Source organism: Bradyrhizobium sp. BR13661 (assembly GCF_029892425.1).
Classification (GTDB): Bacteria; Pseudomonadota; Alphaproteobacteria; order Rhizobiales; family Xanthobacteraceae; genus Bradyrhizobium.
Genome location: NZ_JARXWB010000010.1, coordinates 1 through 112643 on the forward strand (window position 1 = coordinate 1; position 112643 = coordinate 112643).

A 112643-nucleotide genomic window follows, 5' to 3' on the forward strand; every position below is an offset into this window, starting at 1 on the left:
GGAAAGCCGTGTGCATTGAAAAGTGCCCGCACGGTTTGGGGGGAGGCGTAGGGATATCCTCGTCGAGGTATCCCGCGCCTACCCTACCGAGACGCGCCAGCGGCTCGGTTCACGAGAGCCCGGTGCGGCGGCAGCCGCATGCGCACAAGCAGAAGAGTCCGCCTAGACTTGAGTCAGAAGATCTAGATTTCCTCGCGCGCGTTCGTTTGCGCGTCATAGATCCTGATCTGAAGCATGGGAAAACGCTTCTTTAGCTCTTCTCCACCTGCCCTTGCGCCGTCTTTGGTTGCAAATTCGGTCTTGAGTCGGCCGTCCACTTCGAGCGCGTAACCCGTGGCCGGCAGTTCACGATTGGCTGCAACCATTTTCTTCCTTGTATGCAGTGAGGCGGTTGGGATTGGTGGTTAGCGTGAGTCGGCCAAACCACGCCAGAGCCATCTGCGCGGCTGGGGGATACATCATCGCACGTTGTGGATTGACGCCTCGCATCGGAGTTCATCAAGGATGGGCACCCGCGTCGTCCGAACAGGCGGACGGCTTTCCGCCCGCGCGGGTGCAGGCGCGATACAGCCACGGCTCGACATAGCTGCCCTTCCAGATACCTCGACCGGCACGCTCGGCATCCCGCTGAGCCCCAGTGTATCTGCCTTTCGAGTATTGAAGCCAATCCAGAGCAAGGCCATTGCGCACGAGCCATTCGCCGAGATCGGCGCCGTCGACAGAACAAGTCGCAACGGTGCGGCCATATCGGTCGAGGCTGACTGGGACACAGTTGACGGGGCGTCGCGCAATGTAAGCGTCAAGGTCGTTTGCCGCCTGGGCGCCACAGCGATATTGAGAGCTGTCCTCGCCACGGCACAACTGGCTGTTCTCTGGAGCGTCGATGCCCCATAGTCGGATGGCTGTTCCATGAATTTCCAGCGTGTCGCCGTCGACAACGCTGGCCTGACCGACCAAATTGTCGGCCAGAGCCCCGCTCGATAACAGCAGGAGCATCGATACAAGGGCTCGGCGTTTGCTATGACGTTGGCTACCATCGATTACCGCAGATCGCGCGGACTGGATTTCGGCCAGTTCTCAAGCGGCTTCAGCGAAGGCAGGTTCTCTGGCCGCTCGGGATAGTGAAACTCGGTGCCGCGCAACCAACGGCCCTCGAACCGATCCCAGAACAGGATCGCATCCATCTGCCAGGTGAACTCATAGACTCTCCAAACACCATCGCTCTCTATGACTTCACCGGTCCCGTTGAAAGGCAGGCTGTTGAGCTTGCAGAGAGCATAGATCTCATCCCAGTGCTCGCGGATATACCGGTCCTCGAGCGCTACATGATAGGGCCGGTCGGCACGCCAGCGCGGCCCGCCCCCGCGCGGATAAAAGCCCTGGCGCGGCATCAGGAATTCGGGGATGCGCGCAATCGCCTTGCCAATCCGGCGCGCCTCATCCGAGGAAAGCTTGCTGGCGCCGAAGCTGTAGCGCTGCGTGTCGTCGCGGCAATAAAGCCACGCCAAGGTCACGCCATTGGCGTCCTTGACGACGTAGCACTCGGAATTTTCCCGGACCAAGGTCCAGGGCGGCTTGAAACGACGGCTTGACTCCATGAGAACAAAATAAGAACATAGCCTATCGACGGTCAACCTGGAACGGGCCATGTCCTCGGTCTTAAAGCCGAACGAACAGGACGATGGGCTCGAAGCCGCCGTCGACCAGGCAATCGCCGTTTGCGGCGGCGATCCGCGCGCGACTGTTCGCGCGCTGATCGTCGCGAACAACCTTCTGGAATCGGAGATCGCCGAGTTGAAGAAGGCCGTATCGCATGCCTACACGCGCGGACGCTTTCGGACCTACACAGGATAGACGTCAGGGGTGATGAGGTATCGATGAGGCATCAGGACAAGCTTTCTTTCATCACGGATGACCAGGCCGAGCAGATGGGAGCTGACATGGCGATCCAGTTCATGCTCGCGACGCTATTTCAGATCGTATCGGACATGGCGGATGACCCGCGCGGTTTCCGTACGGATGTTCGTAGGGAACTTACCGATCTCATAGCAACCTATGAGCTGCCGCCGATGCCAGAGGATGCTGAGCGAAAGGTTCGAGCCGCCGCTGGCAAGATTCTCGACGGCATCATGATGCGTTCATTTGAACAAAAGGGAGTGAGGAAGGCATCGTGAGGTTCGGGAACACAGACCAACGATTATCAGATCCGTGGCGCACCTCGGCCGCTCGACGTCGCCCATGATCGTCGAGATCGAACGCTGAATGTGTAATCTGTATTCGATCACCACGAACCAGGCGGCGATTGCCGGCTTGTTCAGACGCATGAACCGGTACGTCGGCAACCTGCCGCCGATGCCTGGTGTTTTTCCGGATTATCCGGCACCGGTGATCCGCAATATCGGTGATGCCCAGGAGATGGTGCTGATGCGCTGGGGCATGCCACCACCACCCAGGAACGGTGGTCCGCCAGTAACCAACATTCGCAACACGTCCTCTCCCCACTGGCGCGGCTGGCTGAAGCCGGAGAACCGCTGCCTGGTGCCGGCGAACAGCTTTGCTGAATACGCGCCCGAGCCGAATCCGGAAACCAAAAAGAAGGACGTTGTCTGGTTTGCGCTCGACAGCAGCCGGCCGCTGTTCTGCTTTGCCGGCATCTGGACCGAGTTCAAGGGAGAGCGCGGCACGAAGTCGAAGCCGATTCCCGGGCCTCACCTCGTCTATGGTTTCTTGACGACGTCCCCGAACGCAATCGTCGCGCCGATCCACCCGAAGGCAATGCCGGTGATCCTGACAACTGAGGAAGAACGCGAGGTCTGGATGCGAGGTCCCTGGGACGAGGCGAAGGCATTGCAGCGGCCGCTGCCCGATAACGCGCTGCAGATCGTGATGCGCGGAGCCGACAAGGAAGACAAGGCGGCGGCCTAGGCCCGTTTGCGTGGCGCGCGGAACGCAGGAAAGGACTGAAGGACGTCCTGCTGGCGGCGCAGCGTAGATGATCTCATTGCGATTTAAGCAAGAATCATCGAGCGTGCAGTTCTAACAGGGGGACAATCGTGCTCGCGTCCACGGCCGCATCATATCTTGAGACGCTCAACCCGGAACAGCGTCGAGCCGTCGAGCACGGGGTCACCGCCGATAGTCATGTCGGAGCTCCCCTGCTGGTCATCGCCGGCGCCGGGTCCGGCAAGACGAATACGCTTGCCCACCGTGTTGCCCACCTCATCGTCAGCGGCGCTGACCCTCGTCGGATCTTGCTGATGACATTCTCGCGGCGCGCTGCGTCCGAGATGTCGAAGCGCGTCGAGCGGATCGCCCGCAAGGTCCTTGGCGCTGATGCGGGGATCATGACCGACGCGCTCAGCTGGGCCGGCACCTTCCATGGCATCGGCGCCCGGCTGCTTCGCGAGTACGCCGACCAGATCGGCCTCAATCCCGCTTTTACCATTCACGATCGCGAGGACTCGGCGGACTTGATGAATCTGGTCCGACACGAGCGCGGGCTCTCGAAGACCGAAAGCCGTTTTCCCGCCAAGGGCACCTGCCTTTCGATCTACTCCCGCTGCGTCAACGCCGAGACCCAGCTTGAAGAGGTGCTCGGAGCGTCATACCCGTGGTGCTCGGGCTGGGCTGCCGAGCTCAAAGACCTCTTTGCGGCATACGTCGAGGCCAAGCAGAAACAGAACGTCCTCGATTACGACGACCTTCTCCTGTACTGGGCCCAGATGATGAACGACGCCGCCATCGCCGATGATGTCGGTGGCCGTTTCGATCACGTGCTCGTCGACGAATACCAGGACACGAACCGTCTGCAGTCGTCAGTGCTTCTGGCGTTGAAGCCCGGCGGACGCGGTCTCACCGTGGTCGGCGACGATGCGCAATCGATCTATTCCTTCCGGGCTGCCACCGTCCGCAACATTCTCGACTTTCCCGAACAGTTCAGTCCGAGGGCGGAGATCGTTACCCTCGACCGCAATTATCGTTCGACGCAACCGATCCTTTCCGCAGCAAACGGTGTCATTGACCTCGCCAGGGAGCGCTTCACCAAGAACCTATGGACGGAGCGCGCGTCATCCGCAAAACCTCGCCTGGTCGCCGTGCGAGACGAGGCGGACCAGGCGCGCTACATCGTCGAGCGCATTCTCGAAGCCCGCGAGGAAAGGGCCCTTCTCAAACAACAGGCGGTGCTCTTCCGCACCTCCTCACACAGCGGACCGCTGGAAATCGAACTCACCCGCCGCAACATCCCGTTCGTGAAATTCGGCGGCCTGAAGTTTCTTGACGCCGCGCACGTCAAGGACATGCTCGCCCTGCTGCGGTTCGTCGAGAATCCACGCGATCGCGTCGCCGGGTTCCGCGTGCTGCATCTGTTGCCGGGCATCGGTCCTGCTTCCGCTCAGCGCATTCTCGATCACATGGCGGAGACCCCCGACCCCCTCGGCGCGCTTTGCACCCTGCCCTGCCCGCCCCCCACCGGCGATAACTGGACAGCCTTCGTCAAGACGATCGGAAATCTCCGGTATTCGGAGTGGCCCGTCGACCTGGAGCGTACCCGCCTCTGGTACGAACCACATCTTGAGCGCATCCACGAGGACGCCGAGGTCCGGCGAGCCGACCTCGTTCAACTTGAACAGATAGCCGGCGGATATCCTTCACGCGAACGCTTCCTGACGGAACTGACCCTGGATCCGCCGGACGCGACCAGCGACCAGGCCGGTGTGCCGTTGCTGGACGAGGACTATCTGATCCTATCGACCATCCACTCGGCCAAGGGCCAGGAATGGAAGTCGGTGTACGTCCTCAACGTAGTCGACGGCTGCATGCCGTCCGACTTGGGAGCCGGCACCTCCGCCGAGCTCGAGGAGGAGCGCCGCCTCCTCTACGTCGCGATGACGCGGGCGAAGGACGATCTCCATCTGATGGTCCCGCAACGCTTCTTCACGCACGGTCAGCACTCACAGGGCGACCGGCACATTTATGCATCGCGAACCCGCTTCATTCCCGAGAAGCTGCTAGGCCTGTTCGAGCGCACGAATTGGCCGACGGCTCCTGCAGACGCCGCTGCACGCGGCCCAAGCCAAGGGCCTCGCGTCGACATCGGGGCTCGCGTGCGAGGGATGTGGCGCTGAAGCTTTGCCGAAGCACTGCGATTTCGAATCCCTGCTCTGCGACAGTTTTTTCATCGCACATTCCCTTGCAGGATCGGTCTAGCCCAGGGCCGACCGAAGATGCGCTGTGGCCCGGGCTCGTTACGCAGCTTCGGCTGTGATGTGATAGAATTTGGCCATGACTGAGTCTGAGCACAAGAACGAGAAGTCTGATAAGCTCGGTATCCTGCTTGGCAACGCAGGCAAGCCGATCAGGCTGTCCGGCATGCAATTGGATGGTATTTCCGCGGAGGCGGGCCGAGCCGGCGAATCTATTAAGATATGGACGCGTCTTTGCCTGACTTCGGACGACCGCTTTTTTCATCGTGTGGCTGAAAGCCTGAACAGTCACATCGAGTTCATGGCGCGCCAGTCAGGGCACGTTGTAAACCTCAAGAACGCAGGATACGTCTTGCTTGTTGTGCATCCGGACAACACCGGCGAGCTCTGGGTAGATGCAGCGGCAGTCGCGCTACTGATTATGCCAAAGCGGGACATGGTCGCCGGGAGCGTTCTCTTCAATAACGACATCGCCGACGTGACCGGAATGTCGTTTCCGCGCGTCGACATCGATGAGAAGGATCGCATTGTTTGCATCTTTCGCGAAGGTTGGCGTTTCGGGCTCTTCTTCGATGCCAACCCGGACGGACAGCTCGGCATTCCGGAGATGCAGCGCGATCTTGGCACCTTATACCGACGGCTGGCGCATCGTGACCTGTATGATGCCATCGCCGATCAAGCGACCTTTTCTCGGCTGCTCGCTGCAGGTTGGTTTCCCTTCGTTGAAATACTCGGAGCTGAGTTCCAAAGTCTCGCAAAACCCAGCGAAGCAGGATTTGAGTTGGACGATGAAGAAGCGAAGCTTCTTGCGAAATTTGACACCGATCGTCTTGAGCGCATGTTTAAGCGCTGGATGGTTAAACCACACTTCGCTGGCAAGGAGCCCTTGTTGCGGTCCGCCATCAACTCCTTCACCAGCGGCGATGCCGTGCCCGTGCTTAAAATCGTGCTGACCGAGATCGAAGGCATTCTCAACGAAGCTTATCGGAAGATCCACGGCCAATCGGCGAAGATAAAGGTCTTGCTCGCGTTTGCCGTTTCATCCGCTGAAGCCAAGGCGGGACGGCCCGATACCCTTCTGTTTCCGACAGCCTTCGCTGAATATCTTCAACAACATACCTTCGCCAACTTCGATCCTTCCACGTCATGCGGCTCGGCCGGCTCACGCCACGCCGTCGGGCACGGCCACGCGGCAGTGGAAACCTACACGCTCGTGCGCGCGTTGCAGGCCCTTCTGACGCTCGACCAGCTAGCGTTTTATACTTGAAAGACAGAAGCGTGGATCTCCTGCAAGCCTTCACTGATGATTCCGCGGCCCAAGCTGGCGACAAGCGGCTGTATCTGGCCGGCTATCTGCACCGAGCCGATGTGTGGGCCTCCTTCTCGAAGGACTGGCATAAGGAGCTGAAAGCCTGGCCCGCGATCGAATACCTGAAGGCTTCCGAAGCCCATCACCTCAGTGGCCAGTTTCATCATAGCCAATGGGATGAGCAGATGAGGGATGCCAAGCTCGCCAAGCTCGCGGCCATCATCGCTCATTATCAGCCGGTCTCATACGAGTTCTCCGTAAACGGCCGGTTGTTCGAAGACGAACTAAAGCCTGTCTCGCCTTACGGATTTGGACGGCTGCATTTCACGATGTGCTTTACGGTCCTCTCTGGCGTAGCCCGCTTCACCGCCGAAAGCCCGGTGCGTGCTCCTGTCCAGTTCATCTTCGACGAGCAGCAGGGCGTGGATGCCGATGTCGAGATGTTCATGGCCGAGATGATAAAGGCCCTTCCGGTGGAGGCTCGCAAGCTGGTCGATGGTCTTCCCCAGTTCAAAAATGAGAAAGAGCAGCCATACGCGCCTCTCCAGGCCGCTGATCTGCTTGCATGGCATCTCCGTCGCGAGCATGAAACGGGTGAAAAGCTGGCCAGGACAAATAGCCTCATCAGCAGTGATGGCCATCTTGTTCAGGAAATCCCCGATGAGGTGCTCCGCAGTTGGGCCACTCACCACGCCACGCTCCCAGGCGTGCCACTGCTTCAGTCAAAGCGGCAATGGAAGGGCTTCAAGGCCGAACACAAGAGGCTCATGGACGCGGGCATCGATCCTTCGAAAATCACGGGATCTGGGATTTACTATCCCGAGGGATCAAGCGTGTTGGTTCGAACCATCGATTGGTTCAGGCGCCAGCTCTTCGGGTCGCGGTATCTCAGTCTTTGATAGCCCATTTGCCCTTACGAGTCATGCGTGCTTGCAATTCGTTCATGATCGCGTCGAACGCCTCATATGGGCCGTCAGGATTATCGGCTTTCAGTTTTTCCGCGAATTCCAGGAAGCCATCGAGCGGCGGAGCACTGTCAAAGTCATTTGCCCATCTCTGAAGCATCCGAAGCTTCGGTGCCATAAGACCCAGAAATTCTGCGTTGCGCTGAGCCGTGCCCTTGACCATTTTTGAGGTGATCCGTGTCTCTGGCGAGTGAAAGTTTGCTCCATCGAAGTCGACATAGAGAGCGGCATTTTTCGCCTCGTTCGATTCCTCGTGAAATAGCCGCTTCACTTCGTCAAATGCCGCTGCGGATTGCTTCCAATCCTTCTCGCTCCGGGCAGCCTTCTCCGCATGTGATAACTCAAGCATGTAGGCATTCGCACTGTTCTTTGCTTTGTGGTTGGCAAGGGCCCGCGCGAGCTTGGTTTGGTCGACATCAATCTTCGCCAAGATCGACGTGGCCCATGCGCCAAGCATTTCGATTTTGCCGCATTCCTCCAGCGAAATCTGGTGAAGGAAGAGTGCGCGCGGCATAGCGCCGATCGATGCTAGAACTTCGGCTTCCTTGAAGAGTTGCTCCGCATTTGCGAAAGCAAGCGTCGCCCCGCTAGCTATCTCGGCCACAAGGGCCTTTCGCTCACCATCATCCATCTTTGTAGGCATCCAAAATCACCGAAGAGACTGCTTGGCCGCCAATAGTAGGACGGCTTTTCGGCACTCTCAAGTTGCACGCATCTGTGCGTTCTGGCTTAGTGGGGCTTTAGATGCGAAGGAACAGCCCATTGAGCGCCGGATCAGACACATACGAAACCTTGCTGGAAGAAGCCACCAAGGGGTTGGCCGAGGCGCAAAGAACGATCAAGGAGGAGCCCGGCAAATGGCGCGCGGCCAATCCGTTCTTGGCGCCCACGATTCCGGTGAAGGACGGCTCGCATTTCATCGCGAAGGAAGGTCTCGCCGCTCTCCATCAGCTCGGCCGCAAATGGCATGATAACGACAGCACCGTGAAGGCATCCATAAGCCGGAAAGCGGCGGCGCAGCTTGCTGTTCAGGCGTTCGGCAACCTGATCGACGCCGCCCAGACCTTGCCTGGTACTGCGCTGGTCAAGACGGAGTTCTTGCGGCTCCTACAAGAGCGGCTCGACAGGCAAACGAAGCGCGAATTTTTCTACTTTCCGGTCCGGCTCTTCGAACAGGACGACGTACCGAGCTTTTCAGTAGGTCCCGTCCACTTCTACCGGCGGCACGATTGGCTTGATGCCGTAGAAAAGGTCACCGGCAAGACGCCAGCATGGAAACAGGAAATCGTTGCGCATTGGAATGGCGCGGAACGTTTCGAGCCCGCTCGGCCACGATGCCGACGAAGTTGTCAAGTTCGTCGGTGCTTGCGAGTGGATTGCGACGATTGCCATTGATGGACGGCATTCGAGCCGTTCTTCCGTCTGCGCTTCCACTGCCGTTGTCGTTGCCATCGATGCACTGGGGCTAGGACTTAACCCGGACAACGCGAAGGCGCTGCGCGCTCCCGGAGACCGGGTCGAGGTGTCCATGTCCCGTTCGCTCTCGCAATACGAAGGCGCCGGAGGCTTCAATTCATCGACGTCGGTGGACATTCCACGCCTTGGAGGTAAGCCGGGCGCACAGGCGCACTATCTTCACGACCTCAGAAAGCTCCACGCCGATGCGGGAAAGGCGTTGCAAGACTTCGTCGATCTGAAGCCGACAGGAAGCTGCCCTACGGTCATGCGGCGATGGGTTGAGGCCATGTACTGGTTCGGCCAAGCCCGGAGAGAAAAAAGCGACTTCATCGCCCTCGTCAAGATCGGGATTTCGCTCGATGTACTGGCCAAGGGCGGCAAGAACAAAGGCATTCTCGCTTTGGCTTCGGCGATCATGAGTTTGGCTCCAGAGGACGCCGTTACGTCGGATGGCCAGTCTCTCGCATCATTCGTGAAAAAGCTCTACGATGAAGGCCGGTCCAAGATCGCGCATGGCGGCAGTTTGGCGCTGTTGCAGGAATTGCCGCTCGAGATCGAGAATGCCGATGCCTTTGCCGCGAACATTTTGACAGGCTACGTTGCCTGCGCCGCCAATTACACCGGCAATGACGCCTACGAAGATTTCCTGGCTGCCACTCCTTCGATCTTGCCGATCCTGAAATCGTCAGGGCCCTAGCGGACGGCTCCGAGAGGGAGCCGACTATTTTCGCTTGCTGGCCTTTCGCAATCTTTCCCAAGAGCCGGACCTGATACACAATCCCGCTTCTGGGATTCGCGACGCAGGAGGCGTCATGAAGCGGGATGGATTCGAAAAGATTGTCAGCCAGGCGGTAAGCCACGCGCTCGGAATAGAGATTGGCCTGACGAGCCAAGGCAGAGCAAGCGATGGCCGGCATTGCTTCGCCCGGCCCCAAAAGAGCGAATGCGATGTATGCTGCGTGCCGTTTTTGAAAAAGCATGTTGATTCGGTATATAACCACCCCTGTACGGTCAAAGAACGCCCCTATTGTCGTGTTCGCAGGTTGGCGCAAGCCATATCCGTACTTGGATCGGCTCAAGCTGCCGAAAACAAGATTGAATCCACACTCCGAAGCATGGGAGTTTCGTCGGAAGCATCTCTTGGCCGCGGTAATGCCTACAATATGTCGATCATCGTGAAGATTGACGAGGCAGGAAAAGCGCGCCTGCGGCAGCTAACGACCACGGCAAAGCAAACACGCGACGAAAAGAAACTGGCATCTACTTTGTCCGAAGCTCTCGACATTCTAAGTCCGGCGGCTCTCCGCTAAGCCCGCTTCAGCACGTTTCACGGCCCTTGTCCCATGCTCGCACACTCCACGCCGCCATTGGCTCATGTGGTAGGGGAGCGCGCGAGCCTTGTTCAACACCTGATCTTCAACGCCCGTGATGGCAAAATTCGAGAAGCCTCAAAAAGGAAATCCCCACCGGCTGGTAATCGGTCAGCACACTTTCCCCTCAAAAAGCATTGCGAGGTTTGCCGGTGCCGACGGCAGGGTTCATCTTCACATGAAACAAGGCGGCCCAATCCGGCGGGCAAAGCCAATCGACAGCATCTTTTGCGCACGACGTGCGTGGGATCATGGCACTGAAGTCGGCTTCATGAAGTCGATCGAGGATCGCTTTCAGCTCCTCGCTGATCTGATAATCGACGGCCGTGTGCTGGCCTTCGACGCCGAGCAGACGCACGTTATCAGTTCATTCTATGCTCTTTGGATGACGCGGGCAGAAATTCGGGATCAACCGCGAAACGACACTATTCTGCGCGGGGTTCTGCCCGGTCGCACTGGATGGTCAAGGGACGAAGAGGAAGGGCTAGAGAAGGCCGGACTTGCCTTCTTCAGAGGCATAACGATGCCGGCCCACATTGTGAACGGTATGCGCGCGGGCGTGCTCGTGGGTCCATACCTTCGACGAGTAAACCCTTCGGCAAGTTGGGGTATTATTCGGACCTCGGGCGGCGAGTTTATTGTACCCGATTGGCCCCTGCACGCGTTCATACCGATCAATCCAGCCCTCGCTTTGGCGAACCCCGCTCTCAATCAGACTCTTGATCGATACGCCATTGGTCTCGTCAATAAGCAGCTGCGAATGGCCAGCCGACGCTATTTCTTTGCACGAGATTTCACGGCCTGTCCTTGACGAGGAGCAGCCGACCGGCCAGCCTCCCCCACAACGCTAATAATGGAGTGTGCAGGGCGGCAAGCCCAAAGGGGCTTCCCGCACACGTGCACTTGGTCAACAATGATGATCCGCCTCGCCAATGGCACGGTGGTTCATCGCTCGATATGGTTTCTATCGCGCCCGGTACGCAGCAGGCCGCGCTCGCGAGTCTTTGACGGGCGATAAGCCGTTACGATCTGCCCATTCTTTACAACAAGCCGTTTGCCAACCAGACGACGGAAGCTTTGCAGAAGCTGCTTTAGGCCTTGCTCAGCGTTTCTGTAATCCTTCTCCCTTACCAGATAGCCGTCATCGACCTCGGTGCCGATCAAGACGATCAACTCGGCTTCATTCGCTAAAATGCTGCGCTGAGACATGCGCGCTGCCGCATGTTTTGTGATCCCGATCGAGTTCATGGGGCCGCTTCCTTCGTCTTATTGCGGCGCTCAATAGCCTTGAGTTGCTCCTTGATGAACGCGTCCGCCTGTGCCTGCACCCATGCGGCACGATCTTCTGTCTTCCCGGCGAAGTCCTGAAGTTCCTTTGGCATTTCGTACAGGTCGACAATGCCGCTGAGAATTCGCTCGGCCAGGACCTCGTCACCGCCCACCATGTCCAGCGCTTCTTTCCGGCACACCTCAAAGATTGGATAATCGATGGGCGAGAAGCCTTCGAAAGTCGCGACATCACCAATTTCGGCGGTCAGCTTTGAGAGGAAAACGGCAAATGGATTGTCCTCGTCGTCACCTTGGTTATGAAGCGAACCGTCACTGAAATCATCGTCGCCAAAACACATCCCGAAAATGTCATTGGCCTCAATCGAGCGCGTCTCCGCGGTAATTTTCTCTTCGGAATACATGAGATTGGATGGCGGCAGGTGCCGCATTTCTCTCTCGACCGCTCGTGCAGCACTGCACGCGTCCTCGAGCTTTTTGATCTTTGTGCGCCGCTCACCGAGGCTCATCTCCGCCGCCCAGCAAAAGAGAAGCGGCGCAAGCTCTAGCACTTGCCAGGGCTTGATGAAGTACCGTTCCGAAATTAGGTAAAGGTAGTTGCCCGCAGTGTCGCTGACCCGAAAACGGGATTTCGGACGTCTCCTTGCGGGCTCGGTTTGACTGTCCTCTGAGGGCAGCGTTTTACGAGTCAGCTCGGCCGGTATCACACCCAGCGCTTGAGCAAGCTGACGAATAGTGTGGTCACGCGTGTCTTTGCCGCCCCGCTCGATACGAGAGATCGTCTGCTTGTTCACGCCGGACATCTCGGCCAGCCGATCCTGAGACCAACCCTTCTGATGGCGCAAGCTTTTGAGAATAAATGGGTTTATTTGTTCCATAGGCCTCGTCTCCTAACTGGGCCATCTAGCGCCAAAATGAATATCTAATAAATAGACATTGTCGGCGTCTTTGGCGGCCGGCAACCAAACTGCGTCGTTAGGAGTAGGCATTATTGAGGAACAGTGCTTACTGATGCGTCGAGAATGATGGGCGGTCACTGGTTCCGTCGCCCGCTCTGTTGCATGCGTCCTTGGGCCGCCATCATCTACGAGCCATTGAAAATATTGGAGAATTTCTTATTTAGCCTTTACTGAGTCCGAGACCGTAGGCTGGCTCCGTATGTATTCCTTGAGAGGGAGTATCCGACCAGGAGAAATCATGTCTCTGCCAGCTTTCGACGACCTGCCGTTCAATCAACGCCCTGACCTGACGCCCTATTTGATCCATCTGACGAAGAACACGGAAAGCCAAAACGACCGTACGGCCTACGACAATCTTGAGAGTATTCTTGAGTCCGGCACGATCAGGGGCAGTCGGCCGTCACAGGGCATGATTAAGGGGAACCACCGCGCAGCGTGCTTCATGGACGTACCCTTCGCGTCACTGAAGTACGTCCTCACGCCCGAGAACATGGACCGGCAGAAGCCGCGATACGAGCCATATGGCATCGCGTTGACCAAAAGATTCGCCTATGGCGCAGGTTGTCGGCCGGTGCTTTATCTCTCTAACGCAGAACTCGATGAGCTCAGCATTCCCCGGGCAGAGCTTTGGCGCGTGGTCCGCTTCGAATCTCAGAAAGACCGCTGGATCAGTTGGGTCCACGAGCGCGAATGGCGTTGCAAGGGCAGCTTTGATCTGCCCAACAAGATACAAGTGGCTTTCGTACGCACGACTCGGGAGGCTGAAAAGCTCACCGGGGATCTAGTGAAATACCCCCGCGACTTTGCATGCAGGCCGCGCGCCGTAATCCCGCTGACAGTGATGTGCCAAGGCCTGCTTCAGCTCGCCGACGGCTAGACGCGATTCGACCCTGGGCGCCGGAAGGGTGACCGAGGTTCGCCTAGTCCACCTAGCTCTCTAAAGCCGGGTAATCCCCTATTTTGCCGCTACTGACGCCTAAAGTCTGCTTTCGTATATCAAAATTGCCCAGTACCATGCACTACCATGAGTTATCCGGTTGACGGTTGAACAACCGGCGACGGGGCAAAACCGTTTAATTATCTGAATTGCGCGTCAGGGGGAGGCGTGGGCGTTCAAGCAAAGATCATCTATGCCCGCGAGCTATTGATATTGGCTCGCAAGGCAGCGTCCACAGAAGTGCGTGCCGACGAACTTTCATCAATAAAGCGCGTGCGCTTGTGCCTTGGCTTGCTTGACGGCTTGCCGAGCAACGGGCTTTTGGGCGAGTTCGCGGCGCGGCTGGCCAGGCTCGGTGTCGACCAAAAGCATTATTGGGTCGGGACATTTTATACCCTGCTCTTGTCACCCGCCGCTCGGCGAGCGCAGGCAACCTATTTTACTCCACCCAATCTCTCAAAGGCTCTTATTCGCCTCGCGCGCAATGAAGGGTTCGATCCTTTGCGACACGCCGCGATTGATCCAGCCGCCGGCGGGGCCGCATTCCTTTCGACGCTCGCGGGCGAAATGCGGGAACTTGGTGCCTCGCCAAGAGATATCTTGCAGCGCTTGCATGGCATCGAGATTGACCGCGGGCTGGCTCGCGTCTCGGAAGCCCTGATTGCCGATCGCATCAACGGCACCATCCCTTCGGGATCCGTCGTGGAGGTTCGCGACGCCCTCAAGGCGAGGCATACCAAGAACTACGATCTTGTCATTGCCAATCCGCCCTATGGCCGCATCTCGGTGGACGAGTTGCGTGATAAGGCGTGGGAGGATGTATGCCACCCAGGGCATATCAACAAATATGCTCTCTTCACCGAGCGCTGCTTTCGCTTGGCGAGGCCAAATGGACTCGTCGCACTCGTTCTTCCGTCCAGCTTCATCGCCGGGCCTCTCTACGGAAAATTACGAGCCTACATGCGGATGAAGGGAGAACTTCTCACGCTTGGCTCGGTCACGATGCGGAACGATGTCTTCGTCGATGTCCAGCAAGACGTATCAATTGTTGTGGCGCGTGTTGGAACACCGCATCGGGCGGAACGTGCCGTATCGTTCGGTAGCGTTACTGGCTTTGGCCCCTTTAAGCCGACCCTCGCGACAACGCTCCCGGCTAAACCCGAGGAGGCATGGACGTCTGCCGGGAAGGAGCCAGGCGTAACATTTGGTGGCGCTACACTTACCGATTACTGCGCTAGCCTGCGCGTCGGATACTTCGTGTGGAACCGCCAGCTTGAACGCATGTCGAAACGGCGAAACGCAAAGCTCGACATGCCGCTCATATGGGCGCGCAATGTCCGTCCGGGCACATTCTGTTTGCCAAAAGCGAAGTCGGGTAAGGGCATCGACTTCGTGCGTTTTGAGGAAGAGTCCTCGGCCATCATCAGGCAGAACGCCATCATTTTGCAGCGGACCACAAACAACGCTCAATCACGCCGGCTCGTAGCGGCGCGCGTATCCCCAACCGTTCTGAAGAAATGGGGAGGCTTCGTTACAGAGAACCATACTCTTGTCGTGACGGCACCGAACATTGCAACGCTCAATACCCTTTGCTTTTTGCTTAACTCGGCTGCGGTGGACGCGCGGTATCGCCGATTGTCAGGCACGGCCAGCGTCTCTGCCAGCTTGCTACGCGACCTTGATCTCCCAACACCTCGAGCGTTAGCACAAGCGATCGATCGGCATGGCCTGTGTGAGGTAGCCATCGAACACGCTTACGCGGCGGGTGCACCGGCGAAAGCGACGTTAATCGCATGAAGACCGGCCGCTTCGATCCGAAACGCGATCCTCACTTGCGACACCCCTCGCACCGCGAACGTATCGAACAGGCCGCTTCAGCCCTTAAGCAGCAACTTGAATCGCGCTCGCGCCATTTAGCCGAGCGGGCGGCCAAGACAGAGGCCGAGCGTGCCGCCAATGCAGCACGGCCTAGACGTTCCGCTGCGGCTTATCGCGCGGCCCTCGCGGCCATTCCTCTTTCCCGTTCAGGCGAACCCGCGCGTCTTTCAATCAGCCCAACGTATCAGCGCCTCGTCGATATTGCCGTCCGCTGCATCGAAGACCGGAGCCGAGAACCCGTCCTATGCTGGCCCGAATTTGACGCATCGCCTGCAGCAATCGCCGCCTTCCTGACACTGGCAGACAACGCTGCGGCGGAACAGATAAAGCACGATAGTCTCGATGCCAGGGCACCACCACTCGGCCTGCGGGCTTTGATATTTCCCTACGCCAGCAGCGTTCATAGACCACTTCGAAAGCTCTACGTCGACAAGGACTCTCTGGGGCGCCTGCACACACAACACCAAGTGCGTGCTATGCGCCACGGCGAAGACCGCGCGTTGGCCGACTATCACAAGGCTCTCGCGCGCGTCAAAACGCTCACCGGAAGAGCGCTTGATGGGAATACTTACGACGAATTTCAGCATCCTTGCATGGACGAGATGCTGCCATCTGGCCCTTGCATTGGAGGCGATGGACGCAAGCAACTTCTGTGGCGTGTAAAGTCGAAGACTGACTTGCTGAAGATCAGCCGCTCGGGCGAGGCAGACGACCCGGCAAATGCCAAGTTCTACCTGTTCGGATTGAGGGCCAACGACAACATAGCAGCGTCGCTCAAATCACTGCCCAAAAAGCTCGACATCGTTTTTCTCGACCTTGCTCAGGCTGGACGCAATCGGCTCGGACGCGATTGGGCAGCGCGCGTTCAAAACTTCCTTGCCGAACTGGACCGAACCGTTGGCGCAGTCGCTATTCTCGCCCTCACGGATGATCCTTGGACATTCGACAAGCTTCGTTTTGAAACTCTTCGCGGCCCGGTGTCCAGCAAGAGCCGCTCGAAGCCGGCACCATACGAAATTATCTTTGGTCAGGCGTCTGATCTCGTCGTCTCTGATACTTCTGCAAATGTCAACTACACCCCCGTCGTCAAACAGGATACCATCGGCTTCTCAGGTGAAGTTGAAACGTTGTTACGGAGAATTCGAGCGAACGCACGCGCAGCGTCCGATCTTGGTGACAGCGTTGCGACCGAATTATTGTACCGCCTGAGCGGCATCCTGCGGCGCTGCGCATCCTTGCCTGGTTCGCGAAGCGACTTTTCCGCCTACGTTGAAATGGAAGCCGGTAGCTGGGCGGCGGCCGACCTTCTGGCCTCGTATCGGGCAGGTGGTGTAATCGCCGAAATCAGGGCCAATATCGGTCCTTGGGCACAGCAGCACCATGCCGACCTCACGGATCTCTGTGCCAGTGTCGAACGCGTTTGGGCCAACACCGCGCAGCTCACGCCGATGGCGCCCTTGCTTCGTGATGTTGTGAAGCGATTTGAGCGCGCGAGCTCGCGTACTGCCATCCTGTTTCGCAATGACATGCTCAGCGACTTTGCCTCCTTCGTACTCCGCAAAGATGAAGAGATCGGCGCGAACATCGACGCACGAATTGAAAAGAACATGCTGCTTTTCCTCGACAAGGAGTCCTTTGACGACTTGGCGAAACTGCGAACAACCGAACGAAACCAGATAAAGACACTGATTTGTGTCGCGCCCACGCGTTCGCAAATTCTCGCGCTGTTAGCTCGTCCTTGGCTTCCGGATAGCCTCATAATCCTCGCAGACAGCGATACGCTTGCGAGCGCCGCGCGGGACGGCTCACGACTTCTGGCCTATCCGCAGTTGTCTGCGATCCATAAACGGGTTTCCGTCTTCGTGGAGAAGGCAGGCAAAGCCGTACACCGTGAGGGCGGCGAGGCCGATCCCACCCGGGGGGCGCTGGACGAAGATATCGAGTTTCCTGCGAGCAGCGTGGTCAATCTCGCCGGAAATGTACGCCCCAACCAACCAACGATCCGGCTTCGCCTCTCCGGGGATCAAGTCGTCATAGCCCGGCCCGGTACCAAGCTCATTCTCCTCGACCACTCGCGCGCGGTTCCGATTTTCACCGAGTGCGATGCGAAAGACGTTGACGTGGGTGAACGCGTTTGCGTCATCGGCGACGCCTTCCTGGAAATGGCTCGCCCCCTGCTCAATATCACCGCCCGGGCGGCCGAAGAGATACGGGACTATCACAACGTGGTGCTGGAGCGTTTCTCCCGGCTTCAGGGAGCGTCGGATCACGACAAGCTCGTCTCCTTAGTCACCGCAATGGGTCTTCCTACCGTCACGGTTCAGCGTGCCGGCTACTGGATCGACCTCCGCGACCAGCTATGCGTTCCGTTGCACGAGGTGGTGCCCCATGCGCCTCGCGAACGACCGACCTTCATGGCTTTTATGGCGGCGCTCGGCCTCAGTGAGGCGATCGCCGCTCGCTTTTGGACATGGGCGGTAATCGCTCAGCGGACGAGCCGGCTCCGCGCTGCGATTAGCTTCCACGATGCTTACCGAACGATCCTGATCGACACTTACGCTGCGCAGTCGAGCAATCCAGAGCGAGCAAGGGAAATTCGCAGACTAAAGGCCGCGGCTCAGGATTTCGTCGCGGTGGTGCAGGAAAAGACCGAACAGCGAGGCGAACGTGATCGGGCTTAGCGCAGCGCAATTGTCATCCATTTCGCAAGAGCTCAAGGAGGGTGTTTGCAACGCCCTCGTTAACATGACGATTGCGCGAGTGTCGGGAAGCGATAACGAAGGCCGCATCCTTTATGGGAGATCGCCACGGCGCGCCATCGTGTCCGGCCAATTGTTGCCCCGCTTCGATCCCACTGGCCAGGACGATGAGACCTCCGATATTCGCATTGCTGCTTCAGGCCTCGACTTTCATATTAGCGCTCAGGCCGCTGGGCAATCGACAATAGTTCCATCGTTCTCTGTCTACATACGTGTGCTTCCTGACTGGAACGAGCTGGCAGACGAAGCGCTTGGGCTCGATGTGGATTTCAAGCTACGCCGCGCTGTTCAAGATTCGATTGACAACCGCTTCCGCCAACTACGTACCGAGCGCTTCACAGCCGCCCGCGTCGCCACGCCAGATTGGCCAAATCTCAACCCCGAGCAGCGCCAACGTATATATCAACAGCGGCAAGCGATCCTCGAAGAGGTTCGGCGGCAAGCCTATCGCGAGCAGGGCATCGAGCTTGAACCCGGTGATGAAGCGTTACTGAATGTCGATGGCCCTGTTGCCGCAAACCTACCAGCCCCCAACCCAGGACCTCAAGATCCACAGGCCGATGAGACGGACGATCAAAATGCCCAGCTCCGCATCGGCCGGCTCGTGCAGCGCGGCCGATCGGTTCCGTTCGCGCTCCTGGAACCGGTAGCCGCTCCTCCTAAATGGCGCAGGATTGATCTCACCTTCACGCCCTTTGTTTGGCAATTCCATGCGGATGCCCCGCAACTAGCAACACAGGTCGCCGACTATTCTCGAACGATGCGCGATAGCGCACTTCAGCAAGTTACTGACTGGATTACCTCTCCTGAAGGATTGGCCCAAATCTGGCGTGACGTTCGGGTCCAGCCGCAGGATGTGATCTCAGAAGCTGCTTGGAATGCGTTCAGGTATCGCGCGGCCCAAACGCCTCCGTCTTTACCTGACGTGCTTCCGGCCATCGGCGGTGTGGCCCTTCAACTCGACCGAACGCCGGACTTTGTCGATCCCACGCGGGTTGCCGTGCGCGTGATGCTCGACAATAGCTCTCCAGAGCTTTCACGTCGCGACGCACTCACGCGTTGCGAAGTTATCTTCATCACGCAACTTACCGTTACCTTGCCGGCTGCGGTCCACCGACCATTGCGCCTAGATCGGGTCGAGCCCTCGTATCGGTTCCGGCATTTCATGCACTATGCCGCTATTGGCTTGAATTGCGGCGTTGCGAGTCAACAGACGGGTGAGGTTCTAACGTTACGCACGACATGGTCACCTCGGTTCGTCCAGCCCCGAATTGTCCCTCGCGCGCCCAACGCGCCTGTTGCCTTCGCCGAGCTGGCTGCAGAGGACCGTACCGTCGCAGATCTCCTCGCCATTCCCCAAGCTTACATAGCCTGGATTGCTCAGGAAGAGGCGAGGCTGAGGACAGCCGTGCGCGAAGGCTTAACCCTGGCCGAGGCGAGTATTGAAACTGATCGCCTTGAGCAGGACTTGCGGGATCAACGCCGCGAAGCGGGATATATCGAGCGTGGCATTCGTTTACTTAGTCAGTCGCAAGAGGCGTATCGCTCCCTCACATCGGTCAGCGCTCCGCAGCGCGCCACCTTGGAACGACGGGCCGCGCCTTATCGCGCTTGGTTGATGATGAACGAAAGCTTCCTCAACCGCGACAATCGCGATCCGCGGCGAGGATGGCGGCTCTTTCAACTCGCCTTCATTCTGGCGCATGTTCCCACATTCGCCTCGCGCATGGAGGAATACCGGGATTCGTTCGATCCTCTACTCGATGAAGCGGCAGCCAGCCTCCTCTATTTCCCTACGGGTGGCGGAAAGTCAGAAGCTTTCTATGGAACATTGATCTTCGCAATGTTCCTCGACCGACTTCGCGGTAAATCCCGCGGCGTCTCTGCAATGATCCGCTATCCGCTCCGTTTGCTCACGCTCCAGCAAGGGCAGCGGCTCTTGCGTCTTGTGACCGCTGCCGAGCTTGTGCGGATCAATCGCGGCATTGGCGGCTGGCCGTTCGAAATTGGTTTTTGGGTTGGTGGCAATAACACGCCCAATCGTTATTCCTACGTTCCTGCAATCGTGCCTCGCGCAGGTGATGCCGACCATCCAGATGACCAGCAGCTTGAAGAAGAGGCTAACGTAGTCGATCCCGAAGCGCAGCGTGCCGCCGCGCGCTATCGCGAATTCCGCGCCGCCTTCAATAAGGTCCCAAATTGCCCTTGTTGCGGCGGCGCGACCGGCTTGCGCCGCTTTGAAGGTGAAGGCACGACAGCGCGGCGATTAGGCATTGTCTGCTTTGACGCTCGGTGCGCCTTCAACCGTGCGCACACCACCAGGACTCCACTACCTTTCCTACTGACCGACGACACAATCTACGCAAGGGCGCCCTCGATCGTCCTTGGGACGATCGACAAACTGGCGATGCTTGGTCAACGGACGACCACCATCCGTCAACTTATTGGGATGTTCGGGCTTGCTCGTGGCATTGGGCCCTCCGGCCACCTTACGTCGCCTGCCAACGAGGGCGATATTTCTGCATGGCTTACCGGCGATGGTTATCAGCCGGTCTTTCCGGCGTTTCGCCAGGGGCAGCGCGTCTTCTTCGACCCGTTCCCATCTCTCATCATTCAGGACGAAGCACATCTCCTCGAAGAGAGCCTCGGCACCTTCAGCGGCCTCTTCGACAGCTTGCTCGAAGAGGTGTTCACCGAGATCGACCAATTGGCCGGCGAGGAACTAAATGTTTCCCGTGTTCGGCAGGGAGGCGGCACCGGCCGCCCTCGGACCCCGAAAGTGATCGCGGCGACCGCCACCATCTCAAACCCCGATCGGCAGCTCGAAGTACTTTATCAACGGCTTCCGCTGCGCTTTCCTTGTCAAGGCCCAGATATTTATCGATCATTCTTTGCGGAGCCTGCCCCGGCGCCCGCGGAGAATCCGGCACGCGCGGCACTCGAACAGACCATTCCACTCTATGAAATACCCGAGCGGACTTCACCGTGGATGCGGCTATTTGTGTCGGTGATGACCAACGATGCCACGCACACCGTGACGGCCGTAGCCGTTTTGAGTGCCTACCACTCGATTATCACCGACATTTGGCGTCGCTTGCTCGATCCCGCGACACGCCAGGCGACGGCCGGCGATTTAGCAAGCTTCCAAGGAAACGACGAGGGAAATGCTTGGCGAAGAGACGCGATCCGTAGGGCAGTGCAAGCCTGCCGCGAGAACGATCTTTTCGCACTCATCGACCTTCACCGCATCGCTTTGGCTTACGTGACTAATAAGAAGGGCGGCGACCAAGTTATGGATGCCTTGGATGCCGCGGTACGGCTCCGCCATCGTACGCGGCACCAGCCATTGGATGGATTCGTGAGCCGCCTGATTTCGGGCGGCATCGATATGAAAGAGATACAGGAAATTATGGTGGAGGCAGAGGCCGGGAATCCCGGTCAGGCGTACCCACCGCTCGATACGCAGCTTCGAAGCGTGGTTGCCACCTCCGCCATAAGCCATGGCGTTGACGTTGACCGCTTCAACAGCATGTTCTTCGCCGGCCTCCCCTCGGATATTGCCGAATATATACAGGCATCAAGCCGCGTGGGGAGAACGCATGTCGGATTCGTAATGCTGATGCCAACACCGCAAAGCAGGCGTGACCGGTACGTTGTGGAAACTCATGACATCTTCCATCGCTTCCTTGAGCGGATGATTGCACCGCCTGCTGTCGAGCGCTGGGCCGAAAATGCGATCCGCCGCGTCATGGCCTCGTTGATTCAGACATGGGCCATCATGCGGGAAAACCAATCCTTCATTCGCGCAACTGACGCGGCAAAGGCCCGCACGGACTGCTTTGAGACGATTAGCCCAATTCGGACGCTGATCCGTACCGATCCCACTGGCCTCGCGGTAGAGTTGGGTAACTTCGTGCTGCGCGCCATAGGCTTCCAAGGACGGGGGCAGGACGCGCTCGGCCGTCCGATCTATTCAGAATTGTACCGGGCGCTCGTGGAGCAAGAGATCGGGCGCTTCGTATCCAGCGTGCGGAATTTCGATACACCGCTTCGGCTCTACGAGTACTGGGAAGACTCGGCTGCCGCATTCAAGCCACCCATGACTTCCTTGCGGGATGTGGATGAAGCTGGCGTGATCGCGGCAGCCAGCTTCGATGCGCGCATCACGCAAGGTCGTCGAACAATCGACCAAGACGACTTGGTTCGGGTCATGCGTGCCATTCGCCAGCAGCGAGGAAGCGTTGCTGAAACCGATGTCGATACACCGGCGAGGACACCTTGATGACGAATGGCGGGCGAAAACAGGGAAGCGGGCCGAGAGACTGGCGCAACCGACCACGCGCGGCTGTACCGCAGCCGCGCGGTGATGATGAGGCCGATGGAGAACGCCGCCAACGGCCTCCAGTGATGTTTCGATCGCGCACGCAACTCGCGACGACCTACGCGCCCGGCGTCCTTTTCACTTGGGAAGGTGCTAAGGGAATTTGCAGGGCGGTGCCCATCGATCGCGGCGAGGCTCAAGTTTCCGACGCCACGCGCCTTCTAATCTTCGACGGCATGAAGGAGATCGCCTCGACGTGGTTTGCCCGGGCCTCCGGCCTAAGAGCGCCCGTGGCCGTTCCGATCGAACTCATTCTCGATGATGTCTTCTACGACCGCAACGCCCAGATTGTTGACCGCGACTGGGGACGGATCTTCCAGCTCTGCGATCCTGGCACCATGGGCTATATCCCTTACCCCCTTGTCTATCGGTGTGGGGTATGCGGTCACGTTCGCCAGTACGACACTATTGCCGATCAAGCACACCATCCTCTGCCCGCGCGATGCGGCAACCACGAGGCCCGATGGTCGCAAATTGACGTCGTCTATGTCCATTGGTCCGGGCATCTTGAGCCGCTCAGTCCATACCGCAACAATTACGATCCAAACCGCCGACGTGTCACGCGACTGACGACATGTACGTGCGGCGGGCAAGACTTCTCCTTGAATAGCCACACGCCAGTCTTCTCCGATTGGCACTTCGTCTGCGAAAGTTGCAAGTCGCATCGTGACCTTAAGCAGCCCGATCCTTTAACATTGGAGCTCCTTGAGCGAGAGCGACAGACTACCGGGCGGAACTTCGAGCGCATCGAAGTCAACATGTTGCCGGTCTCCTACCGCGCCAATTCTGCCTTCTATCCGCAGAAGGGCACGTTCATCGAATTTCGCGATCGCCGTGTTGTCGAACTTTTGCTTCCGCAACGTCAGCCTGATCTGCTTCTGCGCTTGGCCGAAATCCATCGCATCCCCTTCGCTCTGCCGTCAGGTGAGCAAATTCGAGCGGCTTTGGATGCTGCCGGCCGTATCGCCGAGTGGGATGACTACACGGATCACCGCGAAATGGCCGAACGGGCGGCCGGCCGAGGTCAAACGGATCGCGCAGACACATTATTGCGCGAGGCCGAAGCGATCCGAGAAGCATGGTACACCTCGAGCATCGTCGAGCGTGGCCAGGTTCAGAGCCCGGCCCTCGCTGCCGCAGTGGCGCAACGAGGCGAGTGGGCACGTCGTTTTGATCCCATTCGGCTGACCATCGAACATGACCGCTTTCTTGCGGAGCACATTCACGAGCGCCGCGCGCAACACGAATCCATTGACGTCATGGAGCCAGACCGTCTCATCTGCGATGCCGTCGGCGACCCGGTTCGATTGGGCCAATACCAGACCGCGACAAGGAACCTGTTCCGGCGCATCGGGCTCGATCAGATCGTCTTGATCCGCGGGTTGCCAATTTGCGAGTTCAGTTTTGGATTTACCCGCGTTTCTTCCACCCCGATCTATTATCGCGAGTTCAATGGTCGCAGGGTTCCGATGCCGGTCAGGCTGAATGCTTTTCCCGAGCTCCCAAACAGCCGTCGGCCGATCTACGTCACGCAACAGCGGAACGAGGCGCTGTATTTCAAGGTCGACGAGAACCGGGTCAGGCGCTGGCTTGCCGCCAACGGCATACCAGACGCTGACAACGAGCCCGGAAAAACGCTTGGCGCCATTTATCTCGAGCATTACGCCGATTTCGGCGCGTTCCTCGACGAGTTCAAGGAGCGCGAAGGTCGCGGCCAGGCACCACGCTCCATCACAGCATTCGTCTATTTGCTTCTCCACAGCCTAGCCCACCAGGTGATGCACGCGCTCGCCGACGTTTCTGGCCTTGATCGAGACGGACTTGGTGAGCACATCTTTCCGGCCGATCTTGCCTTTGCTGTGTACCGAAAGGGCATGACGCCTGACCTCGGTAACATCTCCGCCATGTGGCGCAACCACGCGCAGGACTTTCTGCATCGGTTGCTCGATCAAAGGCTGTTGAGGTGCGGCTCTGGATCGTTGTGTGACACGCGCGGCGGAGCTTGTCCCGCCTGCATCATGGTATCGGAAGTGACATGCCTTGGCGGTAATCAACTCCTTTCGCGCTCAGCCCTGAAAGGCGGGCCGGCGCCAAATTGGGAGCCGCAGGGCAGTCCGCCCGTGGTTGGCTTCTTCGATCCGGGTTTGGCTCCGTGACTGACTCCTTGATCGCTCCATCAGCCAAAGCCCGTTTTGTGGTGACGTTACCGCCCGAGCCGAGCCGTGTTGGTGAGCAATTGCAAAAGCTGGCAGGAGCTTCCTTTACGACCCTTACCGATACGCGAGACGCGTTCCTTCACCTCGCTCGGCGCGCGCGCCAACGACTGGCAATCATAACGCCATACATTGATGTTCTGGGTGCGGCTTGGGCCGCTGATTTGTTCGAGGCGACCCAAGCCGCCAACAGGATACTTGTATTGCGCGGAAGCGCTCAGATCGATGCTTGCGGACAGCCTGGAGATCGCCTGCGACGCTCTGCAAGCCAGATTTTCGACTATTCACTTGCCAGCACCTTCGCTAATGGCCAGCCCTACACCGAAACTTTTCACGCCAAGATCGTATTGGCGGATGGCGCCGCCGCTTATGTCGGTTCCGCCAATTTCCTCTACCGTTCGCGCGAAATGAATCTTGAGTGCGGGTTTCTGATGGAAGGCGATGCCGTCGCGCCGGTGGCCGTGCTCGTTGATGCTTTATTGAACGTTTTTTCCAAGCAGACGTGATCGCCGCTTTGTAGCCGGGCTTACTTGCGCAACCGATGCTCTACGACAAAGGCCTCGTTGCTGAGCTTGATAAGCAACCTATACCACCGACATAGCTCATCGATCACCGCGCCAAGGCGCTCCTTCTGCAGACGGCGATGGTTACTCGCCGCTTCCTGAAGCAGGTTAAAATCCAGATCGTGTGCCGCTTTCGTTATAGGCTTTGCGAGGTCACTCCGCTCGCGGCGAGCTGCTTCGGTTGCAAGCTCATGAATCATTTCATTCCGCCGCTTGCGTAATTCCTCGACCTGCTCCGCTAGGGGCAGAAGCGTCGATAAACTCGACGCGACATCCTGCCGTCCGCTTAACAATTGCAGCGCTTCTACGAACACGGTCTTGAACCTGCCTCGCGGTTCGATGCCGAATTGCCCCTGCCGGTCATACCGATCGCGAGTCTTGTCAAACACCGCCATGATGAAGAAATCACGCATGCGATCTGATGCCGTCGAGAGATAAATTAATGCGCCAGCCCGGTGCAGCTCGAAAATCGTTTCGTCGCTGAATGTCTTCCCTTGCGCCAAAGATACCTGGCTAAGCACAAAACCGATTGACAGCCGCGCCCAGGCCATCAACCCCTCGAAGTCGGTGCCGGATACCATAAGGGATTGCTGCCGCTCGGATGGTGCAGGAGGCGGTGGCACACCGTCTCGAGTCGAATGCGTCCAAAAGAACCGCTCGTCGCTAACCGGCGGCTCGACTTGCCACATGGCGTAACCGATAAAATCCGGATCGGCCGTATTTTCATCGACCCATCCATAGGAGCTCAGGGGCCACAGTTTGGCTTCGTTGAGCCGCCGTTCAATCTCGCGTTCTGGATTGTCATCGGTCATAATGCGACCTCGCCAAGCGAAGCATGCCTTAGAAATTACGATTCATTTTGTAATATCAGCCGATTACGCAACGCAACGGCAAATTCAGCCGATGTTGAGAGATCGCCTTGCTGCACGCATAATCATGCAACGGTCGAATCCCGTTTTCGGGCGTTCCGCTTAGCTCCGACAAGCATGATATCGCCGACGCTCAACCTCAAGCAAACGAAGCCGCACCCAATCCATTTCCGACCGGCGGCGAGCGGGTGCGGGCAGATTTCACGTGCACACTATCTGCGCGATGATGTGGCGGTGTCCGCCGCCCTCGGCGGCAATGATAGGGCCATCCGTGAACTCCCGCTCGATGACTGCCGACCAGTTGTGGGTGCGCAGCTTCTCGAGGAATTTCGGTTCGGCGTCTCTGCGAGGGATATCCATGCGCATCCTTTGTCCGGAATCAGAGGCCTGCATTGCCATGCTCAAGCGGTCGCCGAACCGACCACATGATCGCGAAGCGCTATGGCGGCGTGACTCCCCCGGGAAACGACGGTTGCCAGCAACGCGCGAAAATCCCTCTCAAGATCGGGATCGGCGGAAATCTGCTGGCCTTTGCGCTCCCAACAGGTCCGCAGGAACGGGATCAGATTTCCTTCAAGACCATCCCGCCAGTCATAGGAATCGAAAGTCGGGACAACCGGCGCCAGCCACCTGATTGCGGGAACAAGCAGACCGACGGCTGCGGGCTGCATGAGCCAGTAGAGAAAACCGGAAACCAGTCTCGACTTCTTGAACCACCGGCCGGCAGCCCTCGCGAACAGACCTTCCATGCCAGAAAGCGCGGCGGCGAATTCCGGCCTTTCGCCGATCTTGTTGATCCTGGTCCCGAGGCCGAGGAGCCAGAAAACGGCGTCATCGAGCTCATAGGACCGGCCTGTCGCGGGATCCCATGCCGGGCTTTGCAGGGCGTGCTCGATCATCACGCTCCAGATCTCCGTGAAGCGCTCGGGGGTCTGCGCGGCTCGGACACCGACCGTAAACCACTCCCAGAAAAAGCGTTCGATCCATTGGTGGGCTGGCGGACCGCGATCAAGGATGGGCTGCCATAACGTGCGATGGTCTTCGGCGGCCGTCATGCTAGGGATTGTTCGGGCCACGACGCCATAGACCCAGGCATCGAACTCGTCCGCATGATCTTCGGTTCGCTGCCGCCGGGGATCGTTGATCTTGGGGATCAGGCCCAGCGTGATGTCGAGAAAAGTCCGAACGAGCCCGAGCCACTTGGCCCTCTCGTCTGGCCGCGCCGCCTCGAGGTCCAGCCAGGCGAAAGCTGCCGAAAGAACGCGAGTATCGACGCTGAGCCGCCCGCGATGAAGGGTTTCGACTTCGCTGCCGGGGCGGCGCGTGCTGCGCTCGCGGCGACGCATACGCGTCGACTCGGGGAATTGGCGCGCGCGCATGGCCTCGATCTCCCTCTCGGCCTGCGCGCTCAATTCGAGGATATCGGGCAGCTCAGTCGGCAACCGTTGATCGACAAATTCCTCGATCAGCGCTTCTTTGCCAGCATGATCGTCCTCAGCATCGGTATCGATCCTTAACCTCTGCGCGAGGTTGAGCGCGGGACGCTGGGCGGCCCACCGGACGGCCAAAGACAGCATGCGATCGAAGTCTTCGCCGAGTTGCTCGCGGCGTTGAGAAGCGCGGACCAGCGTCCTACTTGTCGTGGTGTAATGGAAGGAGAGTACGCCGCCCGCCACAAGGCAGCGAGCCAAGGCATCGTCCCGGTCATGCGCAAGAAGCGCAACGCCGGCCTCGCCCGCGAAGGAATCCCATTTCCGGTCGCCGTCGGCAGTTGCGGAATCGAACCGGAGCGGCGCAGGCGGCTGACGGACCATCGATTCCAGTTTGGCGCGACACCAAGCCATGCGTTCCGGATCGGCCGCGAGCCAGTCGTGATGTTTGATCACCAGCACGGCAATCGCGCCGCAGAGCAAATCCTCGATTCGGTGCAGCGGATCGCCGTCGTTGGCAAGCCTCGGCGCGTGATCTTCAAGGCCCTGCACGAATTCCCAAAACTGAGGAAGCTGGTCCTGCGGAAAACGCTGATCGGAATCGAGCAATCGCCGCATTTGGAAGGGAAAGTTGGTGATCGTCTGGTCCGTGGCGATCCGCTGAAGGTCTTCTTCATTCTTCTGCTTGACCTCTTCCGACCAGTCGAAGCTGACGGCCACGCGCTTTCCGTCGCGTGTCTCGAAGCTGTAGTTGTCGGGATTGAGGCGTTCGCTCAGCAGACGAAGGGCTTCTGGCGTTTCCTCGCCGTTGAGGTCGGAAACCCATCCCGCCCGCAATTGCGCAAGAAAGGCCCGTTCTGCTTCGTCAGCGATCAGCGTTTCGACGATGCCGCCGCCGATATAGAGCAACAAGTCCTGCCGATGAGGCATTCGATACCACGCGCGGCCAAGATCGATCATGGGACGGGGCTGGTTCGCCCAGAGCCCCATGGCATCGGAACCGCCCGATCTCCGTAACGCGGAGATTTGGCGGTCCCAATCGAGAAACAGCCAGTTCTGGAGAAGCGGCTTGAGGATACCGGCGAACAGCGCGGGGCGGTATTTCCCCACATCGAAAAGAAGGCCGGCAAAGGCAAGCGACTCGCTCTCCCGCAGGATGCGGCTGATCCACGGGGCGATATCTTCGCCACGGTCGATCTTCTCGTAGAGCCAGCGCTCCACCGCCATCAGCACGCAGTGAACCGTCGAGCCGAACGTGATCGGCCAATCGTGATGCCAGCGAAAGACGTTCGGATCGCCGCACCAGAGGCGAGCTTCGTTTCCGATGTGAACCGTGAGGCCGTGGCCTTCACAAAACTGTCGGGATGCGAAATTGACGAGCCGCAGCGCGAAAGACAGTCCCTGATCCGGCGCCTCCTTGAGAAACTGAAGGAAAGGTCCGCGACAGTACAATGGAGGATCGCCGCCATCCCAGTGATCGAGACCGGTCTCGGGCATCGAGCTGCGACCGAAGTCCTCATGCTGCGGCGGTTCGATGCAGACCGCCAACAAGACCTCGAGCGCAGCGTCCGGCCTTGCGCGCACGAGCGCCGGAAAGGCCGCAGTGTCGAGACATGCCTCTTGAAATGCATTCTGCACGCCATCGCGCGGGCCATCTGGCCAAGGATCACGCAGTTCGCCGCGAGGGAAAGTCGGAGGAAACGGCCGCCGCTCCCGCCTTTCCGGATTCGCCTCAAGGAATTGGCGTCGTTGCTCGCGCTGTCGTTCATGCGCCTGTTCGACCCGAGCCCTGATTGCTGGATCGAGATCGTGCCTCTCCGCGAGTTCAAGACAAAGCTGCGCGACTTCATCCGGCATTTCAGGTGCGGCGGACAACACGGCCTCATACACAGTCTTGTCGTGGCCGTCGGAATAATAGTTGCCCTCGGCATTGAGCGCCTGGACCTCGCGGCCGATGGCCAAGGCGAGCTCGGCGGCCTGCCGTCGCCATGGCATTGGCTGTCCCTCGCCTAGCTCGACGGGGACTGACTTCAGCCACAGTGCACAAAGCTTGGCCGCTGCATGCGGAACAAGCCGCGCAACCTCGTCGCGATGGGCGTGGAGCACAGTCAGCATCGGTCCCCAATAGGGCCAATACGGCAGCCGGAATAGATGGTCCCATTCGCCCGCGTCCTCTGTGTCTGCCAACAGCGCGCCGACCCTCGGATCGGGCAGCGTCGCGGCAAACATGAAACGGCCGAGCATCAGCGCGAGAAGGCGACCGCGATTTGCCGTCAACGCCTCCCAACTACGCTGAAGCAGCGCGACTGCGTTCGTTGCGAGGAACAACGCCTCGATAAGTTGATCGCGGATGATCGCACATTCCTCAGTGCCATCTGCCAGACCCTCGACAGCTTGTCGCCAGCGGTCGGGGCCGTCGTCAGCCTGTTCGAGAAGCCTCTGCCCAAAGAGGCGCATAGCGCGATGCCAGCGGGGCAGCTTGGCACGGGCGCGGACAGAGGGCGCGGAAAGGCCCGGCTCGCCGACCAGGACGTGTAGGCGAGCCCAGTCGCCAAGCATGTCATGCGTGAAGCGCACGCGCTGGTCGCGGATGCGTACAAGATCGGAGGAAGTCAGGCTGCCCAGCGCAGCCTGCTCGCTTTGTTCCAATTGCATGCGCGGCACGCTGGCGAGAAGGGTGTCGCCTTCGAGCGTGCCGAGCCGCATGAGGAGATGTGAGCGGCTGAGCTGGTTAGTATCGCCTTCGACCCAGCGCTCCCATAGCGCGTCGACCAGATAGCTGACTCCAATGATCGACGCCGGATTGATCGCCTTACCGCTGCGCGCTGCCGCGACCAGCCAGTCGAGGATTTTCAGGTTCGTCAACAAGGGCCGAAGCTCGGGTCGCAACGATGCCCATTGCAACTCCGAGATCGGCGCGACGAGGCTTTCAACGTCGTCCGCCGATGGAAAATCGAGTGGCGTCGTTCGGTGCAAGGCTGGCGGCAGGCCGGCCTCGATGAAGCTCCGCATAAGTTTGGGCGCCGGCTCGATCTGGCTCGTGATAAGAAGATGGACGTGCTTCGGACCATTTTCAGCAAGCAGCGCCTGCATCCAGCGGTGCGCGAGGCGCTGCGCGCGCGGCGAGTAGCGTTCGAAGCTGTCGAAGACGACCAAGCACGGCTCGGGCGATGTAGACAGAATTTCGCAAAGCGGATGAGCGATACCGATGTCGCGATCGAACCCGGCTTCTGTGTCGCAGTCGATCGTAACCTCGGCAAGCCATACGCACCGGCCGTAGTCTGCCTTACCGATTTGCTTGGCCAAGGCGGACTTCCCACTGCCGGACTCGCCGACGAGAAAACATGCGCGATCCTGATTGAGGCAATCGAGGACCTTAGCGCGCGCGTCATCGCGCGGCAGTGGAGGCAACCCAGAGATCTGGCTGCGAATATCGGCCATAAGCTCCTGGCTTGAGCGGTTCAGGACTTCCCAGTCACGCCGATAGTCCGGACGGTCGCGCAGGTCGAATTCGTCACGCAGCTCCGCAAGCAAGCCCGCGAGGTCGAGCGATCCGCCTGCCCTGTGGGCGTCGGCAATGGCAACAAGGCGAGACCAGAGGCTCTTGGCCTCGTCGGCGTCGCCGGACCGCAAAACATTCTGGCAGTCGCGAAGCGCGTGGTCGTGATCTCGTGACGGCGTGGCCTCGAAGTCGAACCGCATCAATCGCACGTGGCAAAGGAGTTGCAACGCGGCGGCGTCGCTGGCGTCGCCTTCATTACGAAGCTCCTCGGGGCAACGCAGGCTCGCGAACAGTGCCCGCTGCAACGCGGAGGATTGCGAACCGTCGGCGGCTCCGGGCTCGACAAGCCGCGCGAGCATACGGTCGGACGTCGTGATCAAGGCGTCACTGATCAGGTTCGACCAGGCGTCTTCGACATCATGCGACAGGCTTCCGACCATTAGGGCAACAGCGTCGTCGCTGCCGCGAAGAACGCGCTGGGTCTTGATGCCAAACCATTGCGCCCAGGCGGTGGCAACGAAATCCGGAGGGAAGCCCGCGGCTGTAACTTGCCGATCGCTTTTGATCGAAATGCCGGCGGCGCGCCTACCGGCAGAAGCCGAGCACTCGATGACAAGATCGTCTGCAAGCCAGCCGAGGTCGCGTCCCTGCCACTGCACGCGGTCGATCTTGCCGAACTCCTCGCCGAGCGTGTTGGTCCCGGCCAAAAGATCGAGAAGAAAGCGCGCGGCAATGCAGTTCTCATTGCGGAAACCAGTTCCGGCAGTGAGCTGAACAGGGGCTCTCTTCTTCGGCGTGGCCTTCTTCATGGTGTGGTAGTCCGTGCAGCCGAGCTTCCTAGAACGTTTCGGGAACATCTGCAATGGGCCGGCGGACTTGCCCCCCAGTCTGAGTTTTCAGGCCCATGCTGGAAGCGCGCGCCAATCCAATAAGCTATATGTAATAATATCCGCATTTATCAATAAGATATACCTTATAGATTCATTCACAGATAATATGCTATACCTTATCGCATGAAGGACGCCATCCGCCATCTCGACAAGCGCTTTTCAAGCTTGCGCTCGCTCGCGAAGCTCCAACGCCCGCCAAGGGGTTGGCTTCGGGCGATCCGCGACGCCCTGGGTATGACCACGGCCCAATATGGGAAGCGGCTGGGCGTTTCGCAGCCCCGCATCGTGGAACTGGAAAAATCTGAGCAGGACGGCAGTGTCACCCTCAAGACGTTGCAACGGGCGGCGGAAGTCCTCGGCTGCCGCCTGGTCTACGTGCTCGTGCCGGAACAGCCATTGGCTGAAGTCGTGACCGAGCGGGCCAAGCTCGTCGCCGAACGCCAGTCGAAGGCAGTCGAGCACACGATGCGGCTGGAAGACCAGGCTGTGAAGGACACGAGGGCCGCCCGCGCGCTTCGCGAGCAGGCGATCGAAGATTTGCTGAAGCGCCCCGCGCGCCTCTGGGATGAAGAATGACCGATCTTCACGCTGCCGACGATCATGCGACTCCACTGACGCAGGCGGAAAAGGAAGATCTCATTCCAACCCATATCACCCTGCGCAGCGAGCTGAATGAACTCGAACAGCAGAATATCGCAACCGGAAATCGGTGGGCGTCTAGCCGTCGCCACGTCGTGACCCGCGAGAGCTTTCTTAAAAGCCTGCACCGCCGCATGTTCGAACGTGTCTGGCGCTGGGCTGGAAAATACCGGACAACAGAACGCAACCTTGGCGTCGCTCCTCATTTGATCGAGGTCTCGCTTCGTCAGGTGCTCGACGACGCACGATACTGGGTCGAGCACACATCCTATCTGCCCGATGAACTGGCGGTGCGCTTCCATCACCGGCTGGTCTCGGTGCACCCCTTTCCAAACGGAAACGGCCGCTGGTCCCGTTTGGCGGCCGACGTTCTGATCACGCAACTCGGCAGCAAGCGTTTCACCTGGGGTGGTGCGGATCTTCGTGCCGCTGGCACGGCTCGCGACACCTACATCGCCGCACTCAAGGCCGCGGACAATCACGATTTCGCGCCACTCATCGCGTTCGCGCGATCCTAATTGGTATCACGGCCGAAGCTCGGGTAACCGATTCACACTATCCCGCGACCACACCCCCATCAGAGATCTTCTCGATCGGCCGCACGGTAACTCCCCCCGGTAGAAAAGGCGCGGCATCGCAGAGGAAATTTTCTCCAGACTAAAACCCAGGCTAAACGGAAATCTTAGTCTGGGGTTGTGTCAGGCCGCTCTCGATATCCAAGATATATTAAGGTGACAGATGGCGCGCCGGAACGATTCGAACGTCCGACCCTCGGATTCGTAGTCAGTCGGCGGCTCGCGCAGGCGGAGTTGAGCTCAACGACATTCAGAGCAACCCACCTATATGCACGACTTAGCCGCCGATTCAACGACCTCAGCATTAACTTGTTCACCTCGGGTCAGCCCTCTGCGACCGTGATGGGTCGCCCGAGCTTATTCCTAGATTAGCCGTGAGAGAGATTTTCGCCTCCAACAGGAACGGCGTTGGTTGTGTCCGATGGACCCACATCGACGGGTTCAGCGAGAATTTCATCCGCTACATCCGGGAGATCGAAGCCCGCGACTGATGATAGCTGGAGCGCCGATGAAGAGGAGACGGGCCATGACGGGAATGCACAAGGCGCAACGAGAGGTGCCAGCGCCAACGCAGCGGCTGTTCCTGACACGCCGGGAGGCTGCCATCGAATTGCGGATGTCGTTGGCAAAACTGGACCGCGTGATCGCGCGCGGCGAACTGAAGGCAAAGAAGCACGGACACTCGGTGGTAGTGATGGCGAGCGAGATCAGGCGCTATATCGAGCAATGGCCCGACGTACAACCGCGCGCCGTTCGTGGCGCGCGGTGAAGACTAATTTTCAGCTAGGAGCCTTCCGTCGCGTCCCCAACGCCGCATATTCAGGCGACCGCCTTGAGCTGCGGCCTCGGCCGCGCAAGGTGGCGCTCCCATGCATTCATGATGCCCATGCGGGGCTTCCAGAGCCGATTGCGCCGGTAGGCGCGCTTGACCTTGTCGCCCGGATTGTGTGCCATGCAGTAGCCGATGGCATCGGGATTGAACTTCATGGTTTCGCCGTCGTCCTGCAGCTCATTTTCCGCCCAGGTCTGGAAGGTGGCGCGCATGCCGTGCGGCGTCGCGTTCTTCTTCAGCGTATCCACGAGCAGATCGCGCATGGTGTTTTCCGAGATCGGCTGCTCGAACGGATTTTTGAGCTGACTGGCATCGCCGGGCCACAACAGCCCGACCGGCTGGCCGGGGAAGGTTTCTTGCAGGTACGCAATCTGCTCCTTGAGCACGGCGACGAGACGCGGCACCATCGGCAGGATGAACGAATGGCCGTCGTCATCGACCTTCATCAGGTCGTTCGGCACCGTCCATTTCGGTCCCGGCCGCAACGGATCGTCAGCACCGCCTTCCAGATCGAGATGGTCGATGTGCAGATAGCGCACCGCATTGGTGCGCAGGTTGGAGAGGATCAGCGCTTCAAGCGCGCGTGCCGACTGGCTCTTGATGGCGCGCAGCTCGACCATGAACTCAGGCATCTTCTCTCCGTTGAGCGCTTTCATGGGTCCGCGAATCCGCCCGCGCTTTTTGACGGGCTTGCCGAGCACCGCGACGATAGCCTCAACGCTTGCCGGATCGCCCATGGGACGCAGTTCTTCCCTCGCCGCCGCCTTCAAGACGCGGGCAACCAGCGCACGCACTTCCTCGGCCATCGCCGGCTTGGCGTCCCAGATCGGACGCATGACATCGAGCACCTCGGGCGTGCCGATTTTCTCAATCGGCAGGTTGTTGATCGCCGTGCAATAGATCGGAATGATCCGCTTCATGCCTGCGGCATCCTTGGCGTTCTTGCGCTTGTCAGCCCACCCTGCGACGACTTTCGTGCCATAGCTTTCGAAGGTCGGGCCGGTCTTGCGGCGGCCCACGCCTTTGGTGGCCTCAGGATAGATGCCCTGCTTGATGTCGTCCTGCAGTTTGAGATGCGCGGCGAGCGCGGCGCTGTAAGAGAAATCCTCGACGCTGCCGAGTGGCGTGAGCTTGGGCTGGCGCTTCTGGCTCTCCTTCAGCATGTGCTTGGGCTTCTCCCACTGCGAATAGAACAGACGCGAGTTGCCGGTCACGAGCAGTTTGAAGCTCCGATGGTGTTCATCGGTATAGAGCTTCTGCTTGCGCTTGCCTTTCTCGTCCGGCCCACCGTCCGGCAGAGAGTGAAGATTCTTGGCGTTGAAAAACTTGGTCATAATTTCGGAGCTTCCCAAGTTCGATTGGGCGTAATGCCCAGTCACCCTTCGAGGGATTATCTAGTTTGATTCCGGTTTTAATTCAAGGCGACCCGAGGCGGGTGATGAGAGATGCGGACGCAAGACATGATTTGAGGAGAAAACCCAATAACTAACAACGCCTTGTCGTTAAGGGCGCGATGCGAGGGAAGGAAATGGGAGGAGGATTGAGGAGGCTTGATAATACCGGTGGCTGGGGCGGGAGGGATCGAACCTCCGAATGGCGGAATCAAAATCCGCTGCCTTACCGCTTGGCTACGCCCCATCAGGCGACACGGGGAACGGCGGACAAACAGGTGCCCGCAGATTCCCTCCGGTCGCAGCCGGTCTATAGGGTGCGGCGCGGCATTTCAACCGCCTGGAGGGGCAAAATACCGCTGGGCCGGGCCTTTATAGGCCGGGACAAAGCCCCGGTGCGGTGCCGTATCGCGGCCATTGAGACCTCGGCCGTTTCGTGGGAATACGGCGGCAAACCTGTCCTCCGGGAGTGAGCCCATGACCTACCGCGCGCCGATCTCTGACATGTTGCTGTCGCTCAACCATGGCGCCGGGCTGAAGGCCGCCGTGGAAGCCGGCCATTACGGCGATTTCGACAGCGATATCGTTGCCGCCGTGTTGGAAGAGGCCGGCAAGTTCGCGACCGACGTGCTGGCGCCGCTCAATAAAGTGGGCGACGAGCACGGCATCAAGCTCGATGCCGGCAAGGTCACGACCGCGCCCGGCTGGCCCGACGCCTACAAGCGCTGGACCGACGGCGGCTGGAACGCGGTGTCTGGCCCCGAGGATTTCGGCGGCCAGGGCCTGCCGCTGGCGATCAACGCCGCCTGCACCGAGATCTGGAGCGCCGCCAACGTCGCCTTCGGCCTCTGTCCGCTGCTGACGGCATCCGCGATCGAGGCGCTCGAGGCGCATGGCAGCGACGAGCTGAAGAAGATCTATCTGGAGAAGCTCGTCACCGGCGAATGGACCGGCACGATGCAGCTCACCGAGCCGCAAGCCGGCTCCGATGTCGGCGCGCTGCGCACGCGCGCCGAGAAGCAGGCCGACGGCACCTATCGCATCAAGGGGACGAAGATCTTCATCACCTATGGCGAGCACGACATGACCGACAACATCGTTCATTTCGTACTGGCGCGCCTGCCCGATGCGCCCGCCGGCACCAAGGGGATCTCGCTGTTCCTGGTGCCGAAGTTCATGGTCAACGCCGACGGCTCGCTCGGCGCGCGCAACGATATCTTTGCCAGCGGCGTCGAGCACAAGCTTGGCATGCATGCTTCGCCGACCTGCACCATGACCATGGGTGACCAAGGCGGCGCCATCGGCTTTTTGATCGGCGAAGAGAACCAGGGCATGCGCTGCATGTTCACGATGATGAACCAGGCCCGCCTCGGCGTCGGCCTCGAAGGCGTCGGCGTTGCCGATCGCGCCTACCAGCTGGCGCTTGGCTACGCGCAGGAGCGCAAGCAGGGCCGCGCCGTCGGCAAGACGGGCGACGGGTCGGACGCGATCTTCGTTCATCCCGACGTCAAGCGCATGCTGATGCGGATGCGGGCGCAGACCGCCGCCGCGCGCACCATCTGCTACGCGACCGCGGTCGCGCTCGACGTCTCCCTGCGCGCCAAGGACCCCAAGGTCCGCGCTGAAGCCGCCGCGCGCGCGGCGCTGCTGACGCCGATGGCGAAGGGCTATTCCACCGATATCGGCAACGAGGTCGCCTATCTCGGCGTGCAGGTACATGGCGGCATGGGCTTCATCGAGGAGACCGGCGCGGCGCAGCACTATCGCGATGCGCGCATCACTGCGATCTATGAGGGCACCAACGGCATCCAGGCGATCGATCTCGTAACGCGCAAGCTCGCGGCAAACGGCGGCGCGTCGGTGTGGGCGCTGCTCGACGAACTCTCCGCCACCGTGAAGCAGGTCGAAGCCTCCAACGATCCCGCGTTCGGCACCACCGGCGTGAAACTGCGCGAGGCGCTGGAAGCGCTGACGCGCACCAGCAAGTGGCTGCTGGAACGCGTCACCTCCGCTCCGAACGAGGCGCTCGCGGGAGCTACACCTTATCTGCAGCAGTTCGGCTCCACGCTCGGCGGCTGCATGCTCGCCTCCGAAGCGCTCGCGGCGAAGGCCGACGGCAACAGCGACGCATCGCGCTACGTCGCGCTGGCGCGCTTCTTCGCCGAGAACATCACTGTGCAGGCCGGCGCACTCGAGCGCACGGTGACGGAGAGTGCGGCGTCGGTCGCGGCGGCGGATGCGGTGCTGCTGGGGTAAGGGTGCATCAGTAGCAACGTAGGGTGGGTTAGCCCTGCAGATGCGCGTAGCGCATCTGCTCGGCGTATCCCACCACTTTGATATCCGCGGAAACAGAAGTGGTGGGTTACGCCAGCGGACTACGCTTTGCGTAGCCGCGGGCTAACCCACCCTACGATCTTGACCAGGCGTCAGATCTTGCGAGACGGCTGCGCGTCTCCCCGGCCGCCACAGCACGATGCCGGCCGCAACGACATCGAGCACGACGCACATCGCAAACGCCATCGTGTAATTGCCGCTCGCGCTGTGCACGAAGCCGACGATGCCGGGGCCGAACGCGCTGACGATGCCGCTGATCGACGTCCCCAGCCCCATCGCTGCCGCGAACGCCGTGCTGCCGATCTCGCGCTGGATGATCAAGGGCGGGAACGTGATCATGTTGCCGATCGAAAAGCCGTAGACGGCGCAGCACATCAGCAGCACGATCGGGCTCTGGCTTTGCAGGAGCACGAGTAGCGCCGCCGCCTGGCTCATCATCGACGCCGCGCAGGCGAGCCGTGGATCGAGCCGGTCGACGAACAGGCCGAGCGTCAGCCGGCCGACCACCGCCATCGTAGCCATGATGGTGACCGCGAGGCCGGCACTGGCCCGGCCGGTCAGTGGTTCGAGAAACGCGACCTGGTGGATGATGAAGCCCATCTGCGCGAGCAGCGCGATCGCGATTGGCAGCACCATGGTCCAGAACGATGCATTGGCCAGCAGCGCCCGGCGCGAATGACGCGCAACCTTCCGACCATCGGAGGCTGGTGCCGCTGCATTCGACGACGCACTGACCGACCATGAGGTGAAGACGACAACCACCGGCAACACCAGCACCACCATCACCATGGTCGCCGCCAGCATGGCCGAGCGGAAGCCGATGTTGGCGCTCAGTGCCAGCAGCAGCGGAACAAGAATAATGCCGCCGCAGGTGGCGCCGTTGAAGGCGAGACTGAGCGCGAGCCCCCGTCGTCGTTCGAACCAGATGTTCAGCACGGTCGCGATCACCACCGAGCCCATTCCGGTCCAGCCGACCGACATCAGCGCATAGGCGAGGTAGAGCTGCCACGGCGACTGCATCATCCCCAGCAGCGCGGTGGACGCACCAAGTGCCGTCAGCCCGCACAGGATCAGCGCCCGCAGACCCATGCGGGCAAGGAGGTCGTCGGTGAAGATGACGAGGACGGCGCTGAGCAGGAACGAGAAGGTGCTGGCCGAGGAGACCAGCGCGCCGGGCCAGCCATGGGCGCGCTGGAGCTCGGCGAGATAGACGCCCTGGCCGTAGAGGCCAAAGCCGAACATGAAAAAAGCCATCAGGAAGCAGGCCAGCACGACACGCCAGCCGCGATAATGCAGCGAGGATTCATCAACACCCGTTGCGGCAATCAGCGATCGCATGTTGGCTTAATGAACGAGACGGTTGATCGTGCCGCACAACCCTCGGTTTTTCAAATGAAACATTGTAGCCGATTGTTGCAATGCGCAAAATGTCGCAGAATGGATGAGCTACAGGATTGGCACGCCTGCCGGATCATGTAGGCTGAGAGTCGCAGGGCTCGCGACCGGCAGGCGCGGCGCAGGGAGTACTCATGCCGAACGGTAACATCATCGTCACGGAGGAGCGCGCCACGCGCGTCATCACCCTGCGCCGTCCGGGCAAGAAGAACGCGATCACGCAGGACATGTATCGCGAGATGAGCCGCGCGATCGACACCGCGCAGAACAATCCCGATATCCGCTGCATGATCATCACCGGCGGCTCCGGCGTGTTCACGGCCGGCGACGACATCGCCGATTTCATGAAAGCCGACCCGTCGCGCCCCGAGACGTTGTCGGACGGCGCCAAGTTTCTTTACTCGCTCGCGCTCAACGTCAAGCCGATCATCGCGGCCGTCGACGGCGCCTCGATCGGCATGGGCACGGTGATGTTGTTTCACTGCGACTATGTGCTCGCCTCGAGCGCGGCGACCTTCTCGGCGCCCTACATCAATCTCGGGCTCGTTCCGGTGGGCGCTGCCAGCCTGTTGATGCCGAGCACCATGGGCTACCAGCGCGCCTTCGCCATGCTGGTGATGGGCCGCACTTTCACCGCCGACGAGGCCCAGGCCGCCGGCTTCGTCAACACCGTGGTTTCGCCCGGACATACCGAGGTCGAGGCCCGCAAGGTGGCGCGAGACATCTGCAAGCTGCCGGCCGAGGCGGTCGCCACCTCGCGCAAGCTGCTGCGTACCCCGCCGGAAGAGCTCACCCGCCGCATCGACCAGGAAGGCCATCTGTTCGGCGAGCGGCTGAAATCGGACGAAGCCGTTGCGGCATTCAAGGCGTTTGCGAACCGGAAGAAGAGGTAGGGTCCTCTTCGGCGAGAACTTTCGTGAAATCTTCGCGCGGAACTATTAATCTGGTTCCATGCGATACCAATTCATCCTTGCCACGCTCTCCCTCGCGCTTTGCGCCCTCCCCGCATCCGCCCAGCCCGCGGCGCCTGTCGAGCTGCGCATTCTCGCGATCAACGATTTCCACGGCAATCTTCGTCCACCGCCGGGCGGCATCCGCATCAATGACCCCGAAGACAAGACCAAAAAGGTGATGGTGAACGCCGGAGGCGCCGAGTACATGGCGACGCTGGTGAAGCAGCTGAGCGCGGGGCACAAGAACACGATCTTCGTCGCCGCCGGCGATCTGATCGGGGCGAGCCCGTTCCTGTCGGCGATGTTTCATGACGAGCCCTCGGTCGAATCGCTCTCGATGATGGGGCTCGCGATCACCTCGGTCGGCAATCACGAATTCGACGAGGGCAAGACCGAGCTGCTCAGGATGCAATATGGCGGCTGCCATCCCGAGGATGGGTGCCAGGGTCCGCACCCCTTCGCCGGCGCCAAATTCCATTATCTCGCGGCGTCCACCGTCGAGACCGCGACCGGCAAGAGCGTGCTGCCGCCCTACGAGATCCGCGAGTTCGAGGGCATCCCTGTCGCCTTCATCGGGCTGACCTTGAAGGAGACCGCCGGCATTGTCTCGCCCAAAGGCATCTCGGGACTGGAATTTCGCGATGAGGCCGAGACGGTGAATGCGCTGGTGCCGCAGCTCAAAGCTGAGGGCATCGAGGCGATCGTGGTGCTGATTCACCAGGGCGGAGAGCCCTCAGGCGACTACAATGAATGCCCGGCCATTACCGGGCCGATCGTCGACATCGTGAAAAAATTCGATCGCGCCGTCGACGTCGTCGTCAGTGGCCACACCCATCGGGCCTATGTCTGCGACATCGATGGACGGCTCGTCACCAGCGGCGACAAATACGGCACGCTGGTGACCGCGATCGACCTCAAGCTCGATCCCGCAACCCGCGACATCGTCGGAGCAAAGGCCGAGAACGTCATCGTCGCCAACGCCTCTCTGGCGAAAGATCCCGAGCAAACGGCGCTGATCGACGCCTATGACAGGCTCGCCGCGCCGATCGCCAACCGGCCGGCCGGATCGGTGACGCAGACGCTGTCGCGCGTTCCGAACGAGGCCGGCGAAAGCGCGCTCGGCGACGTCATCGCCGATGCGCAGCTCGCCGCGACCAGCGACGCCAGGGATGGCAGCGCTGTCATCGCACTCACCAATCCCGGCGGCATCCGCACCGACATCATGCCGCAGGCGAACGGCGCCGTGACCTACGGCGACATCTTCGCAAGCCAGCCGTTTCGCAACCGCCTCGTCACCATGACGCTGTCAGGCAGCCAGCTCAAGGACATGCTGGAGCAGCAATGGCTCGACCCGAAGCGGCCGCGGATCCTGCAAGTCTCGAACGGGTTCAGCTACAGCTGGGATGCATCAAAGCCATTCGGCGAACGCGTGATGGCGGACAAGATGACGCTGAACGGCAAGCCGGTCGAGCCGGCCACCGGCTACCGCGTCACCCTCAACGACTACCTCGCGGTCGGCGGTGACGGTTTTACGATCGCGACACGGGGCGCATCCCCGCAATATGGCGGCTATGACGCCGACGCGCTGTTTGCCTTTTTCAAGGCACACGGGCCGATCGGGCCGTTGCCGCCGACCCGCATCCTGCGCGTGAATTGATCCGGATCAAACGGGCCATTTCGGACGGCCCTTTGCCATTCCCGAGGGAACGCCTAGATTGTGTTTTGCATTGCGTTTTGGCGCCGGATGCGCCAAGCGACGTCGAGAGTTCGTTCCCTGTGAGGCCGCCTGATGAGCACGCTTCTCCTTTCCCACAAGGCCTGCCTCGACCACGTCACGCCGCCCGGACACCCCGAGCACCCGGACCGCCTGCGTGCGGTGGAGGAAGCACTGTCGGTTGAGCGCTTCCAGTTCCTGGCACGCGACCTGGCGCCTGAGGGCGATCTCGATCTCGTCACGCTGTGCCACAATGAGCATTACGTCACGGAGCTGCGCCACATCGCGCCGACCAGCGGCCAGGTCTATCTCGACGGCGACACCTCGATGTCCCCCGGCACGTGGGAAGCGGTGATGCGCGGCGTCGGCGGCGCGGTGGCGGCGACCGAAGCGGTGATGAATGGTGAGCATCGCAACGCCTTCGTCGCGGTGCGCCCGCCCGGCCATCACGCCGAGATCGGCAAGCCGATGGGCTTCTGCTTCTTCGACAATGTCGCGATCGCCGCGCGCCACGCGCAGCGCAAATACGGCATCAAGCGCGCGGCCATCGTCGACTTCGACGTCCATCATGGCAACGGCACGCAGGATATCTTCTGGTCGGATCCGACCGTGATGTACTGCTCGACGCATCAGATGCCGCTGTTTCCGGGCACCGGTGCCACGGGCGAGCGCGGCGATCACGACACCATCGTCAATGCGCCGCTCGCCTCGGAAGACGGCGGACCCGAATTTCGCAGCGCGTTCGAGAATTTGATTCTGCCGCGCCTGACCGAATTCAGCCCCGAACTGCTCATCATCTCCGCGGGCTTCGACGCGCATTACCGTGATCCGCTGGCCTCGCTGAACCTGCGCGCGGAGGATTATGCCTGGGTGACGCGCAAGCTGATGGATCTCGCCGACAAGTCCGCCGGCGGCCGCGTTGTTTCTGTGCTCGAAGGCGGCTACGACCTGCAAGGACTGAAAGAATCTGTTACGGCGCATGTCGGCGCCCTGATGGGCGCTTGATCGACCCGCCACATTAAGCCCGCAAAACTCTGCTGTTTTGCAAGACACCAGAATCGGGCAATCGGAAACGGATATGGCCGAAAATACCCAAGTCGACGTCTCCAGGCTCACCTTCGAGCGCGCGATCGAGGAACTCGAAACGATCGTGAAGCGGCTCGAGGACGGCAAGGTGCCGCTCGAGGAATCCGTTACGATCTACGAGCGCGGCGAAGCCCTGAAGCGCCGCTGCGAGGAGCTTTTGCGCCAGGCCGAGGCCCGCGTCGACAAGATCACCACCGATGCCAGCGGCCAGGCCGTCGGCACCGCGCCGCTCGACGTGCAGTAAGGGCTCGCGCGGTCTTTCGTCCCGGGCCCCCGGCCGCCTGCAGTTCTTCGAGATCGCACGCCCCCTGTCCTGGTCCCGTGTCTGGCCCATGCCTGGCGGCGCCCGGAGCCTTTCCTGACGAATTGCCCTCGTTTATCCCCGGCGATTCCCGCCAAAAACGCTGTCCTTCCCCCAAAAAATCCTGCCAAGGAACCGGGCAGCATTGGAACCTCCCCGCCGGCGCCGCGATTAACCAAATTGGCCCGCCGGTTGCACCTGCATACCCGTAATCGGTCGGGCGGGTTGGCTTTGCCCCAAGCTTTGGTGTAAAGCTGCGCGCTGTGTGGCTTTTTGTTAGCCTTGACGTGGGGACCAATTTTCAACGTCAAGCGCTTCAAATTGCTAATGAAATTGGCTGGGACGGACGAAGCCGATCTTCGTGACAGGGGTCACAGAGACTGAACCGGAGCGCACTTACGCTCACCTAAGCTTGAACAGGGGGCCTTGCCCCATGCAGCTGGCTCCGACGGTTTGAGGACTCGCGCTGCGCCGACATTGTGCAAACCCATCGTGCACCGGAATGACCTTCCGGCGCTGAAAAATTGGAAATCGCTGTGAACGCATACAGTAAAACGCCGCTTCTCGACACCATCCGGACGCCGGACGACCTGCGCAAGCTCAAGATCGAGCAGGTTCGCCAGGTCGCCGACGAGCTGCGTCAGGAGACCATTGATGCCGTCTCGGTGACCGGCGGTCACTTCGGCGCGGGCCTCGGCGTGGTCGAGCTCACCACCGCGATCCACTACGTTTTCGACACGCCGCGCGACCGGCTGATCTGGGACGTCGGCCATCAGGCCTACCCGCACAAGATCCTCACCGGACGCCGCGACCGCATCCGCACGCTGCGCACCGGCGGTGGCCTGTCCGGCTTCACCAAGCGCAGCGAGAGCGATTACGATCCGTTCGGCGCCGCGCATTCCTCGACCTCGATCTCCGCAGGCCTCGGCATGGCCGTCGCCCGCGACCTCGCCGGCGGCAAGAACAACGTTATCGCAGTGATCGGTGACGGCGCGATGTCGGCAGGCATGGCCTATGAGGCGATGAACAATGCCGGCGCCATGAACTCGCGCCTGATCGTCATCCTCAACGACAACGACATGTCGATCGCGCCGCCGGTCGGCGCCATGAGCGCGTATCTGTCGCGGCTCTACTCCGGCAAGACCTACCGCACGCTGCGCGAGGCGGCCAAGCAGATCAACAAGCGCCTGCCCAAGATCCTCGCCAACCGCGCCAACCGCGTCGAGGAATATTCGCGCGGCTTCATGATGGACGGCGGTACGCTGTTCGAGGAGCTCGGCTTCTATTACGTCGGCCCGATCGACGGCCATAACCTCGACCATTTGCTGCCCGTGCTGAAGAACGTGCGCGACATGGAGACCGGCCCGATCCTGGTCCACGTCGTGACGCAGAAGGGCAAGGGCTACGGCCCGGCGGAAGCCTCGGCCGACAAGTATCACGCCGTCGTCAAGTTCGACGTCGCCACCGGCACGCAGGCGAAGGCCAAGCCGAACGCCCCGGCCTACCAGAACGTGTTCGGCCAGAGCCTCGTCAAGGAAGCGCAGAAGGACGACAAGATCGTCGCCATCACCGCGGCGATGCCGTCCGGCACCGGCGTCGACATCTTCAACAAGGCGTTCCCCGACCGCACCTTCGACGTGGGTATCGCCGAGCAGCACGCGGTGACCTTCGCCGCCGGCCTTGCGACCGAAGGCTACAAGCCGTTCTGCGCGATCTACTCGACCTTCCTGCAGCGCGGCTACGACCAGATCGTCCACGACGTCGCGATCCAGAGCCTGCCGGTGCGCTTCGCGATCGACCGCGCCGGTCTCGTCGGCGCCGACGGCGCGACCCATGCCGGCTCGTTCGACAACGCCTATCTCGGCTGCTTGCCGAACATGGTGATCATGGCGGCCGCCGACGAAGCCGAGCTCGTGCATATGGTGGCGACCCAGGTTGCGATCGACGACCGTCCGAGCTCGCTGCGCTATCCGCGCGGCGAAGGCCGCGGCATCGAGATGCCCGAAATCGGCGTTCCCCTCGAGATCGGCAAGGGCCGCATGATCCGCCAGGGCAACAAGATCGCCCTGCTCTCGTTCGGCACGCGTCTGGCCGAATGCGAGAAGGCGGCCGACGAGCTCGCCGCCCATGGCCTCTCGACCTCGATTGCGGATGCCCGCTTCATGAAGCCGCTCGATACCGAGCTGGTGCTGAAGCTTGCCCGCGACCACGACGTGCTGATCACGGTCGAGGAAGGCTCGGTCGGCGGCTTCGGCTCGCATGTCGCGCAGTTCCTGACCGATCAGGGCGTGCTCGACACCGGCATGGTCAAGTTCCGCTCGATGGTGCTGCCCGACGTGTTCCAGGACCACGACACGCCCGCGGCGATGTACGCCCGCGCCGGTCTCGACGCCAAGGGCATCGTCGCCAAGGTGTTCGAAGCGCTCGGCAAGGACGTCAAGACCGAGACGGTCAAGCTGGCCTGAGGGCGAGCTTCGACCTTCCGCGAAGCAGCACGACTCTCATGAAAATCTATCTGGCAGGTCCCGACGTGTTCCTGCCGGATGCGGTTGAGATCGGCCGGCAGAAGACCGCGACTTGTGCGGCTCATGGGCTCACCGGCCTCTATCCTCTCGACAACGTCATCGACCTCAGCGCGCCCGATGCGTCGCGGCAGATCTTTTGCGGCAACGAGGCCATGATGGACGAGGCCGATGCCATCATCGCCAATCTCACCCCGTTCCGGGGCGCAGGCGCCGATCCCGGCACCGTCTACGAGCTCGGCTACATGGCCGGCCGGCGCAAGTTTTGCCTGGCCTATTCCAACGATCCCGCCACCTATGCCGATCGCCTCAGTCGCTTCATGACCGTCACCACCGAGGACGGCCGGCTGGTCGATGCGCAGGGGCTGACGGTCGAGGATTTTGGCCTCGTCGACAACCTCATGATGATCCACGCGCTGGAGCTGCATGGCGGCCCGCTGGTCACACCGGCAAAGCAGCCCATCGACGTCTGGCGCGATCTTACCGCGTTCGAGGCTTGCGTCCGGATGGCGGCTGCGCGATTGATCGCTACATAAGCGCGAATTCATTCCGGAGCGATGATGTCCCCTGCCCGCAAGCGCGCGGATGTTCTGCTGGTCGAGCGCGGCCTGTTCGAGAGCCGGGCGCGGGCGCGCGCCGCGATCGAGGCCGGGCTCGTCACGGCTGATAACAAGCAGGTCGCAAAGCCGTCGGAGACGATCGCCGAGGACGCGGTGATCCAGGCCGAGCCGGCGCACCCCTATGTTTCGCGCGGCGGCGTCAAGCTGGCCGGCGCGCTCGAGCGTTATCCGATCGAGATCGAGGATCATGTCTGCCTCGACGTCGGCGCCTCCACCGGCGGCTTCACCGAGGTGCTGCTGGCCAATGGCGCGAGCCTCGTCTTCGCCATCGATGTCGGCACCAGCCAGCTGCATGCCTCGCTGCGCGGTCATCCAAAAATCGTGTCGATGGAGGAGACCGACATCCGCAGCTATGAGGGCAAGCGGCTGCCGGCGCGGCCCGATGTCGTCGTCATCGACGTCAGCTTCATCTCGCTGAAGACGGTGCTGCCTGTCGCGCTGTCACTCGCCGCCGCGCCGATGAGCCTGCTGGCGCTGATCAAGCCGCAATTTGAGGCTGACAGGAAGCACAACAAGAAGGGCATCATCCGCGATGCCGCCATGCATCAGGAGATCTGCGACGACATCGCCGCCTTCGCGGCTTCGCTCGGCTGCACCGACATCGAAGTGTTTCCCTCCTCGATTGCGGGCGGCGACGGCAACATCGAATTCTTCCTGGGCGCGCGCCGTGGTTGAACGCGTCACGATCGATCATGTCGGCCATCGCGGCGACGGCGTCTCCCTCACGACAGGCGATGCGGTCTATGTGCCCTACACGCTCGGCGGCGAGACCGTCGAGGTCGACCATGTCGCAGGCCACCACCCCGACCGCCGCAAGCTGCTGGCCGTCGATATCGCAAGCCCCGAGCGGATCGCGCCGTTCTGTCCGCATTTCGGCATCTGCGGTGGCTGCGCGATCCAGCACTGGGCGACCGAGCCGTATCATGTGTGGAAGCGCAACATCGTGGTCGAAACGCTGGCGCAGGCCGGCATCGATTGCGAGGTGGCGCCGCTGGTCGATGCGCATGGCGCCGGGCGACGGCGCGTCACGCTGCACGGCCGCTTCGGCACGCATGACGTGCTCAAGGTCGGCTTCTCCGCGACGAGTTCGCACGACGTGATCCCGATCCACCGCTGTCCGATCCTCGATCCCGCGCTTGAGGGTGCGCTCGATGCCGCGTGGGCGCTCGCCGAGCCGCTGACGTCAAAGATGCCGGTAACGAAACCGCTCGACATCCAGGTCACCGCCACCACCAACGGCCTCGATGTCGATGTGCGCGGCTCCGGCCCGCTGCCGACGCCGCTGGTAACGGCACTGTCGCGGGTCGCCGAGCAGCATCGCCTGGCGCGGCTGACGCGACATGGCGAGCTGGTGCTGCAACGGCTGCCACCGACGGTGAAGATGGGCCGTGCCGAAGTCACGCTGCCGCCGGGCTCGTTCCTGCAGGCAACCGTTGCGGGCGAAGAGACGCTCGCCGCACTCGTCACTGAGCGCATCGGCAAGGCCAAGGAGGTGCTCGACCTCTTCTGCGGCGTCGGCCCATTTGCGCTCAGGCTCGCCGAGAAGGCGCGGGTCACCGCCTATGACAATGATGCCGGCGCGGTCGCCGCGCTGGCAAAGGCCGCACGCACGCCGGGGCTGAAGCCGATCAGGTGCGAGCCGCGCGACCTGTTTCGCCGTCCGCTGGTGCCGCCGGAGCTGCGCGACTTCGATGTCGTCGTGTTCGATCCACCGCGCCAGGGCGCCCAGGCGCAGGCGCTGAAGCTCGCGGCAAGCAAGGTGCCTGTGGTGATCGCAGTCTCCTGCAACGTCGCGACGTTCGCTCGCGACGCGCGGCTGCTCATCGATGGCGGTTACAAGATCGACGCGGTCGTTCCCGTCGACCAGTTTCGCCACACGCCGCATGTCGAGATCGTCGCACGGTTTACGCGCTAGGCGGCGATTTCGGATCGAGCCGGCACGGTCGAACCTTGATTCTGCTCAATCGCCCTGTGCTTCTCTGGCGCTAAAAAACGTCCTCTGGGTGGGAAGGCGGAGCGGACGCTTGTGGTTGATCGACGACAGTTCATCGGGGCCGCACTCGGGCTTTCTGCTGTCGCCGTCGGCGGCCTCCCCGCCGGTGCGGCAAGCTTGACCTACGACGAAGCCGTCAAGGCGTCACGCGCCCCGCTGGGGGCCGCGTCGCGAGACCGCGAGCTCGTGCGTTTTGCGACACTTGCAGCCAACAGCCACAACACGCAGCCCTGGATTTTTGCCGCCCACGGCAACGAGATCACGATTGCGCCCGACTTCAAGCGCCGCTGTCCGGCCGTCGACCCCGACGATCATCATCTCTTCATCAGTCTCGGATGCGCCGCCGAAAACCTCAGCCTGGCGGCATCCGCGCTGGGCTGGCGCGCCAACTCAGTGTTCGACGGCAACCAGATCGTGATCGCGCTCGAGGAAGCCCCGCCGGCAGAATCGGCGCTGACCGGTGCCATTCCGGTCAGGCAATGTACGCGTGCGGTGTTCGACGGCAGGCAGGCCGCACCTGACATCGTGCGTCAGCTCGAGACCGCCTGTCGCGAACCTGGTGTCGCCGCGATCCTGATGACCGAACGTATCGCAATCAAGAAGGTGACCGACTATGTGCTCGAAGGCAATTCGGCACAAATGCGCGACCAGGCCTTCATGCGCGAGCTCGTGAGCTGGATGCGCTTCAATGAGACCGATGCGCTCGCAACGATGGACGGACTGTTCTCGCGTGTCTCGGGAAATCCCTCCCTGCCCGCATGGATCGCCCGGCCGCTGCTGAGGTTCTTCTTCACTGAAGACGGGGAAAACAAAAAATACCGCGATGAACTCGACAGCTCCGCGGGCGTTGTCGTGCTCGCAGCCGATCGCAGCGACAAGACGCACTGGATCGCGGTCGGCCGCGCCTGCCAGCGCTTCGGTTTGCAGGCGACCGCGCTGGGACTCAAATATTCCTTCGTCAACCAACCCGTCGAGGTTGCAGCGCTGCGGCCGCAATTCGCGGCATCACTCGGACTGGGCGAACGGCGCCCCGACATCGTGATGCGCTTCGGAACCGGTCCGGATTTGCCGAGATCGCTGCGGCGTCCTCCGGAACAGGTGATGCAATTCTAGCGTCGCAGCTGGCCGAGCGCCGGCGACTCGCCCGGCAGCATGTCCGACTTGATATCGCTGTCCATGCGACCCGAATTTCGCTGGGTGAATCCGGCGCTGAACGACAGGCTGAGGTTGGAGGTCGGCTTGAATTCGACGCCTCCAAAGGCACCGTAACCAGGTCCGGCTGCGGAGGTGAGCGGCGCAACCGAGCTGCCGATGCCATTGCCGTATTTCAGGGTGTCGAAGCCGGCGAAGAATGTCACCGGCGAGCCGCCGGCGGTCTTCATGTTGTAGCCGAACTGCGTGCTATCGTAGGTGAGCGCGCTGAAATTGCTGGCGGGCCCACTCTGGGTGAAACCGCTCAGACCGAGATTGCCGCGCTGGCTTCCGACGAAAAAGCCGGGACGGAAATCGTAGCCATTGCTGTAGCTCTCGGTGCTGCCGCCATATCCGAAAGCCCCGCCCGGAATCCAATACTGCACGGGCGCGACCTGGGCATGAGCAGGTGCGCCGCTAAGGCAGAGCACTGCGAAGAGAGTTACGAGACAGCAGGAACGAGCAAGGCTGGGCATTCAGGTAACCGTCAGGATGGCGCGCAAATTATACGCCCGGCATCGTGCGAATACCAGCGACCGGATGCCGCCGATCAAATCATCAGGTTCCAGATCGGCTCTTCCTGACGCCTTGAACCTCCTTCGTGGCGAATTGACCCATTGAAAGGACGCGCAAGCTTGGGCCAAAAACGGCCTTGCGCGGTCCCATCACGCGCAATTGCGCAGACCTTTGAAAATGCCCGACATTGGATGGAGGCCGTCATGGAGGTCAATTCCGACAGGTTGAATGCCTTTATGGGCAAGATGGTCACCGAGTTCGGCGCGGCGATGAACGCCTCGCTGGTTCTGTTGGGCGACAAGCTTGGGCTGTACCGTACGCTCGCCGCCAAGGGGCCGATGAACTCGGCCGAGCTCGCGAGCGCCACCGGAACGACGGAACGCTATGTCCGCGAATGGCTGTCGAGCCAGGCAGCATCGGGCTACGTCGAGTATGATTCCGCATCGCGAAGGTTCTCGATGCTCCCAGAGCAGGCGATGGCGCTTGCCGACCAGGACAGTCCCGTCTTCCTCGGCGCGTTCGCCAATGTCATTGCCTCGACCTTCCTTGACGAGCCGAAGATTTCGGACGCATTCAAGTCCGGCAAGGGCGTCGGCTGGAACCGGCGCAGCGAATGCCTGTTCTGCGGCACGGCCCGCTTCTTCCGCACCGGCTACATGCATCACCTGGTGCAGGAATGGCTGCCCGCGCTCGACGGCGTCGTGGACAAGTTGAAGCGCGGCGCCAAGGTCGCCGATGTCGGCTGCGGGCATGGCGTCTCGACGCGGCTGATGGCGGAAGCCTTCCCGAACTCGCGCTTCTACGGCTTCGACTATCATGAGGGCTCGATCGAGGCGGCACGAAAGGCCGCAAGCGAGGCCAGACTTGGCGACCGCGTCAGCTTCGCGGTTCACTCGGCCAAGACCTATCCGGCCGAGGGCTACGATCTGGTCTGCTTCTTCGATTGCCTGCACGATATGGGTGATCCCGTCGGCGCCATCAGCCATGTGCGCGAGACCATGGCGAAGGACGGCACCTGCATGCTGGTCGAGCCATTCGCCGGCGACCGCCTCGAGGACAATCTCAACCCGGTCGGGCGCGTCTATTACGCAGCGTCGACCATGATCTGCACGCCGGCCTCGCTCGATCAGGAGGTGGGCCTCGCACTCGGCGCGCAAGCCGGCGAGGCAAGGCTGCGCAAGGTCGCCAGCGAAGGCGGCCTGTCACGCTTCCGCCGCGCCGCCGAAACGCCGTTCAACCTGATCCTGGAGGCGCGGATCTGATTATGCGGTCCGGTCAACCGAGGATGACGAATCCGCCGGCGGATATTTCGTCACCGGCACCATGAATGATTTCGTGCCGACCTGATAAATGATCTTGCCGTTCTGCCCGTCGTCCGTCGCGATCTGCGCCTGGCCGAACATGATGACGTTCTTGTAGACGATGCCGGTGCCCTGGCGGGTGATGCCGTCGGTGGTGACGCTGACCTGCGCCTCATTGCCGTTGACAGCGAGCACCTTGAAGCTCGCGCTCTTGCCGTTGTCGCTGGAATAGCCGCCCCAGCTTCCCATCAAGCGGCTGTCGGAGGCCGGCGGCGCCTGCTTCTCGAGATTTGCAGTCTGCCTGCCGCTGCCCCCAAACGAGAACAGGAGCACCATGTTCTTGCCGTCCTTGGTGCCGACCGTGACCCCGCCAAAGGTGATAAGCGTGCCCTTGACCTGTGCGAAGCCGCGCTCGGTGTGCCCGTTATGGGTATACTCGACCTGCGCCCGGGCGCCGCGAATGTTCACCACTTTGAAGTCAACCGGCTGGTTGTTGCCCACCCAATTGCCCTTCCAGTCGCCGATCAGGGCGCTCTGGTGGTACAGCCGCTCGTTGGCGGGCGAAATCTGGCTGGTGCTTGGCGCGATAGTGGGCATGAGTGCATGCGATGGACGAGTTCGACGAGCTTGCTGGCCTGCGAGCGGCGGCAGGCAGCATCAGCAACATTCAGAAACAGTTGGATTAGGGGCACGCAGGGGTTAATGGGCGGTTAATTTCAGCCGCTGGCTGCGGCGGCGGATGGCCTCGTCGACCACTTCAGCGGCCCCAGCGATCCGACCAGATCTTCTCGCCGATCAGGCAGCTCACGCGCGGCTCCTTGTCCTTGTCCGCAACGTGCATCACAGTAGGCGTGCGGCCAGCCACCTCCATCAGCAGCTTGGTACGGATCGCCTCCTTGAACTTCTCGCGATCCTTGATCGCGATCACGAAGGAGCCGGGACCGCCGATGACGCAATCCTCGTAATAGAAATCGAGATTGTCGATATCCATCGTCGAATAGGACGGCTCCTTCACCATGATCGGCAGGCCATTGATGACGATGCCTTTCTCCAGCGCGAGATCGCGCGCCACGGTGACCGGACCGCCATTGTTGTTGGGCCCGTCGCCGGAGATATCGATCACGCGGCGAATTCCGTGATAAGGATCCTCGTCGAACAGCGGCATCGCAAATCCGATCGCACCTGAAATCGAGGTGCGTGAGGCGCGCCGGATCGGCGTCTTCAGGATCTCGGCTGCGACCGCATCCGCCGTCTCCGGTCCGTCGATCAGGCGCCAGGGGATGATGATCTTCTGGTCGCTGGATGCGGCCCATTCGAAATAGGTCACCGCGATCCTACCGTTGGGGCCGGCCTTCAGCGCCTGCAAGAACTCCTTGGACTGGATCGCCTGCGCGTAGCCCTCGCGCTGGATCGCGAGCTCGTCCATGTCCATGGAGTAGGAGACATCGACCGCGAGGACCAGCTCGACATCGACCGACTGCGCATCGCCGTCGGCCGCCTGCCGCTGCTGTCGAGACGGTTCGAATTTTGGCGGTTCAAATTTTGGACCTGGTGCCGCGATGCCCGCGACGTCCCCTCCGGCAAGCACGCCGGCCAACAGCACAGCCCCGATCGAGAACAGCATGCGCATCGCAGTCTCCCGTCGTATGACGCGATGGTGACATGCAAACGCCTTGCCGCAAAGCGCGAAGATCGCTTGTGCTTCACATTCAGGTTAGAGATTGGCGCGTCAGGATTTTGCGTGCGCGCAAAGCTGCCGCGCCGCCGCCGCGCTCGCGCCTGACTGGGAGCGCATCGGTGCGATGTGGAGACCGCTCCTCGCCCACTTGCCGGGCGCAATTTCCATGCTAGGCTGACCACATGGATGGGGATGGAGTCCCCCGACAACCGCCCGGCGGTCGCAGGATCGTGGTGGGCTGATGACTCCTGCTCGAGGTGAGGCATTGATGAGCCTCTGCCTTTGGCGGGAGCGTTTCCAAACCCGCCGATGGCGGGTTTTTTGTTGCCTGAAACGAAGGTCAGGACGTGACGACGACAACGCCAAACGCTGCGCGCGCCAAGCTGCCCCGGGGTATCTGGGTGCTCGGCTTCGTCTCCATGCTGATGGACATCTCGTCCGAGATGATCCACGCGCTGCTGCCGGTCTATCTCGTCACCGTGCTCGGCGCGTCCACCCTCACGGTCGGCTTCATCGAGGGCATCGCCGAGGCAACCGCCGCGATCACGAAGATCTTCTCCGGCGCACTGTCCGACTGGCTCGGACGCCGCAAGCTGCTGGCCGCCCTCGGCTATGGGCTGGCTGCGCTGACGAAGCCATTGTTCCCGCTCGCGCCCAGCGTCGGCTGGCTGGTCGCGGCGCGCTTCATCGATCGCGTCGGCAAGGGCATTCGCGGCGCGCCGCGGGATGCGCTGATCGCCGACATCTCACCCGCCGGCCTGCGTGGCGCCAGCTTCGGCCTGCGGCAATCACTCGACACGGTCGGCGCCTTCGTGGGCCCGCTCGCCGCGATCGGCCTGATGTGGTGGACATCCGATCATTTTGCCGCCGTGTTCTGGGTGGCCGTGGTGCCGGCGTTCTTGTCCTTCGGACTGATCGCATTCGCAGTGAACGAACCCGCGCCGGACGCAAGCCGGGAGCCCGCGAAAAACCCGCTCAACACCGCCGCGATGCGGCAGCTCGGGCCGACCTACTGGCGTGTCGTTGCGGTCGGCGTCGTGTTCACGCTGGCGCGTTTCAGCGAGGCCTTCCTGATCCTGCGCGCCCAGAACATCGGCCTCCATGCGATGTGGGTGCCGGCGGTTCTGGTGCTGATGAACATCGTCTACGCGCTCTCGGCCTATCCGGCCGGCGTGCTGTCGGACCGGATCAACCGCACCGCCCTGCTCGCGCTCGGCCTCGTCGTTCTCGCAGGCGCCGACCTCGTCCTCGCGCTGGTTCCTGATCTCCCCGGCCTCGCGCTCGGCGTCGTGCTGTGGGGCCTGCATATGGGGCTGACGCAGGGCTTGCTCTCGGCGCTCGTCGCCGATACGGCACCGCCGGCGCTACGCGGCACTGCATTCGGCTATTTCAACCTGTTCACCGGCCTTGCGATGCTGGCCGCGAGCGTCATCGCCGGCGCGTTGTGGGATGCCTATGGCCCGGTCAGCACGTTCCTTGCCGGACTAGGCTTTGCACTGGCCGCGCTGGTGGGACTGCTTGCCATCGGCAAGGGTCTGGCAATGGAGAACAAGCAATGACGGGGGATCGTTCATCGTGCTGAGCGGATTGATCGCCATCGTGATCGGCAGCGTGCTGGGCGGCTGCGCCCGCTATTTCGTCTCCGGCGCCATCGCGCGGCGGCTGGGCGAGACCTTTCCCTGGGGCACCATGACCATCAACGTCACCGGGGCCTTCCTGATCGGCATCTTCGGCGCGCTGGCGACCCATCCCGGCTCGGTGTTCGCAACGCCCAATCCGTGGCTGTTCGCAGTGACCGGCTTCCTCGGCTGCTACACCACGGTGTCCTCGTTCAGCCTGCAAACGCTGACCCTGGCGCGCAACGGCGAGCCCACGCAAGCACTCGGCAATGTCGTACTCTCCGTCGGACTGTGCCTCGCCGCCGTGAGCTGTGGCTTCCTTCTTACGGACAGTTTTGGGAGCTAGCGGCAAATGAAGACGTCCGCTGCTGACCGCTGGCGTACCGCGATCCTCTATGCCTGGGTTTCCGCCGGCAGCATCGTCGGCGGCCTGACGCGTTATCTGGTCGGGCTCGCTCTCGACACCGGCCCCGGCTTTCCCTTCGCGACACTGTTCATCAACGCCACGGGCTCGCTGATCATCGGCTTCTACGCAACGCTGACCGGGCCCGACGGCCGCGTGCTGGCGCGACCGGAGCACCGGCAGTTCGTCATGACCGGCTTCTGCGGCGGCTACACCACCTTCTCGACCTTCAGCCTCGAGACCTTCCGACTGGTCCACGGCGGCATGAAATATACCGCCCTCGCCTATATCGCGGCCTCGGTCGTCTGCTGGCTGGTGTCGGTCTGGGCAGGGCATATGATGGCGGGCCGCTACAACCGCTTGACCAGGAGTTGACGATGCAAATCCCCAATCAGGCTGTTTCGCTGCGGATCTTCATCGGCGAGAGCGATCATTACGACGGCAAGCCGCTCTATGAAGCTATCGTGCTGGCAGCGCGCGAGCGGCATCTCGCCGGCGCCACCGTGCTGCGCGGTCCCATGGGCTTCGGCAAGTCGAGCCGGCTACACACCGCGAAGATCCTGCGGCTCTCGGAAGACCTGCCGCTGCTGATCGAAATCGTCGACAGCGAGGACAACGTCAACGCATTCCTGCCCATCCTGGATGACATGATGTCGAGCGGCCTGATCACCTTGGAGAAGGTACAGGTCCTCCAATATGGTACGAAGGCCGCGAGCTGATCGCTCCGGCTGGGAACCCGAGCCCGCCGTGTCCAGGAGACGGAATGAACGACACCGTCAGCAAGCCGAAAACCAGGACCAGGACCAAGGTCGAGCGGCCCAAGCTGCACAAGGTCATCCTGATCAACGATGACTACACGCCGCGGGAATTCGTCACGATGATCCTGAAGGCCGAATTCCGCATGACCGAGGATCAGGCCTACAAGGTCATGATCACCGCGCACAAGCTCGGCGCATGCGTCGTCGCCGTGTTCACCAAGGACGTCGCCGAGACCAAGGCCACCCGCGCCACCGACGCCGGCCGCGCCAAGGGTTATCCGCTGCTGTTCACGACCGAGCCGGAGGAATAAGGCGCTAGCCGCGGCGCACCCGTGGTGCCTTGCGCGGGCTGCTTGCGGGACGCTCCCGAACGTGAGTCCAGAATGCCTCTGCCGCCGGTGTCAGTCGCGACCTCGGGCGGAACACCCGGATCTCGATCGGTATCTCCCATTCCCGTCCGCCGGCTTTCACCAGCTCGCCCGATGACAGCTGATCGGCGATCAGGCTTTGCGGAAGCCAGGCCATGCCGCGGCCGGCCTGGACCATGGTGACGAGCAGCTTTGCCAGATGTGACGTGAACGCCGGCTTGAGCTCCGCCTTGAGAGGTGAAGTCGAGCGGACGGTCTCGAGGATCGTTCCCATGCCTGACTCGGAGCGGTAGCTCAGGAATTGCACCGGCGCGGCCGCCGTTCCCGGCAGCCTGAAGCGCGGGGCCTTGCCTGATCTGGAGACCGGCACGGATGCCGGGATCAGGCAATCATCGCCGACATGGGCCGAACGGAATTGCGACGTGGTCAGCTCAGTGACCACGGCCGGATGATGATGGCAAAGCAGGAAATGCACCTCGCCCGCCAGCAGCATGCGCTCGCATGCCTCCATGTGGTTGGCGACGAGCTGCACGTTCGGCACGAAGGACAGCGTCGTTTCGATTCCGCGCAGCCAGTCCGGGAAGAACGTCAGCGACAGCGCGTTGGTCGAGGCGAATTTCAGCGCGTCGGATGAGCCGCGCGCTAGCTCCTGGGCCTCGAGGCGGCCCGCAGACAGGCGGCGGATGATGTCCTCGGCGGTCAGGCGGAACGCATCGCCCGCTTCTGTGAGACTGACGGCATGCGTCGTGCGCTCGAACAGCGCAGCACCCGCCCACACTTCCAGCGCCTTGATCCTGCGGCTCAGCGCCGGTTGCGAGGAATTGCGCTGCTCGGCCGCGCGCGAAAAGCTGCGGGTCGACGCCACCGCGATAAAATCGTGCAGCCAGTTGATCTCCATGGTGTCCGCCCTGCTTATGCAAATCCTGCATAATCATATCATGAGGTGACATTGGATTTCCAGAAGGCCAGCCTGCACCCTCCCTGAAAGCCAGATTTACTTTCGGGAGGCGGAATGTCCGGGCGCACGCTCTACGACAGACTGATCGACGCGCATGTGGTCCGCAAGCTCGACGATGACGGGCTGGTGCTGCTCTATGTCGATCGCACCGTCCTCAACGAATATACCAGTCCGCAGGCCTTTGCCGGCCTGCGCGCCGCCGGGCGCAAGGTGTGGAATCCGTCGGCCGCGCTGATGGTGGTCGACCACGTCAACCCGACTGCGGCCCGCCGCACTCGCCGGATGCCGGATGCCGATGCGACGCGGCAGGTCGACTATTTCGCCGACAATGCGCGCGATTTCGGCATCGAATATTTCGACATTCTCGATCCGCGCCAGGGCATCGAGCACGTCGTCGCCCCCGAGCAGGGGCTGGTGATGCCGGGCATGGTGATCGCCGCCGGCGACAGCCACACGACTGCTTACGGTGCGTTCGGCGCGCTCGGCTATGGCATCGGCACCTCCGACATCGAGCATTATCTCGCGACCTCGACGGTGCGTTACCGCCGGCTGAAGACCATGCGCATCAACGTGACCGGGCGGCCGCCGCTCGGGGTGACGTCGAAGGACGTCGTGATGGAGATCATCCGGCGCATCGGCGCCGATGGTGCCACCGGCTTTGCGGTGGAGTTCGCCGGCCCTGCGGTGAGCGAGATGAGCGTCGAAGGCCGCATCGTGATGTCGATCATGATCGTCGAGGCCGGCGCGCGCGGCGTCGTCATCGCACCAGACCAGAAGGTGCTCGATTATCTCTGGGGACGCCCGCGCGCGCCAAAGGGTGAGATGTGGGAGCGCGCCGCCGACGCCTGGTTGCAGCTTTGTAGCGATTCCGACGCCCGCTTCGACCGGGAGATGACGATCGATGCCGGCGACGTCGCGCCTGTCGTGACCTGGGGCACGAGCCCCGACCAGGCGATCGCGGTGACCGATCGCGTGCCCCATCCCGACGGCAATGCCACTGCGGACCGCAAGACGGCGGCGACGCGCGCCCTCGCCTATATGGGCCTGACCGCGGGAACGCCCATCCAGTCGGTGCCGATCGATTTCGCCTTCATCGGCTCCTGCACCAATTCGCGCATCGAAGATCTGCGCGACGCGGCCCGCGTCTTCAGAGGCCGCCACGTCGCATCAGGCGTGCGCGCCATCGTCGTTCCCGGTTCGACCCAAGTCCGCGCGCAGGCCGAGGCGGAGGGGATCGCCAAAATCCTGATCGATGCGGGCGTCGAATGGCGGCAATCCGGCTGCTCGATGTGTCTTGCGATGAACGACGACATCCTCGCGCCGGGCCAGCGCTCGGCGTCCTCGACCAACCGCAATTTCGAGGGCCGTCAGGGGCCCGGTGCGCGCACGCATCTGATGAGCCCGGCGATGGTCGCGGCCGCCGCAGTCACCGGCCGCATTTCCGATGTGCGCGACCTGATCCGGGGAGATTTGCCATGACGCCATTCCATTCTGTCTCCGGCGCGGCAGCACCGATGACGACGCCGAACATCGACACCGACGTGATCATGCCGAAGATGTTCCTGAAGGGTGTCGATCGCAGCGGCCTCGGAGACGGCGCCTTCAATCTGCTCCGCTTCACCGAAGGAAAGCCCAATCCCGACTTCGTCCTGAACCAAGACGGCTATCGCGACGCCTGTTTTCTCATCGTCGGGCCGAATTTCGGCTGCGGCTCGAGCCGTGAGCATGCGGTCTGGGGGCTTCAGCAGCTCGGCATCCGCGCCCTGATCGGCACCAGCTTCGCCGGAATCTTTAGCGATAATTGCGCCAATAACGGCCTGCTGACGATCAGCCTCGATGCCGCCACGGTCGGCACCCTTGCCGACATCGTCGCGACCCCCGCGAGCAATCGTCTCACCATCGACCTCGAGCGGCAAACCATCCGCATCGACGGCGGCACCATTCCTTTCCTGATCGAACCGGCGCGGAAAGAGGCCTTCCTCACCGGGCGGGACGCGATCAGCTCGACGCTCGTCTTCGCCGACGACATCCGTGCCTTCGAGGCACGCCATCGAGCGGACAATCCCTGGTTCTGAGCACGCATACCCAAGCAAAAACGAAAACGACAAAGGGAGGCTTTCTTGACCGACACCACGATGAAGCTGGCGGAGACGACGCCACCATCTACACTTGCAGCGCTGAAAATCGGCCCGCTGCCGATCACCGTCTATGTTCCGGCCGCGCTCGTTTGCGCCGCCGCGGTCTATTCCGGCAAGCTGCCGAATGACGTGATCGGCGGCCTGTCGGTGCTGATGCTGCTCGGCTTCCTGCTCGGCAAGCTCGGCCAGACCATTCCGGTGTTGAAGCGGATCGGCGGCACGGCGATCATGTGCCTGTTCGTGCCATCAGCGCTGGTCGCCTACGGCCTGATGCCCGAGACGGCGCTGAAGGCGATCACGACGACCTTCCGCACCGCCAATTTCCAGTATTTCTTCATCGCTTGTCTCGTCGCGGGTTCGATTCTCGGTATGCCGCACCGCGTCCTGGTGCAGGGCTTCGTCCGAATGTTCGTGCCGCTGCTGGTCGGCACGCTCTGCGCTATCACTGTCGGCATCACGGTCGGGCTGCTGTTCGGTCACAGCCCGAAGGAGACGTTCTTCTTCGTGATCATCCCGATCGTCGGCGGCGGTCTCGCCGAAGGCGTCCTGCCGCTGTCGATCGCGTACGCGGAGATGCTGCATCGGCCGCAAGGAGAACTCGTGGCGCAGATGGTCCCTGCTGCCCTGCTCGGCAACGTCGTCGCCATCGTCGCGGCAGGCCTGCTTGCGCGCCTCGCCGAGAAGCGGCGCGACCTCAACGGCCAGGGCATGCTGGTGAAGACAGGCGATGACGACATTCTGGGTCCCGTGCGATCCGACCACCCGATCGATCTCGGCCTGTTAGGTGCCGGCATCGTGCTGTCCTGCGTGCTGTTCGTGCTCGGCATGGTGCTCGCGCCCACTACCGGCATTCCCGGCCCGATCCTGATGATCATCGCCGCGGTCGTGCTCAAGCTGACAAAATTGTTGCCGGCCGAGATGGAGCTCGGCGCCTACCAGATCAACAAGTTCATGTCGACCAACCTCACCTTCGCGATCCTCGTCGCGATGGGAACGTTGCTCGTCTCATGGCAGCAGCTCGTGGCGTCGTTCAATCCGGGTTATATCGCGATCTGCACCACGACGGTGCTGGCGATGGTCGCCTCCGGCTTCTTCGTCGGAAAGTGGCTGAACATGTATCCGGTCGAGGCCGCGATCGTCACTGCCTGTCATTCCGGGCTCGGCGGCACCGGCGACGTCGCCATCCTCGGCGCCGCCGACCGTATGGGACTGATGGCCTTCGCCCAGATCGCAACCCGCGTCGGCGGCGCCATCATGATCGTGATCGCAACGCTGGCGATGAAGGTCGCGTACTAAGTGTGCTATCGCCGCGGTAGGTGATCGGAGAAAAATCATCGGTCGCCGCTATCACGCCATCACCACCGGCGTTTCCTCCGCGAGCCCGTACACGCGCTGCGCCTTGGAAAATCCCGCGATCGGAAAATCGCCGAGATCGCGCCAATCTTGCTGGCAAGCCTTGGCGAAGACCTCCGAGGCGACGACGGTCCGTCCCAGACGACCTGCGATCTTCTCCATGCGCGCCGCGAGATTCACGGCGGGGCCGATGCAGGTGAAGTCGAGCCTGTTGCCGCCGCCGATATTGCCGTAGAGGATGTTGCCGACATGCAGGGCGACGCCGAAACGAAAACGTTCGACGACATCGCCGACCGGATGCGCCAGCGCATCCACGCTGGCACGGGCTTCGCGCGCCGCTTCCAGCGTACGCGCACAGACATGGGCGGCATCGCCGACATATTCGTCGATCGGAAACACCGCGAGCAGGCCGTCGCCCATGAATTTCAGCACCTCGCCGCCGTGGCTCCGGATCGCGGCCACCTGGCAGTCGAAATAGCGGTTGAGGATCTCGACCACCGTCTCGGCCGGCAGCCGGTCCGAGAGCGCGGTGAAGCCGCGCAGGTCCGAGAGCCAGATCGCGGCCTGCATGGTGTCATTGTGGCCGCGGCGGATCTGGCCGGCGAGGATGCGCTCGCCGGCGCGATTTCCCACATAGGTGTCGAGCAACGTCGCGGCGGTGCGACGCAGGGTGACGATCTCGCTGACGCGCGCGAGCGGCGCGATGATGGAGCGGATGGTCGCGATGTCGTCATCGCTGAAGCCGCCGGGATGCCGCGTGGTCCAGCTGATGGCATGGATCGAGCCGTCGAGAAACCGCATCGGCGTCGCGATGTAGTCGCTGACGCCCTCGGCGCGCATGTCCTCCAGGAACGGAAACCGCTTGGTATCGACGTCGTTGATACGACCTCTGACTTCCCGTCCCTCCTCGAACACGATCCGAAGCGGGCTCCGCGCAAATTCGGGCGTATCGAGAATCTCGAAATCGACGGTGCCGATCTCGAGCTCCTCGCCCTGCCGCCAGATGAAATTGCGGCCGAAGATCTCGGGATGCAGCGTGCGGATGAAGACGCCGAACCGCCATAGCGGCAGGCCGGCTGCAACCAGCTGCTCGCAGGCGTCCGAGATCATCTCGGCCGGTCCGCGTGACGACCGGGCACCGTCGATCAGCCAATTGATGATGTGCTGGAGCTCGGAGCTTTCCATGGCCGCATTTGCCGACGAAGTTGTGGAATCGTCAAGCCGCGCGGTGGGCTAGTACCGCGGCATGAAAGCTTCACGCGAGAGCGCTAGCGCCCCACCTGTCCGCGATCGCGCAAAAAGTGGTCGGCCAGCACGCAGGCCATCATGGCTTCGCCGACGGGGACGGCGCGGATGCCGACGCAGGGGTCGTGACGGCCTTTTGTCATGATCTCGGTGTCGGCGCCCTGTCGATCGACGGTGAGGCGCGGCTGCAGGATCGACGAGGTCGGCTTCACCGCGAAACGCACCACCACCGGCTGTCCGGTGGAGATACCACCCAGAATGCCGCCGGCATGGTTGGACAAAAAGCGCGTGCCGTCATTGCCGGTGCGCATCTCGTCGGCGTTCTCCTCGCCGGTCAGCTCGGCCGCACCGAAGCCGGCGCCGATCTCGACGCCCTTCACGGCGTTGATGGTCATCATCGCGCCGGCGAGTTCGGAATCGAGCTTGGCGTAGATCGGCGCACCAAGGCCGGCCGGCACGCCCTCGGCGACGATCTCGAGCACCGCGCCGATCGAGGAGCCGCTCTTGCGGATGCCGTCGAGATAGGTCTCGAAGAACGCCGCCTTGTCCTTATCAGGGCAGAAGAACGGGTTCTTCGCGATCTCGTCCCAGTCCCACTTTGCGCGGTCGATCTTGTGCGGCCCCATCTGCACCAGGGCGCCGCGCACCTTCACGTCAGGCAGCACTTTTCGCGCGATCGCACCGGCGGCGACGCGCATCGCGGTCTCGCGCGCCGAGGAGCGGCCGCCGCCGCGATAGTCGCGCAGGCCGTACTTCGCCTCATAGGTGAAGTCGGCATGACCGGGGCGAAACTTGTCCTTGATCTCCGAATAGTCCTTGGAGCGCTGGTCGGTGTTCTCGATCAGGAGCCCGATCGGCGTGCCCGTGGTCACCTGCACACCGGTTTCGGGATGCGCCATCACGCCCGACAGGATCTTCACCTGGTCGGGCTCCTGGCGCTGGGTCGTGAAGCGCGACTGGCCCGGCTTGCGGCGATCGAGATCCTGCTGGATGTCGGCCTCGGTGAGCGGGATCATCGGCGGGCAGCCGTCAACCACGCAGCCGATCGCCACCCCATGGCTCTCGCCAAAGGTGGTGACGCGGAACATGTGGCCGAAGGTGTTGAAGGACATACCGAGCTGCCGCTTAGCGTTGATGTTTTGCATAAACGTTGTTTGTCAACGTCGTAGCGCCGAGGAGGATTGGGTTCAACCCTAGTTCCGTCATTCCGGGGCGATGCAAAGCATCGAACCCGGAATCTCGAGATTCCGGGTTCGCCCTTCGGGCGCCCCGGAATGACAGTGGGTTGGCTTAACTATACTTGTCCAGCCGGCCGTCGCGGAACACGTAGACGGCGCCCTGCTCGATATAGAGCTCGGCGGCGCTGGCCGGCGTCTCCAGGCCGAGCGAGACCATCAGGGCCCGGCAGGTGCCGCCATGGGCGACCGCCACGGTATCGGCCTTGAGCTCGTCGTACCAGGCGCGCACGCGGACCTGCACGTCGGCGTAGGTCTCCGCACCCGCGGGCCCGACGGTCCATTTGTCGGCAAGGCGCCTCGCATAGATCTCGGGATCTCTCGCCTCGCTTTCGGCCAGCGTCAGCCCTTCCCAGACGCCGTAGCCGATCTCGCGCAGGCGATCGTCGAGCGCGTAGTCAGCGACCGGCAATTCGAGCTTGCCGCGCGCGAGTTCCATGGTCTGGCGCGCTCGGCCGAGCGGGCTCGACACATAGGGCAGTGCGGCCTTGTCGCGGCCGTCGCGCCTGAGGAGATCGGCCAGGATGAGGCCTGCCTGCACGGCCTGGTCGCGGCCGCGCGCATTCAGCGGAATGTCCCGGGTGCCCTGAAGCCTGCCGAGCGCGTTCCACTCGGTCTCGCCGTGGCGAAGATAATAGATCGTGGGCACGGGCATTGCTGACGGTGGTCAGTCCTTCGACGTATCCGAGGCTTCAGGCCGCACCATGCCCAGCACGTTGTAGCCGGAATCGACATGATGGACCTCGCCGGTGACGCCGCGCGACATGTCGGAGAGGAAATACACCGCGCTGTCGCCGACCTCCTCGATCGTCACGTTGCGCCGCAGCGGCGCGTTGAGTTCGTTATACTTCAGAAGAAGGCGTGAATCGGCGATGCCGGCGAAGGCCAGGGTCTTGATCGGACCGGCCGAGATCGCGTTGACGCGGATCGCCTTCACACCGAGATCGGCGGCGAGATAGCGCACGCTGGCCTCGAGCGCAGCTTTGGCAACGCCCATCACGTTGTAGTTCGGCATCCACTTCTCCGAGCCGTAATAGCTGAGCGTGATGATCGAACCGCCGTCGGTCATCAGCTTCTCGGCGCGCTGCGCGATGGCGGTCAGCGAGTAGCAGGAGATCAGCATCGACTTGGAGAAATTGTCCGCGGAGGTGTCGACGTAGCGGCCCTCGAGCTCGTCCTTGTCGGCAAACGCGATCGCGTGCACGACGAAATCGATCTTGCCCCACTTCTCCTTCAGCACGTCGAACACCGCGTCGATGGTCGCAGCATCGGTGACGTCGCAATGGCCGAGCATCAGCGCGCCGAGCTCGGCGGCGAGCGGCTCGACGCGCTTTTTCAACGCATCGCCCTGGTAGGTGAGCGCGATCTCGGCGCCGGCCGCCTGACATGCCTTGGCGATGCCCCAGGCGATCGAGCGGTTGTTGGCAACGCCGAGGATGACCCCGCGCTTACCCTGCATCAGACCTGAATTCTGCGCCATTGCTCGCGTCCTGTAGCTCTCGTTAAGGTTTGGAGGTACACCAGCCCTCCGGCGCGGTACAGTCCTAATCCGCGGCGTTAACGCTGTTTCCAGCGCCGGAATAGCCGTTCCATTCGGGTGTTATGATCGCTATAGGCGCTCGCGCCTGATGTGAAGGACGTCCAGACGGCCATGAGTGCGTTTCGCCAGAGCGTGGAAGCCATGATCCCGGCGTTGCGCCGCTACGCCCGCGCGCTGACGCGCGATGCGGATGCGGCCGACGATCTGGTGCAGGACACGCTGGTGCGTGCGTTGCGTTCGGAGCGATTGTTTCTCGGAGGCGACGTCAGGAGCTGGCTCTACACGATCCTGACCAACCTCAACAAGAACCGGCGGCGCTCGCTGGCAAGGCGGCCGCAATTCATGCAGCTGACGGAGAACAACCCGGATGCCAGCGGAACGGAGGCGGAAGGGCGCGACATCGAGCGCGCGCTCTCGACGCTGGTCGAGGAGCAACGCTCGGTGCTGCTGCTGGTGATGCTGGAGGGCATGAGCTACCGCGAGGTCGCCGACATCCAGGGCGTGCCGATCGGCACCGTCATGTCCCGCCTGGCGCGCGCCCGCGCCCACGTGAAGGCCTCGCTGGAGGGTGAGCGCCCGGCGCTCAGACGGGTGAAATGATGGCAGGATTGATGCATCGCAAAGGCCGGGTCCCCTGCACGGAGAGAGCAGCAGCGCAATTGGACCGCGTCAGATATTTTGGGCCGCAGAGCCAGAGACGACCGATATGAACGACCGCAATATTCCCGTGACCGAAGACGAGCTGCACGCCTTTGTCGATGGCGAATTGCCGCCCGAGCGCCGCGCCGACGTCGAGGCCTGGCTGACCGCCCATCCTGAGGATGCCGAGCGCGTGCAGTCCTGGCGCGCGATGGCCGAAATGCTGCACGCCCGCTACGACGCGGTCGCCCAGGAGCCGGTGCCGGCCCGGCTGGAGCTGGAGCGGCTGGAGCGCCGTCCGCGGCAATGGCTCTATGGCGCGATTGCGGCCACGCTGGTTGCCTTCGTCGCCGGCGGCACGGCCGGCTGGATCGCCCATGGTGCCGCCAACGCGCCTTCCACCTTCCAGGCGTTTACGGCGGACGCGCTCGATGCCCACCGCCTCTATGTCGTCGAGGTCCGCCACCCCGTCGAGGTCGGCGGCAACGAGCGCGATCACCTCCAGGCCTGGCTGACCCGGCGCTGCGGCTGGACCGTGTTCGCGCCCAATCTCGAGGCGAGCGGGCTCAAGCTCGTCGGCGGCCGGCTGCTGCCGGGGCCGAACGGGCCGGCATCGTTCCTGATGTATGAGGGCGCCTCGGGCGAGCGCTATACGATCTACACCGCCAAGACGGAGACCGGCGCGACCCAGATGCGCTACGCCAGGACGGACAAGGACGGGGCGCTGTTCTGGGCCGAGCGCGGCGTCGGTTACGTCGTCAGCGGCGGCGCCGACCGCGATCGGCTGACCAGGGTGGCCCAGGCCGTGTACGACCAGGCCGAGAAAAGCGGCGGCTGAACAACCGCGCAAACGCCGTGCCTCGATTCCGTCATTGAAAATTTGGAATCAAGACATGGGCGCGTCTCATTATCGCACCGGGTGTTCACGCGATTATGAGTGGCGTTCGATCCGCCGATCGACGCGGGCGGCCTCGATTGGGGTTTTTGGTACCGCGCTGGTCCCCCTCTCGAGGCCGCACCTTTTTATCGGCTGCCCCGCCGGACAGCCGACACGTCGAGCATCGAAGCGCTACCACGCTTCGCGTGTATGACGAGCATCATCCGTCCGGAGATGCGCTAAGCCTTTAGGAGAACCCCTTCAGGCTGGATCTCGCCCTAAAGCGCGACATGCCACGCTTTAGCTTATTGTTGGCCATGACCTTTCCAGAAAACCGCTGCGCACTTTTCCGGATCATGCGTTAGCCAAGCCCGCTACGCGGATTGTAGGGGTGCTGGTCCCGCCACTTCTGCATCAATGCTTCAAGCTCGGCGTCGTTCCCGTCCGGTAGCATAATCCTGATGGTGACGAAGAGATCCCCGGTGCCGCCGGATTTCGGCAAGCCCTTGCCCTTGAGGCGGAACGTTCGCCCGCTGGACGTGTTCTTCGGGACCGACAGCTCCACGGCATTGCCGAGCGTCGGCACGCGAATCTTGCCACCGAGCACCGCCTCGTAAAGCGTGATCGGGAGATCGATCCGAAGGTCCGCGCCATCGATCTTGAAGAACGGATGGGGCGCGATGCTGATGGTGATCAGGAGGTCGCCGGGCGGATGGCCCTGCGCGGTTTCGCCCTGTCCGCGCAGACGGATCTGCTGACCTTCAATGACGCCCGCGGGAATCTTGACGTTGAGTTCCTTGCCGTTCGGCAACCGGACGCGCTTCTCGGCGCCCTTGATGGACTCTTCCAGCGAGACGGACATGGCGACATTGACGTCGAGATCGAGCCCGATCCCGCCGGTGTCAAATTCAAACTGGGGACCGCCGCCGGCTCCGGGCCGCGCACCGCGCATCCCACCGCCGAACATGCTGTTGAGAATATCCTCGAAGGCGCCCGCCCCCTGGCCGGGGCCAGCGCCGCCGCCACGGAACGAGTACTCGAAGCCGCCGGGACCTGCGCCCGCGCGACCGCGCGGCCCGCCGCCACCCGGAAAGCCCTGGAAGCGCGGCTTGCCCTCGGCGTCGATCTCGCCGCGATCGAACTGCTTGCGCTTGTCCTCGTCGCCGATGATCTCGTTGGCCGAATTGATCTCGGAGAAGCGCTCCGCGGCCTTGGGATCATCCTTGTTGCTGTCAGGATGATGCTTCTTGGCCAGCTTGCGATAGGCGCTCTTGATCGCGGCAGCGTTCGCGCTCCGCGGCACCCCCAAGACCTCATAGGGGTCGCGCATCCGTCACGTCTCCTTCAAGAAATCCAATTGTTCAAAGGGCTCCCCGCCCTACCCGCCGGCTCATGTGGGGGTGGAGTGGTATTTTTGCAACTAGGCACGCGCTCCGAATCCTAGCTCCGCCACGGCTTTAGCGTATGAATCTCCCAACGGCCACGGCTGCTTTGGCAGCCGGCACCCTGGAGCCAGCTTTCGGTGGTGCCGTTGACGTAGCTTGCCAGGAAGTCGCGGCACTTGCGGCCATCCTCGGCGGCGTAGGATTGCGCGATCGGCGTCACCGAGCCGCGCGCGCCGGTTTCCGGATTCTCCCAGTGCTGGCTGGCATCCTTGTCGCCCATGCTCAGCACGTCGGAGGCGGCGTTACGGGCAAAGGCGAGATCGGTCTCGGTCGGTGCGGCGTCCTTCGCCGGCCGCGCGATCGAACCCGTGAGGTCGCTGTCTTCACTCTTGGCGTAGGCGTTGGTGTCAGTGCGGGACAGGCTGCAGCCACCGGCGCCGAGTCCGATTAGAATCATCGTCATGACGAGGCTTGATGGCCGCATCGCCGATAGGCCAACGCGTCCCCATGCCCTATATAGGGCGAGAGCAGACAACAGCGCGCTTTGGGCCGCGGGACGCAATTCGGACTCCAGACATGACCGACACGACCTCGATAAAACACCAGACACCCTTAACATCCGGTGATTTTACCGCCGCCGATGAGCCGTTCGCGCTGTTCGAGGCCTGGTTGAACGAGGCGATCAAGAGCGAGCCGAACGATCCGAACGCCATGGCGCTCGCAACCGTCGATCCGGACGGCCTGCCCGATGTGCGCATGGTGCTGATGAAAGGCTTCGATACCGAGGGTTTTGTCTTCTACAGCCACATCGCAAGCCAAAAGGGCCGCGAACTCGCCGCAAATCCTAAGGCAGCGTTACTATTTCACTGGAAGTCGCTTCGCCGTCAGGTGCGCATCCGCGGCAACGTGACGCCGGTGACCGATGCCGAGGCCGACGCCTATTTCGCGACACGCCCGAAGCAGGCGCAGATCGGCGCCTGGGCCAGCAAGCAGTCGCAGGAGCTGGAGAGCCGCTTCGCCTTCGAGCAGGCCATCGCGAAAGTCGCGGCCAGGCACGTCATCGGCGATGTGCCGCGGCCGCCGGGCTGGAGCGGCTGGCGCATCACACCCTCGCGGATCGAGTTCTGGCACGACCGCCCGTTCCGCCTGCACGATCGCATCGAATTTCGTCGTGACGCGGCCGGCCAGCCGTGGTCCAAGACGCGCATGTATCCCTGAAGCTTTTGGGCCGACCTGAAAGATGTCCATGCCGCATTCGTCCAATGCGCCGCGCCGCACGCTGCTCCTGACCGGAGCAAGCCGCGGCATCGGCCACGCCACCGTGATCCGCTTCTCGTCGGCGGGCTGGCGTGTCATCACCTGCTCGCGGCATGCCTTCCCGGAGGACTGCCCGTGGGACGCAGGCCCCGAGGACCACATCCAGGTCGACCTCGGCAATCCCCAGGACACCGCGCGCGCGATCTCCGACATTCGCAACCGGCTCGAAGGCGGCCTGCTGCATGCGCTGGTCAACAACGCCGCGATCTCGCCGAAGGGTCCGGGCGGCTCGCGGCTCGGCTCTGTTGACACCGACCTCGACACCTGGACGCACGTCTTTCACGTCAACTTCTTCGCGCCGATCATGATCGCGCGCGGCTTGATCGAGGAATTGAAGGCGGCCAAGGGCTCGGTCGTGAACGTGACCTCGATCGCGGGCTCGCGCGTGCATCCCTTTGCGGGCGCGGCCTACGCCACTTCGAAAGCTGCGCTTGCATCCCTGACGCGCGAGATGGCCTCCGACTTCGGCCGCGTCGGCGTCCGCGTCAACGCGATCGCACCTGGTGAGATCGACACCTCGATCCTGTCGCCGGGCACCGAGAAGATCGTCGAGCAGCAGATTCCGATGCACCGCCTGGGCACGCCGGACGAAGTCGCCAAGATCATCTACGTGCTGTGCACGGACACCAGTTCCTACGTGAACGGCGCCGAGATCCACATCAACGGCGGCCAGCACGTCTAGGCCAGGTGATGCATGGGCCGGTTTGCAAGCACGGCGTCAATGTACGAGCACCTGCGGCCACCTTACCCGCGCGAATTTTTTCGCACCGTCGCACACAAGCTCAGCCCCACCAGAGAGAGCAGCCTGATCGATCTTGGCACCGGACCCGGCCTGCTGGCGTTGGGCTTCGGTCCTTATGTCGGCCGCGTCGTCGCTGTTGATCCGGAGCCTGCGATGCTCGACGCTGCCCGACTTGCCACCGCGCGCGCAGGGCGGCATGTCACGCTGATCGAAGGCAAGGCGGAGACGCTTCCCCTCGATATCGGCAGTTTCGACATCGTCACGATCGGACGAGCGCTGCATTGGATGGATCGTGATGCAGTGCTCGCACGGCTCGAGGAGCTGGTCGCCTGCGACGGCGCGATCCTGATCTGCGCTTCGTTCTCCGCCACCGACGGCCGTAACCCGTGGCTTGATGGCTACAACGAGATTCGCCGCCGCTGGTCACCGGCCAAACTCTGGGAGGAAGCCGGCAAAGGAACGCGTACCCATCGCGACCTTCCCGCGTTCTTTCGCGGCAGCTCGTTCCACCCCACCGAACTCGTCACAGTCGAGACCAACCATCTGGTCGGCCTGTGGGAGTTGGCGGAACGCACACTCACCTATTCATCGTCCTCGCGCGAGGCGTTGGGCGAGAATGTCGAGGCTATGCTGCGCGATGTCGAGAACCATCTCGTCTCGTTCCACCACGACTACGCGATCGCCGAGACCATCGTCTCGACGGCTGAGATCGTGAAGCGCTAGGGGATTTGCCGCGGAAGGCGGGAAGCAAGGCGATCCAGACAACGCCGCCGCAGGACTGGATCGCCCGCCCTTCCTTCCGCTCCTCAGTCCAGGCGAATGCGACGCGACCGTTCGCGCAGCCTCAACGTTGCAGCATTTGGTGCGGTTGCACTGAATGCAGTCGAGCAATCGTCGTCGTTCTCGCCATCGAGCAGCGGAGCACCACAGTGCCGGCACATGCGCGCCGACAACGACGGCGCCTTGCCGCTCGCCACCACCTGACGATAGGTCGTCAGATCGATGACGTTGCGGGGCGTCGTTATGTGTTTCTCAACCATGGTTTTTCCTCGCGGCTAACCCGCTGCTTATCGCAGACAAGTTTCGCACAAACGTTCAGCCCACTGCTCAAATTTTACCGGAGGAATTGGGGCGCGGCACACACATCACGGCGCGGCCGCAATGGCGCTCTATTCTGCGACACCATCAGCCATGTCTCGGCGACCGGCGTAAGGTCTCGGTCACTATTTCGAAAAGCGCGTGCCGGATCAGAGCCATTTCTTCAACTTGAAGAGCCAGTAAGGAACGATCGCGGCGATCACCATCAACACGATGGCAAAGGGATAGCCGTGCTCCCATTCGAGCTCCGGCATTGCCTTGAAGTTCATGCCGTAGATCGAGGCGATCAGCGTCGGCGGCATCAGGACAACGGCCATGACCGAAAACAGCTTGATGATGTTGTTCTGCTCGAGGTTGACGACGCCGAGCATGGCGTCGAGCACGAAGGTGATCTTGCTGGAAAGATAGGAGGCGTGGTCGGTCAGTGAGGCGACGTCGCGCTGCATGGTCTTGAGCTGCTCGCGCATGTCCTTCGACCATTTTACGCCCTCCACCACCGCCGAAAGGAAGGTGACGACGCGGCCGATCGACACCAGGCTCTCGCGAACCTTGGAGGTCAGATCGCCCTTGCGGCCGATCGAGATCAGGATCTGCGAGTATTGCTTGGCGTGGCCGTGGCGCTCGCTCTCGGGCTCGAAGATGTCGTGGCTGACCTGGTCGATCTCCATGCCGCAGCGTTCCAGAATGTCGGCGCAGCGGTCGATCACGGCGTCCAGGAGCTCCATCAGCACCATCTCGCCTGTGATCGCGGGGGTGCAGGACCGGGCGAGCTTGGCCTCAACCAGGGCGAACGGCTTGGGCTGGTCATAGCGGACCGTGACCAGGCGATGGTCGCCGAGGATGAAGGTCACCGCCGTGGTCCGGGGCATGTCGGTATCGGAGTGGCACATCAGCGTCGCGGTCATGTAGCGCGCACTGTTCTCGATATAGAGGCGGCTGGAGATCTCGATCTCCTGCATATCCTCCCGGGTCGGGATCGCGATCCCCAGGAGGCGCTCCACCGCCTTGTCCTCGGCCGCGGTCGGGTTGACCAGGTCGATCCACGGCGAATTCTCCGGCAGAGCCCCAAGGTCCTCGACGACGGCCTTCTTCAGAGAGGAGTCGGTGGGAACGAACACAGAAAACATGAACAACTCCAAGAGAGACTGAAGAGAGGCCTGCGACAGAATGACTGGCCCTTAGCGCGATTCTGACAAGTTCATGATGACAACCACATTAACGGAGCGTTTGCATTTGTGGCGGGGACGTGGCCCAACTGTGGCAAAGAATCGACAGTCGGGCTTTTCGCGCCAAAACCCTGCCCTAACCGCGCAAAACTTGCGGCAAAAAAGCCACAGGTTGGATCTCGCAGAGCGGGATAAGCTCCTAAAAGCTGGAATTGTGGCAGATTTCAACGATAATGAAATCAACGGAGTCGAAGGCCTTGGGTGCTACACTTAAGGACCTGCGCGGTGTTGTTTTGATTGGAACCAAACCATGTCGTCGCTGAAAGTTATGTTGGGCGTGTTGGCTGCTGGCTTCATGCTGTCTGGCTGCATGCAGGGCGCGCATTACGAAGCCACCAACACCCAGAATTTCAAGCCCAAGGACAAGGAACTCCTTGCCAAGATCCGGTACGAGAATACGCCGGTGGCAGAGCCGTTCCGTCGCGCCATCGTCGACTATCACCGCAAGGAATCGCCGGGCTCGATCGTGGTCGATTCCGACAACCACTACCTCTACTACGTGATGGATGGCGGCAAGGCGATCCGCTACGGCATCACCGTCGGCGAAGAGGCCATGGCTTGGTCCGGCATCGCCAAGGTCGGCAGCATGACCGAGTGGCCGGCCTGGCACCCGACCCCGGGCGAGATTTCGCGCCTGGGCGTGCCGACCTTTGTCGCCCCGGGTCCGGACAATCCGATGGGCTCGCGCGCGATGTACCTGTATTCGGGCGGCAAGGACACGCTGTTCCGCATTCACGGCACCAACCAACCGGAATATATCGGCGCCTCGATCTCGTCGGGCTGCATCCGCCTGACCAACGAGGACGCAATCGACCTGTACAGCCGTGTCAAGATCGGCACCATCGTCGTGGTGCTCGAGCCGAAGCACGGCGACTCGCCCTACAATTCGCGCCTTGCGCTCCAGGGGGGCGGTGGCAACACCAGTTCTTACTAAGCGGAACTTGCATCAAGCTTTTGAAAAGCGCCGGTTTCACCGGCGCTTTTTTGTTGCGGGCGAGGCACCGGCGGCCGTGCAGATCGGTGGGCTTGGCTCCGTGCCTATCTCGCCGCCGATCCATCGGGTTTGCCCAGGTCGCGGCCGGAGACGAACAGAATGTCGAGATCGCTGATCGGCGTGTAATCGTTGGCAACCGCGTTGAAGCCATAGGGCGCGCGTTGCAAGTGCAGGCCCGGGACCGGACAGGTCGACACCAACTCGGCGCCGCCCTTATCGATCTGCAACTCGAAGCGTCCGATCGGGCCACGCCAGTTCGCGCCGGTCTTCAGCACGTACTGGACGTTCTCGTACCAGGTGGTGAAATCACCCGAGAGAACTCCACCTTTCGTCATAGCGGCCTGATACTGGCGGTCGAGCAGTCTGCCTTCAGCAACGTTGTAGCCTTGGTCGAAGCACCATTGCCCGCCTAGTTTCTGATCGGTTCTCGCTAACCTGTTGTTCCCATCGTTTGGACCTGCCGTGACGTAGAAATTGCCGTAAATAGGACGATACCGGTGGCGTACCGAAATCTGCTTCCCAGCTGGAAATGTCTGCGGCCAGTGAAAATTGACCCTCACGGACCAGTCGGCGACAGGATCGGCTGTCCCGGATTTCGAATCGATAGCGCCGCCAATGATGGCCCCTAATCGTCGAAGCGCATCCACCTTGTCCGTCCGGCTGAAGTCTGGATTGAAAGGATCGACCCCGAGACGCTTGAGTTCGGCGGTGATCTCGGTTTTGCCGAATGCCCTGATTTCGATGTCAGGCTTGACCTCGTGGCCGTCGACCCAGACCTGAAACCCGATGAAATTCGGATCCTTGCCGAACGGGATGTTGAGCGGGCTAAAATACCAGACGGTTTGGCTGAGTTCCGGAAGGGGAAATGCGATCAGCGTCGTTACATCCGTCTTGCCCGTGTTTTCGAAGACATAGTCGACTTCAACCAACCGGGGCGAGATGCGCAGGACCTCGGACACCATCCGGACGTGGTCATTCCTGACTAACTCCAACCCGCCTGCAGCCATTGAGGCCGAAGAATCATTGGCCCGGGCAAGCCTAGCGCCCACCACGGCCAAGGTCGGAATCAAGAGCAAGAGGACAATTGTGGATCGGAGTATGGCAATCATTAGAGGTCCCGGCTGAGCAACCGCACCGGAAAATGGCGGGCTATTTAGCTCTGAACCGGGGCTGTTTCATTTTTTTGACAGGTGCGGCAGCAGGAGGCAGAACTAGATTCGCCCTCTCCGCCGCCTCGTCCTCGGCCCCATCCTTGCCCCCCTCAGACTTGGCCGCGACCTCGCGCGGCGGCGCCTCCTCGGGGCGTTCCGCCGGCAACAGGGGCGCGACTTGGGGCAAGGGGTCCCAGACGTTCCATTGGCAGATCCGGTAGTCGTTGCGCCGCTGCGCGAGATCGAGGTGGATGTGGTCCTCGTGATACCAGTCCGAGCCCGGGCCGAGCACGGTGGAGAATCGCGAACAGACCGATTGCAGCACGCGCTCGCGCACGTCGCGGGACATAGTGCGGTCGGTCAGGCCGATCGACTGCCCGTTGGCGAGCTTGAACGAACGCACGTCGAGCGCGTTGGCCTTTCCGTGTTCTGACAGCATCGCGCCGACGATCCGGTTGCGGCCGCGGCATTCGAAACTGTCGAAATTGTCGAGGTCGGTGATGGTCGAGCCGAGGCCCGTGGCCAGCGGCACCATGTCAGTGCGCACCCAATCCGCAATCGCCGATGCCATGGTGCATCGAAGGATCGCCGCCGGTTTGACTGCGACCTTGCGCTTGTCAGGCAAGACGATCGCCTCCAGCCGCACCAGGTCTTCGCCGCCACAGGCACCGGGGCCGTGGATGTCGGGAATGGACGGCGCGACCGCAATCTCCTCGGTCAGCGCAAGTCGGCATGCCGAGAGCTCCTTCTCGGGCGGCGGCGCAGCTTCGGCTGGCTTATTGGGCTTGTCCGGGGCAGACTTTTCGCCGGCCTCCGCCGCGGCCTCATCGGTTGCCTTTGGGGCTTCCTCCGGACGCGGCTTTGGTAGCGGTACCCTCGCGGAATGAACGCTGCCGCGCGGCCGTGGTGTACCAAGACCGAAGATATCGAGCGGCGCAGCATAGTTTCGCGCGTCCGCCCGATCCGTGAGCACAAGCGCCAGCCCCAGCGCAGCGGTAACCATTGCCGCGCCGGCGGACATATTGCCGCGACAAGACCATTTGCGGCGAAAGTCCGGCAGGCTAAAACTCATGACAATTCTTTGGCCCTGCGCTGAGGGCGATAACGCGCCCAGCGATTTCTCGGAGGAACGTCTGAATGCTCGGCTTGATGCAAGATTGGCCCCTGCTCTGCCACCGGATCATCGAACACGCTGCCAAGATTCACGGCAAGCAGGAGGTCGTGACGCGATCGATCGAAGGTCCGATCCATCGCACCACCTATGCCGAAATCCACAAGCGCTCGCTCAAGGTCTCGCAGATGCTGGAGCGCGACGGCATCAAGCTCGGCGACCGTGTCGCCACGATCGCCTGGAACACCTGGCGTCATCTCGAAGTCTGGTACGGCATCATGGGCATCGGCGCCATCTGCCATACCGTCAATCCCCGGCTTTTCCCCGAGCAGATCGCCTGGATCATCAACCATGCGCAGGATCGCATCGTGATGGTCGACCTGACCTTCGTGCCCGTGCTGGAGAAGCTCGCCGACAAGCTGCCGAGCGTCGAACGGTACATCATCCTCACCGACAAGGCGCATCTGCCCGAAACCAATTTGAAGAACGTCGTGGCCTACGAGGACTGGATTGCCGAGGCCGACGGCAAATTCAGATGGAAGGACTTTGACGAGAACACGGCGGCCGCGATGTGCTACACGTCAGGCACGACGGGCGACCCCAAGGGCGTGCTGTATTCGCATCGCTCCAACGTGCTGCACGCTCTGATGGCCAACAATGTCGACGCGCTCGGCACCAGCGCCTCGGAGACAATGCTGCCGGTGGTTCCGTTGTTCCATGCCAACAGCTGGGGCATCGCCTTCTCCGCCCCTTCGCAGGGCACCAAGCTCGTCATGCCCGGGGCCAAGCTCGACGGCGCCTCGGTCTACGAGCTGCTCTCAACCGAAAAGGTGACGCACACCGCCGGCGTGCCGACGGTGTGGCTGATGCTGCTCCAGCACATGACCGCCAATCATCTGAAGCTCCCGGACCTGAAGATGGTGATCTGCGGCGGCTCGGCGATGCCGCGCTCCATGATCAAGGCCTTCCTCGACATGGGCTCGAACGTCCGTCACGCCTGGGGCATGACCGAGATGAGCCCGATCGGCACCGTCGCTGCGCTGAAGCCGCCGTTCCAGAGCACGACCGGCGATGCACGTCTCGACGTGCTGCAGACCCAGGGCTACCCGCCGTTCGGCGTGGAGATGAAGATCACCGACGATGCCGGCAACGACCTGCCGTGGGACGGCAAGACCTTTGGCCGTCTCAAGGTCTCGGGGCCCGCGGTCGCCAAGGGCTACTTCCGCCTCGATGCCAACATCCTCGACAGCGACGGCTTCTTCGACACCGGCGACGTCTCGACCGTCGACCAGGACGGCTACATGCGGATCACCGACCGCTCCAAGGACGTCATCAAGTCCGGAGGCGAGTGGATCTCCTCGATCGACCTCGAAAACCTAGCGGTCGGCCACCCCGCCGTGGCGGAGGCCGCGGTGATCGGCGTCTTCCATCCCAAATGGGACGAGCGGCCTCTCCTGATCGTTCAGCTCAAGCAGGGGCAGCAGGCGACGCGCGAGGACATCCTGAAATTCATGGACGGCAAGATCGCCAAATGGTGGATGCCCGACGACGTCGCTTTCGTCGACGGCATCCCGCATACCGCGACCGGCAAGATCCTGAAAACCGCGCTGCGCGACCAGTTCAAGGACTATCGTTTCCCGAACGCTGCGGCGTAACTACGCGGCAAGCAATGTCATTCCGGGATGGTCCGAAGGACCACCCCGGAATCGCCAGGATTCCGGAGACGCGCCTCTTCGAGGCGCCCGGAATGACGGGCAGTCACAACCCGGACTCTCTTGAATTTGCCCCCGGGCCGTGATCTCAACGACCCAATCCTCGCGCCGGATCGGCCGGCACCGCAAACCCCGTTGAGCTCACCCGATGGCCCGCAGGTTTTCCGCTCCCTATCAGTCGGAGCCCGTGTCCAGCCTCGCGAGCTGGGCGCGCAACCTGGCCGTGTTCGCAGTGGTGGTGGTTGTGGTGTCAATCATCATCGTGCGCTTCGACTTCCTGGAAATGAAGCCGGCGATGGCGACGTTCCTCGGCGGGCTCGCGATCGCCGGACTTTCGATCCTGTTCGGCCTCGCCGGCTTTGCCGCGATCTGGCAGAACGGCTCGCGCGGCATGGCGCGCATCCTGCTCGCCTTCCTGATCGACGGAGCGATCCTTGCCTATCCCGCCTATCAGGCCCTGCTGTACAGCAGGCTGCCTCATATCTACGACATCACCACCGACCCGATCGACCCGCCGCGCTTCGATTCGCTGTCGCGCCTGCGCACCGGCGACGGCACCAACACCGCCGTGTATGCCGGTCTCTATTCGGCCGAGCAACAGCGCCAGCTCTATCCTGACATCGAACCGATCGAGCTCGAGATTCCCGTCGACCGCGCCTATGCGATCGCGCGCCAGCTCGTGATCAAGCGCAAATGGACCGTCATCGACGAACGCGAGCCGCAGCCGCCGCGCCGCATCGGCCGCATCGAGGCCGTGGCGCGCACGCCGATCATGGGCTTTCGCGAGGATATCTCGATCAGGGTCGTGCCTGACGGCGACGATTCCCGCGTCGATATCCGCTCCGCCTCGCGCTATTTCGACAGCGATCTCGGCAGCAACGCCGCGCGCGTGACCAAATTCATCGACGACCTCAACACGGCAGCCGACGCGGACGCGCTCAAGCCGGCGAAGAAAACGCCGGTAGCACCGCCGCCCAAAGCACCGGCGAAGACGGTGAAGAAGTGACGGTGAGCTAGGCGCTCGCCATCCGGTACGTCCCGCCGATCACGGGATCACCGTCCGTCGCGACAACGCCGCGTGCAACCAGGTCTTCCAGATGCGCCAGCACGGAATAGCCGGCGGCCGTCGTCAGCCTGGGATCGATGCCGATATAGATCGCGCGCACCATGGTCGGGATATCGGCCTCGCCCTTGGCGAGGCGGTGCAGGATCGAGGCCTCGCGCGCCTTGCGGTGGCGGATCAGGAACCGCACGAAGCGCTGGCCGTCTGGAATCTCCGGGCCGTGGCCGGAGAAATAAAGATCCTCTTCGCGCGCAGCGAGCCGGTCGAGCGAATCCATGTAGTCGATCATCGAGCCGTCGGGCGGCGCCACGATCGAGGTCGACCAGCCCATCACATGATCGCCGACGAAGTTGAACTTTCGCTCGGGCCAGGCAAAGGCAAGATGATTGGCAGTATGGCCGGGCGTCGCCACGGCCTCGAGCCGCCAGCCGTCCCCTTCGACGACATCGCCATGGGCGATCCTGATATCGGGCACGAAGTCGCGATCGGAGCCCGATTCCGGATTGTGCTTCTCGCTCTCGAAGCGCGGGCGCGAGGCGCGGTGCGGGCCCTCGGCATAAACAGGCGCCCCCGTCGCCCGCTTGATCCGCGGCGTGTTCGGCGAATGGTCGCGATGCGTGTGGGTGACGAAGATGTGGCTCACCGTCTCGCCCCTGACAGCATCGAGCAGCGCGGCCGCATGGGCCTCATTATCAGGGCCGGGATCGATGATCGCGACGTTGCCCTTGCCGACAATGTAGCTGACGGTCCCGGTGAAGGTGAACGGGCTCGGATTGTGACAGAGCACGCGCCGCACGCCGGGACGGACTTCCTCGACGACACCGGCCTTCAGCGGAAAGTTGCGGTTGAACGGGACGTCGTCATTATCGGACATGGCTTGCTCATACCTTGCTGACTTCGTCATGCCCGGCCTTGTGCCGGGCATCCACGTTCTTTCTGGTGGCCAAGACGTGGATGGCCGGGACAGAGCCCGGCCATGACGCACTTGGAAAGTTCAGTCGCAACCCACGCTGAGGTCAGTCACTCAGAAGAACGCCTGAATGCCGGTGATGGCGCGGCCGAGGATCAGGGCGTGGACGTCGTGGGTGCCCTCGTAGGTGTTGACCGTCTCGAGATTGTGGACGTGGCGCATCACGTGGAATTCGGCCGAGATGCCGTTGCCGCCGTGCATGTCGCGCGCGACGCGGGCGATGTCGAGCGCCTTGCCGCAATTGTTGCGCTTCATGATCGAGATCATCTCGGGCGCGAACTTGCCCTCGTCCATCAGGCGGCCGACGCGAAGCGAGCCCTGAAGGCCAAGCGCGATCTCGGTCTCCATGTCGGCGAGCTTCTTCTGCACCAGCTGGGTCGCGGCGAGCGGCTTGCCGAACTGCTTGCGGTCGAGCGTGTACTGGCGGGCGCGATGCATGCAGTCCTCTGCCGCGCCGATCGCGCCCCAGGAAATGCCGTAGCGGGCGCGGTTGAGACAGCCGAACGGGCCCTTGAGGCCAGAGACGTTGGGCAGCAGCGCGCTTTCGGGGACCACGACGCCGTCCATCACGACCTCGCCGGTGATCGAGGCGCGAAGCGAGAGCTTGCTGCCGATCTTCGGCGCGGACAGGCCCTTCATGCCCTTCTCGAGCACGAAGCCGCGGATCTGATTGTCATGCTCGGCCGACTTGGCCCAGATCACGAACACGTCGGCGATCGGCGCGTTCGAGATCCACATCTTGCTGCCGGTCAGGCGATAGCCGTCCGAGACCTTCTCGGCGCGGGTCTTCATCCCGGCCGGGTCGGAGCCGGCATCGGGCTCGGTGAGGCCGAAGCAGCCGACCCACTCGCCGCTGGCGAGCTTCGGCAGGTACTTCTTGCGCTGGTTCTCGTCGCCATAGGCGTAGATCGGATACATCACCAGCGAGGACTGCACCGAGTTCATCGAGCGATAGCCGGAATCGACCCGCTCGATCTCGCGCGCAACGAGGCCATAAGCCACATAGCTCGCGTTGGCGCAGCCATATTCCTCCGGCAGCGTGATGCCGATCAGGCCGAGCTCGCCCATCTCGTTGAAGATCTCGCGGTCGGTCTTCTCTTCCAGATAGGCCTTGGTGACGCGCGGCAACAGCTTGTCCTGGGCGTAGGCGCGCGCGGTGTCGCGCACCATGCGCTCGTCTTCGGTCAGCTGCTCATCGAGCAGGAACGGATCGTCCCACTGGAAGGAAGCCGCAGCCGGCTTGTCCTTGGTCTGAGGGCGCACGCTCATGAAACGTCCTTTCGGGTCTGGTTCCGTTTAAAAATTGCCGGACAAACTAAAGCGCCGCGGCAACAAGTGCAATTGCGTTAGCGCTAGCTTTCGAGCTGCTCGTTGGCGACGATCTCGATACCGAAGCCGGAAAGGCCCTTGTAGTCATGCACCGACGAGGTGAGATGGCGGATCGAGGTGACGCCGAGATCGCGCAGGATCTGCGCGCCGACGCCGACTTCTCGCCACTGGCGGTTGCGGTCGGCCTCCGTCGCCGTCTCGTCCGAAAGCGGCGACACGGGAACGCCGGCGGCGCCGTCGCGCAAGTAAACCAGCACGCCGCGGCCGGACTTCTTGAAGTGCTCGAGCACGGCCGCCATGCGCTTGTGGCCGGTAAAGGTGTCCTTAACGATGTTCGGCTTGTGGAAGCGCGTCAGCACGTTCTTGCCGTCGCCGACGCCATTATAGACGAAGGCGACGTGGGCGATGGAATCGAACGGCGAGCGGTAGGCGTAGCCCTGCAGCGGGCCGATCGGGCTTTCGGTCGTGAAGGTCGAGACCCGCTCGATCAGCTTTTCCCGCGCCTGCCGGTAGGCGATCATGTCGGCAATGGTGACGTGCTTCAGCTTGTGCCTGGCGGCGAATTGCGAGACCTGCTCGCCCTTCATCACGCTGCCGTCGTCGTTCATCAGCTCGCTGATGACGCCGACCGGCGGGAGCCCTGAGAGCTTGCAGAGATCGACCGCGGCCTCGGTATGGCCGGAGCGCAGCAGCACGCCGCCATCCTTGGCGATCAGCGGGAAGATGTGGCCAGGGCGGGCGAAGTCGTTGGCGCCGGCATTGGGATTGGAGAGGGCACGGCAGCAGGAGGCGCGCTCCTCGGCCGAGATGCCGGTGCCGCCGTCGGGCTTGTAGTCGATCGAGACCGTAAACGCGGTGGTGTGCGCGGAATCGTTGTGGGCGACCATCGGATCGAGCCGTAGCCGGCGTGCATCCTCGGTGGTAACAGGCGCACAGACGATGCCCGAGGTATGGCGGATGATGAAGGCCATCTTTTCCGCCGTGCAGAATGAGGCGGCGACGATCAGATCGCCCTCGCCCTCGCGATCCTCGTCGTCGGTCACGACGACGAGCTCGCCCCTGGCAAAGGCCTGCAAAACTTCCTGGACGGTATCGGGCATGTCCCAGTCTCTATTGGTTATGAGCCGGAGGCTTAGCTGGACTCCGATCCGTGCGCTAGTGCCCCGAACGCAACCGCATATGCCGTCTGGACCGGCTTGGAGGCCTGTATCGCGGATATATAGGCGCCGCCGGGGCGCGCGGGAGGTGCCCCGAACATTCCCATGACCAGACCGGCGCCGAATGGAGCTGTGCAATCTCCGGCAATAGGGTAGTCAGGGTCATGGCTGCCGGGCAAACTGAGCCAAGGGTGAAACGGGCAATGTACCAGATGAGATTCGTCGCGCCACTCCTCGCGAGCCTGCTGTGCCCGCTTGTCCTGGTCATGCCGGCGCTCGCACAGAGCAAGGTCGATATCGAACAGGCCTTCGCCGGCTCGCTCACGCCGGTGCCAAAGCAGGAGCTGAGCGTATCCGGCGGCTTCTACGTGCCGGCCTATTCCAGCGTGGCGATGAGCCAGGGCAAGCTGCGGGTCGATTTCTCGGTGACATTGAGCGTCCACAACGCCTCGGAGACGCAGGCGCTGGTGGTCAAGCGGATCGCCTATTTCGACACCGCGGGCAAGCAGGTCGAGAGCTATCTGAAGGCGCCGGTCGCCGTGAAGCCGCTCGCCACCATCTCGATCTTCATTCCGACCGACGATGTGCGCGGCGGAACAGGCGCCAATTTCATCGTCGACTGGGCCGCCACCGGCGAGATCGCCGAGCCTGTCGTCGAGGCCTTGATGGTCGGCGGCGTCGCCAATGCGCATTACGCTTTCATCAGCCAGGGCCGTCCGACCAGGACGGCCGGAAAAAAATAAGGCCGTCCGACCAGAACGGTGGGCAAGAGGTAGTGTAGCCGCAGCTTCGAGCAAGCGCTGCGCGACCTCAAATCGCAAACCCGAAAACAACCCCATGCACAGTAGAGCCGACCTGCAAAATCAAAGGCTTGCTGGCCCGTACGGAAGAGATGCGGATTTTACGAATTTCGTTTGACCCGTCGGGCAAAACACTGGCATGATGACATCATCGAAATCGCGGCGCCCGGTCGGCACCAGGCCGGCCGGTCAATAAAAACAACACTCCAGAAAAACGACGCTCCATAAAAAAACAACGAGGAACGCCCCATGACGTCCAGCTTCGATTTCGCGCCCCTGTTTCCCGCAGGGCTGCCGGCCCCTTCTGCGCGCTGGACGGGCCTTGCCAAATACAGCTTTGTCGGCGGCAACAACGATTCCGAGCAGCTGCCGCTCAACGAGCTGATCGAGGCCGCCACTCAGGCCCTGCAGCGCGAGGGCCGCTCGCTCTCCACTTACGGGCTGGCGCACGGCCCGCAAGGGTACGTGCCGCTGCGCGAATTCCTGGTGACAAAACTGAAGCGCGACGCGGGCATCGACTGCACGGTCGACGATCTCATGATCGTTTCCGGCTCGTTGCAGGCGCTCGACCTCGTCAACAACACGCTGCTTGCACGCGGCGACACCGTGATCGTCGAGCAGGAGACGTATCAGGGCGCGCTGCAGCGGCTGACGCGGCTCGGCGTCAACACCGTCGGCATTCCCCTCGACGACGGCGGCATCCGGATGGACGCGCTGGCCTCGACACTTGCCGATCTGAAAAGCCGCGGCATCCGTCCAAAATACATTTACACCATCCCGACCGTGCAGAACCCGACCGGCAGCATCATGCCGGAGACGCGCCGCGCCGAACTGCTGCGCCTGTCGGCCGAATATGGCGTGCCCGTCTTCGAGGACGATTGCTACGCCGACCTGGTCTGGTCCGGACAGCGGCCGCCCGCGATCTACGCGATGAGCCAGAATGGCGGGGTGATCCATGTCGGCTCGTTCTCAAAATCGATCGCGCCAGCGCTGCGCGTCGGCTTTATCGTCGCGCCCTGGGATGTGATGTCGCGGATGCTGGCGCTGAAGACCGATGCCGGCTCCGGCGCGCTGGAGCAGATGGTGCTCGCCACCTATTGCCAGCCGCATTTCGCAAGCCATGTGCCTGTTCTGACCAAGGCACTGCGCGCCAAGCTCGACACGCTGATGGAGGCCCTCAACGAGCAGTTCGGGACCTCAGCCGAATTCGAGGCGCCCAAGGGCGGCATTTTCCTGTGGGTGAAGCTGCCCGACCAGGTCGATACGCTCAAGCTCTATCAGGCCGCACTCGCGGCGGGTGTCGCGATCAATCCGGGCCCGGAGTGGTCGACCAACAAGAGCCATTCGGGCTCGCGGCTGCGGCTGTGTTTCGGCAGCCCTTCGCATCAGCAAATCCGCGAGGGCGTCGCGGTGCTGGCCGAGGTCTGCCGCAAGGAGTTCGGCGTGCCCGCCCGCAGCGCCAATGTGGAGAAGCGGGCCTGACGCCAATGCCTCACCGGTTGACGTGGAATTCCACGTTGACCTGGCCGCTGCCGGACGATGGGAAATAATCGCAGAGCTGCTCGGCCGTCCCGCGATAGTTGGACCAGCCGAGCGCGGCGAACAGCATGATCGTGTCGGCCATGCCGCCTTCGCCGTTGCACTTGGTGGCGTAGTCGGGGAGCATGTCGAGGAACTCGCGGTAACGGCGGTTCTGCCATAACTCGAGCACGCGCAGATCGACCTGGCGGTTGAACTCGCTGGCGATCGACGTCCATGCGTCAGGCCCCAGCTTCCGGTTGGGCCAGAGCCGATGTGAGAGCGAACCGCTGGCGAGAATCGCGACGCGCTCACCGGACGCGTCGATGGCCCGGCGGGTTGCTTCGCCGAGAATCCGGCTCTCCTCGAATGAGGTGAACAGCGGCGAGGCGACCGAGACCACCTTCGCGAAGCCGTCCGGGTTCATGTAATGCATCGGCACGATGGTGCCGTATTCCAGCCCAAGGCTCGCGACCTCATGCGCGGTGACGTTGAGATCGGCATCGAGCGCCCTGCTCGCGATGGCCTTGGCAAGGCCCGTATCACCCGGCAGATCGTAGTGCAGATCCTGGATCATCTGCGGCGCCTCGTGGCTGGTGAACGCGCCGCAATGCCGCTCATTGGCGTTGATGTGGTAGCCGAAATTGGAGAGCCAGTGGGTGTCGAACACCACGAAGCTGGTGACGCCGCGCTCTCTTGCCCGCCGCCCGAGCTCGCGCAGGGACCTGACCGCCGGTTCTCGCGCCGCGCGCAACGGGCTGTCGGGCCGCTCCGACAGCATCAAGGAAGGAACATGGGTGACCTTGGCCGCGAGTACGAGCTGGCCCATGGCGGTCACCTCGATGCGTCAGGCCGCCTGGATCTGGCTGCCGTGGATCGCGGAGGCGAGCCGGAGCAGCAGGACGATCGAGACATTGCCCTTGCCGGCCTCGATCTGGGCGATGTAGCGCTCGGAAATCCCGGAGCGGCGGGCCAGCTCCCGGCGCGACAGCTCGCAGCGCGCGCGCGAGGACTTCAGGCGCTGGCCGAGCTCAGCCAGAAACGCGGCCTCCGAATATGGCGGCACGGCACAGCTTCCCGGCAGCACCTCGCCCGCGAAATCCATCACTTGGTTTAGCATCGGTCCATCCAATTCCGCCTTTGGGAGCGCCATCTTACCCCCGATACGCGCCGCCTCATTGACGCGGATCAAATTCGCGCGCGACGGCAGGCGAGCGTGGACGGCCGCGACGGGGATGCTACAGTCCGGACGTGTTCGAGGCGGGGCTTTTCAGGATATGACGCGTTGCTTGAGCCGCTGGACGTGCGCGGCTGTGCTTTGGATTGCATTCTGCTCGTTCGCTCGCGCCGAAACGCTCGCCGCAACGGTCGAGCAATGGGGCCTGCTCGGCTCATGGGCGGTCGATTGCTCTGTCAGGCCCGACCGCGACAGGGGCGCGCTGCTGACTTACGAAATCCGGAAGGACGGCCGCGTGATGTACCGGCGCAATTTCGGCGACGCCAAGGACGAGAACGAGGTGGTGTCTGCCACCGTCAACGCCGAGGGCCTGCTCAATCTGATGGTGTTCTTTCCATCGCTGCACCAGACCCGCGAATTTGGATTGCTGCTCGCGAAGGATGGCAGCCTGCGCGCGATCTACAATCGCAGCGAGCACGGCGAGTACACGATCAGGGACGGCAAGAACGTCAAATCAGGCGCGCCGACACTTCCGCAGCAACGCTGCTCTCAACAATCGTCCTGATGCTGAACATCCATTCAGAATTCTCTTCCCATTCCCTCTTCCCGATTCCTTGGGAACGTTCACGCGAATGCGCGGTTTAAATTTGCATTCGACTGGAGGAGGACATCATGAAGAAGCTTGGTTACGTCGTTGCCGCTCTGGGTGCGCTCGCGGTTGCGGCGCCAACGCCGGCGAGTGCAGAGACGGTGATCGTCAAGCACGGCCATCATGGCCCGTACGGCGCCCGCGCCGAATTCCGCGAGCATCGCGACAATGGCTGGCATCGCGGCTGGCACCATCACGACCGCGTCGTGGTGATCAGGCACGGCCATCACCACTGGGACTAATGCGCAACGCAAACTGGAAATGGCCCCTCGCAGGGCCATTTCTTTGCGTTCGAATCGGCGGAGACGACGAGGACATGGACTCGCGAATGCACCAGGTTGGCTCTGCATCGAATAGCGGCCGAACAGCGGACATCGAGATAGGTCGGCTGTGGGCCAGAAGCCGGAATCGCTCCGACCGCAGCAAGATCAGATTGGCTCATTGCTGTAGTCTCCAAAAATATAGGGAGTACCGTTGTCAGGAGCGTTCGCGAGTTGGAGTGACTGCTTGCAGTGGTTGATCATTGCATTTCGATCACCGAGATGTGGGCGACCAGCAATATGAGCCCTCTTCCGAGAACCAGCGATGACCCCATAGCCCAGTCCGAGCGCATCCTCCGTCCACTGGCGCGGGAAGCCGGCGAGATTTGGTCGCTTGAGATTGGGGCCCGTCAATTCACTATCGTCGTTCAGATGGCCGCGATAGATTTCCCAGCGCAACTGGGGGCGCTTGGTGATCAAATATTCGCCGATGAAGATTCCGATATCGACCATGACATTGTAGCCGGCGTATTTGCCCCGCCAGGCCGGCTGATAGGTCTCGAAGATCGTTTGTATGTTCGTGGCGTCGTCGATCAGGCCGCCACCGTAGCGATTAATCCAGCCATTGAGCGCCAACAGACCGTCACCGTTCAAGGCCGCTCTGACGCCAAACCAATCGCGCAACCAATTCTGAAAGAACGCCAGACGATCGAGGCGAACCCGCATGAAATACGCGAAATTAGCCTGCACGCTGGCTTCGTCGAGCGTTCTCTCTTCCTGTTTGTTCGGGACGTCGTAGAGCGGGTAGTCGCGAATAGCACGACGAACTTTGAGATGTTTGAAGAAGAGCGTCGGGTAGATCATCGGAATGCCTGCACAATCACAAGTCGATTGGCCCATCCTATGCCCCACCCCAGCGCTAATCCGCAAGGGAGCGGTAAGTCCGCTTCGGGTCAATCGCGACGGTTCGGCCCGGTTTAAGTTAGGTCCGGTCTACCCTTGACAGCCGACATATCCTCGGTCGTGGGATGCATGATTACGGTGACAGTGCACTAAACTCACGCGTCATCGCGTGCAGCCGCCTTAACGGATCGAGTGAATTAAGTGCACTGTCACCGTAATCCTGGCAAGTGCAGAGACTGTGATCGTCAAGCACGGCCATCATGGCCCGTACGGCGCCCGCGCCGAATTCCGCGAGCATCGCGACAATGGCTGGCATCGCGGCTGGCACCATCACGACCGCGTCGTGGTGATCAGGCACGGCCATCACCACTGGGACTAATGCGCAACGCAAACTGGAAATGGCCCCTCGCAGGGCCATTTCTTTGCGTTCGAATCGGCGGAGACGACGAGGACATGGACTCGCGAATGCACCAGGTTGGCTCTGCATCGAATAGCGGCCGAACAGCGGACATCGAGCTAGGTTGGCTGTGGGCCATTTGCGGAATTGAAGTGACTGAAGCTCTCCCACAATCTATAGTCTTGGTGCATGGCCGCTACAATCGATGAGAGCAGTTACAGTCCCATCAATCCATCCGAAAGAATCGGAAGCATCGATGCGCTTCGTGGCGTGGCGTTGCTCGGCGTCCTAGCTATCAATCTGGTCACCGAATTTCGTATTTCCATTTTTGAGCAGTTCCTGCCCGCTGCGCGGCCCGCAGCTCCGCTAGACAGGGCTGTCGAGACCATCTTAATGCTAGCGGTCGACATGAAGGCGTTTGCGCTCTTCTCGTTGCTCTTCGGAGTCGGCCTTGCAATTCAATTTGAGCATCTTTCGACGAACCCGGATCGCGCGCTTCTTTTATTTCGCCGTCTGATCGTTTTGCTGGCACTCGGATTGCTTCATCTTTGCCTCATTTGGAACGGTGACATTCTTACCGAATATGCAATCGCAGGTCTCATCTTTCTACCATTCCTGTTCGGCCCCCGCTGGCTCTTGGCCAGCGGCGCGGCGACGTTCCTGGGACTGTATCTGGCTCTGCAGATATGGTCACCGCCTGGATTATTTCCGAGTTTTGCTGCAATCCAACGCGATGTGCAGGAGGCCAATTACGTCTATGCCGCCGGCAGCTTCTGGGAGGTGCTGGCATTCCGGCTTCGCGAAATCCCTCTGATCGTTCCTCTACACATCTACGTCTTCCCACGCACCATAGGGCTGTTTTTCCTTGGTGCGTTCATCTGGCGGAGTGACGTTCTACGAAAGCCAGATCGAATGCTCATGTTCTCAACAGCGGCCGCATGCGTTGGACTGGGCGCAACTTTGATCTTTCTGAAAGTCAACGGCGGTTTAGCGAGCCGCAGTCTTGACGCAATGGCCACTCCCGCCGGCACGATCCTCATCGCTCTCGGCTATGGTGCAACATGCCTGGCCGTAGCCGAACTGACGGGCGGAAAAATGCTGCTGGGTTGGGCTGTGCCGTTGGGCCGGATGGCATTCACGAACTACCTCGCCCAGTCTGTGATCTTTGGTTGGATTTTCTATGGATACGGCCTGGGCCTATTCGGGCAACTCGGCGCGGCCGAGACGCTGGCCATCGGGCTTGCCGTGTACGTCGGCCAGGTAATCTTCAGCGCTTGGTGGTTGCGGCACTATCGATATGGCCCGGTCGAATGGTTGTGGCGAACGATCATGTACGGCACGCAGCAGCCGATGTCTTTGAAAGGATCCGCTCGCGCGGAAAACCGCCTCGCCTAGGTCTGCAATGGGTCAATCGCGACGGTTCGGCCCGGTTTAAGTTAGGTCCGGTCTACCCTTGACGGCCGACATATCCTCGCGATTACGCGATTACGGCGATTACGGTGACAGTGCTGGACTGCACCCCTGAACTGAGACACGATAATTACAGTGACAGCGGGGTTGTCACGATGCGTTACCGCACTTCTGTTTTGCGCGAACGCGGTTTCGAAATCAATAGGCGACTGTTATCCGAGCGCCGGATGGGGTTGCTTCAGCGAACTCCAACGCAAGAGATTCGCGCGCGGATAGAACCCCTCACCCGGCTTTGCTTCGCAAAGCCACCCTCTCCCGCAAGGGGAGAGGGTGCAGCAGTGCGCGTCGCATCGGCTGTTAATCCCAGGCTGGCCCGAAGCCCGGATTGACGCAACGCTTGTCCTTTGGCAGTGCGGCGATCTTCTTGCGATCAGCATCGTCGAGCGTGATCTTCAGCGCGTCCAGATTGGCCTGCTGGCTCTCGCGGCGCGAGGCCTTCGGGATCGCGGCGACGCCGTCCTGGTCGAGCAGCCATTTCAGGGCCACCTGTGCCGCACTCGCGTTGTGCCTGGCACCGATCTCAGCGAGCACCGGGTCGGTGGCAAAACGCCCCTGCGCGAGCGGGCAATAGGCGACGAGCGGGATCGACTTCGCCCTGAGATAGGCCAGCACCTTCGATTGATCCAGCATCGCGTGATATTCAACCTGGTTGCAGGCGATCGGCGCCTTGATGTCCTCGACCGCGATCTTGAGCAGCGCGGTGGTGAAATTGGCAACGCCGATCGCCCTCGTGCGCCCCTGCTCCTTCAGCTTCATCAAGGTCTCGAACACCGCCCCCCAATTCGCCGATCTCGACGGCCAGTGCACGAGATAGAGATCGACATGGTCGAGCCCGAGCTTTGTCAGGCTGGTATCGAAGGCGCGGCGGATCGCGTCCGGCGCCAGATTCTCGTGCCAGACTTTTGTCGTGACGTGCAGCTCGCCGCGGGGCACGGAGGCGGCGGCGAGCGCAGCACCGATGGCCTCCTCGTTCGCGTACATTTCGGCGGTGTCGATGTGGCGATAGCCGATCGACAGGGCACTCTCGACCGCAGCGCGGCAGGCATCGCCCTGCATGCGGAAGGTGCCGAGGCCGAGCTTGGGCATGCTGATGCCCTGTGTTTTCAGATGGTCCATGGAACAGGCTCCCCTAAGGCATTTCAGCCCGCCGGATGCGCGCGGCGATGCCGCGTGAGCAGACTCTTCGGTGATGGAAAAGAGGTGGCGGGAGCGGAGACTATAGCGCGGCGGGCGCGGCGCGGCTAATCACGAATGCTGCGCCACTACAGCCGGACGTGCCTGCGGCTGCGGCAGGATATCGACCGACCAGAGGTCGCGGTTGTCGACGTCTTTCAAGGTCACGGTCATCACGCCGCTCACGCCGTCGATGTCGACGCGGCCGAAGAACTGCAGGCCGAAACAGGGCGCGAGGTTCTCGCCCTGGGCCTCGCTGCAGCCGTTCCGGTACATCGCCACGGGGCCAAACGTGTTGTCGAGCTCGCCGGGGCCCCAGGTGCCGGCATGGAGGGGGCCGGAGACGAACTCCCAGAACGGCTCGAATTCCTGAAATTGCGCCTTGTTCGGATCGTAATAATGCGCGGCCGTGTAGTGCATGTCGGCGGTGAGCCAGACGATGTTGCGAACACCTGCGCGCTTGATGGACGTGAGCAGATCGGCGATCTCGTGCTCGCGCCGGTCAGGCGGGCCGTCGCCGAGCGCGACGGCATCGAGGCTGATCAGGCCGATCGGCAAATCGGCTGCGATCACCTTCCAGGTCGCGCGCGAGGCGGCGAGCTCCCGCTTCAGCCAGGCGAGCTGCTCGGCGCCAAAAATCCAGCCGCGGTGGTCGTCGCCCTTGTTCCAGGTGGCGTCGCGATAGCTGCGCATGTCGATCATGAAGACGTCGAGCAGCGGCCCATAGGCGATCTTGCGATAGACGCGGCCTTGGCGCGCGCTGATGTCCCGGATCGGCATGAAGTCGAAGAAGGCGCGACGTGCGCGCGCGACCAGGCGCGGCGTGCCGTCGTCCTCGTAGCCGGCCTCGTCATAGCTGCCGGCCGGCGACCAGTCGTTGGTGACCTCGTGATCGTCCCATTGCGCGAACATCGGCACCTCCGCGTGGAAGGCGCGAAAATTCTCGTCGAGATGATTGTATTTGTAGTTGCCGCGAAACTGCGCCAGCGTGTGTGCGACCTCCGATTTCTCTTCAGTCACGAGGTTGCGCCAGGTCTCGCCGTTCGGCAGGGTCTGCTCTGAGGGGATCGTGCAATCGGCATAGATGTGATCGCCGGAGTGGATGAAGAAATCCGGACGGTTGGCGAGCATGGTGCGATAGCTGCGATAGCCGCCGCGCGAGATGTCGATGCCCCAGCCCTGCCCCGCGACGTCACCCGACCAGACGAACGAGATCGACCGGCCTGCAAGTGGCGCGGTGCGGAAATGGCCGACGCGGCTTTCGCCTGTGATGCCGGTGGCGATATCGTCGAAGCGCAGGCGATAGAAGATGTCCTGCCCCGGAGGCAGATCGTCGAGCTGCAGCTTTGCGGTGAAGTCTGCATCCGGCAAAGCGTCGCGCGAGGCCGATGCGATGATCGTCCTAAAACTCTCGACGGTCGAAACCTCCGCCTGCATGCGCGCAGGCCGGTCGGCGCGCGCCCAGATCACCGCCGAACCATCGGAGACGTCGCCTGACTGGATGCCGCCCGCGATCCGCGGGCGATCGGCGGCGCGGCTGATGGAGGGCTTTGCGAGCGAGGCGATGGCGAGAGTGGATGTGGAGCGGACCAGGAACTGTCGCCGGGTCCATGCGCGCGCGGCGCGGAGCGTTGCCATCAAGGAGACCTTCGTCGAATCGCGACGGAAGGTGCCTGCGCCGTTTGACGGCGAGCTTACGGTTTCTTGACTCGGGGCCTACGGTTTTGCGACGCGGAGGTGACGGTCTCGGACCGCTCAATGCTTCCAGTTGCAGATGCCGCCGGAGCGGCATGGCCAGGTCTGGATACGCGTGTCCATCGCCTGCGCGTCCAGCGGATTGCCATGGCGATGCGCAAGCTTCGTGCGCGCTGCGCCACGCGGCTCGCTCTTGGCGCGGGCGACCTTCTTCGGCACGTTAACCGGCTCGGCACGGGCCTGCGCCTCGTTGCCGCCCTTCGCCTCCAACGCAACGGGCGCAAAGTGCGTCTCCGGCCCGAGCCGCTTCGGCGACAGGACTGCCTTGGACAGATTGAGGCTGAGATATTCGTCGGGCTTGTAGCCGTCAGCGCGCGCGATGCCGCCCACCGCAAGCACGAGGGCAACGGCAACCGCAACAGGAACGCTTTTCAGGACCACGGACGCCTCCTGAAATTGATGAATTAAGGAGTAATTTACTCCTATTTAGGAGGCGTCGCGCGCAATTCCAGCGGCCAAGTGCCGCCGTGGTTAAGAAGTTTGGCGGTGTCAGGCGACCTTTCGCGTCGCACCCGTCCCATCCAGGAACCCCATCAGCCTGTTACGGATGATTTGTTCCGCCTCACTCATGATGCGATCGATGAGTTCCTTGCAGGAGGGGACGTCGTGGATCAGCCCCGCGACCATGCCGCAGCTCCAGGCGCCCGCGTCCATCTGCCCCTCCAGCATGACCTTGGGATAGACGCCCGCGACCTGGTCGTGGATGTCGTCGATCGTGAGCTTGTCGCCCTTGGCATGCTCGATCTCCAGCAGGCGATCGACATTGGCGTTCTTCAGCACGCGCTCGGTGTTGCGCAAGCTTCGCATGATCAGGCGGGTGTCGAGCTCGGTTGCCGCGACCAGCGCGTTCTTCACGTTCTGATGGACCGGCGCTTCCCTGGTCGCGATGAAACGCGTGCCCATGTTCATGCCTGATGCGCCCAACGACAGCGCGGCGACCAGGCTGCGCCCGTCGGCCATGCCGCCGGAGGCCACGAACGGGATCTTCAATTCCTCCGCCGCGCGCGGCAGCAGGATCATGTTCGGAATGTCGTCCTCGCCGGGATGGCCGCCGCACTCGAACCCATCGACGCTGACCGCGTCGCAGCCGATCCGCTCGGCCTTTAGCGAGTGGCGCACCGAGGTGCATTTGTGGATCACCTTGATGCCGGCCGCCTTCAGCGCCGGCATGTATTGCTCCGGACTGCGGCCCGCGGTCTCCACCGCCTTGATGCCGCCCTCGACGATGGCGGCGATGTATTCCGGATAAGGCGGCGCCGAGAAGGTCGGCAGGAAGGTGAGGTTCACGCCGAACGGCTTGTCGGTCATGTCGCGGCAGCGCGCGATCTCCTTGGCGAGCAGCTCCGGCGTCTTCTGCGTCAGGCCGGTGATGATGCCGAGCCCGCCGGCATTGGAGACAGCGGCCGCCAGTTCGGCAAAGCCGACGAAATGCATGCCGCCCTGGATGATGGGGTGCTCGATGCCGAACAGTTCGGTGATCGCGGTCTTCACTTCAGTACCTCCCGGAATTTTGCTTGGCGCTTGGACTGATCTAGCCAGACTTTTGTAACGCGGTCACCATTTCTCTCCGAACGGGCGGATCTCCATCTCGAAGGTCCAGGCGCTCCTGGGCTGCTGATAGAGCTGCCAATAGGAATCGGCGACGGCCGACGGCGGCATCAGCAAATCAGGATTATCGAGCGCGTTCGGCCCGAGCGCCTCGAGCCGGCGCTGCCGCACCCATTCGGTGTCCACGCCGGAATCGATGATGAGATGAGCGACGTGGATGTTCTTCGGCCCGAGCTCGCGCGCCATCGCCTGCGCCACCGCGCGAAGTCCGAACTTGGCACTGGCAAAGGCGGCAAAGCCGCTGCCGCCGCGCAAGGACGCGGTCGCGCCGGTGAAGAAGATGTTGCCGCCGCCGCGCGGCAGCATCAGCCGCGCCGCCTCGCGCCCTGCGAGAAAGCCGGAATAGCAGGCCATCTCCCACACTTTCCGAAACACGCGCTCGGTGGTGTCGAGGATCGGGAAATTGACGTTGGCGCCGACATTGAAGATGCAGACCTCCAGCGGCGCATGCTTGTCGGCGTCGTTGAGGAAGGAGATGACCTCTTCCTCTTTCCGCGCGTCCAGCGAGCGCGCGTGGATCTCGCCGCCAGCGGCTTCGATCTCCTTCACCAGCGGCGCGAGCTTGTCGCCGTTGCGACGGCCGGCGTAGATCGAAAAGCCTTCGGCGGCGAATTTCCTGGCAATCTCGGCGCCGATGTAATCGCCAGCCCCAATCACGGCCGCGGTCGCATTTCGCTTGGGCAAGGTCGCCTCCTCCGGTGAGAGCATCTGATTGGGGCGGAGGCTATAGTTCTAAAATAGAACTGTCAAACTATAGGCTCGGATGCTAGATTCATTGAAAAATTGCATTGACAATTCAAGTCAGTTCCTTTTTCTGACTGACTAGACCAGGGGACCGGAGACCGGATCATGAAATGGGACACGCTGGACGAGGAGCCCTGCTCGCTCTCCCGCACCGTCGCGGTGGTCGGCGACCGCTGGACGCTGTTGATCCTGCGCGAATGCTTTTTGCGCGTGCGCCGCTTCGAGGCGTTCCAGTCATCGCTCCAGATCACGCGGCATCTGCTGTCGGAGCGGCTGAAGAAGCTGGTCCGCTTCGGCATCCTGCGCCGCGTGCCCTACTCCGAGGCGCCGAAGCGCTACGAATACATCCTGACGCAGAAGGGGCTCGACCTCTATCCCATCATCATGGCGATGGTGCATTGGGGCGACACCCACATGGGTGACGAGCGCGGCCGCCCGCTGCTGCACGAGCACAAGACATGCGGCAAGCTGTTCGATCCCGTGATGGTGTGCTCGGAATGCGGCGAGCCGCTGCACGCAAGGCAAGTGCATGTGCATGCGGGGCCGGGGCGGCGAGGCGCTGACGCGGCCTAATGCCCCCGCGCCGGCGCGCCGAGAAGTAGCGCGTCATCGCATCGATGGTCTGCTGGTAACCGAGATCGGACGGACTGTCGCGAGGTCAAGCGAACGGAACACCGTAATAGGCATTGATGCCGCGCAACGCCGCATCGTCACCCCAATTCCAATCGCTGCGCTCGCCATATTTCGGCGCGCCGTCCAGCTCCCTGGCCGTGATGCCCGTGATGTAACCACCGAGCTCGGTGTCATATTTCAGCGATTGCCAGGGCAACGGGTAGTGATCGTTGCCGACGCCGAGAAAGCCGCCGAAGCCGAGCACGGCGTAGGATACCCTGCCGCTGACCTTGTCGATCATCACGCGCTCGATCGAACCGATCTTGTTGCGATCGGCGCCATAGACCGACGTTCCCTCGACCTTGTCGCTGCCGATCAACCGGCCCATCTCAGCGCGATCCAGTTCGCCTTGGTTCAACATCTCACTTCTCCACTCAGTCAATCCGTTGACCAACCTTGCTTGCAACCTTGCTTGAAGATGATCGTTCCAAAACGCGCCGTGAGCCGCAACGCCGCAAGGCGAAGCTAGCGCGTCGTCGCGGCCGGCTCGCGCAACTTCAGGAATTCGAACATTTCGGACGCGGTCCGAAGCTGCTCGATGCGCACGCTGAGGGCGTCGCGCTGCGTCCCGTCCGGCAGGCTCGCCAGTTCACGCTCAAGGCGCTGCCGCTGCGCGTCGATGCGTTGTTCGAATGTGTGTGGTTCAGATCGTCTTCGCATCGTCTCTCCTCGGGGGTTGCAGGCCCGGGCTGTTGGCCCAGCGCTCGACTTGTTCAATGACCTTCTGGTGGCTCGGGCGCACCGGCTTGGGCGCTTCGGGCTCGTCGGAAAGCCTGCGGGGCAACCTGACTTCTTCCGTCATGGCTCATCTCCCTTTCAAGAAGAATGCGCCAATGCGCAACTCGTTTCAATCTTAACTTATTGATTTTATTGAATATTTTTACTCATTTGGGGATTCTGTCGACTCTTGTGGAACTCGCGCCAAGTTCGTCCGTTGAGCAAGCTACTCACCTTACTCACCTTGCGTGGACGATCATGAATGACCTTCGCGCCGAGCGGCTTCAGGTGATGCTTTCCCCGGAAGAGCTGGCCGCCGTTGACGATTTCCGGTTCAGGCATCGCATGCCGACGCGTGCCGCAGCGGTGCGCGAACTTCTCAAGTTCGGACTGGCCGCAATGGGCGTTGATGCAATCCCCGGGGTCAAATCGAGCAGCTTCGGCGTGTTCGGCCGCGGGGCTGACGGCCACACGCAGGGCGATCCCGAGAGCGGCACCGAAGACTGATCCAAACGCGATCTCACAAGGCAAACGACCCCGGCACAACAGGGTGCCAGGGCCGTCCTTGGAGATTGCTTCCAGAGCACCGGGGGCATGTCACTGGAAGCAATCTGTCGACTCCTCGGGCGGAGATTCGTTCCTCTTTATCCGCTCGGGGCAGCACCGGAATCATCGGGCGTCATGCCGGAGCCGGGTGTCTTGCTGTTGTCGTTGAGTTTGGGATCTCGCGTCGCCTCACGCGACGGCGACCCTTTCTGATCCGTCGTGTGCACGGTCTGTACGCGCTGCTTGTCGCGCGGCTGATCTTCCCCGCGCTGGTCCTTGACGATGCCGTGGTCGGAATGTGCCATGATGTCCTCTCGCCTTTCGATGCGTCGAAGCGCTTACGCTTGCCTGGATCGAATGTTCCTGCGAGAGGCCTCGGCACTAGCCATGTGCCGCGTGCACGACGACAGACGCATTTTCCTGATGCACCTGCCGGACCGTCGTCACCGTCGCGAACGCGACCGATACACCAAAGGCGAGAATGAGTGAGAGAAGTGCAAGACGTGGAGCCATCGCAAACCTCCTTCTGGAATCAAAAAATCAAAGCGATCGACTGGTCCCTAATATCGTTGATTGGTTGCTCGCGTTCCGTGAGCGATCTCACACCCGGGCTCACGACAGCGGGAGCACTTTTCCGGATCATGCTTTAGGCATCCAGCTCTTGACGACCAATGCGGGTCACGGGCGGGATTTCGCCATCGAGCCAGTCCTGCTCTTTCGCCAAGGCCGTCCAGGCATCCGCCATGCGCGAATAGCGATTATAGGCGGGTTGCCCGTCGGAGCGCTCGGCCAATTGCAGGCAGTTCTCGGCGTTATCCCTGAAGATGTCAGACTGTTTCATGGACAAGACGTGGGCATGGAACCCCCTGCCCGCAACCGCCCTTACTGGATCGTAACCTCGCCGCGTTCCGCGCTACGAAGCACGACAATGCGCTGAAGGAGATTCAGGACACCATCAACCCTGATCGCTCCGACACGGTCTGAGAGCGAGTTCAATTTTCTTCGGAACCCCGTGGAACCAATCGCAGACCTCGCGGTTGTTTTGGCCGGGCTGAGCAGAGCAGGTTCCATTTTCACGCGTCGCGACCTTGGCGCTTGATTTGCGATTCAGCTGACGGTCTAGTTCGATCAACGCGCTTCGCTTTTGGATCCGGCGAGGTGCCTGCGGGGGAATCAGTATGAGCGACCTCGATCCCGGAACTGCGTCGCGCTCCGGTCGTCGCGTCCCAAAGCCAAAAATCAACGGTACGTCGGAGCCGGACTCCCGGCAGGAGCTGCTGCTCGCGCTACAAGCCATGCGCAGCGGCGATTTCTCCGCTCGCATGAGCGGCGAGTATCTCGGCATCGACGGCAAGATTGCCGACACCTTCAATGAAATCATCGCAGCCAACCAGCGCATGGCGCAGCAGCTCGAGCTGGTCGGCGAAGTCGTTGGCCGCGAGGGCCGCACCAAGCAGCGCGTGCGGTTTGGCCTCGCCTCCGGCTCGTGGGCCGACATGGAAGGCTCCGTCAACACACTGATCGACGATCTGTTGTGGCCGACCCGCGAAGTGACCCGGGCGGTCGCGGCCGTGGCGCAGGGCGACCTGCTGCAGACCGTCAAGCTCGACGTCGACGGCCGCCCGCTGCGCGGCGAATTCCTGCAATCGGCGACCATCGTCAACACGATGATCAAGCAACTCAGCGTGTTCACCTCCGAGGTGACGCGCGTCGCGCGCGAGGTCGGAACCGAGGGCAAGCTCGGCGGCCAGGCTCAGGTGCCCGAAGTGACCGGCGTCTGGAAAGACCTGACCGAGAGCGTCAACTCGATGGCGAACAACCTGACCAACCAGGTTCGCAACATCGCCGAGGTGACGATCGCGGTCGCCAACGGCGACTTGTCCAAGAAGATCACCGTCGACGTCCGCGGCGAGATCCTTCAGCTCAAGGAAGCCATCAACACGATGGTGGACCAGCTCCGCTCGTTCGCCTCCGAAGTGACGCGCGTCGCGCGCGAGGTCGGCACCGACGGCAAGCTCGGCGGCCAGGCCATCGTGCCCGGCGTCGCCGGCACCTGGAAGGATCTGACGGACTCCGTCAACGCCATGTGCGGAAATCTCACCGCGCAGGTCCGCAACATCGCCAACGTGACGACCGCCGTCGCGCGCGGCGACCTCTCGCGCAAAATCACGGTGGACGTGCGCGGCGAGATCCTGGAGCTGAAGGACACCATCAACACCATGGTGGACCAGCTGAACTCCTTTGCGTCCGAAGTGACGCGCGTCGCGCGCGAGGTCGGCACGGAAGGCAAGCTCGGCGGTCAGGCCCAGGTGCCCGGTGTGGCCGGCACCTGGAAGGACCTCACCGACAACGTCAACTTCATGGCTTCGAACCTCACCGCGCAGGTCCGGAACATCGCCGACGTCGCCACCGCCATCGCCGGCGGCGATCTGTCGAAGAAGATCACCGTGAACGTGTCGGGCGAGATCCTTCAGCTGAAGGAAACGCTCAACACCTGCGTGGACCAGCTCAATGCGTTCGCCGGCGAAGTCACGCGCGTCGCGCGCGAGGTCGGCACGGAAGGCCGGCTCGGCGGCCAGGCCAACGTGCTCGGCGTCGCCGGCACCTGGAAGGATCTGACGGAGAGCGTCAACTCGATGGCGTCGAACCTGACCGCGCAGGTTCGCAACATCGCCGAAGTGACGACGGCGGTCGCCGGCGGCGACCTCTCCAAGAAGATCACCGTGGACACGCGCGGCGAAATCCTGGAGCTGAAGGACACCATCAATACCATGGTGGACCAGCTCAACGCCTTCGCCGGCGAAGTCACGCGCGTGGCGCGCGAGGTCGGCACCGAAGGCAAGCTCGGCGGCCAGGCCGTCGTGCGCGGCGTCGGCGGCACGTGGAAGGATTTGACGGACTCGGTCAACTCGATGGCCTCGAACCTGACCGGCCAGGTCCGCAACATCGCCGAAGTCGCGACCGCAGTCGCCAAGGGCGATCTGTCGAAGAAGATCACCGTGAACGTGTCGGGCGAGATCCTTCAGCTGAAGGAAACGCTCAACACCATGGTGGACCAGCTCAACGCCTTCGCCGGCGAAGTCACGCGCGTGGCGCGCGAAGTCGGCACAGACGGCAAGCTCGGCGGCCAGGCCGACGTGCCCGGCGTCGCCGGCACCTGGAAGGATCTGACGGACTCCGTCAACTCGATGGCGGGCAACCTCACCGCCCAGGTTCGTAACATCGCCGAGGTCGCGACCGCGATTGCCGGCGGCGACCTCTCGCGCAAGATCACGGTGGACGTGCGCGGCGAAATCCTTCAGCTGAAGGACACGCTCAACACCATGGTCGACCAGCTCAACCGCTTCGCGGGCGAGGTGACGCGCGTGGCGCGCGAAGTCGGCACCGAAGGCCGGCTCGGCGGCCAGGCCAACGTGCCCGGCGTTGCCGGCACCTGGAAGGATTTGACGGACTCCGTCAACTCGATGGCGGGCAACCTCACCGCCCAGGTCCGCAACATCGCCGAGGTGACCACCGCCGTGGCGCGCGGCGACTTGTCGCGTAAGATCACCGTGGACGTGAAGGGCGAAATCCTCGAGCTCAAGAACACCATCAACACCATGGTGGACCAGCTCAATGCCTTCGCCGGTGAAGTGACGCGCGTCGCCCGCGAGGTCGGCACCGAGGGCAAGCTCGGCGGACAGGCCGAAGTGTCCGGCGTTGCCGGCACCTGGAAGGATCTCACCGACAACGTCAACTTCATGGCCTCGAATCTGACGGCCCAGGTCCGCAACATCGCCGAGGTCGCTACCGCGATCGCCGGCGGCGATTTGTCAAAGAAGATCACGGTGGACGTGCGCGGCGAGATCCTGCTGCTGAAAGACACCCTGAACACGATGGTGGAGCAGCTCCGCTCCTTCGCGGCCGAAGTGACGCGCGTCGCCCGCGAGGTCGGCACCGAGGGCCGGCTCGGCGGTCAGGCCGTGGTGCCCGGCGTCGGCGGTACCTGGAAGGACCTCACCGACAACGTCAACCTGCTCGCTGCAAACCTCACCACACAGGTCCGCAACATCGCCGAAGTCACCACGGCCGTCGCGCGCGGCGACTTGTCGCGCAAGATCACCGTGGACGTGAAGGGCGAAATCCTCGAGCTGAAAAACACCATCAACACAATGGTGGACCAGCTCAATGCTTTCGCCGGCGAAGTCACCCGCGTCGCGCGCGAGGTCGGCACCGAAGGCGAGCTCGGCGGTCAGGCCCAGGTGCCAGGCGTCGCCGGCACCTGGAAGGATCTCACCGACACCGTCAACTTCATGGCGGCGAACTTGACCGAGCAGGTCCGCGGCATCGTCAAGGTGGTGACCGCTGTCGCGAACGGCGACCTCAAGCAGAACCTCACCGTGAAATCGAAGGGCGAGGTCGCCGCGCTCGCCGACACCATCAACAACATGACCGAAACGCTCGCGACCTTCGCCGACCAGGTGTCGTCGGTGGCGCGCGAGGTCGGCGTCGAAGGCCGATTGGGTGGTCAGGCCGACGTGCCGGGCGCGGCCGGCACCTGGAAGGACCTCACCGGCAACGTCAACCTTCTGGCGGCGAACCTCACCTCGCAGGTGCGCGCGATCGCGGAAGTGGCGACCGCCGTGACCAAGGGCGACCTGACGCCGTCGATCCAGGTCGACGCCCGCGGCGAGCTCGCCGAGCTGAAAGACAACATCAACACCATGATCACCAACCTCCGTCTCACGACGGAGCTGAACACCGAGCAGGACTGGCTCAAGACCAACCTCGCCAAATTCACCAACATGCTGCAGGGCCAGCGCGATCTCACCACCGTCGGCCGGTTGCTGCTGACCGAACTGTCCCCGCTGGTGAACGCGCACACCGGCGTGATCTACCAGGTCGAGAACGAGGACAATCCGCAACTCCTGCTGCTCGCCTCCTATGCCGGCGACGGCGTCTACCCGTATCAGCGCGTGCTGCAATTCGGCGAGGGCCTGATCGGCCAGTGCGCACTCGACCGCCGCCCGCGCGTGGTCGCCGACATTCCCGCCGATGTAGTGCCGATCAACTCGGCGCTGCTGCGCGTCGCACCGAAGAATCTCGTGGTGCTGCCGGTGCTGTTCGAGGGCCAGGTCAAGGCGGTGATCGAGCTTGCCTCACTCACCTCGTTCACGACCTCGCAGATGACGTTTCTGGAGCAGCTCACCGATTCCATCGGCATCGTGCTGAACTCGATCGAAGCGACGATGCAGACCGAAGGCCTGCTCAAGCAGTCGCAGCAGCTTGCCGGCGAGCTGCAGACGCAACAGCGCGAACTGCAGCAGACCAACGACCAGCTCGAGCAGAAGGCGCAGCAGCTCGCCGAACGTAACGTCGAGGTCGAGCGCAAGAACCAGGAAATCGAGCAGGCCCGCCGCGCGCTCGAGGAGAAGGCGACCGAGCTCGCGCTGACCTCGAAGTACAAGTCGGAATTCCTGGCCAATATGAGCCACGAGCTGCGCACGCCGCTGAATTCGATCCTGATCCTGGGGCAGCAGCTCACCGACAATCCGGACGGCAATCTCTCCGCCAAGCAGGTCGAATTCGCCCGCACCATCCACGGCGCCGGCACCGATCTGCTGAACCTCATCAGCGACATTCTCGATCTCTCCAAGATCGAGTCCGGCACGGTGACGGTCGATGCCGAGGAAATCCTCACCGCGAACCTGCTCGAGACGGTCGGACGGCCGTTCCGGCATGAGGCCGAGAACCGCAACCTGTCGTTCAAGATCGACGTCGATCCGAACCTCGCACGCAGCATCGTCACCGACTCCAAGCGCCTGCAGCAGGTGCTGAAGAACCTGCTCTCCAACGCCTTCAAGTTCACCGGCGAAGGCGAAGTACGGCTGAAGGTCGCCGGTGCACTCGGCGGCTGGGGCACGGATCATCCGGTGCTGAACTCGGCGCCGGCCGTGATCGCCTTCGAGGTATCGGATACCGGCATCGGCATTCCCGTGGAGAAGCAGAAGCTGATCTTCGAGGCCTTCCAGCAGGCGGACGCCGGCACCAGCCGCAAATATGGCGGCACTGGCCTCGGCCTTGCCATCAGTCGCGAGCTCGCGAGCCTGCTCGGCGGCGAAATCCACCTGCGCAGTGCTCCCGGCAAAGGCTCGACCTTCACGCTGTATCTGCCGCTGAAATATTCCGGCCCGACGCTGGCGCCGCGCGCTACGCCTTCGCAGCAACACAACCAGCCGCCGGCACTCCAGCCGGCCGCGACCGCGCCCGAGCGCGTCACCGAGCAGCTGCCGGACGACCGGCTCAACCTCGAGCCCGGCGACAGCATCCTGCTGATCGTCGAGGACGATCCGCATTATGCGCGGATCCTGGTCGACCTCGCGCGTGACAAGGGTTTCAAGGTCCTGGTCGCCGCGCGCGGCGCGGAAGCGCTCGAACTCGCCAAACAGTATCAGCCGAGGGCCGTGTCGCTCGACGTGTTCCTGCCTGACATGCTCGGCTGGACGGTGCTGAGCCAACTCAAGCACAACCCGCTGACGCGCCACATCCCGGTGCAGATCATCACGCTCGACGAGGACCGCCAGCATGCGCTGGCGCGCGGTGCCTTCTCGTTCGTCAACAAACCGACGACGACCGAGGGCGTCGCCGCCGCGCTGACGCAGATCAAGGAGTATGCAAGACCGCGGCGCAAGCGGCTGCTGATCGTCGAGGACAACGAGGCCGAGCAGCTGTCGATCCGCGAGCTGCTGCATCACGACGACATCGAGATCGTGACCACCGACACGGGCGCCGGCGCGCTCTCGACATTGCGCGAAGCCCCCTGTGATTGCGTGGTGCTCGATCTCAGGCTGCCCGACATGAGCGGCTTCGAGGTGCTGGATCAAATCCGTCGCGACGACGCGCTGTCAAACATCCCCGTGGTGGTGTTCACCGGCCGCGAGCTCTCGGCCGAGGAGGATGCGGAACTTCACACCATGGCGCGGAGCATCGTGGTCAAGGGCGTGGAATCGCCGGAACGCCTGCTCGACGAGACCGCATTGTTCCTGCACCGCGTGATCACGGAACTGCCGGTCGAGAAGCAGCGCATGCTGGAGAAGCTGAACAGTTCCGATGAGGATCTGATCGGCAAGACTGCGCTGCTCGTCGACGACGACGCCCGCAACATCTTCGCGCTATCGAGCGTGCTGGAACGTCGCGGCATGAAGGTGCTGACGGCGACCACGGGCCGCGAGGCGGTGACACTGGTTGAATCCAACCCGGAGATCGCCATCGTGCTGATGGACATCATGATGCCGCAGATGGATGGCTATCAGACCATCGGCGTGATCCGGGAGAACCCGGCCTTCCTGCGCCTGCCGATCATCGCGCTGACGGCGAAGGCGATGAAGGGCGACCGCGAGAAATGCCTGGAGGCAGGCGCCTCGGATTATCTCGCAAAGCCCGTCAATACCGATCAATTGCTGCTTGCAATCCGCATGTGGCTGCATCGCTGAGTAGGATCCGCGAATGGACCATGAGAAGGTCAACATTCTCCTCGTCGACGACCAGCCAGCCAAGCTGCTCGCCTACGAAGTGATCCTGAAGGAACTCGGCGAAAACCTCGTGATCGCCTCGTCCGGCCGCGAGGCGCTGGAGGTGCTGCTCAAGACCGAGATCGCGGTGATCCTGGTCGACGTCTGCATGCCCGAGCTCGACGGTTTCGAGCTCGCCGCCATGATCCGCGAGCACCCGCGCTTCCAGAAGACCGCGATGATCTTCATCTCGGCCATTCAGGTCAGCGACATCGACCGCCTGCGCGGCTACGAGATGGGCGCGGTCGACTATGTGCCGGTGCCCGTCATACCGGAAGTGTTGCGCGCCAAGGTCAAGGTGTTTGCCGAGCTGTATCGCAAGACGCGCGAGCTCGAGCGGCTCAACCAGGATCTCGAGGACCGCGTGCGTGCCCGCACGGCCGAGCTCGAAAATTCCACCGCGAAACTGCGCGAGAGCGAAGAACGGCGCAGCATGGCGATCGCGGCCGGCAAAATGGGATCCTGGGATTGGGACTGGGTCAACGGCGACTGGATGTGGGACGAAGGCCAGTACCGCATCTTCGGCGTGACGCCGGAGACGTTCAACGTCACCTCGGCCAGCGTCCAGGCGCTGTTGCATCCCGATGACGTCGATCAATTCAGCCGGGCGATTGCCGCGTTCAACACCGGTACGCACGCCTACGAAGGAGAGTTTCGCGTCAAGCGGCCCGACGGCGAGGTGCGCTGGTGCGTCGGCACGGCGGCCGCAACGCTGGACTCGAGCGGTCGCGTCGTGCGGGTGAGCGGCGTGACCGTCGACATCACCGAACGCAAGCGCGCCGAGGAGCGGCAAAACCTCCTGGCGCGCGAGGTCGATCATCGGGCCAAGAACGCCCTGGCACTGGCGCAATCGATCGTGCGCCTCACCCGTGCCGACGAGGTCAAGGCTTACGTCAGTGCCGTCGAGGGCCGTATCAATGCGCTCGCCCGCGTGCACACTATCCTGTCGCTGTCGAGCTGGCAGGGCGCCGAGCTCACCAAGCTGATCGCGGAAGAGCTGGCACCCTACTCGCTCGGCGGCCAGATCAAGCTTGCGGGTCCCGAAGTGCAGTTGCTGCCAGCGATCGCGCAGACGCTGGCGCTGGCGCTCCACGAGCTCTTCACCAATTCGGCCAAGTATGGCGCGCTCTCGACGCGGTCGGGACGGCTCATGATCGGCTGGCAGGCCGAGAACGATCTCCTCACCTTGACATGGGACGAGACCGGAGGGCCGTTGGTCAGGACGCCCAAATCGCGCGGCTTCGGCACCAGGAGCCTGCTCGCGAGCGTCGAATCCCAACTCGGCGGGCAGGCCCAATTCGATTGGCGCCCGGAGGGCCTGTTGTGCCGTCTCGAGGTCCCGTTGACACGCAAGAGCGCAGCGACATCGGCAGCGCTGGACAAGTTCGAGGCCAGTACCTCACCCGAACTGCAGCGCGCGTCGGGTTAGCGCGACGCGGCAAGTTTCAGTGGCGGCATCGGCCGCGGCTCGTCGGCGACACGTCCTTCGAGCCAGGCTTCCGTTTGCGCGAGATCTCGCAACGCCCTCGCGTAGCGGCGGGCGGCACTGCGTTCCGCTCCACGCGGCAGCTTGCGCGCCTTGCGCAACATGTCGGCCGCCGCGTTGCGGTAGGCCAGCGAGCGATAGAGAAAGACCACCTTGCCCATATCTGATGTTCCCGTGTTGATGGCCGTCATCCTCGCAAGACCGGCATGAACGTCGGATGAAGCGGATGATGACGAATCCTTCATTCCCGATGGAACCGGCGATCAAGGCCCGCGTTTGCATGCCAAAGGAGCCCCGGTTCCATGCGCGCAAAAAAGTCACCAAGCCTGATCTCTTGCGCCGGACTCATCAAGCTGATGACAAACGCAATGATGGGCGCAGCACTTGGTCTCTCGTTCACGCTCGCACTCATTCTGGCCAATCCTGCGGTGGCAGAGTTGCTGAAAGACGGCGGAAGCGGGACCATCTTCGTCTTTGTCGTGACGATGGTGACGACTTTCTCCATCGGTGCAACGCTGACCGGCGCCGTGCTCATTCTCAACGAGGACAGGGAATCCTGACGCGCGCGTGAAGCGCGTCCTCCGATTTGTTCGGAACTCCTGCGGCGAATGGCGGTTGGCTGCCTGCGTCAATTCAACTCAGGGAGTTCCCCCATATGAAGACGACCAAGCTCGCTCTCGCCGTGATGTTGGCAACAGGCCTCGCCGCCGCGCCGTTCGCCGCGCAGGCCAAGTCGCACAAGGCCAAACATGAATCGGCGACATCATCGTCGCAGACGACGGGGGCCAACATGAAATCCAAGAGCAGCGATACCACGGGCCAAGGTACGGGCCAGGGCAGCTCCGCTCCCGGCTCCGACCAGAGCGGCACCATGTCCAACAAGAGCGCACCGAGCAACACCAAGTAGCAGGCGCGCGACGACCGAGGCCCCGCGACAGCGGGGCCTTTTTAGTTGCATGACCGAACATACACTCAAGGCCACATGGTGGGCGCGTGGGTCAGCGCATCGCGGCCCGCGCGCTTCAAATCCTCGACCGAACATGGCCCAGATCGGGCGAGGTCATTCAGTTTCGCGGAAACGCGCTCGCGCGTCGTCGTATCCGAGAGAGGAATTTCCGCGCAGACTTCATCGAACACCGCCTGCAGCAGGGCGGTCATTTCGGCATCCGGCATGGACGAGCTCCGGCATGTCGCGTTGCGCGACCGCTTTAGCTGCGTCGGATGTCAGTGATGTTAAGGCGGGGACTAAAGCGCGATGAGATTAGGATGAATAGTCATCGCGCTTTAGGTTATTGTTTGAGCATGATCTTTTCAGAAAACCGCTGCGCACTTTTCCGGATCATGCTCTAGCAGAGCCCGCCTTCACAAGATGGTCCAGCTGCGCCCGCTTGCGCGCGATCAGCAGCTGGGCCGCCGCATCGTCGAGGCCCTCACGCTGCAATTGCCTGATCGCAGAGCCCAATTCGAGGATCTCGGCGCGCAGCTTCAGGATCCGGTAGGTGTCCGGGTCTTCCTCCACCGCCTGCCTCCATCCGATGTGCGCGACGTCGTTTCAGCGACGGGCCGCCCCACGTACCGGCTTGATCTCGCCCTTCAGCGAACGAGCGCGCACCCGGTCACGGATGTCGGGCAGGACATCGCAGCCACCCGCCGCCTTCCATTCGCTGATCAGCAGATTGATTTTCCGGCGCAGATCCATCTGCGCCTGGGCTTTCTCGGTGCAGTCGCGGTCGCGATTGACGAGATCGCGCACAGCCGCCTCGACATCGGCCATCTCCAGCCTCAAGGCGCTGATTTTACGTCGGATTTCATTAATTCTGTTGTCCATGGCTTGTTAGAACAAAATAAGAACATATAGTCAAGTCACGAATTCAGGACGGAGGGGTCAGATGCAGGTTCAAGGTAAATACGACGCCAAGGTCTTTCTCATGGAGCAGATGACGCGGGCGCAGGGGCTGCGGCTGAAACGGCTGAGCGAAGAGGCTTATCAGCCCACGCAATACGATCGCGGCCTGTCCTTTGCCGAAGCCGCGCGCCGCATCCAGGTGCTGGAGGCGGAGATCGAGCTCGCAAACTCCTTCTGAGCCAGCGACTGGCGCATTTGGAACGTTGCGTCGGCGCTCCTGTTCTCTTGCCAGGTTCTCTTGCCAAGCCAAGGGAGAGAGTTGATGGCACGTAAGGCAAAAAAGCGCCGTTATTCGCGCAGCGCCGGCAGCGATGTCGAGCGCGAGATGCGGCGTTACAAGAAGGGCACCGCGAAAAGCGGACCTGGCGGTCGCGGCGGACGCGTGAAGAGCCGCAAGCAGGCGATCGCAATCGGCCTGTCCGAAGCGCGCGCGAAAGGCAAGAAGGTGCCGAAGAAGGCATCGAAGCGAAAGACGACCGGGAAGACCAGCAAGACAAGCGCGAAGCGCAAATCCGCCAGGCGGTGACGCCGACTGCCGTCAGATCATGCTGCCGGGCATGAAGCAGCGGATCGAAACGCCAAACACCGTCTTGACCGGCCAGACCATGGTTCGGCCGGCCCGGTTTGGCTCGGTGATCACGGCTTCGTCGGGGACATCGACCCACTCTCCGTCGAGCCGCACCCGGTAATGACCATTGTGCGAGTCCCAATCAGGATCGGCCACGGCCACGCCGTCGGCATCCGAGCAGCACGGACCCAGATGGCTCCGCAAACCGTCGAACCAGGGTTTGAGCGGCGAATCCTTGAAGCGGCCGTCATCGCGCCCCAGGGCGCTTCCGGTCGACAGAATGAGAGGCGCGACAAGCAGCGCACATCTCAGCGAGAGCCTCAATCGATCCATGTCGGCACCGATCAATGCGAACCACCGGCCGGTTCCACAAAGCGGCCGGACGTCCGAAGTTCCACTCCAGCAATTTGCTTCGGCGCCGTCATTGCCGCCAAAGCTCAACACGCGATTCCAAAGTCTGGTCAGCGAACGCGGCATTTTCGGACGAATTCGTCACTCTTGCTGCCGTTAACGAGAATGTTATCGGCGGCCTGTGGGTATCTCGCAATCGCGCACGAAAAAGGCGGCCCGCAGGCCGCCTTTTGAATTTGCCGTCGAGGCCGAGAGATCAGGCGAGCGGCACCGCGACGAAGCGGGTTGCGTCTGCGCTCTTCACCTGCAGCAGCACGCTGTTCTTGCCTGACGATTTGGCCTGCGCCAGCTCGGAGCGGACGTCACTGATGTTGGCGACGGCCTTGCCGCCGACATTGAGGATGACGTCGCCGGTCTGGATGCCGCGCTGCGCTGCCGGTCCCTGCGGATCGACCTCGGTGACCACGACGCCCTTCTGGCCGGCGCCCTGGACTTCACTGGCCGGCGCCAGGCTGAGGCCGAGGCGCGGCGTGCCGGGGGCCTGCTGCGTCTTGCCGTCACCCGACTGATCGCCTCCTTTGGCTTGCCGCTCGTTCGGCAGTTCGCCGAGCGCCAGCGTCACCGTCTTGCCGTCGCCCTTGTGGACGATTTCGAGCTTCACGGACGTGCCCGGCGCCAGCCCTGCGATGGTGCGGGCGAGATCGCGGGAGTCCTTGATCGCGGTGCCATTGACGGCGGTGATGACGTCACCGGCCTCGATGCCGGCCTTCGCCGCCGGGCTGCCATCCTGCGGGTTGTCGACGATCGCGCCGCGCGCTGCCTTCAGGCCGAGGCTGTCGGCGATCTCCGCCGTCACCGGCTGCACCTGCACGCCGAGCCAGCCGCGGGTGACGGCCCCCTTGTCCTTGAGCTGGGCGACGACGAGCTTTGCGGTCGAAGAGGGAATGTCGAAACCGATGCCGACCGAGCCTCCGGAGGGCGAGTAGATCGCGGTGTTCACGCCGATCACATTGCCATTCATGTCGAACGCAGGTCCGCCGGAGTTGCCCTTGTTGATCGGCGCGTCGATCTGGATGAAGTCGTCATAGGGACCGTTGCCGATGTCGCGGCCGCTGGCCGAGACAATGCCGGCCGTGACGGTGCCGCCGAGGCCGAACGGATTGCCGACCGCGACCACCCAGTCACCGATCCGCGGCTTCTGGTCGGAGAACTTCACGAACGGAAAATCCTTCTTGCCGTCGACCTTGATCAGCGCGAGATCGGTCTTCGGATCGGTGCCGACCACCTTTGCGGTGTAGATCGTTCCGTCATCCATGGTCACCTGCACGGACTCGGCGTGGTCGACGACATGGTTGTTGGTGACGGCATAGCCGTCGGCCGAAATGAAGAAGCCGGAGCCCTCGCCCGTGATCATCTGGTGGCGCTGGCGCGGCATGCCGTTCATGCCGCCCGGGACGCGGGAACCGAACTGCCGCGAGAACTGGTCGGACGGAGAATCCTCGTCCTGATCCATCCGGTTCTGCTGCAGCATCGCGCTCTTGTCGTTGTCCTGGTCGATCTTCACGCGCACCGAGATGACGGCCGGCTTGACCTTGCTGACGAGGTCGCCGAAGCCCGGCGGCGTTGCGGTGGTTTCCGCGGCCTGCGCCGGCGAAATCAGGGAGCTCACACTGAGGGGCATTGAAGCGGGAGACGCAGCCAGCACGGCCACGCCAAGCGCAGCCACAGTGCCAAGCAGCGCAAGCCGGCGCGGCTTCAGAATGGTACGAGTCGTGGTGGTGTCGGAATTGACGCGATCGATCATGTCGAAATGTCCATGTTGGGGTAAGTCGCCTTGCACCCAACATGGACATCGTCACCTTACGGCACCCCGTCCACGCGATTAATTCTTGGCAAAGAACGTGCGGCCGGCAGCCGCAGCCAAAACTCCGCACCGCACATTTGATGCAGCTCAACGCGAGCCCCGCAGGCGGTGAAACACTGAAGCCATCGGATGATGTCCACCCGGAGGCGCTGCCATGTACAAAGACATACTCGTCCACATCCCGACCGAACGACCGATGCGGGCCGTCATTGACGGCTCGATCTCGCTCGCCGCCAGCCTCAATGCCCATGTCGACGCGGTCGCGGTCGGCTATGTCGCGAGCACCACGGCCTACGTGATGGAGGGCGGAGCTGCCGTGGCGGCCGTGTTCGAGATGGAACGCGAGCGCGCCGTCGAGCGGGCCGAAGCCGCGCTTGCGGTCTTCAGGAGCGAAGCGGCGAACGCCGATATTTCCAGTACCTGCTACCCGCTCGGCGCCATTCCTGCCGATGCAGCCAGTTCGCTCGGCGAGATGGCGCGGCTGCACGATCTCAGCGTCGTCCTCCAGCCGGATCCCGAGCAGGTGACGTTCGACAACGACGTCCCCCGCGAGATCCTGTTCCAGGCGGGCGGCCCTGTGCTGTTCCTGCCATACACCTTTCGCGGGCCCTTCAAGGCGAAGCGGATCGGCATCTGCTGGGACGGCAGCCGTGTCGCGGCTCGTGCGTTGCGCGATGCAGCGACATTCCTCGCGCGCGCCGAAGAGATCGTGATCATTGCGATCAATGAGAGCGACACCGCTGCTGGCGACGTCTCGGCCAGCAATCTGGCGAAACACCTCGGGCGACGCGGCCTGTCGACCCGCACCATCAGCCTGTCGGCCACGCGTGCCGATATCCAGCCGACCATCCTGTCGCTGGCGGCAGACGAGAACCTCGATCTCCTGGTGATGGGCGGCTACGGCCATTCACGCCTGCAGGAGCGGTTCCTGGGCGGCGTCACGCGCGCCATGCTGGAGGCGATGACCGTCCCGACGCTGATGTCGCATTAGCGAAGGAGGAATGGCCAGTCGCCTTCACGCCGCAGCGGGGCGCTCCCATGCTGCGGCTGCGATGGCATCCTCTTCGCGTTGCGCATTGCACGCGTCGAAATGGTCTTTCAGCGCGACTTCCGCGAGATGTTCGAAATGTTCGGCCTGACCGAGCAGCTGCCAGTTCTGCAGCGGCCGATAGGCCGCCTGCTGGCGACAGAGGGACGCCAGCGCGCGGTAGCGACGTACGTTCTCCATGAGACCCTCCCTCGCATTCACTCTGGGCTTATTGCCCTGATTTGCGTCACGCCGATGGCGGTTGTGCAAAACATTCTTTACGCGCATAGACCGCTTAACCTGGGTTAACTTTCAGGAAATGCGCGGGCGCACTTTCGTTCCCCTCGGACGAACCCAACCTGGAACTTGTAACAATTTTAGGCGTAGCGGCGGCGCTCGACGTTGATGCCGATCAAATCGAAATAGCGTTCGATCGGTTCCGGCCGCCCGATGAGATAGCCCTGCATCACCTCGCATGCCTCACCTTGCAGGAAGGCGCGCTGCGCCTCCGTCTCCACGCCTTCCGCAACGACCGGGATCTGCAGGGCGTGTGCAAGGCTCAGCACCGCGCGGACGATCTCGGCCGATTGCGGGGCGGCCTCGAGGTTCAGGATGAAGCTGCGGTCGATCTTGATCTTGTCGAACGGGAACGACTGCAGATAGGACAGCGATGAGTACCCAGTGCCGAAATCGTCCATCGCAATGCGGATGCCGAGCGCTTTGAGCCGTCGCAGCAAGTTCAGCGCACGCGCGAAATCGCCAATCAGCACGCCCTCGGTGATTTCGACCTCGAGCCGCGTCGGCGCAAGCCCCGTCTCCAGCAGGATCTGGTGAATGCAGCGTTCGAGATCGCCAGCCTGGAACTGGACCGGCGACAAATTGACAGCGACCTGCAACGGTCGCGGCCAGGACGCTGCCTCGCGGCACGCCTCGCGCAGCACCCATTCGCCGATCTCGATGATCAGCCCGTTCTCCTCGGCGAGCGGAATGAACTGGTCGGGCGGCACGATGCCGCGCGTCGGATGGTTCCAGCGCAGCAGCGCCTCGAAACCGATGATTTCGCCATCCATCCGCGCCTGCGGCTGGAAGTAGACCAGGAGCTGGTTCTGCTCCACGGCCTGGCGCAGATCGTGCTGCAACAGCCTGCGGTCGCGCAGCTCCCGGTCCATCTCGGTCTCGAAGAAGCAGACCCTGCCCCGGCCCTCGCGCTTGGCGCGATAGAGTGCGGAATCGGCGTTGGCCAGCAGCGTCGCCGCATCCACGCCGTCGTCCGGATAGACCGCGATGCCGACGCTGACGCCGACATGGGAGAGATAGTCGTCGACCTCGAGCTCCTTTCCGATCGCCTCGACCATGCGCTCGGCGAGCGAAAGCACGTCTTCACGCCTGGCATCGTCGGACATCAGGATCATGAACTCGTCGCCGCCAATGCGAGCGACGAAGGCGCCGTCGGCCTCCGCGACAAGACGCTCGGCGGCTGCCCGCATCATCATGTCGCCGACGGGATGACCGAATACGTCGTTGACATCCTTGAAGCGGTCGAGATCGAGGCTGAGGACGGCAAAGCTGCTCGACGCCTCCTGCGCGCGCTCCAGCCGCTCGGCCAGCGCCGCGTTGAAGGCGCTGCGGTTGGGCAAGTCGGTCAACGCATCATGATGGGCAAGATGGCTGATCCGTGCCTCGTTGGTGATCCGCTCGGTGACATCCTCGATCACGCCGACCAGATATTGCGGCGCGCCACTGCTATCGCGGACCAGCAGCTTGCGGGAATTGACGACGCGATCGTGACCGCGAATGCCCACATCGAGCCGATGCCCCTCCAGGAACAACGGCGTACCGCTCTCGACGACGCGGCGGTCCTGCTCCTTGACGACGCGGGCGAGATCGTCGGGAAAGATCTGCTCCGGAGTCTTGCCCAGCATCTCCTCGCGGGGCATGCCGTAATATTCTTCGCCGGCGCGGTTGAGGAGGACGTAGCGGGAGTCCTTCGCATCCTTGGCAAACACCGCGATCGGGATGTTCTCGATGATGCTGTCGAGAAATTCGCGCGCCCGCAACAAATCCTGCTCGGCACGCTTGTGCGTCTGCTCGAGCTCCTC

111 protein-coding genes, 1 tRNA gene and 1 riboswitch (1 of these 113 running past the window's edge) are annotated in these 112643 nt (G+C 62.3%); of the genes, 61 read left to right on the plus strand and 51 right to left on the minus strand.

Annotated features, from left to right (window positions below; translation table 11 throughout):
- Nucleotides 1-182: 182 nt before the first annotated feature.
- From M2427_RS17775 to M2427_RS17785, 3 genes are all read right to left on the minus strand, one after another.
- Nucleotides 183-365, minus strand: coding sequence for a hypothetical protein (locus M2427_RS17775; protein ID WP_280707783.1), 183 nt, complete (start codon nucleotides 363-365; stop codon nucleotides 183-185).
- A 133-nt stretch (nucleotides 366-498) separates the two neighbouring features.
- Nucleotides 499-996: a thermonuclease family protein gene (locus tag M2427_RS17780; protein WP_280707785.1), complete on the minus strand. Its 498-nt coding sequence runs from the start codon at nucleotides 994-996 to the stop codon at nucleotides 499-501.
- Nucleotides 997-1040: 44 nt separating this feature from the next.
- On the minus strand, nucleotides 1041-1649 hold the full coding sequence (locus M2427_RS17785; RefSeq protein WP_280707786.1) for a hypothetical protein: 609 nt from the start codon (nucleotides 1647-1649) through the stop codon (nucleotides 1041-1043).
- Between M2427_RS17785 and M2427_RS17790 the strand changes: the two genes are divergently transcribed.
- The 6 genes from M2427_RS17790 to M2427_RS17815 all read left to right on the plus strand — a co-directional run bounded on the left by M2427_RS17790 (nucleotide 1648) and on the right by M2427_RS17815 (nucleotide 7412).
- Nucleotides 1648-1854 (plus strand): hypothetical protein, encoded by a 207-nt coding sequence (locus M2427_RS17790; RefSeq protein ID WP_280707787.1) that lies wholly within the window; start codon nucleotides 1648-1650, stop codon nucleotides 1852-1854. The two genes, M2427_RS17785 and M2427_RS17790, sit on opposite strands and share 2 nt — an antisense overlap.
- A gap of 23 nt (nucleotides 1855-1877) precedes the next feature.
- Nucleotides 1878-2174: a hypothetical protein gene (locus tag M2427_RS17795; protein ID WP_280707788.1), complete on the plus strand. Its 297-nt coding sequence runs from the start codon at nucleotides 1878-1880 to the stop codon at nucleotides 2172-2174.
- An 88-nt stretch (nucleotides 2175-2262) separates the two neighbouring features.
- Nucleotides 2263-2925 (plus strand): SOS response-associated peptidase, encoded by a 663-nt coding sequence (locus tag M2427_RS17800; protein WP_280707789.1) that lies wholly within the window; start codon nucleotides 2263-2265, stop codon nucleotides 2923-2925.
- Nucleotides 2926-3050: 125 nt separating this feature from the next.
- Nucleotides 3051-5126 carry an ATP-dependent helicase gene (locus M2427_RS17805; protein ID WP_280708041.1) on the plus strand — a complete coding sequence of 692 codons (2076 nt, stop codon included), beginning with the start codon at nucleotides 3051-3053 and terminating at the stop codon, nucleotides 5124-5126.
- 157 nt (nucleotides 5127-5283) lie between these two features.
- Nucleotides 5284-6471, plus strand: a complete 1188-nt coding sequence (locus tag M2427_RS17810; protein WP_280707790.1) for a hypothetical protein — start codon at nucleotides 5284-5286, stop codon at nucleotides 6469-6471.
- Between the two features lie 11 nt (nucleotides 6472-6482).
- The gene (locus tag M2427_RS17815; protein WP_280707791.1) at nucleotides 6483-7412 is read left to right on the plus strand and encodes a DUF3800 domain-containing protein; all 930 of its coding nucleotides are present in this window, start codon (nucleotides 6483-6485) and stop codon (nucleotides 7410-7412) included.
- Here the strand turns inward: M2427_RS17815 and M2427_RS17820 are convergent.
- Nucleotides 7402-8121, minus strand: a complete 720-nt coding sequence (locus tag M2427_RS17820; RefSeq protein WP_280707792.1) for an AbiV family abortive infection protein — start codon at nucleotides 8119-8121, stop codon at nucleotides 7402-7404. The genes M2427_RS17815 and M2427_RS17820 overlap by 11 nt on opposite strands.
- A gap of 119 nt (nucleotides 8122-8240) precedes the next feature.
- On the opposite strand from M2427_RS17820, the gene M2427_RS17825 reads away from it, so the two are divergent.
- The 4 genes from M2427_RS17825 (at nucleotide 8241) to M2427_RS17840 (ending at nucleotide 11117) form a co-directional block, all read left to right on the plus strand.
- Nucleotides 8241-8873, plus strand: a complete 633-nt coding sequence (locus M2427_RS17825) for a hypothetical protein (RefSeq protein WP_280707793.1) — start codon at nucleotides 8241-8243, stop codon at nucleotides 8871-8873.
- Entirely contained in the window at nucleotides 8779-9633 is an 855-nt protein-coding gene (locus M2427_RS17830) for a HEPN domain-containing protein (RefSeq protein WP_280707794.1), read from the plus strand. The genes M2427_RS17825 and M2427_RS17830 overlap by 95 nt, the downstream gene beginning before the upstream one ends.
- Before the next feature lie 115 nt (nucleotides 9634-9748).
- Entirely contained in the window at nucleotides 9749-10246 is a 498-nt protein-coding gene (locus M2427_RS17835; RefSeq protein ID WP_280707795.1) for a hypothetical protein, read from the plus strand.
- 118 nt (nucleotides 10247-10364) lie between these two features.
- Entirely contained in the window at nucleotides 10365-11117 is a 753-nt protein-coding gene (locus M2427_RS17840; protein WP_280707796.1) for a hypothetical protein, read from the plus strand.
- 134 nt (nucleotides 11118-11251) lie between these two features.
- On the opposite strand, the gene M2427_RS17845 is transcribed toward M2427_RS17840, so the two are convergent.
- Both M2427_RS17845 and M2427_RS17850 read right to left on the minus strand, forming a co-directional pair.
- Nucleotides 11252-11554 carry a hypothetical protein gene (locus tag M2427_RS17845; RefSeq protein ID WP_280707797.1) on the minus strand — a complete coding sequence of 101 codons (303 nt, stop codon included), beginning with the start codon at nucleotides 11552-11554 and terminating at the stop codon, nucleotides 11252-11254.
- Complete coding sequence (locus M2427_RS17850) at nucleotides 11551-12471, minus strand: helix-turn-helix transcriptional regulator (protein ID WP_280707799.1); 921 nt, start codon at nucleotides 12469-12471, stop codon at nucleotides 11551-11553. Before M2427_RS17850 ends, M2427_RS17845 begins: the two co-directional genes overlap by 4 nt.
- Nucleotides 12472-12790: 319 nt before the next feature.
- On the opposite strand from M2427_RS17850, the gene M2427_RS17855 reads away from it, so the two are divergent.
- From M2427_RS17855 to M2427_RS17880, 6 genes are all read left to right on the plus strand, one after another.
- Nucleotides 12791-13429: a hypothetical protein gene (locus M2427_RS17855; protein WP_280707800.1), complete on the plus strand. Its 639-nt coding sequence runs from the start codon at nucleotides 12791-12793 to the stop codon at nucleotides 13427-13429.
- Between the two features lie 228 nt (nucleotides 13430-13657).
- Nucleotides 13658-15286, plus strand: coding sequence for an N-6 DNA methylase (locus M2427_RS17860; RefSeq protein ID WP_280707801.1), 1629 nt, complete (start codon nucleotides 13658-13660; stop codon nucleotides 15284-15286).
- A complete protein-coding gene (locus tag M2427_RS17865; protein ID WP_280707802.1) occupies nucleotides 15283-18048 on the plus strand; it encodes a hypothetical protein in 2766 nt (921 codons plus the stop codon). The genes M2427_RS17860 and M2427_RS17865 overlap by 4 nt, the downstream gene beginning before the upstream one ends.
- Complete coding sequence (locus tag M2427_RS17870; RefSeq protein ID WP_280707803.1) at nucleotides 18035-22408, plus strand: helicase-related protein; 4374 nt, start codon at nucleotides 18035-18037, stop codon at nucleotides 22406-22408. Before M2427_RS17865 ends, M2427_RS17870 begins: the two co-directional genes overlap by 14 nt.
- Complete coding sequence (locus M2427_RS17875) at nucleotides 22408-24663, plus strand: hypothetical protein (protein ID WP_280707804.1); 2256 nt, start codon at nucleotides 22408-22410, stop codon at nucleotides 24661-24663. Before M2427_RS17870 ends, M2427_RS17875 begins: the two co-directional genes overlap by 1 nt.
- Nucleotides 24660-25226, plus strand: coding sequence for a phospholipase D-like domain-containing protein (locus tag M2427_RS17880; RefSeq protein WP_280707805.1), 567 nt, complete (start codon nucleotides 24660-24662; stop codon nucleotides 25224-25226). The genes M2427_RS17875 and M2427_RS17880 overlap by 4 nt, the downstream gene beginning before the upstream one ends.
- A gap of 20 nt (nucleotides 25227-25246) precedes the next feature.
- On the opposite strand, the gene M2427_RS17885 is transcribed toward M2427_RS17880, so the two are convergent.
- The 3 genes from M2427_RS17885 to M2427_RS17895 form a co-directional block, all read right to left on the minus strand.
- On the minus strand, nucleotides 25247-26095 hold the full coding sequence (locus M2427_RS17885) for a hypothetical protein (protein WP_280707806.1): 849 nt from the start codon (nucleotides 26093-26095) through the stop codon (nucleotides 25247-25249).
- Between the two features lie 258 nt (nucleotides 26096-26353).
- Entirely contained in the window at nucleotides 26354-26518 is a 165-nt protein-coding gene (locus tag M2427_RS17890; RefSeq protein WP_280707808.1) for a hypothetical protein, read from the minus strand.
- A gap of 35 nt (nucleotides 26519-26553) precedes the next feature.
- On the minus strand, nucleotides 26554-31893 hold the full coding sequence (locus tag M2427_RS17895) for a hypothetical protein (RefSeq protein ID WP_280707810.1): 5340 nt from the start codon (nucleotides 31891-31893) through the stop codon (nucleotides 26554-26556).
- Between the two features lie 204 nt (nucleotides 31894-32097).
- On the opposite strand from M2427_RS17895, the gene M2427_RS17900 reads away from it, so the two are divergent.
- From M2427_RS17900 to M2427_RS17910, 3 genes are all read left to right on the plus strand, one after another.
- The gene (locus M2427_RS17900; RefSeq protein ID WP_280707812.1) at nucleotides 32098-32550 is read left to right on the plus strand and encodes a mobile mystery protein A; all 453 of its coding nucleotides are present in this window, start codon (nucleotides 32098-32100) and stop codon (nucleotides 32548-32550) included.
- The gene (locus M2427_RS17905; protein ID WP_280707814.1) at nucleotides 32547-33131 is read left to right on the plus strand and encodes a mobile mystery protein B; all 585 of its coding nucleotides are present in this window, start codon (nucleotides 32547-32549) and stop codon (nucleotides 33129-33131) included. The genes M2427_RS17900 and M2427_RS17905 overlap by 4 nt, the downstream gene beginning before the upstream one ends.
- Before the next feature lie 583 nt (nucleotides 33132-33714).
- Entirely contained in the window at nucleotides 33715-33957 is a 243-nt protein-coding gene (locus M2427_RS17910) for a hypothetical protein (RefSeq protein ID WP_280707815.1), read from the plus strand.
- A 50-nt stretch (nucleotides 33958-34007) separates the two neighbouring features.
- On the opposite strand, the gene M2427_RS17915 is transcribed toward M2427_RS17910, so the two are convergent.
- Nucleotides 34008-35354, minus strand: coding sequence for a hypothetical protein (locus M2427_RS17915; protein WP_280707816.1), 1347 nt, complete (start codon nucleotides 35352-35354; stop codon nucleotides 34008-34010).
- A gap of 229 nt (nucleotides 35355-35583) precedes the next feature.
- Nucleotides 35584-35658 (minus strand) — tRNA-Gln (locus M2427_RS17920).
- Between the two features lie 230 nt (nucleotides 35659-35888).
- Between M2427_RS17920 and M2427_RS17925 the strand changes: the two genes are divergently transcribed.
- Nucleotides 35889-37667 (plus strand): acyl-CoA dehydrogenase, encoded by a 1779-nt coding sequence (locus M2427_RS17925; RefSeq protein ID WP_280707818.1) that lies wholly within the window; start codon nucleotides 35889-35891, stop codon nucleotides 37665-37667.
- 141 nt (nucleotides 37668-37808) lie between these two features.
- Here the strand turns inward: M2427_RS17925 and M2427_RS17930 are convergent, their stop codons facing one another.
- The gene (locus M2427_RS17930) at nucleotides 37809-39074 is read right to left on the minus strand and encodes an MFS transporter (RefSeq protein WP_280708042.1); all 1266 of its coding nucleotides are present in this window, start codon (nucleotides 39072-39074) and stop codon (nucleotides 37809-37811) included.
- A gap of 200 nt (nucleotides 39075-39274) precedes the next feature.
- On the opposite strand from M2427_RS17930, the gene M2427_RS17935 reads away from it, so the two are divergent.
- The 9 genes from M2427_RS17935 (at nucleotide 39275) to M2427_RS17975 (ending at nucleotide 49442) form a co-directional block, all read left to right on the plus strand.
- Nucleotides 39275-40033: an enoyl-CoA hydratase-related protein gene (locus M2427_RS17935; protein ID WP_280707819.1), complete on the plus strand. Its 759-nt coding sequence runs from the start codon at nucleotides 39275-39277 to the stop codon at nucleotides 40031-40033.
- Between the two features lie 58 nt (nucleotides 40034-40091).
- Nucleotides 40092-41750 carry a bifunctional metallophosphatase/5'-nucleotidase gene (locus tag M2427_RS17940; RefSeq protein WP_280707820.1) on the plus strand — a complete coding sequence of 553 codons (1659 nt, stop codon included), beginning with the start codon at nucleotides 40092-40094 and terminating at the stop codon, nucleotides 41748-41750.
- Between the two features lie 132 nt (nucleotides 41751-41882).
- Nucleotides 41883-42812 (plus strand): histone deacetylase family protein, encoded by a 930-nt coding sequence (locus M2427_RS17945; protein ID WP_280707821.1) that lies wholly within the window; start codon nucleotides 41883-41885, stop codon nucleotides 42810-42812.
- 73 nt (nucleotides 42813-42885) lie between these two features.
- Entirely contained in the window at nucleotides 42886-43137 is a 252-nt protein-coding gene (locus tag M2427_RS17950) for an exodeoxyribonuclease VII small subunit (RefSeq protein WP_254129599.1), read from the plus strand.
- Between the two features lie 593 nt (nucleotides 43138-43730).
- Nucleotides 43731-45659, plus strand: a complete 1929-nt coding sequence (gene dxs, locus M2427_RS17955) for a 1-deoxy-D-xylulose-5-phosphate synthase (RefSeq protein ID WP_280707823.1) — start codon at nucleotides 43731-43733, stop codon at nucleotides 45657-45659.
- Nucleotides 45660-45697: 38 nt separating this feature from the next.
- Nucleotides 45698-46252, plus strand: a complete 555-nt coding sequence (locus M2427_RS17960; protein WP_280707824.1) for a nucleoside 2-deoxyribosyltransferase — start codon at nucleotides 45698-45700, stop codon at nucleotides 46250-46252.
- Nucleotides 46253-46276: 24 nt separating this feature from the next.
- Nucleotides 46277-47011 (plus strand): TlyA family RNA methyltransferase, encoded by a 735-nt coding sequence (locus tag M2427_RS17965; RefSeq protein WP_280708043.1) that lies wholly within the window; start codon nucleotides 46277-46279, stop codon nucleotides 47009-47011.
- On the plus strand, nucleotides 47004-48251 hold the full coding sequence (locus M2427_RS17970) for a methyltransferase (RefSeq protein ID WP_280707826.1): 1248 nt from the start codon (nucleotides 47004-47006) through the stop codon (nucleotides 48249-48251). The genes M2427_RS17965 and M2427_RS17970 overlap by 8 nt, the downstream gene beginning before the upstream one ends.
- 111 nt (nucleotides 48252-48362) lie before the next feature.
- A complete protein-coding gene (locus M2427_RS17975) occupies nucleotides 48363-49442 on the plus strand; it encodes a Tat pathway signal protein (RefSeq protein ID WP_280707827.1) in 1080 nt (359 codons plus the stop codon).
- On the opposite strand, the gene M2427_RS17980 is transcribed toward M2427_RS17975, so the two are convergent.
- Nucleotides 49439-49996, minus strand: coding sequence for a hypothetical protein (locus M2427_RS17980; protein WP_280707829.1), 558 nt, complete (start codon nucleotides 49994-49996; stop codon nucleotides 49439-49441). The two genes, M2427_RS17975 and M2427_RS17980, sit on opposite strands and share 4 nt — an antisense overlap.
- Before the next feature lie 243 nt (nucleotides 49997-50239).
- Between M2427_RS17980 and M2427_RS17985 the strand changes: the two genes are divergently transcribed.
- Entirely contained in the window at nucleotides 50240-51298 is a 1059-nt protein-coding gene (locus M2427_RS17985; RefSeq protein WP_280707830.1) for a class I SAM-dependent methyltransferase, read from the plus strand.
- Here M2427_RS17985 and M2427_RS17990 read toward each other — a convergent pair whose 3' ends face one another.
- The gene (locus M2427_RS17990; protein ID WP_280707831.1) at nucleotides 51299-51934 is read right to left on the minus strand and encodes a hypothetical protein; all 636 of its coding nucleotides are present in this window, start codon (nucleotides 51932-51934) and stop codon (nucleotides 51299-51301) included.
- A 160-nt stretch (nucleotides 51935-52094) separates the two neighbouring features.
- On the minus strand, nucleotides 52095-52967 hold the full coding sequence (locus M2427_RS17995) for a DUF1194 domain-containing protein (RefSeq protein WP_280707832.1): 873 nt from the start codon (nucleotides 52965-52967) through the stop codon (nucleotides 52095-52097).
- Between the two features lie 227 nt (nucleotides 52968-53194).
- Nucleotides 53195-53273, plus strand: a riboswitch (Fluoride riboswitch).
- Nucleotides 53274-53362: 89 nt separating this feature from the next.
- Here M2427_RS17995 and M2427_RS18000 point away from each other — a divergent pair.
- Genes M2427_RS18000 through clpS form a run of 5 tightly spaced genes read left to right on the plus strand, consistent with a single transcriptional unit; the run spans nucleotide 53363 to nucleotide 56106 of the window.
- The gene (locus M2427_RS18000) at nucleotides 53363-54574 is read left to right on the plus strand and encodes an MFS transporter (protein ID WP_280707833.1); all 1212 of its coding nucleotides are present in this window, start codon (nucleotides 53363-53365) and stop codon (nucleotides 54572-54574) included.
- 16 nt (nucleotides 54575-54590) lie between these two features.
- Complete coding sequence (crcB, locus tag M2427_RS18005) at nucleotides 54591-54980, plus strand: fluoride efflux transporter CrcB (protein ID WP_280707834.1); 390 nt, start codon at nucleotides 54591-54593, stop codon at nucleotides 54978-54980.
- 6 nt (nucleotides 54981-54986) lie between these two features.
- Nucleotides 54987-55412, plus strand: coding sequence for a fluoride efflux transporter CrcB (crcB, locus tag M2427_RS18010; protein WP_280707835.1), 426 nt, complete (start codon nucleotides 54987-54989; stop codon nucleotides 55410-55412).
- Between the two features lie 2 nt (nucleotides 55413-55414).
- Nucleotides 55415-55756 (plus strand): DUF190 domain-containing protein, encoded by a 342-nt coding sequence (locus M2427_RS18015; protein ID WP_280707836.1) that lies wholly within the window; start codon nucleotides 55415-55417, stop codon nucleotides 55754-55756.
- Nucleotides 55757-55800: 44 nt separating this feature from the next.
- Nucleotides 55801-56106, plus strand: coding sequence for an ATP-dependent Clp protease adapter ClpS (clpS, locus tag M2427_RS18020; protein WP_097659647.1), 306 nt, complete (start codon nucleotides 55801-55803; stop codon nucleotides 56104-56106).
- Nucleotides 56107-56110: 4 nt separating this feature from the next.
- Here clpS and M2427_RS18025 read toward each other — a convergent pair whose 3' ends face one another.
- Complete coding sequence (locus M2427_RS18025) at nucleotides 56111-57061, minus strand: LysR family transcriptional regulator (protein WP_280707838.1); 951 nt, start codon at nucleotides 57059-57061, stop codon at nucleotides 56111-56113.
- A 114-nt stretch (nucleotides 57062-57175) separates the two neighbouring features.
- Here M2427_RS18025 and leuC point away from each other — a divergent pair, with 114 nt between their 5' ends.
- Genes leuC through M2427_RS18040 form a run of 3 tightly spaced genes read left to right on the plus strand, consistent with a single transcriptional unit; the run spans nucleotide 57176 to nucleotide 60555 of the window.
- Nucleotides 57176-58600: a 3-isopropylmalate dehydratase large subunit gene (leuC, locus tag M2427_RS18030; protein WP_280707839.1), complete on the plus strand. Its 1425-nt coding sequence runs from the start codon at nucleotides 57176-57178 to the stop codon at nucleotides 58598-58600.
- The gene (gene leuD, locus M2427_RS18035) at nucleotides 58597-59196 is read left to right on the plus strand and encodes a 3-isopropylmalate dehydratase small subunit (protein WP_280707840.1); all 600 of its coding nucleotides are present in this window, start codon (nucleotides 58597-58599) and stop codon (nucleotides 59194-59196) included. The genes leuC and leuD overlap by 4 nt, the downstream gene beginning before the upstream one ends.
- 45 nt (nucleotides 59197-59241) lie before the next feature.
- Complete coding sequence (locus M2427_RS18040) at nucleotides 59242-60555, plus strand: 2-hydroxycarboxylate transporter family protein (RefSeq protein WP_280707841.1); 1314 nt, start codon at nucleotides 59242-59244, stop codon at nucleotides 60553-60555.
- 51 nt (nucleotides 60556-60606) lie between these two features.
- Here the strand turns inward: M2427_RS18040 and M2427_RS18045 are convergent, their stop codons facing one another.
- From M2427_RS18045 to fabI, 4 genes are all read right to left on the minus strand, one after another.
- Nucleotides 60607-61797: an adenylate/guanylate cyclase domain-containing protein gene (locus M2427_RS18045; RefSeq protein ID WP_280707842.1), complete on the minus strand. Its 1191-nt coding sequence runs from the start codon at nucleotides 61795-61797 to the stop codon at nucleotides 60607-60609.
- 83 nt (nucleotides 61798-61880) lie between these two features.
- The gene (aroC, locus tag M2427_RS18050) at nucleotides 61881-62969 is read right to left on the minus strand and encodes a chorismate synthase (RefSeq protein ID WP_280707843.1); all 1089 of its coding nucleotides are present in this window, start codon (nucleotides 62967-62969) and stop codon (nucleotides 61881-61883) included.
- 178 nt (nucleotides 62970-63147) lie between these two features.
- Entirely contained in the window at nucleotides 63148-63747 is a 600-nt protein-coding gene (locus M2427_RS18055) for a histidine phosphatase family protein (protein WP_280707844.1), read from the minus strand.
- Nucleotides 63748-63759: 12 nt separating this feature from the next.
- Nucleotides 63760-64572 (minus strand): enoyl-ACP reductase FabI, encoded by an 813-nt coding sequence (gene fabI / locus M2427_RS18060; RefSeq protein WP_280707846.1) that lies wholly within the window; start codon nucleotides 64570-64572, stop codon nucleotides 63760-63762.
- A 171-nt stretch (nucleotides 64573-64743) separates the two neighbouring features.
- Here fabI and M2427_RS18065 point away from each other — a divergent pair, with 171 nt between their 5' ends.
- Nucleotides 64744-65232: a sigma-70 family RNA polymerase sigma factor gene (locus tag M2427_RS18065; protein WP_128953175.1), complete on the plus strand. Its 489-nt coding sequence runs from the start codon at nucleotides 64744-64746 to the stop codon at nucleotides 65230-65232.
- 106 nt (nucleotides 65233-65338) lie between these two features.
- Nucleotides 65339-66109 (plus strand): anti-sigma factor, encoded by a 771-nt coding sequence (locus M2427_RS18070; protein ID WP_280707855.1) that lies wholly within the window; start codon nucleotides 65339-65341, stop codon nucleotides 66107-66109.
- A gap of 400 nt (nucleotides 66110-66509) precedes the next feature.
- Here M2427_RS18070 and M2427_RS18075 read toward each other — a convergent pair whose 3' ends face one another.
- On the minus strand, nucleotides 66510-67478 hold the full coding sequence (locus tag M2427_RS18075) for a J domain-containing protein (RefSeq protein ID WP_280707856.1): 969 nt from the start codon (nucleotides 67476-67478) through the stop codon (nucleotides 66510-66512).
- A 110-nt stretch (nucleotides 67479-67588) separates the two neighbouring features.
- Nucleotides 67589-67996, minus strand: coding sequence for an RT0821/Lpp0805 family surface protein (locus tag M2427_RS18080; protein WP_348521934.1), 408 nt, complete (start codon nucleotides 67994-67996; stop codon nucleotides 67589-67591).
- Between the two features lie 113 nt (nucleotides 67997-68109).
- On the opposite strand from M2427_RS18080, the gene pdxH reads away from it, so the two are divergent.
- From pdxH to M2427_RS18095, 3 genes are read left to right on the plus strand one after another with little or no spacing between them, the layout of a single operon-like run.
- Nucleotides 68110-68751, plus strand: a complete 642-nt coding sequence (gene pdxH, locus M2427_RS18085; RefSeq protein ID WP_280707859.1) for a pyridoxamine 5'-phosphate oxidase — start codon at nucleotides 68110-68112, stop codon at nucleotides 68749-68751.
- Nucleotides 68752-68779: 28 nt separating this feature from the next.
- Nucleotides 68780-69532 (plus strand): SDR family oxidoreductase, encoded by a 753-nt coding sequence (locus M2427_RS18090; protein ID WP_280707860.1) that lies wholly within the window; start codon nucleotides 68780-68782, stop codon nucleotides 69530-69532.
- 39 nt (nucleotides 69533-69571) lie between these two features.
- Nucleotides 69572-70315 (plus strand): class I SAM-dependent methyltransferase, encoded by a 744-nt coding sequence (locus tag M2427_RS18095; protein WP_280707862.1) that lies wholly within the window; start codon nucleotides 69572-69574, stop codon nucleotides 70313-70315.
- Between the two features lie 83 nt (nucleotides 70316-70398).
- Here the strand turns inward: M2427_RS18095 and M2427_RS18100 are convergent, their stop codons facing one another.
- The gene (locus tag M2427_RS18100; RefSeq protein ID WP_280707863.1) at nucleotides 70399-70632 is read right to left on the minus strand and encodes a hypothetical protein; all 234 of its coding nucleotides are present in this window, start codon (nucleotides 70630-70632) and stop codon (nucleotides 70399-70401) included.
- A gap of 207 nt (nucleotides 70633-70839) precedes the next feature.
- The gene (locus M2427_RS18105; protein ID WP_280707864.1) at nucleotides 70840-71817 is read right to left on the minus strand and encodes a magnesium transporter CorA family protein; all 978 of its coding nucleotides are present in this window, start codon (nucleotides 71815-71817) and stop codon (nucleotides 70840-70842) included.
- Nucleotides 71818-72166: 349 nt separating this feature from the next.
- Between M2427_RS18105 and M2427_RS18110 the strand changes: the two genes are divergently transcribed.
- Nucleotides 72167-72850, plus strand: a complete 684-nt coding sequence (locus M2427_RS18110; protein ID WP_280707865.1) for a L,D-transpeptidase — start codon at nucleotides 72167-72169, stop codon at nucleotides 72848-72850.
- Nucleotides 72851-72954: 104 nt separating this feature from the next.
- Here the strand turns inward: M2427_RS18110 and M2427_RS18115 are convergent, their stop codons facing one another.
- The gene (locus tag M2427_RS18115) at nucleotides 72955-74019 is read right to left on the minus strand and encodes a DUF4424 family protein (RefSeq protein WP_280707866.1); all 1065 of its coding nucleotides are present in this window, start codon (nucleotides 74017-74019) and stop codon (nucleotides 72955-72957) included.
- Nucleotides 74020-74059: 40 nt separating this feature from the next.
- Nucleotides 74060-75133: an extensin family protein gene (locus M2427_RS18120; RefSeq protein ID WP_280707867.1), complete on the minus strand. Its 1074-nt coding sequence runs from the start codon at nucleotides 75131-75133 to the stop codon at nucleotides 74060-74062.
- A 65-nt stretch (nucleotides 75134-75198) separates the two neighbouring features.
- Here M2427_RS18120 and M2427_RS18125 point away from each other — a divergent pair, with 65 nt between their 5' ends.
- Complete coding sequence (locus M2427_RS18125; RefSeq protein ID WP_280707868.1) at nucleotides 75199-76827, plus strand: fatty-acid--CoA ligase; 1629 nt, start codon at nucleotides 75199-75201, stop codon at nucleotides 76825-76827.
- Between the two features lie 205 nt (nucleotides 76828-77032).
- Nucleotides 77033-77890 (plus strand): DUF1499 domain-containing protein, encoded by an 858-nt coding sequence (locus M2427_RS18130; protein WP_280707869.1) that lies wholly within the window; start codon nucleotides 77033-77035, stop codon nucleotides 77888-77890.
- A 7-nt stretch (nucleotides 77891-77897) separates the two neighbouring features.
- Here M2427_RS18130 and M2427_RS18135 read toward each other — a convergent pair whose 3' ends face one another.
- The 3 genes from M2427_RS18135 to ribB form a co-directional block, all read right to left on the minus strand.
- Entirely contained in the window at nucleotides 77898-78821 is a 924-nt protein-coding gene (locus M2427_RS18135) for an MBL fold metallo-hydrolase (protein ID WP_280707870.1), read from the minus strand.
- 150 nt (nucleotides 78822-78971) lie between these two features.
- Nucleotides 78972-80186, minus strand: coding sequence for an acyl-CoA dehydrogenase (locus M2427_RS18140; RefSeq protein ID WP_254129562.1), 1215 nt, complete (start codon nucleotides 80184-80186; stop codon nucleotides 78972-78974).
- 83 nt (nucleotides 80187-80269) lie between these two features.
- Nucleotides 80270-81346 (minus strand): 3,4-dihydroxy-2-butanone-4-phosphate synthase, encoded by a 1077-nt coding sequence (gene ribB, locus M2427_RS18145; RefSeq protein WP_280707871.1) that lies wholly within the window; start codon nucleotides 81344-81346, stop codon nucleotides 80270-80272.
- A gap of 269 nt (nucleotides 81347-81615) precedes the next feature.
- Between ribB and M2427_RS18150 the strand changes: the two genes are divergently transcribed.
- Both M2427_RS18150 and M2427_RS18155 read left to right on the plus strand, forming a co-directional pair.
- The gene (locus M2427_RS18150; protein WP_280708044.1) at nucleotides 81616-82146 is read left to right on the plus strand and encodes a DUF3124 domain-containing protein; all 531 of its coding nucleotides are present in this window, start codon (nucleotides 81616-81618) and stop codon (nucleotides 82144-82146) included.
- 306 nt (nucleotides 82147-82452) lie between these two features.
- Nucleotides 82453-83685: a PLP-dependent aminotransferase family protein gene (locus M2427_RS18155; protein ID WP_280707872.1), complete on the plus strand. Its 1233-nt coding sequence runs from the start codon at nucleotides 82453-82455 to the stop codon at nucleotides 83683-83685.
- 10 nt (nucleotides 83686-83695) lie between these two features.
- Here M2427_RS18155 and hpaD read toward each other — a convergent pair whose 3' ends face one another.
- Complete coding sequence (gene hpaD, locus M2427_RS18160) at nucleotides 83696-84550, minus strand: 3,4-dihydroxyphenylacetate 2,3-dioxygenase (protein ID WP_280707873.1); 855 nt, start codon at nucleotides 84548-84550, stop codon at nucleotides 83696-83698.
- 18 nt (nucleotides 84551-84568) lie between these two features.
- Nucleotides 84569-84841: a helix-turn-helix domain-containing protein gene (locus tag M2427_RS18165; protein WP_280707874.1), complete on the minus strand. Its 273-nt coding sequence runs from the start codon at nucleotides 84839-84841 to the stop codon at nucleotides 84569-84571.
- A gap of 157 nt (nucleotides 84842-84998) precedes the next feature.
- On the opposite strand from M2427_RS18165, the gene M2427_RS18170 reads away from it, so the two are divergent.
- Both M2427_RS18170 and M2427_RS18175 read left to right on the plus strand, forming a co-directional pair.
- The gene (locus M2427_RS18170; RefSeq protein WP_280707876.1) at nucleotides 84999-85463 is read left to right on the plus strand and encodes a hypothetical protein; all 465 of its coding nucleotides are present in this window, start codon (nucleotides 84999-85001) and stop codon (nucleotides 85461-85463) included.
- A 107-nt stretch (nucleotides 85464-85570) separates the two neighbouring features.
- Nucleotides 85571-85789, plus strand: coding sequence for a hypothetical protein (locus M2427_RS18175; RefSeq protein WP_280707877.1), 219 nt, complete (start codon nucleotides 85571-85573; stop codon nucleotides 85787-85789).
- A 186-nt stretch (nucleotides 85790-85975) separates the two neighbouring features.
- Here M2427_RS18175 and M2427_RS18180 read toward each other — a convergent pair whose 3' ends face one another.
- Nucleotides 85976-86671 carry a hypothetical protein gene (locus tag M2427_RS18180; RefSeq protein WP_280707879.1) on the minus strand — a complete coding sequence of 232 codons (696 nt, stop codon included), beginning with the start codon at nucleotides 86669-86671 and terminating at the stop codon, nucleotides 85976-85978.
- A 235-nt stretch (nucleotides 86672-86906) separates the two neighbouring features.
- Here M2427_RS18180 and M2427_RS18185 point away from each other — a divergent pair, with 235 nt between their 5' ends.
- Together M2427_RS18185 and M2427_RS18190 are read left to right on the plus strand one after the other, a co-directional pair.
- A complete protein-coding gene (locus tag M2427_RS18185) occupies nucleotides 86907-87089 on the plus strand; it encodes a hypothetical protein (RefSeq protein WP_280708045.1) in 183 nt (60 codons plus the stop codon).
- Nucleotides 87090-87296: 207 nt separating this feature from the next.
- On the plus strand, nucleotides 87297-88502 hold the full coding sequence (locus tag M2427_RS18190; protein WP_280707880.1) for a DUF418 domain-containing protein: 1206 nt from the start codon (nucleotides 87297-87299) through the stop codon (nucleotides 88500-88502).
- Between the two features lie 372 nt (nucleotides 88503-88874).
- Here the strand turns inward: M2427_RS18190 and M2427_RS18195 are convergent, their stop codons facing one another.
- The 5 genes from M2427_RS18195 to M2427_RS18215 all read right to left on the minus strand — a co-directional run bounded on the left by M2427_RS18195 (nucleotide 88875) and on the right by M2427_RS18215 (nucleotide 93797).
- Nucleotides 88875-89693, minus strand: a complete 819-nt coding sequence (locus M2427_RS18195; RefSeq protein WP_280707881.1) for an aldo/keto reductase — start codon at nucleotides 89691-89693, stop codon at nucleotides 88875-88877.
- Between the two features lie 129 nt (nucleotides 89694-89822).
- On the minus strand, nucleotides 89823-91388 hold the full coding sequence (locus M2427_RS18200) for an alkaline phosphatase D family protein (RefSeq protein ID WP_280707882.1): 1566 nt from the start codon (nucleotides 91386-91388) through the stop codon (nucleotides 89823-89825).
- 117 nt (nucleotides 91389-91505) lie between these two features.
- Complete coding sequence (locus M2427_RS18205; protein ID WP_280707884.1) at nucleotides 91506-91886, minus strand: hypothetical protein; 381 nt, start codon at nucleotides 91884-91886, stop codon at nucleotides 91506-91508.
- A 108-nt stretch (nucleotides 91887-91994) separates the two neighbouring features.
- Nucleotides 91995-92996, minus strand: a complete 1002-nt coding sequence (locus M2427_RS18210) for a nitronate monooxygenase family protein (RefSeq protein WP_280707886.1) — start codon at nucleotides 92994-92996, stop codon at nucleotides 91995-91997.
- Between the two features lie 63 nt (nucleotides 92997-93059).
- Nucleotides 93060-93797: an SDR family oxidoreductase gene (locus M2427_RS18215; protein ID WP_280707887.1), complete on the minus strand. Its 738-nt coding sequence runs from the start codon at nucleotides 93795-93797 to the stop codon at nucleotides 93060-93062.
- Nucleotides 93798-93962: 165 nt separating this feature from the next.
- On the opposite strand from M2427_RS18215, the gene M2427_RS18220 reads away from it, so the two are divergent.
- Nucleotides 93963-94430 (plus strand): helix-turn-helix domain-containing protein, encoded by a 468-nt coding sequence (locus tag M2427_RS18220; RefSeq protein WP_280707888.1) that lies wholly within the window; start codon nucleotides 93963-93965, stop codon nucleotides 94428-94430.
- Nucleotides 94431-94515: 85 nt separating this feature from the next.
- Here the strand turns inward: M2427_RS18220 and M2427_RS18225 are convergent, their stop codons facing one another.
- The 3 genes from M2427_RS18225 to M2427_RS18235 form a co-directional block, all read right to left on the minus strand.
- Nucleotides 94516-94890 (minus strand): PRC-barrel domain-containing protein, encoded by a 375-nt coding sequence (locus M2427_RS18225; RefSeq protein WP_280707889.1) that lies wholly within the window; start codon nucleotides 94888-94890, stop codon nucleotides 94516-94518.
- A 104-nt stretch (nucleotides 94891-94994) separates the two neighbouring features.
- Complete coding sequence (locus M2427_RS18230; RefSeq protein WP_280707890.1) at nucleotides 94995-95189, minus strand: hypothetical protein; 195 nt, start codon at nucleotides 95187-95189, stop codon at nucleotides 94995-94997.
- A complete protein-coding gene (locus M2427_RS18235) occupies nucleotides 95173-95331 on the minus strand; it encodes a hypothetical protein (protein ID WP_280707891.1) in 159 nt (52 codons plus the stop codon). Before M2427_RS18235 ends, M2427_RS18230 begins: the two co-directional genes overlap by 17 nt.
- Nucleotides 95332-95504: 173 nt before the next feature.
- Between M2427_RS18235 and M2427_RS18240 the strand changes: the two genes are divergently transcribed.
- Nucleotides 95505-95753, plus strand: coding sequence for a hypothetical protein (locus M2427_RS18240; protein WP_280708046.1), 249 nt, complete (start codon nucleotides 95505-95507; stop codon nucleotides 95751-95753).
- A gap of 137 nt (nucleotides 95754-95890) precedes the next feature.
- Here the strand turns inward: M2427_RS18240 and M2427_RS18245 are convergent, their stop codons facing one another.
- From M2427_RS18245 to M2427_RS18255, 3 genes are all read right to left on the minus strand, one after another.
- Nucleotides 95891-96097: a hypothetical protein gene (locus tag M2427_RS18245; protein ID WP_280707892.1), complete on the minus strand. Its 207-nt coding sequence runs from the start codon at nucleotides 96095-96097 to the stop codon at nucleotides 95891-95893.
- Between the two features lie 76 nt (nucleotides 96098-96173).
- A complete protein-coding gene (locus tag M2427_RS18250; RefSeq protein WP_280707893.1) occupies nucleotides 96174-96305 on the minus strand; it encodes a hypothetical protein in 132 nt (43 codons plus the stop codon).
- 133 nt (nucleotides 96306-96438) lie between these two features.
- Nucleotides 96439-96633: a hypothetical protein gene (locus M2427_RS18255; protein WP_280707894.1), complete on the minus strand. Its 195-nt coding sequence runs from the start codon at nucleotides 96631-96633 to the stop codon at nucleotides 96439-96441.
- A gap of 337 nt (nucleotides 96634-96970) precedes the next feature.
- On the opposite strand from M2427_RS18255, the gene M2427_RS18260 reads away from it, so the two are divergent.
- Both M2427_RS18260 and M2427_RS18265 read left to right on the plus strand, forming a co-directional pair.
- Nucleotides 96971-103264, plus strand: coding sequence for a HAMP domain-containing protein (locus tag M2427_RS18260; protein WP_280707895.1), 6294 nt, complete (start codon nucleotides 96971-96973; stop codon nucleotides 103262-103264).
- Nucleotides 103265-103277: 13 nt separating this feature from the next.
- Nucleotides 103278-104771, plus strand: coding sequence for an HWE histidine kinase domain-containing protein (locus M2427_RS18265; protein WP_280707896.1), 1494 nt, complete (start codon nucleotides 103278-103280; stop codon nucleotides 104769-104771).
- Here the strand turns inward: M2427_RS18265 and M2427_RS18270 are convergent.
- Complete coding sequence (locus M2427_RS18270; protein ID WP_280707897.1) at nucleotides 104768-104989, minus strand: hypothetical protein; 222 nt, start codon at nucleotides 104987-104989, stop codon at nucleotides 104768-104770. The two genes, M2427_RS18265 and M2427_RS18270, sit on opposite strands and share 4 nt — an antisense overlap.
- Nucleotides 104990-105184: 195 nt before the next feature.
- Between M2427_RS18270 and M2427_RS18275 the strand changes: the two genes are divergently transcribed.
- Together M2427_RS18275 and M2427_RS18280 are read left to right on the plus strand one after the other, a co-directional pair.
- On the plus strand, nucleotides 105185-105388 hold the full coding sequence (locus tag M2427_RS18275) for a hypothetical protein (protein WP_280707898.1): 204 nt from the start codon (nucleotides 105185-105187) through the stop codon (nucleotides 105386-105388).
- A 95-nt stretch (nucleotides 105389-105483) separates the two neighbouring features.
- On the plus strand, nucleotides 105484-105735 hold the full coding sequence (locus M2427_RS18280; protein ID WP_280707899.1) for a hypothetical protein: 252 nt from the start codon (nucleotides 105484-105486) through the stop codon (nucleotides 105733-105735).
- A gap of 65 nt (nucleotides 105736-105800) precedes the next feature.
- Here M2427_RS18280 and M2427_RS18285 read toward each other — a convergent pair whose 3' ends face one another.
- The 3 genes from M2427_RS18285 to M2427_RS18295 all read right to left on the minus strand — a co-directional run bounded on the left by M2427_RS18285 (nucleotide 105801) and on the right by M2427_RS18295 (nucleotide 106602).
- Nucleotides 105801-106001: a hypothetical protein gene (locus M2427_RS18285; protein ID WP_280707900.1), complete on the minus strand. Its 201-nt coding sequence runs from the start codon at nucleotides 105999-106001 to the stop codon at nucleotides 105801-105803.
- Between the two features lie 166 nt (nucleotides 106002-106167).
- The gene (locus tag M2427_RS18290; protein WP_280707901.1) at nucleotides 106168-106347 is read right to left on the minus strand and encodes a hypothetical protein; all 180 of its coding nucleotides are present in this window, start codon (nucleotides 106345-106347) and stop codon (nucleotides 106168-106170) included.
- Between the two features lie 33 nt (nucleotides 106348-106380).
- Entirely contained in the window at nucleotides 106381-106602 is a 222-nt protein-coding gene (locus M2427_RS18295) for a hypothetical protein (protein ID WP_280707902.1), read from the minus strand.
- Between the two features lie 115 nt (nucleotides 106603-106717).
- Here M2427_RS18295 and M2427_RS18300 point away from each other — a divergent pair, with 115 nt between their 5' ends.
- Both M2427_RS18300 and M2427_RS18305 read left to right on the plus strand, forming a co-directional pair.
- A complete protein-coding gene (locus M2427_RS18300) occupies nucleotides 106718-106912 on the plus strand; it encodes a DUF3072 domain-containing protein (RefSeq protein ID WP_280707903.1) in 195 nt (64 codons plus the stop codon).
- Between the two features lie 84 nt (nucleotides 106913-106996).
- Nucleotides 106997-107260, plus strand: coding sequence for a DUF6496 domain-containing protein (locus M2427_RS18305; protein ID WP_280707904.1), 264 nt, complete (start codon nucleotides 106997-106999; stop codon nucleotides 107258-107260).
- A 12-nt stretch (nucleotides 107261-107272) separates the two neighbouring features.
- Here M2427_RS18305 and M2427_RS18310 read toward each other — a convergent pair whose 3' ends face one another.
- Both M2427_RS18310 and M2427_RS18315 read right to left on the minus strand, forming a co-directional pair.
- Nucleotides 107273-107635, minus strand: a complete 363-nt coding sequence (locus M2427_RS18310; RefSeq protein ID WP_280708047.1) for a hypothetical protein — start codon at nucleotides 107633-107635, stop codon at nucleotides 107273-107275.
- Nucleotides 107636-107909: 274 nt separating this feature from the next.
- On the minus strand, nucleotides 107910-109457 hold the full coding sequence (locus M2427_RS18315) for a Do family serine endopeptidase (protein WP_280707905.1): 1548 nt from the start codon (nucleotides 109455-109457) through the stop codon (nucleotides 107910-107912).
- Between the two features lie 214 nt (nucleotides 109458-109671).
- Between M2427_RS18315 and M2427_RS18320 the strand changes: the two genes are divergently transcribed.
- Nucleotides 109672-110508, plus strand: coding sequence for a universal stress protein (locus tag M2427_RS18320; RefSeq protein ID WP_280707906.1), 837 nt, complete (start codon nucleotides 109672-109674; stop codon nucleotides 110506-110508).
- A gap of 24 nt (nucleotides 110509-110532) precedes the next feature.
- Here the strand turns inward: M2427_RS18320 and M2427_RS18325 are convergent, their stop codons facing one another.
- Both M2427_RS18325 and M2427_RS18330 read right to left on the minus strand, forming a co-directional pair.
- Nucleotides 110533-110745, minus strand: a complete 213-nt coding sequence (locus M2427_RS18325; protein WP_280707907.1) for a hypothetical protein — start codon at nucleotides 110743-110745, stop codon at nucleotides 110533-110535.
- Between the two features lie 176 nt (nucleotides 110746-110921).
- Nucleotides 110922-112643, minus strand: partial view of an EAL domain-containing protein gene (locus M2427_RS18330; protein ID WP_280708048.1) — the 3' portion only. Its footprint extends 150 nt past the window's final position; only the last 1722 of its 1872 coding nucleotides appear in the window; its start codon lies beyond the right edge, outside the window; its stop codon occupies nucleotides 110922-110924.

Bases quoted from the DNA above. Each gene is read 5' to 3' on its own strand.
- M2427_RS17775 (WP_280707783.1), bottom strand. From the start codon at position 365: ATGGTTGCAGCCAATCGTGAACTGCCGGCCACGGGTTACGCGCTCGAA.
- M2427_RS17780 (WP_280707785.1), bottom strand. From the start codon at position 996: ATGCTCCTGCTGTTATCGAGCGGGGCTCTGGCCGACAATTTGGTCGGT.
- M2427_RS17790 (WP_280707787.1), top strand. From the start codon at position 1,648: ATGTCCTCGGTCTTAAAGCCGAACGAACAGGACGATGGGCTCGAAGCC.
- M2427_RS17785 (WP_280707786.1), bottom strand. From the start codon at position 1,649: ATGGCCCGTTCCAGGTTGACCGTCGATAGGCTATGTTCTTATTTTGTT.
- M2427_RS17795 (WP_280707788.1), top strand. From the start codon at position 1,878: ATGAGGCATCAGGACAAGCTTTCTTTCATCACGGATGACCAGGCCGAG.
- M2427_RS17800 (WP_280707789.1), top strand. From the start codon at position 2,263: ATGTGTAATCTGTATTCGATCACCACGAACCAGGCGGCGATTGCCGGC.
- M2427_RS17810 (WP_280707790.1), top strand. From the start codon at position 5,284: ATGACTGAGTCTGAGCACAAGAACGAGAAGTCTGATAAGCTCGGTATC.
- M2427_RS17820 (WP_280707792.1), bottom strand. From the start codon at position 8,121: ATGCCTACAAAGATGGATGATGGTGAGCGAAAGGCCCTTGTGGCCGAG.
- M2427_RS17830 (WP_280707794.1), top strand. From the start codon at position 8,779: ATGGCGCGGAACGTTTCGAGCCCGCTCGGCCACGATGCCGACGAAGTT.
- M2427_RS17835 (WP_280707795.1), top strand. From the start codon at position 9,749: ATGAAGCGGGATGGATTCGAAAAGATTGTCAGCCAGGCGGTAAGCCAC.
- M2427_RS17840 (WP_280707796.1), top strand. From the start codon at position 10,365: ATGGCAAAATTCGAGAAGCCTCAAAAAGGAAATCCCCACCGGCTGGTA.
- M2427_RS17845 (WP_280707797.1), bottom strand. From the start codon at position 11,554: ATGAACTCGATCGGGATCACAAAACATGCGGCAGCGCGCATGTCTCAG.
- M2427_RS17850 (WP_280707799.1), bottom strand. From the start codon at position 12,471: ATGGAACAAATAAACCCATTTATTCTCAAAAGCTTGCGCCATCAGAAG.
- M2427_RS17855 (WP_280707800.1), top strand. From the start codon at position 12,791: ATGTCTCTGCCAGCTTTCGACGACCTGCCGTTCAATCAACGCCCTGAC.
- M2427_RS17865 (WP_280707802.1), top strand. From the start codon at position 15,283: ATGAAGACCGGCCGCTTCGATCCGAAACGCGATCCTCACTTGCGACAC.
- M2427_RS17875 (WP_280707804.1), top strand. From the start codon at position 22,408: ATGACGAATGGCGGGCGAAAACAGGGAAGCGGGCCGAGAGACTGGCGC.
- M2427_RS17885 (WP_280707806.1), bottom strand. From the start codon at position 26,095: ATGACCGATGACAATCCAGAACGCGAGATTGAACGGCGGCTCAACGAA.
- M2427_RS17890 (WP_280707808.1), bottom strand. From the start codon at position 26,518: ATGCGCATGGATATCCCTCGCAGAGACGCCGAACCGAAATTCCTCGAG.
- M2427_RS17895 (WP_280707810.1), bottom strand. From the start codon at position 31,893: ATGAAGAAGGCCACGCCGAAGAAGAGAGCCCCTGTTCAGCTCACTGCC.
- M2427_RS17900 (WP_280707812.1), top strand. From the start codon at position 32,098: ATGAAGGACGCCATCCGCCATCTCGACAAGCGCTTTTCAAGCTTGCGC.
- M2427_RS17905 (WP_280707814.1), top strand. From the start codon at position 32,547: ATGACCGATCTTCACGCTGCCGACGATCATGCGACTCCACTGACGCAG.
- M2427_RS17910 (WP_280707815.1), top strand. From the start codon at position 33,715: ATGACGGGAATGCACAAGGCGCAACGAGAGGTGCCAGCGCCAACGCAG.
- M2427_RS17915 (WP_280707816.1), bottom strand. From the start codon at position 35,354: ATGACCAAGTTTTTCAACGCCAAGAATCTTCACTCTCTGCCGGACGGT.
- M2427_RS17925 (WP_280707818.1), top strand. From the start codon at position 35,889: ATGACCTACCGCGCGCCGATCTCTGACATGTTGCTGTCGCTCAACCAT.
- M2427_RS17935 (WP_280707819.1), top strand. From the start codon at position 39,275: ATGCCGAACGGTAACATCATCGTCACGGAGGAGCGCGCCACGCGCGTC.
- M2427_RS17940 (WP_280707820.1), top strand. From the start codon at position 40,092: ATGCGATACCAATTCATCCTTGCCACGCTCTCCCTCGCGCTTTGCGCC.
- M2427_RS17945 (WP_280707821.1), top strand. From the start codon at position 41,883: ATGAGCACGCTTCTCCTTTCCCACAAGGCCTGCCTCGACCACGTCACG.
- M2427_RS17950 (WP_254129599.1), top strand. From the start codon at position 42,886: ATGGCCGAAAATACCCAAGTCGACGTCTCCAGGCTCACCTTCGAGCGC.
- M2427_RS17960 (WP_280707824.1), top strand. From the start codon at position 45,698: ATGAAAATCTATCTGGCAGGTCCCGACGTGTTCCTGCCGGATGCGGTT.
- M2427_RS17965 (WP_280708043.1), top strand. From the start codon at position 46,277: ATGTCCCCTGCCCGCAAGCGCGCGGATGTTCTGCTGGTCGAGCGCGGC.
- M2427_RS17980 (WP_280707829.1), bottom strand. From the start codon at position 49,996: ATGCCCAGCCTTGCTCGTTCCTGCTGTCTCGTAACTCTCTTCGCAGTG.
- M2427_RS17985 (WP_280707830.1), top strand. From the start codon at position 50,240: ATGGAGGTCAATTCCGACAGGTTGAATGCCTTTATGGGCAAGATGGTC.
- M2427_RS17990 (WP_280707831.1), bottom strand. From the start codon at position 51,934: ATGCCCACTATCGCGCCAAGCACCAGCCAGATTTCGCCCGCCAACGAG.
- M2427_RS17995 (WP_280707832.1), bottom strand. From the start codon at position 52,967: ATGCGCATGCTGTTCTCGATCGGGGCTGTGCTGTTGGCCGGCGTGCTT.
- crcB (WP_280707835.1), top strand. From the start codon at position 54,987: ATGAAGACGTCCGCTGCTGACCGCTGGCGTACCGCGATCCTCTATGCC.
- M2427_RS18015 (WP_280707836.1), top strand. From the start codon at position 55,415: ATGCAAATCCCCAATCAGGCTGTTTCGCTGCGGATCTTCATCGGCGAG.
- clpS (WP_097659647.1), top strand. From the start codon at position 55,801: ATGAACGACACCGTCAGCAAGCCGAAAACCAGGACCAGGACCAAGGTC.
- M2427_RS18025 (WP_280707838.1), bottom strand. From the start codon at position 57,061: ATGGAGATCAACTGGCTGCACGATTTTATCGCGGTGGCGTCGACCCGC.
- leuC (WP_280707839.1), top strand. From the start codon at position 57,176: ATGTCCGGGCGCACGCTCTACGACAGACTGATCGACGCGCATGTGGTC.
- leuD (WP_280707840.1), top strand. From the start codon at position 58,597: ATGACGCCATTCCATTCTGTCTCCGGCGCGGCAGCACCGATGACGACG.
- M2427_RS18045 (WP_280707842.1), bottom strand. From the start codon at position 61,797: ATGGAAAGCTCCGAGCTCCAGCACATCATCAATTGGCTGATCGACGGT.
- aroC (WP_280707843.1), bottom strand. From the start codon at position 62,969: ATGTCCTTCAACACCTTCGGCCACATGTTCCGCGTCACCACCTTTGGC.
- M2427_RS18055 (WP_280707844.1), bottom strand. From the start codon at position 63,747: ATGCCCGTGCCCACGATCTATTATCTTCGCCACGGCGAGACCGAGTGG.
- fabI (WP_280707846.1), bottom strand. From the start codon at position 64,572: ATGGCGCAGAATTCAGGTCTGATGCAGGGTAAGCGCGGGGTCATCCTC.
- M2427_RS18065 (WP_128953175.1), top strand. From the start codon at position 64,744: ATGAGTGCGTTTCGCCAGAGCGTGGAAGCCATGATCCCGGCGTTGCGC.
- M2427_RS18070 (WP_280707855.1), top strand. From the start codon at position 65,339: ATGAACGACCGCAATATTCCCGTGACCGAAGACGAGCTGCACGCCTTT.
- M2427_RS18075 (WP_280707856.1), bottom strand. From the start codon at position 67,478: ATGCGCGACCCCTATGAGGTCTTGGGGGTGCCGCGGAGCGCGAACGCT.
- M2427_RS18080 (WP_348521934.1), bottom strand. From the start codon at position 67,996: ATGACGATGATTCTAATCGGACTCGGCGCCGGTGGCTGCAGCCTGTCC.
- pdxH (WP_280707859.1), top strand. From the start codon at position 68,110: ATGACCGACACGACCTCGATAAAACACCAGACACCCTTAACATCCGGT.
- M2427_RS18090 (WP_280707860.1), top strand. From the start codon at position 68,780: ATGCCGCATTCGTCCAATGCGCCGCGCCGCACGCTGCTCCTGACCGGA.
- M2427_RS18095 (WP_280707862.1), top strand. From the start codon at position 69,572: ATGTACGAGCACCTGCGGCCACCTTACCCGCGCGAATTTTTTCGCACC.
- M2427_RS18100 (WP_280707863.1), bottom strand. From the start codon at position 70,632: ATGGTTGAGAAACACATAACGACGCCCCGCAACGTCATCGATCTGACG.
- M2427_RS18105 (WP_280707864.1), bottom strand. From the start codon at position 71,817: ATGTTTTCTGTGTTCGTTCCCACCGACTCCTCTCTGAAGAAGGCCGTC.
- M2427_RS18110 (WP_280707865.1), top strand. From the start codon at position 72,167: ATGTCGTCGCTGAAAGTTATGTTGGGCGTGTTGGCTGCTGGCTTCATG.
- M2427_RS18115 (WP_280707866.1), bottom strand. From the start codon at position 74,019: ATGATTGCCATACTCCGATCCACAATTGTCCTCTTGCTCTTGATTCCG.
- M2427_RS18120 (WP_280707867.1), bottom strand. From the start codon at position 75,133: ATGAGTTTTAGCCTGCCGGACTTTCGCCGCAAATGGTCTTGTCGCGGC.
- M2427_RS18125 (WP_280707868.1), top strand. From the start codon at position 75,199: ATGCTCGGCTTGATGCAAGATTGGCCCCTGCTCTGCCACCGGATCATC.
- M2427_RS18130 (WP_280707869.1), top strand. From the start codon at position 77,033: ATGGCCCGCAGGTTTTCCGCTCCCTATCAGTCGGAGCCCGTGTCCAGC.
- M2427_RS18135 (WP_280707870.1), bottom strand. From the start codon at position 78,821: ATGTCCGATAATGACGACGTCCCGTTCAACCGCAACTTTCCGCTGAAG.
- M2427_RS18140 (WP_254129562.1), bottom strand. From the start codon at position 80,186: ATGAGCGTGCGCCCTCAGACCAAGGACAAGCCGGCTGCGGCTTCCTTC.
- ribB (WP_280707871.1), bottom strand. From the start codon at position 81,346: ATGCCCGATACCGTCCAGGAAGTTTTGCAGGCCTTTGCCAGGGGCGAG.
- M2427_RS18150 (WP_280708044.1), top strand. From the start codon at position 81,616: ATGAGATTCGTCGCGCCACTCCTCGCGAGCCTGCTGTGCCCGCTTGTC.
- M2427_RS18155 (WP_280707872.1), top strand. From the start codon at position 82,453: ATGACGTCCAGCTTCGATTTCGCGCCCCTGTTTCCCGCAGGGCTGCCG.
- hpaD (WP_280707873.1), bottom strand. From the start codon at position 84,550: ATGGGCCAGCTCGTACTCGCGGCCAAGGTCACCCATGTTCCTTCCTTG.
- M2427_RS18165 (WP_280707874.1), bottom strand. From the start codon at position 84,841: ATGCTAAACCAAGTGATGGATTTCGCGGGCGAGGTGCTGCCGGGAAGC.
- M2427_RS18170 (WP_280707876.1), top strand. From the start codon at position 84,999: ATGACGCGTTGCTTGAGCCGCTGGACGTGCGCGGCTGTGCTTTGGATT.
- M2427_RS18175 (WP_280707877.1), top strand. From the start codon at position 85,571: ATGAAGAAGCTTGGTTACGTCGTTGCCGCTCTGGGTGCGCTCGCGGTT.
- M2427_RS18180 (WP_280707879.1), bottom strand. From the start codon at position 86,671: ATGATCTACCCGACGCTCTTCTTCAAACATCTCAAAGTTCGTCGTGCT.
- M2427_RS18190 (WP_280707880.1), top strand. From the start codon at position 87,297: ATGGCCGCTACAATCGATGAGAGCAGTTACAGTCCCATCAATCCATCC.
- M2427_RS18195 (WP_280707881.1), bottom strand. From the start codon at position 89,693: ATGGACCATCTGAAAACACAGGGCATCAGCATGCCCAAGCTCGGCCTC.
- M2427_RS18200 (WP_280707882.1), bottom strand. From the start codon at position 91,388: ATGGCAACGCTCCGCGCCGCGCGCGCATGGACCCGGCGACAGTTCCTG.
- M2427_RS18220 (WP_280707888.1), top strand. From the start codon at position 93,963: ATGAAATGGGACACGCTGGACGAGGAGCCCTGCTCGCTCTCCCGCACC.
- M2427_RS18225 (WP_280707889.1), bottom strand. From the start codon at position 94,890: ATGTTGAACCAAGGCGAACTGGATCGCGCTGAGATGGGCCGGTTGATC.
- M2427_RS18230 (WP_280707890.1), bottom strand. From the start codon at position 95,189: ATGCGAAGACGATCTGAACCACACACATTCGAACAACGCATCGACGCG.
- M2427_RS18235 (WP_280707891.1), bottom strand. From the start codon at position 95,331: ATGACGGAAGAAGTCAGGTTGCCCCGCAGGCTTTCCGACGAGCCCGAA.
- M2427_RS18240 (WP_280708046.1), top strand. From the start codon at position 95,505: ATGAATGACCTTCGCGCCGAGCGGCTTCAGGTGATGCTTTCCCCGGAA.
- M2427_RS18245 (WP_280707892.1), bottom strand. From the start codon at position 96,097: ATGGCACATTCCGACCACGGCATCGTCAAGGACCAGCGCGGGGAAGAT.
- M2427_RS18250 (WP_280707893.1), bottom strand. From the start codon at position 96,305: ATGGCTCCACGTCTTGCACTTCTCTCACTCATTCTCGCCTTTGGTGTA.
- M2427_RS18255 (WP_280707894.1), bottom strand. From the start codon at position 96,633: ATGAAACAGTCTGACATCTTCAGGGATAACGCCGAGAACTGCCTGCAA.
- M2427_RS18260 (WP_280707895.1), top strand. From the start codon at position 96,971: ATGAGCGACCTCGATCCCGGAACTGCGTCGCGCTCCGGTCGTCGCGTC.
- M2427_RS18265 (WP_280707896.1), top strand. From the start codon at position 103,278: ATGGACCATGAGAAGGTCAACATTCTCCTCGTCGACGACCAGCCAGCC.
- M2427_RS18270 (WP_280707897.1), bottom strand. From the start codon at position 104,989: ATGGGCAAGGTGGTCTTTCTCTATCGCTCGCTGGCCTACCGCAACGCG.
- M2427_RS18275 (WP_280707898.1), top strand. From the start codon at position 105,185: ATGACAAACGCAATGATGGGCGCAGCACTTGGTCTCTCGTTCACGCTC.
- M2427_RS18280 (WP_280707899.1), top strand. From the start codon at position 105,484: ATGAAGACGACCAAGCTCGCTCTCGCCGTGATGTTGGCAACAGGCCTC.
- M2427_RS18285 (WP_280707900.1), bottom strand. From the start codon at position 106,001: ATGCCGGATGCCGAAATGACCGCCCTGCTGCAGGCGGTGTTCGATGAA.
- M2427_RS18295 (WP_280707902.1), bottom strand. From the start codon at position 106,602: ATGGCCGATGTCGAGGCGGCTGTGCGCGATCTCGTCAATCGCGACCGC.
- M2427_RS18300 (WP_280707903.1), top strand. From the start codon at position 106,718: ATGCAGGTTCAAGGTAAATACGACGCCAAGGTCTTTCTCATGGAGCAG.
- M2427_RS18305 (WP_280707904.1), top strand. From the start codon at position 106,997: ATGGCACGTAAGGCAAAAAAGCGCCGTTATTCGCGCAGCGCCGGCAGC.
- M2427_RS18310 (WP_280708047.1), bottom strand. From the start codon at position 107,635: ATGGATCGATTGAGGCTCTCGCTGAGATGTGCGCTGCTTGTCGCGCCT.
- M2427_RS18315 (WP_280707905.1), bottom strand. From the start codon at position 109,457: ATGATCGATCGCGTCAATTCCGACACCACCACGACTCGTACCATTCTG.
- M2427_RS18320 (WP_280707906.1), top strand. From the start codon at position 109,672: ATGTACAAAGACATACTCGTCCACATCCCGACCGAACGACCGATGCGG.
- M2427_RS18325 (WP_280707907.1), bottom strand. From the start codon at position 110,745: ATGGAGAACGTACGTCGCTACCGCGCGCTGGCGTCCCTCTGTCGCCAG.